A 112,217-nucleotide genomic window follows, 5' to 3' on the forward strand; every position below is an offset into this window, starting at 1 on the left:
CAGCTTGACGCCTTCGATCTCTTCCTCATCGAGCAGGACATATTCGCCCTTGGCATATTCAAAACCTTTGACGATCTCGTCCAGGTCGACCGGCCCAATGCCGGGCACGACTTTCTCATATTTGATGCGCTTGCCCGAGGGCTCATGGATCTGGTTGAAGGCGATCGTCGCGCCACTCTTGGTGGCCGAATATATCTCGACCGGGATGGACACGAGAGCCAGCCTGATCTGGCCTTTCCAATAGGGGCGTGCAGCCATGATGATCTCCTCGAGACGCAATAACCCATAATCCACATGGCGCGCTTCTCGTTCCCAGCCTCCTCCCCGGTCGCGAGCCATACTTTTTCTGACCCAATATTTTTTTTGAAGCACCGTCGTCACTTTGCCGCCTCAAGCATTTAAGCCGGAATGAGACCCAAAGTTGCGTTTGTCGGTTCCGGCCCGACGGCCATTTACACTCTCCGCGCATTGGCGAGCGACGCGACAGAGCCGTTCGACCTCACGATCTTCGAGGAACAGGCCTATGTCGGGCGTGGCACGCCCTATCGCCCGGATGGAACGACCCGGCGATGCTGTCGAACATCGCCAGCGTCGAGATACCGCCGATCGAGGAGACGCTGATCGACTGGCTGCGCCGGCAGCCGGCAGACCGCTTGACCGATCTGGACATCGAGCCAGGCGGGATCGACGATCGCACCTTCTATTCACGCGTCGCGCGCTCGGTGAGTTTTTCTTCGACCAGTTGGCGGCGCTGATCGTGCGGCTTCGGGCGAACGATGTAACCGTCGCGGTGCGCTCCTCCTGCAAGGTTCTCGATGCTGTCAGTGCGGACGACGGCATGACGCTCACCATCCGTCCCAAGCGCGTCGCCATCTTTCAGGAGCGGTTCGACCATGTCGCTCTGGCGACCGGACACCAGTGGCCCGCCGAGCCCGAAGTCCGACCCGGCTATTTCCTGAGCCCATGGCCAGCGACGGCGCTGGCGAAGGTTCCGCCCGTGTCGATAGGCATCGGGGGTCGTCGCTCAGCGCGATCGACGCAGCCGTGGCACTGGCGGTCACCGGTGCCTTTGTCGAAGATGGCGACGAACTGACCTACGCTCCAGCCGAGGGGACAGAGGGTTTTCACATGACCATGATGTCGCGCAAGGGTCTGTTACCCGAGGCCGATTTCTATTTTTCCATTCCCTACGAGCCGCCGGTCATCTGCACGCCCGAGGCATTGGATGCCATCATCGACGCGGACGACGGCAATATGCTCGACGCGGCCTATGACCTGTTTCGGCAAGAGCTTGCTCTGGCCGACCCCGAATATGCAGCCTCGGTCGGGCTGGAGACGCTTGCGCTGGAGGATTTTTGCGACCGCTATTTTGCCGAGCGTATGGCGAGCGATCCGTTCATCTGGGCAGAACGCAACCTTGCCGAGGCGCAGCGAAATTATGAAGCCCAATATACAGTGGCCTGGCGCTACGCGATCCTGCGGACGCACGAGGTTATCGAGTTGCTGGTTCCTCATCTCGACGATCGGGATTTCAAGCGCTTCTCGCGCTATTTCAAGCCCGTTTTTGTCGATGATTATGCGACCGTCCCGCATGAATCGATCCAGCGCATGCTGGCCCTTCACCGTGCCGGCAAACTCTCGGTCATCGCCATCGGCGAGAAATATCGTATCGACAGCCACGGCCCGGAGAGCGGCGCCATTCTCCAGGTTGACGATGAAAGCACACGTTATCCCGTCTTCATTGATGCAATGGGCCAGAGGGCCTTGTCGGCGAAGGACTTCCCCTTCCCGTCCCTATGCGACCAGGGCATTGTTCAGGATATGGCAACAGCCGAAGGTGCGCCGGCGCGCGGGATCGTCATCGACGACCAATATCATCCCGTCGCGTCCGGCATTCCCGACGATCAGCTGTTCTGCCTCAGTCTGCCGTTCCTGATGGGCCGTCATCCCTTCATCCAGGGCATCACCAGTTCGCATGAGATTGGGCTGACTGTCGGTGCGGTTTTGGCTGCGGCAATTGGCCAGACTGCACATGGGGCTGACACAGTTAAGCGCGGGGTGGCAGGATGAAGCTGTTCGCAATCTATATTGGCGGCGAGATGGTCGGCGCCAATATCGAGGTGCATGACATGCGCTTCGTCGTCGCCCCATCGATCGAGCAAGCCCATGCTGAGCTGCTGCGCCAATGGTGGGGGAAAGCCGGAAGCCTGCACATCGATTGCTGGGCTGAACTCGACCATGCCGATGGATATGATGTGTCGCTGCGGCCTCAGCCCTTTTCGGGCGAGGAGCGGCTCTATTTCGTCAATCTGGGCGGATATGATCCCGCGGAATTTGCCGAGCGGCATCGCAATGTCTTCGTCGTCGCGCCTACGGAGAAACTGGCAAAGACACGGGCGATCAAACATGCCAGGCATTGGGTCGAACCGCATCGCGACGATATGTACGAGGCGGAGCAGGCCTTCAGCCTGGCAGACGCGGCCAGCGACCAGCGACCAGCGCCTCTACATTCACCTGACACCGACCGACGCCACCAGCGAGCTCGCCTTCACCTGCGACTATATTCCGATACGCGGACGCCCCGCCAAGTCCGGCTGAGGAGCGTTCTCGGCTTTGGCGCGCTTTATAAACATCCCGGTCGCAAATGATCGACGTGAATAGGAAAGCATCATGAGTATCAAGGGCGAGATCAAGGAAGCCGCTGGCTATCTCAAGGAAGAAGCCAATGAGCATGGCAAGACCCCTGAAGCGCAGAAGAAGGCCCAGGAAGGCCGTGACCTACGGAACGAGGGCCGGACAGAGGATGGCAAGGCGCCCAAGTCCTCCACGCCCGGCAACGGCGAGAAATGACAGGACTGCCCCCGCTTCGGCGGGGGTGTTCTTTGGGGTCTGACTCAAATTCCGTGCAATTTGGATCATGCAGGTGCCATGACCCTGGCCTTGAGCAAATCGATTTTGGCGCGCCAGTACATCTGTCGCACGATGGCTTTCAAGCGGTTGACCTGACCACTGGACCACGGCGTTGAGATCGCGGCAGCGACGGCTTCCTCGTCGGTCTCGACCCCGGCGGCGAATGCCGCAAGTTTGGTCTTAGCCGCCATGGCGATCCACGGATCGAGCCGTGCCTTGTCTTTCGAGCGCATCATCGCTTGGAAGCCGTCGAGAGCCTCGCGTGCGGTGATTAGCGCGGGCCCAGCCTTTCCGATAACCGCGTTGATCAGCGCGGTCTGAGCCGAGCCGGTGTCGCGCTCGGTGGTCATGCTGTGCGCTATGGTCCGTGCACTCAGCCTCGCACCGCCGGTGTGGCCGAGCTTCTCGGCGCGACGACGTCGTGTAGCCCATTCGCTGACCACGCGTATCGACCGCCAAAACCGCATGCTTTCAGCCGCCGCCACAATTCGGCGCCGATCCAGCAACCGGCGCTTCACTCCGCTTCAAGGGTCAACCACCAGGCATCGAGCGAACTCTGGCGCGTGCGGAAGGTGTGGTGACGCTGGCCGCGAAGGATCTTGCGGATGGTGTTGCGTGACACGCCGGTTGTGCGTGCCACGGCTTTGATCGGCACGCCTTGCCCGGCCCGATCAATGATTTGGAGGTTGAGTGCCTCGAGCAATTGCGCGCCATCCCACTGGATGCGCTCCGCGCGGGTCAAGGTGGCTGGATCAAGCGGCCCCGTCGGCGCCAGCGTGCACCGCAAACATGGCATTTCCGAACGTACTGCCACCAGAAATGCCGCCGAGGCATTCTCGAACAGATGCCAGCGGTCGGCCACCTGCTGCGCCTGCGGTGCCGCAGCACTGGCGACCGCGCCATAACCGGAACCACGGTCGCGACAGATGATCTCCACCTGCGGGTTCTAGCGCAGCCAAGCAATCACCGTGTCGCGCTGACGATCAGGCCGTAAATCAATGACCTCGCGGCACTCGAGATCAACCACGATGCTCCCGTAGCTGTGGCCACGGCGCCAGGCGAAGTCGTCGATGCCGATGACCCGCGCAGGTGGCGGCGGCACGGCCGCAGGGTCAACGCGTCGAAGAACGCGCAGCATTGTATCACGCGACCACGGCGCCGACAGACGCGCCATCATCCGCGAACCGGTCTGCCCCCCAAGGCGACTGCCACCGCACGCGCTAGCGCGTCGCAACACCCCACCCTGCAGCCATATCGGCGGCCAAGGGCATAGGCCGATATGCCGGGAATAAGGTTGTCAACTTATGCCGTCTGGAGAAAGCAATGTTCCTGTTGTCCTTGCCCCTTACACAGGGAGGGTCTGGCGAGCCGCATCCTGGGCATTGTGATAAACCGAGCTATGGTATCGCCATATGATGGTTGTGGATATTCCATCGCAGACCATATTGTCAAATCGCATGGGACGAACGCCTTTCGTGCGTTAAGGTAGACGCTTGTCTCAAAGATATGGGAAACAGACGAAAACGATGACAGAATTGGCCAAGCCCACTGAATGGAAATTGGATCACCTGCGTCTGGCTATCAAGGCTGCGGGAGTAGCTCTATGGGCCTGGAACGTCGACACCGACGAATTCACAATGGATGAACAGGGCTTCGCGCTATGGGGGCTTGCATGGTCCAAAACGGTTACTTTCGAACAGCTCTCAGCCCACATTCATCCCGCAGACCGCGACCGCGTCCGCGCTGCGTTCACTGCAACACGTGCGATCCTTGGACCTTATGAGACCGACTTTCGAATCCTCATCGAGGATGAGGTGCGCTGGGTAGCGGCGCGTGGACAGGGCGAGGATTCCGGTATCGTCGGACGAACCATGTTCGGCATTTTTCTTGATGTTACTGGGCGCAAGCAGGCCGAAGAAGGCAATGAGCTCCTGGCCGGTGAAATGAGCCATCGCGTCAAAAATCTCCTGTCCATAGCATCGGGACTGACGGCCATCTCTTCGCACTCAGCTACAAGCGTACAAGAGATGGCGACAGAACTGACCGAACGTCTGACAGCGTTGGGACGGGCGCATGACCTGGTGCGACCGCTGCCCGGAGGCCAGGGCGACGCTGCTCTCCTGGGTGATCTCCTGACGGTGCTGCTGGCGCCCTACGATGATCTCGGTGCCTTCAAGGGGCGGCTTCGAGTGGCCGTAGAGCGGATGGGCGTCGGACAATCGTCAGCGACGGCGGTGGCGCTTGTGATCCACGAACTGGCAACGAACTCGATGAAATATGGCGCTCTGTCGATGGCGTCCGGCACTCTGGATATATCCAGCGACGCAGATGGCGACGATGTCGTGCTGCGATGGGTGGAACGTGGCGGACCGAAAGTCGATGCTCCCAATGGTCTTGGCGGGTTTGGCAGCAAACTGCTCCAACGTAGTGTAACAAGTCAGCTTGGCGGCCGGATCGACTACGAGTGGAGCGAAGGGGGGCTTATCGTCACGCTTCGAATGCTTCGAGCCCGCCTCGCCCTTTAAGGATGCGCTAGCCATCGGGCAAACGCATCCCTGTCGCTTCTTTCTGCCGACAGATCGATCATAGCGCGCAAGCCGACCGGGTCCGCCTTGCGGCGATTTCAAGGCGCGACCGGATTGCCGCCGTGGCAGGTTTCCCGTGGAGGCTGCAACGTAGCAGACCGCCACTGCCTATCGCAGCTGGCTGTCCTTGCTTCCGCGCCGATTGATCCCGACGCTGCGCCTGTCCGTGTCGCGCGTCGATTGGCACGCGACGCAGGTCCGAGTACCAGGGAGGGCCGCTCGCCGGGCCTTTGGAATATCCTCTCCGCAATCCTCGCACTGTTCGGAGCCTTCGCCGGTCCGCATCGTCACGCGTGCGCGCAGAACAGCATCTTTCACCGTGTCGTCGATCTGATCCTGTACGGCGCCGTCCCGCGCCCATCCATTCGCCATTTCGTCCTCCGCGTGTCTACATTATTCCCCGCTATAAATAGGAACTGCCGACCAGATTCAAAGCGCGCCCACGACCCTGTCATGGGCGTGACGATGGAACCACCACCGCATTATTGTGATGAGCCGCATCTTGGTGTGATAGATTTTACCAAAGATGCGTGGCGTGATGATTTGGCGTTATCGGAACGTGCCTAAAGGAACAATTCGCGGTTTGCCAAATGCCGACGCCCAATTGAGGGAACCGCTATTTCGCCAGCTCTCGACGCTGAGCCTTTGCAGTAGAGCAAGTGAGCGACCGGATCGACCGAACCCACCGCCCGCCGCCTTGAAGCAATGAAGGCTCCGCCGATTGCCGCTCCTAACGCTGAAAAGCGCCTACGGCATACATAAGCGCGACGGTGCGCGCCGTCGATGGAGCGGTGCGGTAAACGAAACCGGTATCGAATTGCCGCTTCAAAATAGACTAATTTGCAGAAGGTGCCAGATATGTAAATGTTCTAGGCCTGAGCCCTATTCCGCCTTTGATGCTATCGTGTGAACAATAGGAAAATCTTCCATCAGCAGTCTTTTTATGTCCGCTTCGCCTTCATTTGCCATGGCTATCAGGGCGTCTGCGGTGTATCGGTCGCCAGTCGTGATCGCCAGCCGACGACAATGCTCAACCCTGCTCCACATTCTACGCAATAATTCAGTCTTTTCCATGGCTGAGACCACATGTCATTGCACGTAACGCGCTGTATATCTGCACGGCCTTCTTACTTTATCTAATGCCAATGGAGATGCGAGCAATATTTCTCCTGAGCGCCTTCCATTGAGGGGTGCACAGCGTAACTTCCAGGCAGGTCAGCCAATGAGAAGGTTTTGCAGGGGCAGCTTGCGCAACAGGACCAATCATTGGGCACACCCATCCTACATTGATGAGCTGTTCGGCGGAAGCTTCAGGTCATCGCCTCGGCCAGCATCTTCCCCGCCGTCATCTGTAACGCCATCTCCTCCAGAACGCGCCTTGTGCGGGGAACCAGCCCCCCCTCCTCCTGCGCTGTCCTCGTCATAATCTTCCTTGCCCACCGCTGTCCCACCAGCTCCGGCTCCGCTGCCGGAAACCGCACCTGAACCCTCCTGGGCTCGACGCCCCCTGTCAGGTCCATCCCCGTCATTAAGCGGCGTAATCCCGAGCTTTGCCTCGGTCGATTTCTCATCTGCATCATATGCAGGCGGAGAAAAGGGCTTGCTGTTGTCCTTGGCCATTATCACTGTTCCAGATAAATATCATCGTCGCAAAACGACGTAGCCGGTTTGCACCACAAGGCCTTCCAGGAACGGGCGTTCCTGGAAGGCCTTTAATTATAGAGATGCGGCCCGGGTCCGCGCCGCATTATGCCCACCATTTCTGTAGAGGACGTCGCGGACCAGATCGCCGTCGATGCCTGCTTCGTTCACCGTTACGAGCACACGGCCGTCTTTAAGCCCTTCATTATAATAGGTGACGTCCTCTTCCTCCACGCCGTGCTTGGTCAGAACTTCGTTCAGACTTCCGCCGATCGCGCCGAGGACAGCCCCGATCCCCACGGCTTCAGGAAGAGCCGATGCAGCGATGGCGCCAGCGGCAGCCAGCGGGCCAACACCCGGAATTGCGAGCGCGGCGATACCCAGACCAGCACCAAGCGCGCCGCCGCCCAGAATGCCGCGCAGAATATTGCGATGATGCTCATCTGTGATCTCGCCATCGCCAGATCGTGTCGTGGTGGTGCCGCCATGATGGGCGATCACCGAAAGGTCGGTGTCCGTCACACCAAGTGTCCGCAGATCGGCCACTGCGCGTTCAGCTTCATTATGGGTGTCAAAAAGCGCTGATGCTTGAACCATTTCGTCGATCCTCTTCTTATATAACCAAGTCGTCTGACACTTAACGGCGCCAGCCCGTGAGTGTTCCGCCAGACGCGATGCGCTTTGAAAGCTGCGTGATTGCGCAACCTTCACCTCGTTACGTCCAGCCGGACCACGAGAGCCGCGCGCTATAGGCGGCGCAGTCTTCCAACCGCATTGTAAAAGAATAGGTTAGAAGATTGCGCCCATATTCGAAGGTCATCTGCGAATGGCGCGCGGCCCCGAGGCCAGCAACGACCTCTAGGCATGACTGGAATGATGTATGCTGACCGCGTAGGACCAGACCTTGCTCGTCCGTTAGTGTGCGCTCATAGCCAGCGCGTCACGGGCGCGGAACGGAAATATCGTGCCAGCACCGCGAGCTTTGGAACGCATATCCTTGTCAGTCTGTCATCATGTCCGCGGCCGCGCATCAATTCCCATGGCTCATCGATACCCCGAACGACATCATACGGATTGATCCATTACGAGCGGCGTATCGCGTGACCGGCATCGCCTTCCTGTGCAACCACATTAATTGCAAGAAGGGCCCGCGTCCGGTCCCCATGATAGCTGAGCACAAGCTTTACCGGGCCGCGTGAAGCTGTCCACAAATAGTCCATCACGCCAGCTATTCGCCAGGAAGTCAGCGGGTCAATTGGCTTAGCGATGCGACGATCGCTTAAGCCACTATCTACGAAGTGCCCCACCTCCCGGGGGGAGAGGTGGGGCTATCGAAGGACGAACTATAAGGTCGCGCTCGTGAGACGAATGGACGAGAAATGGGTTCCCAATTTTTCGTGATTAACAGTTGTTAATCATCATTCTGTGACCACCCGGCGCCTGTTGAGCAGGTAAGCTTAGAACTGGGCCATGGCGCGCGCGGCGCGATCTGCATATTGGCAGGCCAGCCGCCTATGCGCGTCTCTTGCGAAATCGGTGCGCGCCGTGCACGCCAGTTCGCGATGGCGACGGCATCGCGTTGAATAGTAGAAGAACCAGCCAACTTTCACAGCTACCTCCCATAACGATCTGATTTGTGACCGCTTTGGGATTAGCTCAACCCGTAGCGGTTAAGATTTGGTTTCGCTCTGGTCACCCTTGCTGCTGTCTTGCGTGCGCAAAAAATTATCCGCTGCCTTTCTGAAAAAGGCGGCCCGGTTCCGATGACCGTCGACTAAAAATATGTCGTCCTTGCGCTGTTTGGCAGCCGCGGCCGCAGCCTCTTCCGCCACAGCGAGACTTAGCAGACGATAATATTCCGGCTTACGGTCGGTCATCAGCCTACAATCGGTCACAGCCTGATATCTGTCAATCATTCGAGGCAACGGATAAATCGCGATGGTCAAGCTGTCTGTTTGTGCGTCACTGTCTTTTTACAGAATTTCGGTAAGCTCCCCTCACGCAGACCAAATATATGTGGCTCGAAGCAAGAGAGGCGGAAATGGGTTCATATCAGGCAACTGACAGATTCACCGTTAGCCCCACCCCTGATCTGCTTATGTTGGCAAAGCACGCGCGCGCCGCGAGGCTCAAAAGTTCGGCGGACTTCCCGAGGCACGTCTTTCGCGACGCCGCATGGGATATCATGCTCGCGCTGTTTATTGCCAGCGCAGAAGGCCAGCCCTTGTGCGTTAAAGATACCATGGCAGTGTCAGGCGACAGCGCTCCTGGCACCATACGTCGCCTCGATGGCCTTGAGGCTGCCGGACTTATTGGCCGGGACTATGATCCTCATGATCATCGGCGGATTCTTGTCTTGCTGACAGTGGAGGGGCATAGCGCCATGATAGCCTTCCTGCGGCACCTTTTCGACATGGGCGAGCCGGGACGTGCCCCCTCTGTCAGTGGCCCACCTCATCCCTTCCCCTGCCCATCATCACGCGCCCTTTAAAACCCAAACCTATAACAGTAGCAGGATGAAAAGCCTTAGAGGAACGTTCGACGCCTCGGGGACTCGCAATTCCCTATTTTTACATCCTGCCCATGTTCGCCAGACTGACCCGGGCCCAGACGAAGCTCGGATATATATCTGAGCTTTGATGCTCAGCGAACCTCTTTGCATCACCACGTCGCAATTTTGACCTGAATGCCTCACGCTACTGCCCGAGCAAAGCAGTGCTCGCACAGAGCGTTTGCTCGCTGGATGGAGGTCGCGGGCGACGATCAAAGCTGTGTTGATCCATCCCAAAGCCGAGCGCGTCGAAGAATTCTCACCGGGCATCGGCCGTCTGCAACCAAATCGACCTTTTCGAGTTTCGGTCTGAAATCACATAATTTCTTCGGGGGATTAATGTCTAAGCCAAGCCGCTCGCGCGCAATGAGCGCTGACGAATGGCGTCAGATCGTCGATAGCGCGGTCGGCACGGCCGTCATTACCACTGACCTTGAAGGGCGAGTAACCAGCTGGAACGAGGGCGCATCCCGAATGCTCGGCTGGACCGCTGCCGATGTTCTGGGCGAAACACTCGAGCGCCTGTTTCCTCCAGGAGATGGCGCCGCAGCATTGCGGCAGGAGATGAGCGATGCGCTCGCGGTTGGACGCGGAGGGGGACAGGAGGGCTGGAGAATACGCCGCGATGGTTCGCGGCTATGGGCGGTAGGCGAGATGTCGCCGATCCGCGATAAGGGCGGGACCGTGATCGGCTTCACAAAAATTCTGCGGGACCGCACAGAGGATCGAGCCGCGCAGGAGGCGATTTCCGAAGAAAGGCGCGCGCTGGAGATACTCAATCGCGCCGGATCTGCCCTTGCAGCCAAAACCGATCTTCAGGAACTTGTCCAAATCGTGACCGACGCTGGGGTGGAGCTGACGGGCGCCGAATTTGGTGCCTTCTTCTACAATGTCGAAAATGAAGCCGGGGAGAGCTATACGCTATATACCGTGTCAGGCGCGCCTGCAGAAGCCTTCTCGCAATTTCCGATGCCGCGCAACACGGCGGTTTTTGGACCTACCTTCGCCGGTGAAGGCATTGTTTGCTCCCAGGACATCACCCAGGATGAGCGATACGGCAAGAACGCGCCGCGACAAGGCATGCCGGAAGGGCATCTTCCGGTTCGCAGCTACTTGGCGGTACCGGTCATCTCCCGGGCGGGAGGCGTGATCGGAGGGCTATTCTTTGGACATGGCGATGTTGGCGTCTTCGATGACCGTTCGGCGCGAGGTTTGGAAGGTCTTGCGGCTGAGGCCGCCGTAGCGATCGATAATGCTAGGCTGTTCCAGGCTCTTGAACGCGAACTTGTCCAGCGCCGAAAAGCCGAAGCTGAACTTGCCGATAGCGAGGCGCGTTTGCGGCTGGCGACCGAGGCGGCTGAGATCGGCACCTGGGATTACGACCCCGCGTCTGGCGAGCTTCGTTGGGACGCGAGATGCAGACGGCTTTTCGGCCTGGCTCCAGACGCGGTCGTCACGTACGAAGGTTCGTTTCTCGCCGGCCTTCACCCGGACGATCGCGAAGGGGCAGATGAGGCTGTTCGGCGCGCGATCGACCCCAGCGGGACAGGGCGATACGATATAGAGTATCGGACGATAGGTCTTGAGGATGGAAAGGAGCGCTGGGTTTCGGCCACCGGCCGCGCTTTCTTCGAACGAGGTCAAGGTGAACGATTTGTCGGCACTGTGATCGACATTACCGAACGCAAGGCGACCGAAGCAAGGCTTCACCAGCTAAACGAGAAGCTGGAAGAACAAGTTGAAGCTGAGATCGGCAAGCGCGCGGCGGCAGAGGAGCAGCTCCGGCAGGCGCAGAAGATGGAGGCCGTAGGGCAGCTGACCGGCGGTATCGCGCACGACTTCAATAATTTGTTAGCGGGCATCAGTGGCGGTCTTGAAATTATCGAGAGGCGCATCTCACAAGGGCGCACTGACGGCATAGAACGGTTTATCAATGGGGCGCAAACGTCCGCCCAGCGCGCCGCAGCGCTAACCCAGCGGCTGCTTGCCTTCTCTCGTCGCCAGACCCTCGATCCTAAACCTACTGACGTGAATCGGTTGGTTTTCGGGATGGACGATCTTATTGCACGCACTGTCGGCCCAGCAATCAGAGTCGAAGTTGTAGGAGCGGCAGGGCTCTGGGCCGCCAGAATCGATACCGTTCAACTGGAAAGTGCACTGCTCAATCTCGCCATTAATGCACGTGATGCCATGCCCGAGGGTGGCAAACTCACAATCGAGACGGCGAATAAGTGGCTGGACGATCGCGCCGGGCGCGAGCGGGATCTACCGCCAGGACAATATATTTCCGTGTGTGTTACGGACACGGGGACAGGCATCTCCCGAGACATCGTCGATCGGATTTTTGATCCCTTCTTTACCACCAAGCCGATCGGTCAGGGCACTGGTTTGGGCTTATCCATGATCCACGGTTTCGTCCGGCAATCCGGGGGGCAGATCCGCGTTTACAGTGAGCCCGGGCATGGGACGACGATGTGCCTGTACCTTCCCCGCTATACAGGTGAGATTGCGGATGATGCCGGTTCCCTCGAAGCAGCGATCCCCGAGATGGGCGCGGGCGAAACCGTTCTCGTAGTCGATGACGAGCCCACCGTGCGCATGCTCATCGTGGAAGTGCTCGAAGAAGCAGGCTACGTCGGGCTCGAAGCAGAAGATGGTCCCTCTGGTTTGAGAATTCTTCAGTCCGATGCCAGGATTGATCTACTTATTACCGACGTCGGGTTACCTGGTGGATTGAACGGTCGTCAGGTTGCGGATGCAGCGCGGCTCGGGCGTCCCGACCTTAAAGTGCTTTTCGTCACCGGCTTCGCAGAAAATGCCGCGGTGGGCAACGGTCATCTCGACGCGGGCATGGAGGTGATCACCAAGCCTTTTGTGATGAACGAACTGGCAAATAAGATAACCGACATGATAGAGGGTCGGCATCCTGGTGGTTGATAACTTTCTTCTACCCCCTTGTGCCGGATCATCACCACGCTGATTGTCGCAACCAACGTCGCGCTGGTCGCGATGGTGATCGCTTTCCTCGTGTTCTCCGGTCGCGAATCGCTGTTCCGGGTCGATCCCCGTACCGACTACGTCAGCTTCATTGCGGACGGCGGAATAGTCTGGGCGCGTGCCGACTACCGCTTCCGCGAAGGAGAGACCGCGCCTCGCAAGAGCGGCAAGACCGTGGTGCCGGCCGGGACCGCGATCGAAGCGCGGCTCGATATGGAAGGCACCAGCTTCGTTCTGGCGGTTCCACCGGCCGGTAAGCCGCTCACGTTGCAATGCGCCAAAGGCGGTGAGCACGATGCCCAGTACCTAGAGCAGAATCGGATCACTCTGGTTCATATCCGGTGGCGGTGAAATAGTTTGCGCATTCTTCAGGAGTGAAGCGGGGCAAAGCGTCGCGGATGGCATCCCATAGCTCCGGGATGGTTTGGGCGGCTGCTTTTGGTAGGATGGCCTTTAGTTTCGAGAAGGCGTTTTCGATCGGATTGAAGTCGGGACTATTTGGCGGAATGAAGAGCATGCGCGTGCCGACTGCTTCGATCGCCTCGCGGGCTGCCGCTGTTTTGTGAGCCGGCAGATTGTCGAGGATGACGATGTCGCCAGGGCGCAGCGTTGGGGCCAGAACCTGCTGGGCATAGGCCCCGAACCATTCGCCTGTCATGGGGCCGTCCAGGACCATGGGCGCGGTCATCCCCGTCAAGCGCACCGCGCCGGCGAAGGTGGTGGTTTTCCAATGGCCGTGCGGGATTGGCGACTGGCATCGCATGCCGCGCCTTGCCCGTCCGCGCAGACGCGCCATCTTCGTTGACGCGCCGGTTTCATCGATGAACACCAACTGCTCGGAGTTGAGATCAGGCTGGGCCTTGAACCATGCGCGCCGCCGCGCGAGAACGTCGGACCGCTCCTGCTCCCTGGCGTGCGCGGTTTTTTTGACCGTCATCGAGTGACGGTCGAGGAAGCGCCATGGTGCTCGGAGCAAATACGGCTCCATGCTCTGATCGCAGCATCTCGGCCAGTTCAACCAGCGTGATGTCCACCTGCTCCTCGATCGCACCGAGAATAACATCGCGATGGGCGTCAATCCGCCGTGACCGCATGTCGCCGCGCTGGGGCTTCGTCCGTGTCGATCCGGTCTCTCGCCATTCGCGAACCCAGCGAACCGTGCTCGCCGCCGCAACTCCAAAACGCTCGGCTGCCGCGCGCCGTGACAAACCGCCATCGACCGCCAAATCACCCGCGAACGCAAATCCTCTGAGATGAACTTCTTCATGCCAGGCTGGCCTCCTCGTCCAGCTGACATGATGAATCAGATTTTCCAGTCTAAGGAAAGACCCTCGATTCAATCAGATCGGATTATGCTCTAGGTCCGGCGTTTCGGGAAGCCTTCAGACAAATGCCACCCTTCCGTTCGCAGCAGCTGCGGTCGTCGAGCGTGGCATTCGCCTGCAGCAGAAACAGTTCACGTCGCCCAAGCCGCTCCGCTTGCAGCGGAAGCGAACCTATCGAGGGCGCAGTCATGCTCACAATGACTTTGCTTAGCTTTTACGCGCTGTGCGACCGCTACTCTCGCGGTTCAAACGACATCGTCCTAGAAAAGTTCGGTGTTTGCTATTTCTCCCCGCGACAGCATGCGATTGAACCGAGTTACGGGCTCGAGGCTAAGGCTAAAAGCAATTGTTAAGCTTTTTCGGCCATTATGCGAACATGGAGAGGCGTGCATTCATTCCCGACAAACGGTCGGCTCCACCTATTTTCAGCCGGGCGTCCGACCAGATCCTGCCGGACGCCGTTTACCGCGATCTCGTCGCGACTCTCTTCACCATGAGCGCCCCGGTTCTTGGCTTTGGCATATTATAGGTTCTGGTGGGAGCGCTCGTATTTCTGAGCTGGCGAGACGAGGTCATTCTGACATTGGTGCTGTGCGCCAGCGGGGTGACGGTCGGTCGCCTGCTGGTCATTCGCGCCTTTCATCGCACCGGAGGGATAGCTCAAACAGTTCCAGCCCTCAAAATATGGGAGCGACGATATGCGGTGCTGACCTATGTTTGCGCAGCCCTTGTAGCCGGTCTCAATGTGGCGGTTCTCCCAGCCCATCAGCCGCTCGTCCATCTCGCAACCGTCAGCCTCATTTTTACGTTCGGCGCGGGCATTGTTTCTCGCAACTCGAGCCGGCCAAAGCTGTGCCTTATTGGCCAGACCCTCTCCGTCCTGCCCGTCTCGTTGGCCCTGCTGGCTCACGCAGTGCGCGACGGACCGCATGCGCTGCATGCCCAGTTTTTCATCCTTGAGGCAGTGATTCTCTTGGTCGTCGCGGTGATGAGTATCCAATCCGTTCGGCATCTCTATCAGTCGACGGTGGAACATCTCACGACGAAGCATGACCTTGGAAAACTGGCTCGCTTCGATCCCCTAACAGGCCTTGCCAACCGCCTGTTGGTCCGTGAATCCTTTCTGATGCATGCTGCATCCTGCCGTGCCGATCAGCAAATTGCCGTTCATTATCTGGATTTGGACGGGTTCAAGGCTATCAACGATCAGTTCGGCCACCCTATCGGTGACAAGATGCTGGCCCAGGTTGCCGAACGGCTCGTAGCCACGGTGCGCGCCGAGGATGTCGTGGGGAGGCTGGGCGGCGATGAGTTTGTTGTGTTGCAGCCGAGCGTTCAACATCCTGACCAAGCTGAGTTCCTGGCGCGGCGGGTCATCCGGCAGCTTTCCGACGCCTATCGGATTGACGGGACTGAAATGCGAATCTCCGTCAGCATTGGCATCGCTCTGGCACCAGTGCACGGCTTGGACCTCGATGGCCTGATGGAATGTGCCGATGGTGCACTTTATCGCTCCAAGGCGAAAGGAAAGGCACAGGTACATTTTTGCGACGGGGGTGCCAGTGGCACAAATGGAAGAGCAGTGGCCTGACGCAACATGACGGTGTCGCACTGGTCGGAAGTCACCCTATGTGCCGTGCGGTTCATACTCAAAACCGATCACGTCGGGGGCGGAAATCAGGATCGATGCCAACAGATCCATTCGTTTGTCACTATTGCCACTAACCGTTGCCTGGAATTCCTGGCTGTCCTTGCCGACCTTCTGACTTATGGAAATAGCCATCAGCCCAGCGCTTAACAGAATAGTTTCGAGGGCCTCGCGATTAATGACAGCCGACCGATGATAGTGGACCCGCACTGTGGCGTAGCGACGCTGTGGCAGGAAACGCTCGGATGCCCGCACTGCAGCCAGAACGATGAAGGTTGCGATGGATCCTGCAATGGCGAGATCGAAAAAGCCGACGCCGAACAGGATCCCGAGGGACGCGGTCATCCATAGCGACGCGGCGGTCGTCAAGCCTCGAACACCGAAACCTTCGCGGAAGATGACCCCACCACATAGAAAGCCGATCCCCGTCAATACGCCATGCGCCATCCTAACCGGATCAATGCGCACGATCTCCGTAAGCGTGGGCTGGAGGCCGCAGATCAGGCGGCTTCGGCGATCGGTTGCTGATCTGGCTGCCAGTTCCAAGGCATGAGTTCATCCCAGCGCGCGGCAGGCCAGTCGCCAGCGATCTTGGCGATGACATCGGCGATGTAGGCCTGCGGTTCGAGGCCATTGAGCTTGGCAGTCTCGATGATGGAGTAGATGGCAGCGGCCTGATCACCGCCCGCCTTTGATCCTGCAAACAGCCAGTTTTTGCGGCCCAGGGCCACGCAGCGCATGGCGCGCTCCGCAATGTTGTTATCAATCTCCAGTCGGCCATCGTCGAGGAAGCGCGTGAGCGCGACCCAGCGCTTGCGGCCATAAGCGATCGCCTTGGCCATCTCCGACTTGGGCGAAAGACGGCGCAGCGCATCGTCGAGCGCCTCGTGCAGTTCGTCGATCAATGGCTTGGTGCGGTCCTGTCGGCTTCGTCGTCGGATATCAGGCTGATGGCCGCGAACCTCTGCTTCGATCTCATAGAGTTGGCCGATGCGTTCCAGCAGATCAGTGGTGAGCGGTGTCGGCTTGGTCGCGTGGATGTCGAATATCTTGCGGCGGAAATGCGCCCAGCAGGCGACCTCGGTGACGCGGTTGGTGTCGTAGAGCTTGTCGTATCCGGCATAGCCGTCCGCCTGAAGATAGCCGGTGAAACTGGCCAGCTGCCGTTGGGGATGTGCGCCTGTCCGGTCGGTGGTGAACTCATACCAGACCAACGGCGGTGAGGTCGCACCAGAACCGCGATCGTCGACGGCATAGGCCCAGAGCCTGCCGGTTGCCGTCTTGCCACGTCCCGGATCGAGCATAGGGACCGGCGTATCGTCGGTGTGAATCTTTGAAGCCGTCAGTCCGACCTCGCGGATGCGACTGACGATCGGGTCGAGCAGCACGGATGCTTGCCCGACCCACCCTGCCAGCGTCGAGCGGTCGATCTCGATGCCTTGGGCGGCCATTATCTCGGCCTGACGGTAAAGCGGCAGATGATGGTCGAACTTGGAGACGACGACATGGGCCAGCGTGCCGAAGGTCGCCTTGCCCCGCGCTATCGCCTTTACCGGCGCGGGCGCCTGCACGATCTTCTCGCAGGACCGGCAGCTATACTTGGGGCGGATGGTCCGAACGACGCGCCACTGCACCGGCACGGCATCGAGCATCTCGTCGCTATCCTGCCCCAGCGGCCGCAACGCGCCGCCGCAGTCGGGACAGGTGCAGTTACCCTGATCGGGCTCGATCCGCTGCTCCTCGCGCGGCAAATGAGCTGGCAGCGTCCGAACCGGTGATGGCCGATCGACGGCTACCGGATCGCCTCGACGCGCGGCGGCGACGATGGCCTCGCCTTCGAGCTCTTCAAGGGCCAGCTCAAGCTGAGCAATCTGGGTATCGAGCTTCTCAGACGACTTGCCGAACTGCATCCGCTTGAGGCGCGCGATCTGCACGCGCAGCGTGTCGATCAGGATGTCGCGGGCGGAAATATCGGCATGGGCGGCGGCCAATGCGGCTTCAAGCTCGGCGATCCGAGCGTCTTTATCAGGGGTGGAAAGGCCTGGGTCCGACACTGCATTTACATAGCAGATCAGCAGCAAAAATGCTAATAAAAGTGCCAGAAAATGGGCGCTTTACCCCGCCAATGAAGGGGTGAAAGTGCGTTCCGGTCGCCGCCAGTCGATGCCTTCCAATAGCATCGAAAGCTGGGCTGCGGTCATCACCACCGACCCCATCTTCGTCGACGGCCACACAAAGCGCCCTCGGTCCATCCGCTTGGAGAACAGGCACATGCCCTGGCCGTCATACCAGAGCAGCTTCACCAGATCGCCGCGCTTGCCGCGAAAGACGAATAGCGCGCCGGAATGCGGGCTTTGCTCCAGGACCTGCTGCGTCATCACGGCAAGGCCGTCAAAACCCTTGCGCATATCTGTCGCGCCGCAGGCCAGGAATATCCGCGTCGATGGTGGCAGCGGGATCATCGTGTCAGGACACCGATCACCCGCGACAGGGCATCGGCATCGACCGTGGCATCCACGCTCACCCTGATACCTGACGGCAGCTCGATGCCAATCACGCTGCCGCTGCGCGCCGCGAGCGTTGGGGCGGGCAAGGCTGGCTGCTCGCTGATCTGCACCTCCGCAAAAACGGGCTCGATCGGCTTGCGTACCCCGGCCAGTTCACCGGACATCGCCTGTCGCCGCCACGTGTAGATCGATCCGCTGCCGACATCATGGCGTTCACAGGCCGCGCGCACGCAGCCCTCCGGGCCAAATGCATCCCGCAGCACGGCCAGCTTCTGATCCACCGTCCAGCGCCGCCGGCCCGACACCCGGCTAACGACTTCTATCCGACTACTCATACGACCGCTCGTATGAGTAGTCGCTGCACAGCTCGCTGAATCCCCGATCTCGTCCGACACCCGCCACCCCGCTCAAAGAGCGGCAATCATCCCGGCGAATGCCCGGCATGCAAGGCGGCCGTCAGACCCCGCTTACCGATCTCCAGCGGTGTGTCACTGAGCCACCGCACTTGGTGGACGGCGGCCAGCATCAGAAGCGCGCAGGCCAGACTGACGAGAATATGTGTGCGAAAGCCCGCCGGGCTTGACCGATATTCACGTTCCGCGCCGATCAAGGCGCCAGCGACTATGGCGCCGAGGATCGGAAGGGATAAGCCAGGGTCGAGCAAATTCATTGCCGAGATACCCGGTACGCGTCGCTATGTTCCAGCAGTCGAGATAAAATGGCGTAACCAGCAGTATTTCGATGACCGACCGGCTAGAGGGTTCCCGTTATTGAAGTCTATAGTCTGGAACCGACCCATGTCGGTCACTCGCGGGCCAATTCTCGCGACCCAAGTGCAGACGGTCCTCTGTGGATGGCTCCCGCGTTGCAAGCATAAAGTGATGATCTGACGTTCCGTCGGGTGCAGTCGTCTGTCCGGCCTGTTGATGCAGTCGGTGTAGACTGCTGGCCCTGATGGGGTTCGCGAACAAGGTCCGATCGGCTTTGCAGGCTATTACGCCTAGGACCGTCCTTGGGTTGTCCTTGTTCCCGGTCCGACCGGTTTTGCCATCACATCCTTCGCTCTCACAACCTCGTGAAGCTGATCTCCTCAGCTAAGCTTTTGATCTATGCTGCCGCCAGCATAGGCGCATGCCCGCGCTCGAAGACGCCGCCGCGCGCCATAACTGCCCATGCGATCCGCGCCATCTTGTTAGCGATGGCGACCGAGGCGACACGCGCGGGCTTTCTGGCAAGCAGAGCGACAAAGCGCGGATCGACCGTGCTGGGTTTCTGCTTGGCATATCGGACCAGCGCGGTGGCGCCGACGATCAGGAGCTGCCGCAGATATCTGTCGCCCATCTTGGTTATGCGCCCCAAGCGTTCCTTGCCGCCACTCGAGCTCTGCCGAGGGGTCAGCCCCAGCCAGGCGGCGAACTGGCGCCCTGACGAGAACTGGCTTGGATCGGTCACCGACGCGGCGAGCGCGGTCGCGCCGATCGGCCCGATACCAGGGATCGTCGCCAGGCGCCGGGCCCGGTCGTCGCTCCGCTGCAAAGCGGCGAGCCGCAGATCAAGCTTGCGTAACTGGGCGTGAAGCTGGAGCAGTTGCCCTGCCAGCACTGTGACGACGTTCGCCGCTTCGGTTGGCAGATCGAGCTCAGACTCTCCGTCGACGATCTGCCGCGCCATCTGGAGTGCCTTCACGATCCCGACCGGGATGGCGATGCCGAGTTCGGCGAGCACGCTGCGCATCATGTTGACCAGCTGCGTGCGCTGCTTGATCAACAGGCTACGCACGCGGTGCAGCGACAACGCCGCCTGCTGCTCGCGCGACTTGATGGGCACGAACCGCATCGTCTGACGTGTAACTGCCTCGCAGATCGCCTCGGCATCGGCGGCGTCGTTTTTGCCCCGCTTTACGTAAGGCTTCACGTAAGCCGCCGGCATCAGCCGCACCTCATGACCCAGCTTGGTCAGTTCGCGTGCCCAGTGATGCGACGTGCCGCAGGCCTCGGCGCCTACCAAGCACGGCGGCAGCTTCTCGAAGAACGGTAGCATCTGCGATCGCCGCAGCGCCTTGCGAAGGACGACCTCACCGGTCGCGCTGATACCGTGAACCTGAAAAACGTTCTTGGCCAAATCGAGGCCGATCGTGCTAATCTCCATGGCGGGTGGCTCCTTCTCGGGTTGCATGACAGCAACCCATCTTGGCACTTAGATGCCGTGAGCGGGAGCCATCCACCGCATCCGCTATGCCGTCGGCTCTGCTCGCGTAGGACCTCAACGTCGATGAGCTTAACGACTAATAGTCTCCTAGTTCTAGCAGGCGGGACACCTCCACCCGAATGTCGGGGGAAGCACCAGGTCGTGCATAGCTGCCCGTAGCCCTAAAGCGTGGAGGTCGGCCAGGGACGGATGCGACGCACGGTAGCGGCCCGCCTTCGTGAGCGCATGCTCAAGGTCGCCGTGTGCCAACGCGCGGCACAGGTCACCCTTGAAAGCCAATGCTATCTGACGCGCGTATTCGCCGATTTCGGGCTGCCGGCAGAAGTGAGGCGAGGGCAGGATGCCGACCTCGTGGCGGTACTCGAGGGAATGGGTGATCCGCGTGTAGATGTCGCCGAAGCGCGCGCGGTCGAACGCATAGAGGTGACCAGGGCAGGTCACGAAGATCGGCTCGTCGCGAGCGATGTCGACCAGCCGGCGGGCGGTGGCAGCCAGATACTGCGGGCGGTCATTCTCGAAGCTCAGGACCGTGCCCTCCCCCGGCACGAACTTCAGGTAGGCCGGCTCGCCCACCGCCATACCCAGCAGTTGCAGGTTCACCTCGAAAAACTCGGGGCCGATGCAGCCAGCCATCAAGTCGAGGGCGAACCTGTGGAACGCGAACACGTCATCGCTCGGGCCACGCTCGATCCGCGACTGCAAAGGAGCCAGCCTGCGCGCCATGCCCATGAAGTTCGGCGTCCCGGAGAGGTCGGTGAGGCTCTTCTTCTCGTTCATGACCGGGAAGAAAGGGGCGACCGGCGTATTGAGCGCGAAATAAGCAGCGATCGAGCATACGACATCGCTACGCCAGTCATCGTCCGGAAGCCCTGCCTCGTCCAGAAAGCTGTCGCGCAGCTCGACGACGCGACGCGGGAGAATGGCGATCGGGTCGATCACAGCCCCGGGCAGACGGCCCAGACCAGCCTGGAGGTAGGCCAGTTGCGCCAGACCAGCATGCAACTCGAAGAGGATGCTTGACCCCACTGCGTATGCGAAATCGTCCTCAATGAATTCTGCCCTTCCAACGCTGACGCCGGCGAAGGACGCCTCGGCCGTGCCGTCGAAGCGGAAGCCGCCCTCCCGCAGTCGGTTGAACACGCGCGAGAAAAGTTGTGCCCCGTCGAGGAGCCGCGTTGGCCAAGCCGGGCCGTAGTCCGTCTCGAAGTGCGCCCTTTTGCGGTCACCGGCCATGGCCGCGCCGAACAGTTCCAGCGCCTCCCACACCAGCATCTCCGGCTCGCCGTCCCATGCCCGCCGCAGCGGCGGTATCGTCGGAAGCGCGGAATCTTCGAGCCTCGCCATTGCCTGCTCAAGGACGAGCTGCTGGATCTCAGCGTTGAAGATCTGGAGCAGGCCCGAGAAAGTCGAAAAGTGCTGTATCCAGTGGACACGCTCGTGAAGGTAGCGGCCGTTGAAGTCCGACACCTCCCGTGCCCCCTCCTCCGCGTCCATGGCGCGGAAGGCCTCAAGCGCGGGCTCGGGCATCTCGAGGACCAGCGACACCGGATCGAAGCTGAACCTAGCCACGCTCCTACTTATCGAGCACAGGCTCCAGCAACTCGGTGATCTCGCGCGTGGTCAGTGGCCCCTTCAGCGAGATTTTCCGCTCACCGACTGTGAGTTCGACAGACCTGTTCCGTTGCTTCAGATACTCGACGATGACATCCTTCAACGCGCGGACGGCCAAGGTGCCCGCACCGCTGCCGGCGAGCCAAGTCACCATATCCATTGCCGTCGTGGCCGAGTGCAGCGAACTGTCAAAACCGCTCGGTCGTTCGTCGTCCCGTTCGCCGGGGGTCACCTCGACCTCGACCAGTTCCCGCAGCGGACCGAGATCCGGCGCATCGTAGTCACTCGGATACCGCAGGACGAACCGAACCTCGCCACCATCACCCATGCTACTGCCACTCCTCCAGATTTCCGATTGAACATCGCATCTATCCCGCCCCGAGTCGATGCGTGCCGAGCACGATCGATATCAGAATTGCCGCATCCGCTGCCTTGAACGGCAAATCCGGCCAAGCAGCTTCACTTGAAATACCTCTATGGAACCGGGCAGGTTCACAGCCGACGGTCCGCTAGCGGCCCATCTCAATCCGCACATGAGATCAGTACGTGCGACTGCTGAACGTCGGTATTTGATAAGACCCGCTGTTCGCCACGCCGCCGATGAACGGCGGGAATGTCCCACGACGCGGCGTTCGCCCGGATGAAACCGACCCTTGTCGGTCGCTCAGAGCCGGAATTTGGCTTCCCAGGTGCAGACCTTCGGCTTTTCCGGCAGCTCGCGGTCGATTGTGTTGAAAAACTCCTGGCACGAAATTTCCGTACGCGTCGCCGCCCGATTGGAATCGGAGCCAGCGAAAATTTGAACCGATGTATCGCGCCGTAAGTAATGATCGGAACGAAATTACGCGACGTTCTGAGAGGCGGAGTTTTTCAACACTATCGGCCAACATCCGCCGTTGCCATCAGCGAGCGGGAACGACCGCTCACGCCGGAAGCGGGCACTGGCAGCACTGAATGCTCATCCGGCAGTTAGACCCCAACAGCTGCCATGACAGTGGGCAGATCCCAGGCCGTCCGCTATTTGAATCCAATCGATAACGTTTCGGTCGATCGTGACAACCGCACGTGACATATCGAATGGCAGGATATCAGGCGCCGAACTTGAACGTTCGCCCCCGCTGGCATCGTAAAAGGAGATAAGCTGTGCCGTGAACAACCGCCAACCTTCGGAATCGACAATCTGGCCCGGCTCATCGTATGCCCGTAGAAGGGGGAAAGCTAATGGCCAGAATTTACGTGTCGTACAGCCGCAAAGACGGCGACTTTATGCGAGCGCTAGTCGATCGCCTTAAGCAGGACGGTCACGAGATCACGGTTGACGATGACGTGCTGACCGCCGGTCGCGATTGGCGCTCAACATTGGACGAGGGACTGAAAAGCGCCGACGTTTTTGTGACGTTACTGTCTCATAATACACCCAGTTCAGCCTACACGATGATGGAACTGGGCGCCGCGCGAGCATTTGCTGGCGCTACCGGCAAACCACTGGTGATCCCAATCGCGATCGACCAAGTCGAAGTTCCGCTCGTACTCCAAGACATTCAGATCCTGTTTGCCCCCGATCGAGATGTCGATAATATTGCAGCTGAAATTTCGAAGAGCATATCGAGCCAGCATGGACTTTCGCTCGCGCGGGAGGTCAAAGCGGAAGTCGCGGCGACGCGTATCAAACAAAATGCCCCACAATATATTGATGAGGCCATCAAGGCGCAGGAAGCGATCAAAAACCGAAATGCGTGCGCGGCGCGCGGCTGGTACGCGGCCGGTTTCGTCGCCCTTTTATCAGGCATTGCCGTCGTATTGTGGACATTTGTCGCGCACGCATCGGTCACGGGTGACTGGCTCAGTTTGGCACGCGCTGTCGTCGTCAACGTCGTCGTAGTCGGCTTTCTCGGCGCCTGTTCACGATACGCGTTCTCCCTCGGAAAATCTTACACTACCGAAGCGCTGAAGGCATCCGACCGAATTCATGCCATCATGTTCGGTCGCTTCTATCTCAATGCTTTTCCAGATCGTGTGACTTGGACTGAACTAAAAGAGGTATTTGCAAACTGGAATATTGATCGATCATCAGCTTTTTCTAATCTAGACGTTTCCCAAATTGATCCACAATTAATCAGCATGATCACTCAGGTTGTTACTACTGCGGTTAAAAAGAAGGAGTAACTGAACAGCGCCGGATCTTCCGAAGGCGTCACTCCTGCTGCGACGGGCAGCTTACTGTGAGCGCCGGCTGCCGCTCCCTAAGTAAGCTAGACGAAATGTCATTCCAAAGTCCGGTTGGCCCGCCTTTCCATCTCAAAGAAGTAAAGCTGGCCAGTCGCGGTCGTTCGTTGATCTTGCGATCAGCCCGGCATAGTAGCGGTAATTGGTATTGCTTGAGGACACGATATAGAGTGAGGAAGCGAAATGGGCATTCATCACCGCGCTTGATGGCGAACTACTGAAGGGCGGCACTACTTTGTCGGAATGGTGCGCCTTCATCGTTCGCCATTGCGACTATGCCTTTGTCGGCGGCGCTAACCTTGCAACCGTAATAACCGCTACCGCGGCAATCGAAACCTATCTTCGCGCCGAATATGCAGGCGGGAAGCGTATTCGCCTCGCGGATTTGATCGACAGCGCGCCTATCGAGCCGGGGCTTCGAGAAGACATTCACAAACTGCGAAAATATCGCAACACATGGGTTCACGTGACAACGCCAGAAGACGATATCGCAATTCTACAAGAGCCAGAATCCTTCGAAGATCAGCTAGAAGAATGGGCAAAAATGGCGCAACGCACCCTGCGTCGGACCATCTACGAAAACCAGTGGATATAAAAATGGCTGCCGGTGTGATCAATAGCGCAAGCTTGCGGGTCAATCATCTCCCGCTTTTCAAATTTGGACTCCGAGATCACACCCAGGCTCAGAATGTATCAGCTTTTAAAAAGCGCCATCGGACAAGCAAAGATCAGGATGTTGTACGTCGTATTCAAGGCTTCGCCGATGAATTCATGCCGCTCGCCATCGAGATCCGTCAGTTGGACAATCGTTGGCTTGGTGACCTTTCCAAACGGCACCAGAGGCCAGAATGCGTGCGTTTTCGTTATATTTGCAAGCTGAGGTCGTCCAAAACGTTGTTCGAAAGCGAACGACGTCTCGGCGCGGCGGATCTCGGCGCTCCAACCATTCTGGGGGCACAAAGATGGCTTCTCCACAGCCATTGCGATGCAACTATGCCGATGAGTACGCGCGTATTCACGCAGTCCGGCATACAAGGATACGTTGAAGCCTCGCTGCATCTTCTTGACGGAGGAGAAGGCCAGGGGGAGATCGGCTGCCCGATCAGCATAGGCGCTGCCGTTGAAGATTGCATATCGCGCGAAGTTGTTTGCTTCCCGTTCAAACTTGTCGGCAATTGAAGGATCTAGCTCCTCGTTGCTATCCTCGAAGAACCGGAAAATCTTGCGCTGGTGGGGTAATTCGAAATGGCCGGTTTCGTGTAACTTCAAAAAGCGTTGCCTGGTTTCCATGACGGTATCATCAATGTGGATGACCTCTTCATGAGCATCTAGAATGCCGAGGATTTTACCCAAGGCCCGCTTGACGACATCAGCGGCCTTTTTTCCTTGAGCTATGGCATAAGCTGCAATCGCGCGCGGATCGAAGAGACTGGTCGGTGCGACCTTTAGTCTGGCGGCGCTAAGCAAGTCATCGATAGGGACAGGCACAACGCCCCAAGCATCGGCCCGCTCTAGTAGCATTCTAGCTCTTTGTTCAACAAACGCCCGCTCATCGTGGCTTAGCGAATTGTCGTCCTTGCGCACGTCTACTTTTTCTCGCTTCGCATAAACTTGAGGAAGCGAAGAAGCTCAGCTTCCTCGTCAGAAGTCAAATCGATTTCGGCAAAGGTAGCGGCTCGGCCATGGCGTTTAGGTGCCGCAGCTGATTGCTGCGGCGTCAAATATCCTGCGCGCTCCATCAGGCCGATATAGTCGATGCTATAAGATTCAGACAGCGCGTGCAGCACGTTTGGCGAAGGTTGCTTCACCTTGTCGTTCTCAAGTTGGCTCAGATAGGCGTTGGAGACCTCCTTACCAGTCATTTCCTCAACTTGCCGCAACGAATAGCCGCGATCGGATCGGACCGCCGCGAGGTAACCGCCGAGCGTCAACCCCTGATTTTTACTGTCGGGCACGGTTAATATGGAAGCTGTTCGAACATAACGCATTCTAGGCGATTATGCTTGATATGACAAGCACGCTTGATTGTCGCTTGACATATCAAGCACGCGTTGTCGATAATGCGACTACGACGTGCCGATCTACGGCGAGTCGATGAGCAAAAAGGCGAGACGACATGGCGGGAAATAAGGAAGTCACGAGCGCTAAGGCGGCATCTGCGGCGGCGAAGGTGCTCAGCAATCCGAAGTCGAGCGCTGCGGCGAAGACTGCAGCGGCGTCGGCGCTCACGCAGCGCCCCAATCGCAAGAAGTAACAACGCGGCAGCGCCGCGATCAAAAAAGAGGTTTTATATGGCTAGATGCACGGCACCGGTAAGGGGGCACATACGGGGCGGTGGAGCGGACTGTCCGGCATGTAGTGGTCGCTATGGCCGCTCGAGTGGCTACAGTAGCTATAGTGGTTACAACAGCTATGGGTCATATTCGTCCCCGACCCCATCATCGTCGCAATCATACCGCTCTTCGTCCTCCAGTGGTGGCGGCGGATCCCGTCGCACTGCAAAACCGCGTTGGTCGGGAGCTGGCTCGGCGGTGTTGTATACGCCCGAAGAAGTGCGGGTGCTCACGCCGGTCCGAGAAAATGTTGAAAAGTTAGCGGTTTCGCAGCCCGACCTGCGAGACGTGTTTCTCTGCCACGCGTGGGATGACCGGCAGGGGGCTGCGAAGGATTTGCACGATCTGCTCGAAGCGCGCGGTGTTCGTGTCTGGTTCAGCGAAAAGGACATTGGCTTGGGCGTCCCGCTTATGCGGGCCATCGATAAGGGCTTGGTGAATTCCCGTGTCGGTATCGTGTTGGTGACTCCTGCGATGTTGCGCCGTCTACCAGCGGAAGGTGTTGCAGATAAGGAGCTCTCAGCGCTCCTGCGGCGGGAGCGGCTCGTACCGGTTGTGCACGGAACAACATATGAAGAGCTTGAGCAGGTTAGTTTGCTGCTAGCGTCGCGAGCAGGGTTGAGCACTGCTGAAGAACCGATGGCGCAAGTCGCAGCGAAGATCGCGGAGTTAGTAGCGATCTAGGCGCCCGACGAGCGGTGTGGCGGCATTTTAGCCTCTATTAGCGCCAAGTCCCATGCAGCGGGGGGCTTCCAGATAGCCGCCAACAGCGGCCGCCTGCGCGTCACGATCGGCTGTGTAATAGAGTCGTTTGACTGCGTGGTGCGTCGATCCCAGTAGGCCAACCTATGCTATGATGCGGCCAGCCGACATTCTACGGTGCGTTGAGCATGTTTTTACCGCGCTCGGACGCAAGGCTCTCAGGCGATAGGGTTCGAACACCAAGCGAGAATCGGTAAAACTTATCGCCTAAAGCGAGACTGATCGATAAGGTCAGTTCATGTACGTAACAATTTCTGAAGAGTTTATAGAGAAATCCGCAGATGTGCCTACCCTGTTCCGGCAGATCGAGGAGCAGGGTTATGCAGTCCTTCCCGGCATTGCAACAGGCCGCCAGACCGAATCCGTTGCTAGCGATCTGGGCGAGCCGATGGCTCCATGGCATGACGCCGTGATGCAGGCGCTGACCCCTAGGGCAGCTTCGACGCCGAACACCTACAGCGGCATCTTTGGACTCGGTCGCTTCCCCTTTCATACCGATCTGGCGCACTGGAGCCTGCCGCCGCGGTTCCTGCTACTCCGGTGCGTTCGCGGATACGCCGACGTGCCCACGCTCCTGATGGACGGACACAAGATCGCGTCGGCCGTCGGACGCGATACAATGGCACGGGCACTGGTGAAGCCGCGCCGCCGGCAGCATGGAGAGCTGAGGATGCATCGCCTTCTACAGGCAGTCGACGGCGGCGAGGTCATCCGATGGGACGAGGTCTATCTAAAGCCGGCCAGCCCGGTGGGTAATCAGGTGTCTGTTCGGCTCCAGAGCCTCATCGACCAGTCGGCGCCGACTCCCGTCGCCATGATCGACGATGGAGATCTTCTGATAATCGATAACTGGCGCATGCTCCATGCTCGACCAGCGATAGCGCAGAACCGGCGGGATCGAAGGCTAGAGCGCGTCTATCTTCGGAGTCTAAAATGAAGCAGATCGTGAAGCCCAACCCCCTACCCGCGACTTGGCGACCTCAGGCGCTCTACGACAAGGCCCAGCGCTACATCCAGCAGGCGCAGACCATCGACAAGGACCAATGGGACTATGCGCTCTGGACCAGCTTGTCGCTGGAGCTTTTGGCTCGTGCGGCACTCGCCAACGTGCATCCGGTGCTTCTTGCGGAACCGGAGAAGTCCGGTGCCAACATCATACACGCGCTCGGCTTCGAGCCGATGGAGAAAAAGTTCACGCCGAAGTCCATCTCGGTTGCCGACGTATTCAGGCGCCTGACCGTCCTGCTGCCGGAATTCCTGACGGATCATGAGAGCTTCGGCATCCAGCGTACCGGCCAGCGCAATGCGGAGCTGCACTCAGGCGAGTTGGCCTTCGACGGCGCAAAGGGCTCATCCTGGCAACCCCGCTTCTACGCGACGTGCAAGGTTCTGCTAGAATCTATGGGGTTCACACTGGCAGATTTCGTCGGCGAGGAGGAAGCAGAGGCCGCAGAGCAGCTCATCGCCGCCGCTGCGGACGAGGGTGCGAAGGCAGTGAAGGGCGAGGTTGAAGCGCATGCGAAGGTCTGGAACGCTAAGGAGGACGGGGAGCGTATCACGCTCGTCGGCCAAGCGAAGATCTGGGCGCAACGTCAGATCGGCCATCGGGTAGACTGCCCGTCCTGCGGCTCAGTTGCGCTCGTATTGGGACGCCCCGTCGCCGCCGCAACCCGCATGCTTGAGGACGACATGATCGTTGAGAAGCAAGAGCACCTCCCGACCCATTTTGAATGCATTGCCTGCGGGCTCAAGATCAACACGCTGGCTAAGCTGACAGTGGTCGGGCTCGCTGATCGCTATATCAACAGACAGGAATACGATGCAGCTGAGGTCTATGCGCCCGAGCCGGACGAATGGGCCGACTATGAAGAGGACAACAACGAAAGATAGCTATTTGTCTTAGCTGGAGCCGGGCGAGTGTCGATTTTTGATATACGGATGAGATAAATCAGCGACTTACGATCTCTTGCACTGCACAAAAGTCTTGGATGAATATGACTTTAGTGTAATATTGATGCTCCATGGTATGATTGATGCACGAGGGTGAAAATGAAGGTTGTTGGCAAGGTATTCGAACCGCTCCCGGGCGGTGCCGACGCCAAAAATGGCCACATTGGCCGCAGCCTGCGTGAAATACGAACCTTAGCTGGGCTCACGCAAGCCCAGGTTGCTGAGCGTCTCAATATTGGCCAATCCGCCGTTACAAGGCTTGAAAATCGCAAGGACATTCGCGTGTCGACGCTGCGCGACTATCTCGGCGCGATGGGGGCGAAGCTGCGTATTCACGCCCAGTTCGAAGATGCCGCTGCGATGATCAACAGTCTGCGAGAAGCTCACTATCGCTTCGAACAGGTCGATGAGAACCAACTTCTACTGCCCATCATTGGCGAGGACCGGCTTCCGCCCCATCGGGACGTCGTCTTCAGTATCAAGCCGGAATATAGCCAAAAGATCGCCAGCGGCGAGAAGACGGTTGAATTGCGTCGCCGGTTCCCGATGTCGGTGCCGGCCGGGACGACCGCTCTGATCTATGAGACCAGCCCGACGCGTGCACTGTCAAGTATCGCTGAGATCGGCGAGGTCCACAAGCGGTCGCCGCTTGAGATCTGGGAGGCATTTGGGAATCGCGCCTGCATTGCCCGTAAAGACTATGACGCCTATTTTGATGGTGCCGATCGCGCTTTTGCCATCGAGTTGAAGCGCGGCCGGCCGCTGCCTCGTCCTCTGGGGTTGAGCGAACTTAGAGACCGATTTAGCTTCGAACCGCCGCAGTCCTTTCTCTACGCGACGCCTAAGATGCGAGAAGCCCTTCTGTATGAGTGCGCCCAGATTCCTGATTGACACAAATGTCTTCATTGGCCTGGAAGACCATGCCGAGGTGGCGCCGCACTTTGCTTCCCTGCAACAGCTTGCGGGGCGGCATGGCGTCGAGATCTTCGTCCATGAAGCGGCGATCGACGACATCAGGCGGGACAAGGATGAAACGCGTCGTCGCGTTTCACTTAGCAAGATCAAGAAATTCCCCGTAATCGGGAAGATGGCGGGGATAGACCAGACGCTGCTTGAAGCGAAATATGGTCGCATTCGTCGTCCCAACGATTTGGTCGACGCGACCCTGCTCCATGCGCTGGACATTGGCGTCGCCGACTTCCTCGTGACGGAGGATCAGGGCCTTCACGAACGCGCGGAACGGATATCCTCGACTTTTGGCGCTCGGGTCCTGTACGTCGCCGACGCCGTCTCCTTCCTGCGGACCACCTATGAAGCGGTGGCCGTGGTCTTGCCCGCGGTGGTGGAGATGGAGGCCAACACCATATCCCAGGATGACCCGATCTTCGTGAGCTTGCGCGGAGACTATCCGGGCTTCGATGACTGGTGGCGCGAGAAATGCATCAAGCCGATGCGCAAGTGCTGGGTTGTCATGGATGAAGGCAATGTGGCGGGTCTTCTGGTACGCAAGGACGAGAAGTCCGGCGACACCGATGCAACGCTGCCAGGGCAAAAGATCCTCAAGATCTGTACCTTCAAAGTGCGCACCGAAAGCCGTGGGGTAAAGCTGGGCGAACTCCTGCTAAAGCAGGTGCTCTGGCATGCGCAGTCGAACAACCACGATGTCGTCTATCTCACGACTTTCCCGGGTCAGCAGACGCTGATGGCGTTGCTGGAATATTACGGCTTCCGGCATACGCACGACAATTCGAACGGGGAGAAGGTCTATGAGAAGGCCATCGGCCGAGATCGGCTTTTGCGGCCTGATGGCATATCGCTTTTCGACCTCGCTCGGGAAAATTATCCGCGGTTCGCGACCGGAGACGGTGTCGCCGCTTATGCGATTCCGATCCAAGAGGAATTTCATGAAATTCTCTTCCCGGAACTGATGAACCGCAAACAATTCAGCCTCTTTGGCGATACGGGTTTCCAGCGTCCGGGAAATACGATCCGCAAGGTCTATCTGTGCCGGGCACCCGCGCAGCTATCCCAACCGGGTGCGCTGCTGTTCTTCTACAAAGGTAAGTCCGAATCTCAGCCGTCGCAGGCGATAACGACCGTTGGCGTGTTCGAGGAGATGAAGCTCGCCCACTCGACCGAGGAACTGCGCCGACTTGCGGGTGGCCGCTCTGTGTACAGTGATACGCAGCTAAGGAATTTGGCTGCGACGCAAAACCGCCCTGTGAAAGTGATCAACTTTCTCTTAGCCGCACATCTTGAGCCGCCCATGCAGCTCGCCGCCCTCAAAAGCAGCAGCGTATTTGCCGGGCACCCGCCACAATCGATCAAGAACCTCCTTCCGGCTCAGCAGATGTCCGTTCTCGGTCAGGGTGCTTTTGGGTTCGCGATATGAAAAAACGGATAGCGATCCTTGGCCTGTCTGGCGTCGGCAAGTCCACGCTCATTGGAAAAATTCGTGAGACCGTGCCATTGCTACATCTGCAGGCCAGCGCGTTGATCAAAGCGGAGCAAGCGCATCGAGAAAGGAGCCCGGATAGTTCGGAAGCCCTGCGGACCGGGGCCGTGATCGACAATCAGTTGCTCATGATCGCGGCCTACAGACGGGAAGCTGCGGCTACCGATCTGCCCATCGTCTTCGACGGGCACAGTATAATTGACGGCCGAGATGGCCTTATCGAGATCCCGGCTTCCGTTTTCGCTGAACTCGAACTGGATGCAATTTTCTACATGGCGGCTGATCCCCATGTGATTGCCGAACGACGTCGCGCAGATGTCGGTCGCGAACGGCCACATCGTGACGTTGCGACCTTGGAACAGCATCAGCATCTGGCCGAAGCCAAGGCCCGATGCATCGCCCAGGACCTAGGACGCCCCTTCATTTTCATCGCAGATGGCGAAGTCAGCTCCGTGCTAGATTTCGTCAGCTGATCAGAGCATCTAGCCATCCGCTCATGATGCGCTGCAGGCCGCCTGCTGAGCAGTTTGAGCTGGTGCAAGGGACAAACTCGAACCTACGCCGTTACGGCAGCTATGGTAGGGTGCCTCCTCCGAAGCGGACTGACGGCAAAGTCCCAGAGCCGGTCGCAAAACCGCCGCGCGCCCATTAGCGTCAGACCCATTCCGTATGCCAACGCGCCTGATCGCCTCAAAACGTACTAACCGATGATAGGCATGGGAACTGCGAATAACGGGTTTCGGTTGTCGTGGTCAGGAGATGATCATGAGAGTCGATTTTGGTGCATTTGGTGCTGGCACTGCGGGCAACGTTCCGCCGGCATATCTTGAAAGTTATGTTGTAAGCGAGACCGACCGGCTGACGGACGTCATCCTTTGCCCACCGCTTCACCTGACGCCCGTGCCCTGCTGCGCGGTTACCCGTGAGGCTCTGGCTGCGGGCTTTACGACCGATGCCGCTGAGGCTCTCCGTCAGCATAACATGCTGGTAGAGGCGCTAGAGCGGCATCGCGTGCGCTGTCATAGCCTCGCCCCACTGCGCGATCTGCCGGACATGTGCTTCACCCGCGACATCGGTGTCGCGACGCCATGGGGCATGACCGCCCTCAATCCAGCCATGCCGCACCGCCGAGGCGAAGTCGATGCGTTGCTGGAAACCTGTGCTGAGTGGAAGATGCCTGTGCGGCAGATCACGCGTGGCACGATCGAAGGCGGTGACGTCTGCGTTGCGCGAGAGGGTCTCCTCATAGTGGGTATGTCGGGCGAACGCAGCTGCGCGGCGGGGGTGGAAGAGTTCGCGGCGCCGTTCCGGGCTGCGGGTTGGGATGTGCTGCTATGCCCCGTTCATGCCGACCATCTGCACCTCGACACTATTTTCTGCATGGTAGAAAAGGACGAGGCGATCGGCTGCCTAGAGCTGTTGGACCCGACGTTCGTCGAGGCTCTATATGAGCGCGATATCAAAATCATCCCGATGCCCACGGCGCTCTCGTTCTCGCTGGGCTGTAACATCCTTTCGCTGGGCGGGCGCCGAGTCCTCACAAGCGCCACCGACACGGTTGTCACGACCGCGCTGCGCAAGGCGGGCTACGCCGTGGACGAGATCGACATTTCTCAATTCGCTGCGTGCGGGGGAGGCATCCACTGCCTCACTCAGCCGCTACGGCGCATCCCTGCCTGATGCCCGTCCATTTATCAAAAAGGAGTAGCAAATGAGCCAGACAATTGAGGCGCGCTTCGCCACCCGCGCCGAAGCTGAAAACGCGGTCGAACAGCTGGTGCAGACTCATGGCATCGAGCGCAGCGACATTTTTGTCGCCGCTGATGGACCGGAAAATAGTGTCGGAGAGGAGATTAGTGGCGGAGACGCAGCCGCACCGCTGGAAGAGGAACGAGACGATGCTGCTTTGCTTTCGCCCATCCTCGTTTCGATTGACGTGAACGACGAAGCGAAAGTGGAGTTGATCAAAAGCGCGTTGGCAGAGGCACGAGCCGATTAGGGCGCTATCCCGCTCACGATTGGACTGTAGGAGCGCTTGATGAACGATACGGGCGGAGGCGAGCCCTATGCCTATTTCCATGGCACCAAGGCTCTGCTTGGCGAGCTATTTCGGCCAAGGCTCCAGCCCAATGGCCGCGTTGTGCTGGTCATCCACGAAGCGGACGGAATCGGTGGTAATGTCCGGCGCCATTGCCACAAGCTGGCCGATCTTGGTTATACCGCTCTTGCAGCCGACATGCACGGAAATGGCGAGCCGTTAGAAGGCGAGGCGATGCGCCGTGCGCTGGATGAATTTCGCAAGCATCCTGATCTTGTGCGCGGACGAGTGAGGGCCGGTTTTGACGCGCTTCTGTCCGTGACCGGCGTCAATCCTGCCGCTAGCGCTGCGATCGGCTTCTGCTTCGGCGGATTTGCCGCTTTGGAATTGGCGCGTTCCGGCGCCGAGATAGCAGCGGTCGCCAGCTTTCACGGCCTGCTGACAACGGCTCGACCGGCGCAGACTGGCGGGGTGAACGCGCGCATAGCGGTGTTTACCGGCGCGCGAGATCCGCTCGTACCTCACGAAGATGTTGCGGCGTTCCAGAGGGAGATGATGCAGGCACAGGCCCAATGGCAGCTCACGACCTATGGCGACGCCCGGCATAGCTTTACCAACGAGGATGTCGATCGCCTGGGCGACGCGCGCATGGCCTATGACGCTGCCGCACACAGGCTGTCCTGGCGCGCACTGATCGATTTTCTCGACCTCAGCCTTGCCTCGCAGAGTATCATATAGGCTTCAGACGCGTCCCATTCCACAACTGCCTCAGCCATATAATTTGCATGCCCTGATGCCGCCGCTCTGCATCTCGAACGGTCAGGCCGATATGAATGTTATTGGCTGCGGCTTCTATCATCGCGACCCATTGCAACAATCGCGACGGCACGCCTGAAATGCCGGCAGACCCGCTCCTCGCTCATCCGGAAACGCCGGGCTACCTCCGAGACGCTCATTTTCTGGCTGACCACCAGGATGAGAATGCCGCGTGTGAGGGCATCCATTCGCGCCACCGCCTCGTTGATACCCGGATCTGTCTCCGCCGCTTCGCGGGACGGTTGGCCGTCTTCGAGAGCCGCCTTTGCCAGATAGCGTTCGATACGGGCGGCGCAAATGTCGTCAGAGACGCGGTCACGCATCCGCGTAACGAACCTCGCGAGACACCTGCTCACATCATGATGGTGGGCCATGGGGGAAACTCCTTTCAGGATGGCAGCCAGCCAATCTGGCTACCTCCACCCCTCACCTCCCCTCACCTCCCCTCCCCTCCCTTCCCTTCCCTTCTGCGGACCTGAGGGATGGTGATCACGGCTGTTCAAGGCCGGCATGTTCCGCACCGTCCTCCCCGCGCCCCATATGCTCTTGTTAAAACGCCCGACCTTGCGGCAGCGATCACAGCCCGAAGGGCCGGGATCGGCGCAGCCGAGCCCGGCCGGAGCGGCGGCACGCCGCTCCGGCTAGAGCGCGGTGCCCGCACAGCGGGCAGCCGCCCACTCCTTCCTTCTCCACGCCCCTTCGCAAAAACGTCACAATGTGCGTTCTTTAGGGTTGCGTTCACCCTTCATTCCGGCACATTGGGCCCGCTTCCCGTGAAAGCCGGGAAGCGGGGCGTAGTAACCCCTTCTGGATTGCTCGGTCACAGTTTTACTGGGGCCGGGTGGCATACGCGTATGTCCAGCCGGCAACGGTAAAGGCGTGTGCGCCTGTCCAGACAGGTTACTAACATCCGGCTCACGGCCGTCGCCCCGAGTGGACATAGGTGCGACGAATGAGCCAAGGCAGAAGCGAGGATCGCCTATGCGGTCCAGTCAGGCAGAATCCCGGCAGCGAGCCCTTTCGCTTCCCGGATTTCTACAACAGGGAGAAGCCCCGCCTCATGCGCTTCTTCACGCGCGAGCTCGGCAACCAGGCCGATGCCGACGAACTCGCCCAGGAGGCTTTCGCCCGCTTCGTGCGAACGGCCCCCGTCCAGGCGCTGGGGAACGCACAAGCTTATCTCACCCGCATCGCGACCAATCTGCTGCGCGATTTCGTCGTGCGCGGTTCCACGCTCCTCTCCAAGCGATCGATGCTGCTCGATGACGATCTCGACCTCATTGCCGCCTCCGACACACACCGCGAAACCCAGGCCCGCCAGGATCTCGCCCGCTGGAAACTGATCCTCGACCAGCTCAAGCCAGAGACGCTCGACATCTTCCTGCGAAACCGGGTCGAGGGCCAGACCTATGTCGAGATCGCCAGGGAACTGGACGTGCCCCTCTGGGTGGTTCAAAAACAGATGCTCAAAGCCATGAAGCATGTGCTTGCCCATCGCGAGGCCAATGATGACTGACACAGGCGCTACCCCAGCGGAGCGCGACAATCAGGAGGCGATGGAATGGGCGATGCTCATCCTCGCCGATGGCCATGCCGTTCCCGATCCCACCGCGCTCGACAGGCTCGGCGCGCATCAGGCCGCCTTCTCCGCCTGGGTGGCGGCCGATCCGTCCCGCGAGACCCGCTATCTCACCGCAGTCCGCGAGATGCTCAAAGCGGGCAGCGCCGCCACCGCGCTTGGCATGCGCTCGCGCCAGCAAAAACCACCCCATAAACAGCGCGGCTTCCGCCCCTCCTTGCCTCTCGCCGCATCGCTGGCCCTCATGCTCGTTGCCGGAGGCATCTGGTGGCAGTCACAAGGCGAGGCGCCATCCCTCATCACACAGAGCGAGGCTCGCACCCCGATAGAAACCCGGGTCGGAGAAGTCCGCACCGAGCGGCTGGCGGACGGCTCCTCCGTCATTCTCGACACCGATACGCTGCTTCTGGTGACCATGACCGCGACACAGCGCAGCGTTGAGATCAAGCGCGGGCGGGCGCGGTTCAGCGTCGTGCGGGACGCCCGGCGGCCGTTTGTCGTCCATGGCGCAGGCACCCATGTCACAAGCGCGGGCGGCAGTTTCGACATGACCGTCCGAAATGGCGTCCGCATCAGCCCTATCGAGAGCGGCGTGACCATATCTTTCACGCGCCGGGTCCCGGGCGATCAGGCCAAGCAACTTCAGCTGCACCCTGGCCAGCTTCTTGCCCTTGAGGCTGGACAAGCTGCTGAGATTAATGTCATTTCTGCGCCTCGATCCGAGCAACAGTGGGTGACCGGCGTGAAGAGTTTCGACAATGTGCCCATCAGCGATATCATCGCCGAAGCCAACAGCTATAGCGAGACCAAGATCGAACTGGCGACGCCGGCGCTCGGCCATCGCGAGATATTCGCCGACATCGACATACGCGACATCGAACGGGTTGCGCAGGCCCTCGCCAGCTTTCTTGATGTCACCATCGACCGCTCAAAACCCAACAAGCTGATTTTGGCCGAAAAGAAATAATTCAGCTAATCAGCTTTAACAAAGCCCATCCCCGTCTTCCCTATTGAGCCTCGGAAAAGAGGCGACATCAAATAGGGGCACCAAATGGGCATCGTAAAGATCGCGCTACTGACCAGCGCTGCACTTTGCATGAGCGCGGTTTCCAACCAGGCAACTGCGCAGGAAACGCCGAAGACTTACGATCTTCCCGAGCAGGATCTGGCAGCCGCGTTGCGCAGCGTTGCCCGCAGCAGCGATTACCAACTTGTCGCCGATGCCAAAAGCCTCAAGGGCGCTCGCGCCCCCTCTCTCGCCGGCGCCTACACGGTCGAAGAAGCCGTGGCCGCCCTCCTCGCGCCTTCGGGCCTCACCGCCGAGGTCAGGGATCGCACCATCACCCTGCGGGGGCGAGACACGCCGTCGCGCGAGGAGGTAACCGGCGCGACGGATATCCAGCTATCGGTTACAGGCTCGCGCATCCGCGGCGCAAAGCCCACATCCCCAGTCATCTCAGCATCCCGGGAGAAGATCACCGAACTGGGTCATAGCGATCTTGGCTCTTTCGCCCGCAGCATCCCGCAGAATTTTTCTGGCGGTCAGAACCCGGGTGTCATCTCCAGTGTCCAGACCGGTTCGGAAAATGTAAACTCCTCTTCCGCGCTCAATCTGCGCGGCCTTGGCCCTGACGCGACCCTGACGCTTTTGAACGGCCACCGGCTCGCTTATGACGCTGCCAGCCAGGGCGTAGATATGTCCGCGATCCCGCTTGCAGCCATCGACCGGATCGAAATTGTCGCAGATGGATCCTCGGCACTCTACGGCTCGGATGCCGTGGGCGGTGTCGCCAACATCATCCTGCGGCGGGAATATGAAGGTCTGCTCACCAGCGTTCGTCTCGGGGCCGCGACAGAGGGCGGCAACTTCCAGCAGCAATATAGTGCGGTGTCGGGCGCCCGCTGGTCAGGCGGCGGAATTATGCTGGCCGGCGATTTCAGCAAGGCTTCCGATATCACAGCCGCGCAGCGTGATCTGACAGCCAATATGGAACCGGGAACGACGCTGCTGCCATCACAGCGCCAGATCAGCGCGATCCTGGCCGGGCATCAACGTCTGGGAGACGGGGCAGAGTTTGAGATAGACGCCCATTATAATCATCACCAGTCACGCGCCGCGTTGCCCTTCGGTGCGACCGCGCCAGTCACGACCGGTGGAAATCTCACTCGCCCGGCCGTGGAGAGCTATTCGGTCAGCCCCTCGGTCACCTTTCATCTACCGGCAAATTGGGATGTGACGGCGAGAGCCACACGGGCCGTCAGCGATACACAGATTGAGGGATCTATCTTTTCGGGCGGAGTAAGATTTGCCGACAATCTCATTCGCTACAAGAATGATCTATGGTCCGCTGAAATCAGCGGCGACGGTCCGCTCTTCGCTCTGCCGGGCGGCGATGTCCGCCTTGCGCTTGGGGCAGGCCTTCGATCCAATGGCCTCGCCGCTTCGGTCCGCAGCGTCCGCGCCGCCGGCACCTTCAATCTGGTAAACTATCTGGATTCCCAAACGGCGATCTATGGCTTTGGCGAAGTCGCCATGCCGCTGGTGTCAGAGGGGAACGCTTCACCGCTCATCCAGAAACTTCAGCTATCCGGAGCCGTACGCTATGAGCGCTATGACCATCTGGGCGGGCTAGCCACACCAAAACTCGGCATTCTTTATCAGCCAATCGATGCGCTCACGATCAAGGGTAGCTGGGGCAGATCTTTCAAGGCGCCTACGCTTAGCCAGCGCAACACCGTTCAGCAGGGCTATACCCTCGCTTCTAGCGAATTCACGCCAAGTCCTGGGACAGCCGGCGCTGTCCTCGTTCTGGCTGGAGGCAGCCGAGACCTCGCTCCCGAGCGGGCAACGACGCTGACCCTTACTGCGGAATTTGCGCCGAAAGCAGTCGAAGGGCTCAGCCTGCAGGCAAGCTATTTCCATGTCCGCTACAAGAGTCGGGTCGTCAGCCCGATCGCCGACGACTATCAATCTTTCCGCAGCGAATATGCCGACCTCGTCCTGCTCAACCCCAGCCTGAGCGAAATTCTTGCAACGACCACCGATCTGCCACTCGGCGTCAGCAATCAGACCGAAGGCCCGTATGACCCGGCAGGCATTGTCGCAATCGTCTACAACCAGCTGCAAAATGCCGCCCGGCAGAAAATCCAGGGCGTTGACGCCAGGGTTTCCTATGGGCTCCGCAGCGGCGCCAATGCGTTCAGCCTCGAGACGAACGCCAGTTATCTCAAGAGCGACCAACGCTTGTCAGCGAGCCAGCCAAGCATCGAGAGGGCTGGCACAATTTTCAACCCACCGCATTGGCGCGCGCGAACGAGCGGAGGCTGGCAACGCGACAATTTCGGGCTGACAGCGAGCTACAATTATGTTGGCGGTACGACCGACGGAAGAACAACACAGGTCTATAAGGTCGGCAGTTTCCAATCGATCGACCTGAGCGCCAATCTCAAGTTCGACGAACCTGGGCTCCTCGGGGGCTGGTCGTTTCTTCTGTCAGCGCAGAATCTGTTCAACGAAATGCCCTCGCTCATCCGGACGTCTGGCGCAAACAGCCCCCCATATGACGCAACCAACTATTCCAGCGTCGGCCGCTTCGTCAGCCTCACGATTTCCAAGGCCTGGTAATGCTCCCGCTCCTTGCCCTAGCGCTGGCAGCAGCGGCGAGCAGTCCGACCTCTGCATTGGATTGCAAGGCCGCGCTACAAATCAAAAGCCCAGGTCCAAGCCGCTCACTTTCGGCGAGCGATCTCATTGAAACGCTGAACATGGGATCGATCCCCGATCTTGATGCAGATCCCATGTTCTCAACCTCTCCCGATGGACGGTCCATTGCCGTCAGCGTCGCGAGAGCCAACATCGCCAGCAATGATTTTTGTTCGGGCATTTATGTCATCGAGCCCGGGAGCGGTCCGCACCTCGTGGACAGCGGCGCTGGCGCAGCCTTCTGGAGTTTTGACGACTATTACGGGATGACGGGGTTCCCGAGCGGCTTTCCCAAAGTCATCACGCCGCGCTGGTCGCCCGATGGCAAACGCCTGGTGTTCCTCAAATATGTTGCGGGCCGCCTCCAACTATGGAGTTGGGATGGGAGCAGGAGCAAAATGGCTGCGACATTCGACGATGATATCGTCGATTTCAGGTTCGACGACGATGGCCTATCGGTCATCGCAAAACTGCGGGACGGCCGAAGCGCCGCCGATGCGCTCGATCAAGAGGGCTTGTCAGGATATCATTTTGATGACCGTTGGTTTCCTTATGGCAGAAGCCGGCCGTTTACGCGCGGGCCGGCTCATTACAGCTATGCAGCAATCAGTATCGCCACTGGTGGACACCGCCCTGCCACACCGACAGAGGCGCTGATCTTCTCAGCGTCCGGCGCTCCATCGCGACCACACCGAAAAGCGGCGACACTGGCAGTAGACGCCAACGGTGTCAGCCGTCTCGCCCTTACAGATGGGAGGGTGCAAATATTTTGTCCCGACAGCCGCTGCACGGATGTCGAGGGACAAGCATGGATAGCCGGCGACGCTATCCGTTTCGTCCGGCGGGAAGGGTGGGGCCGAAGCTTGACGGGAATTTATGAATGGCAACCTGACCGCAGGTCCGTCCGCAAAATCATGCAGACATCGGACCTGCTTTTGAACTGTGGTCCTCTTGGCCCGGACATTCTTTGTGCCCGAGAGAAGTCGGTAGCGCCGAGATATCTCGATCGGATTGATCCCAAAAGCGGGCGGTCGCGGGTCGCTTTCAATCCTAACCCCGAATTTAGCTCTCTCGCTCTTGGGCATGCTGAGCGGCTGCAATGGAAAAACGATCGCGATCTCGAATGCTATGGCGACCTCATTTATCCGCCCGATTACCGAACCGGGACGCGCTATCCATTGATCGTCGTCCAATATCAGAGCCGGGGATTTCTGCGCGGCGGTACTGGAGACGAATATCCTATCCAGTTGCTTGCCAAAGCTGGATATCTGGTTCTCTCGATCCAGCGGCCACCCGCGCCACTGGGCAATGAAAAGATTGACCCACATGAACGCGAGCGGCGCCAACTCGAGGGCTTCATGGAACGTCGCAGCATCCTGTCAGCCATCGAGACGAAGGTTCGACAGCTAATTAGCACCGGCCTCGTCGATCCAGCACGCATCGGCATCACGGGTCTGAGTGATGGCGTATCGACCGTGCAATTCGCTGCCCTTCACAGCACGCTTTTCAAGGCCGCGGCCATCAGCAGTTGCTGCTGGGAAGGATCGCAAACCTGGATCCTTGGGCCTGCTATCCAGACGGAATATGAAAAGCGAGGCTGGCCCGCCTCGCCTACCGACAATCCGGCTCTTTGGGAGGGCCTATCCTGGGCACGGAATGCGGATCGCATCCCCTTCCCCGTCCTTGCCCAGATGTCGGACGACGAATATCTTTCAGGACTCGAAGCCCTCACGGCCCTTCGCCGCGCCGGCAAGCCCGTGGATCTTTATGTCTTCTCGGACGAGCATCATGTGAAGCGACAACCTGCTCACAGGGCTGCGATCTATCGACGGGCTATCGACTGGTTCAACTTCTGGTTGCTCGACAAGCTGCCTGATAGCGGAGGTCAACCAGGCCAGGAGGCTGAGCGGTGGCAACAGATGCGAAAAATCTGGGTTCAGAGAGAGGCAAAACCGGGTGGATGATGACCCTGACCGTTCGGGATCGCTTGCCAATGCGTTATCCACGCCTCCATGTCGAGAAGCGCCATGAGGCGGACATAGTGACGATCTATAGCCGGACCACGTACAAGCACCTCATCCAAGGCTGATCGACTGATAAGCCGGTGCCGTACAAGTTCACCATCCATCAACCGCTCGCGTATTTCGTCGAGGCGCTGGTTGACCAGGTCTACCGCGAAGCTGCTCGGACTTCCTTTGCGCCGACGGTCGCGGATGAGTGGCGGGAGCAGGTCGGCGTAGGCCCGACGCGCTATGGCTCGATTTCTCCCGCCCTCTATCATCTTCCATGTGGGGATGGCTAAAGCCAATTCGACAATTGGTTGCGACATAAGCGGATCGACCATGGGCAGACCGAAGCCACGCAGATAGCCTTCGACATGGTTTTGAACGCGCAGGAGAAGCGCGATATGGCCCAATTTTCCAGGACGCGTAAGTGGCGCCTGCTCAATCCAATCATGCTGTGGCGGGTCTGCTCGCACCGCGTCAGCGGCGTCAACCTCCATCAAATCAATGTCGAGATGCCATTGATAGGGCCGGCGCATAGTGCGAGCGGCTTTGACGATTTGGCGACACACCTCCCATCGAGAAACCTGGGTTACCCTCCCGATATCGCCTATCGACCGAGCGGTTTCACGGTGGACACCTCTGGCTTTCCATGCGTCAAAAAATGGCCGGACAGAACTGCTGTTGTAAAAGACGTTATCCCCGCCATTTCCGGTAAAGACAGCGTCTGCGCCAGCCTCGCCAACCGCGCGTAACAAGGCCGAATGATAGGCGAGTTCGTGAACGAACCCGATCGGCTTTGGAAAATGTTCAGCCACTGATCTGGACAGATCCACATCTGCCAGCTCATATGTTGCTTCGATGAGGTTCATGCCCGACGCCTGCGCCATCACGCGGGCATAGTCCCGCTCATCGCCATCACGGCTCAGGGTCGAAATCGTTACGCTGCTTGCACGCTCGCTCATTCTGGAAAGCGCCGCCGCCACGATCGAAGAATCCAACCCTCCTGATAATGTGAGGATGGGGGCCCGCGAGGTAGATGCCCAGGATGCAACGCAATGATCGACTGTACGGCGCAGCCGCTCGGCAACTTCCTGGCTGTCCCAGAAAAGCGGCTCGGAAACAAAATCCCAAGGGTTCCAGAACTGCCGCGCCAGTGCGTCCCCCTCGCCCAGTTGTACCGCGGTACCCGGAAGCAATTCTGCCACGCCGTCAAATGCCGTCCTGGCCTGTGGCAGGTCCTTGACGGCCAGATAGCGTGGCATCTCCGCCCAATTAATCGACGGTCGGACCAGACCTGCTTCGACCAGAAGCATGATGTCTGACGAGATTGCCCACCCTCCTGGCAGCATCGTGAAATAGCACGGCAGCGCGCCCCCCGGAGAGCGCGCGACGACCATCCTATTCTCAAGCGCCAGCACGGCAACATAGCCGCCCCAATAGCGCTCACCCAAAATCGCGATTGGATCACCTTGGCTCATATCATCGGGAAAGAGCCTGTCGCTCGGCAAGATCCGCGCGGCGGGACCATGGCGCGGGAACACCGGGCCGATCACCACGCCTCGGTCGGCCGGGAGCGTGAGCGATTGCGCGGCACAGGCGGTTAAAAGCGCGCTGCTTTTTCCAAGCAGAACGCTTTGGAACCCGGTGGTCGCGAGAAATTCGGGAGAGAGACGCTCGAGCGGCGCACCGCTGTGATCAATGATTGCGAGGTAGCGTTCGAGCATCTCAGATCGCCAGGATCGGCTCAAACGCCGAAATGTTCTCGAGGCGGTCGTTCAAGACCGTATCACCTGTCTGCACCCAACAATGGGCGGAAAAGGGCGATGCGCTGACCCCCAGGACCAGCTTGGCGGGCAACCGGGCCGACAAAGCCATGTCCATGAAGGCGATCGAATTGGTCAAACAGTGGTTATTGCGCGGACGCAGCGGCGCCGAGGCCGCAAAGGCGCCCACAATTGGTCCCCATTGGGCCAAATCGGAGTAATCCCCACTGGCGGCCCCAAGTCTGTGCGAACGATCGGCAATTCCAGATATGATACTGTCAAAGCGAAGGAACCGCAGGCTCAGCATCGCCTTGAACTGGGCAAGAATGAACAACAACGTCCTGCTATTCAGGACCTGACTGCACTCAGCCAAGAACTCCCGGCCGGCTGGCTCGATCAAAGCCTGCTGGCTAAATGGCTCCCCCTCACCTGCGCTCACGAGAATATGGCCGCGCAGCAAGGGCTCGATACCGTCACCATTTTCCTTGTCTCCCAGATATCTCTGGAAAGCTGCATCCCATTCAGGGCGGAGGCCGAAATAGCGATCAGCCGCAACGTCCAGAAAGATCGTTTTTCCGCCTGTGATGCAGAAGGCCAGCCCGTCCCTCACCTTGTACCGCATGGTCAGCCCCTCCTTCGAAGACATGACTAAGGCGCGCGCCCCCGAAAGGACGCGCGCCTCATCGATCAGTCGTCAGCGATCCCCATCTGGTTCAGCTGACCACCGGTGAGGTCAAGGACGCCACGGATGGCGCCCTGGGTTTCGACGGAAGCGGCACCCAGATCGACGATATCTTCGTCATGTTCGATATTGGACATGTTCATCTCCATCACTGCGCCGCAGGAATTTGCGGCAACGCTGATGGTATGAAAGGACAGGCATATATCCGACCATATATGCTCTCATTTTGGGAGCATATATGCTTGCTCTCACGGTCGAATCAAATAACACCGCGAGCACCCGATCACAAATCTAGGATTTTGAGGCTTTTCAGGACTTACGTCATTCGTGTCGCCGCTAAAGAAATTTGGTCAGCGCGTAACAAACGTCGGCGGTGATACTGCCACATCGCGACCCGCGTTGCGTTTCTGTTTCCCGAACGGGTTACATTCCATAGCGTCGCGAGTTCCTCACCTTGCCTTCCGATAGGTCCTTCGTTCAACCGGAGGATAGCGAGTCGCTCGCCCGCCTGTACGATCGCATCTAGATGTTCGGGATTAGGCGAGCAGGACGCCATTAGCGAAAAAAATTCCGCAGTGGCATAGGCCAAGGCCAGGCCGTGCGCCGACCTATTGACGACGAAACCGGGCGGCGAACCCAATTCTTCCAATCGAACCATCACCTTCACGATCGTCCGGACAAGGTCGGCATGGTAGCTGTAGAGATGGTAAACGTTACGCTTGGTTATTTCGGGCAAAGCAAACCCACCGCCGCCCTGCGTTTCAACGAGACGCTCGCCCACCAGTCGGTTAAGCGCGTCGCGCACAGGGGATGTGCTCGTCCCAAATTCGTCGGCGAGTGACTGGACCGTCAACGGTAAGCCGGGCGTGAATTTTCCGGCCATGATCAGCTTTTTGATCTCGCGGTGGATGCGATCAGCGGTGAAAGCCTCGGGCGACATGACCTGTCCTAACCTGCCGAGCCGGCACTGCCCGGCCCTTTGTGTCCATTACCGGGCTGAAGGAATGTCTTGAGGCTGAGATTAGAGATGAAATCCACGCATAGCGTTTCCAGCTTTTGCATGTCATCGAGAAAGAAGTGGCGCGGGAAGTGCATGTTATGCTCCAGAAACAGCATTGGAATGATGAGGTGCGCTGAAGAGAGCCCAAGGGCATGAGCGCATGCGATATGATCATCGACCCGGGCCTTCGGGTTGCCCGACTCGATTTCACGAAGCCACCGCACGCCGATCCCGACATCGGCGGCGAGTTGCTTTTGCGTAATGCGATGGCGTTTTCGCCGCTCTTCAATTCGGCGACCGGAGATCGACTTGACCTCGGCCAGTATCGACGCCTCCTCTTCGAGGACGCCGCCTTGAGATGAGATCACCAGGGCCTCCCTGATCGCGTCTCAAAGCTCCCATGCACATTCCGACTCGGCCAAAGTCGTGTGAAATGTGCTGCCGGTCAAATTTTTTGACTCCCATTTTGAGAGTGCGACCGATTTATTCACCTTCCTGTTGCGTGATATAGCGGGAGATCTGCCGCGCGGCCTTTATTAGGGACCCCGGGAATGGTGTTACACCATCCACAGGAGATTGAACCAAAATGAGGTCTATGCTCGCACGGGCGGGAATTCTGCTGGGGGAGCGCGTGGTGAGCGCGGCGCGGCTTGCGGGCGGAGATTTGAGCTCGGTGTCACGCCTTACCCTTGCTGACGGTTGGTCGATGATCGCCAAGCGCGGCCGCTGGTGGAAGAGGAAGCCACCATGCTGACGGCTATCCGTGCTGCGCAGGTTGCGGTCGCGGCAGTATTGGTTGTCGAGAAGGGCCTGTTGCTTCTTGAGGATTTGCCCGTGTCGGGTCGGATACCACGCTCTTGGGGACATTTGGCCGAGGTTCTCGATCACCGTCATCGCCCCAGTCGGCAGCAAATGAGTTGGGATAAGGACTATGGTTTCGGGCCGGTCGCTATCCCCTATCGACGGCGGCCTTGTACGATGCCTGCGGCCTTGCACAGGGATGGCAGGAGCGGCAGCCGGTCTACCGGCTCTGGCCACTACTGGTCGTTTGCAGGCCGACCCCTTAATGGCTCAAAACTGGACGGGCGGCTGTCTTTCAAACCGAGTCGAAATCGGTCTGCTGAATGGCGATCAAGGGTGATCGGAGACGGTCGGCTTCAGGCGAAAATATACGGAACCTCGTCAGTGGATGGTACGCGAAACGCGAATTGCGGAGCTATCATATGAAATTTCGGCCACAAGATAGGCAGGACCGTTCACACCCTATAGACGAATATAGCGTTCCTGATGATGAGGAGATGTTCGCATATCTTGATCTTCCGGTCCAATATCCGTTCTCGCCGTTTCCAAAAATCGTAATATATTTTGAAAATGGAGATGAGCCGCAGAGCTTGATAGAGGCGCTTTACGATCTTCGGGATCGGCTGCGTAAAGATTTTCACTCCGCAAAGGAGCATCGATCAAGCGAGGCATCAACAGCGGCCGAAAATTTCATAAACATTTCGCGCATAATTCAGCTTCGTAAAATTATCGGCAGTAAAGGATCGTAATCCAGCACCGTCAGCTTCGCGGAGGTAATCGAGTGCGAGCGAACGGCAACAAATGGTCGTTTGCGGCTAGGCAGCTTACTGGCCGTGGTACGGTTCACAAGCGATCCCATCACGATCGCCATCCATATGCGCGCCATAACCGGGCTGGCCGCGATAGATCGGTGCAGCACCCACAGCGCGAGCAGCAGCGCAATTTCGATAAGACCACGTTGACGCGGTAGCAGCCATGGGAGCCTGCTTCTGAACAGGTGCAAATGCAGCGGCTGCGGGCTGTTGCCCGTCTAGTTCTGCTGCCGACATCAGGGCATCCCGCTTGATCGTATTGCGTGGCGTCCAGCCTTGCGCGGCTGTTTTAGCCTTTACTTGATCAGATGGCTCACGAAACACAAAGCCTCCCGCCAATCCAGCGGCAATGGCTCCAGCGAAGATCAAGATAGGTTGGCGCATATCGCTGACATTAATCTGGGTCAGTAAAGGAATGGCAAACAGCACAGAAGAAGCCAGCGATGAATTTCTCCGTAATTACAGATGGAGTATTCCATGACCCAATACGCAAATCCTGACCTGACCCAGCGTGAGATTGTAGAAAACAACATCCTAGCCATCGAAACCATGCCCGAGCAGGTCGATGAAACCGCAGCAGCCGCAACGGCTCATCTCGACGGCCCGGTCGATTTCCCGACCGCGCAGTTCATCGGCCAGCATGTGAGTATGCAGAACGGCGCCAAGTTCCAGCTTAACAGCGAACTGACCCGCTTGAAGAACATCATCGCGACATGGGATGGTACACCGCTGGCACCGCCGGGAACGCCAACGCTAACCCTGACCCCAATGTCATAAGAGTTAGCCGCGAATTTGGTTTCCCGGCTTTCCCATGACTTGCAGCTATATTCATGAATGAAAAAAAGGCTCCCCGCTGAAAACGGAGAGCCTAGTTGTTCGCTACGGGGTCGTGCGATTACTTTTCGCCGTTGTCTTTCACGCCAACAGTGGGGACTTCGACGGTTTCAGTCTTCGTGCCGACTACGACTTCTTTGCTGTCGAGATCGACCTTGGGCATTTCACCGCCCTTCACGCTGACATCAGGCAGCGCACCTTCCTTAACATCGGCGCTCCAAAAGCCAGTGGCGAACAAAACGCCAGCAATGACTATGGCTGCCAACGCAACCCATACCCAGACGCTCGTGCCGCTCTTCCGACCCGTCTGATCGTACCGTGTATCAACCATGACCATCCTCCCAAAATTGTACGGTCATAATTTCCAAAATGTGACTTTGTTCCGCTTGAGAAACACTCTCAAAAAGCTGAACTCGCCTGCTATCTCGTAGAGGCATTACCCAAATCAGGCACACGCCTTTTCAGGGATAGGATCCGCTACCGCGTCCGTCGCTTGCAGCGCGATCGCATAGAACTCTGCTAATCTCAGATGGGCTTCCCGAATATGTGGCATCTGGGCTTCTTTGGCCAAACGGCGATTTCTAGCCATATTTGCTTCGTAGTAGGCACGATCAAATTGGTTCTGCACAGAGCCTCACTTTTCTTCGATGCCGGGAATACGCTGCAACGCAGCAAATGGATCAGGGACAGGCAAAGCATCCGCGTTAGAGCGGGTGCCGAGCGGGTCGAATGGATCGCTTGACCCAATCAGTCGCCATTTCAAGGTCTTGCTTAAATAGTCAGTAACCAACCTGTGTGAGGTGCCTACCCCATGAAACTACTCTCTCGCGCCCTCAACGGGGCTTCTAAGCGCGCAAAGGCGCGCTCGGATATTAGAGGAGCAACGATTTAATCGGGTTTACCCGACAGGATCAACCGTGCCGAACGTAGATAATGCGCAAGTTCGATATCATTGTCCATGAGTCGATCGGCGATATCCTTCATGTCGACTGCGTCGGAATCAGGCCGAAACGGTCCCTCTGGTTGCTGCTCGATCACAGCTATGCTGAGGCACAGAGCTTTCTTCACGAGGTGAAGGTCGCGATCGATGATCTGAACCATAGCTAGGTCTCCATAACTATCCGCCCGCTACCATGCGCCGATGTGGCAATCAGGGCTACGGCGGGCGCGATTATTTTAGAGCCCGCAGCGCCGACCGCCTCCTACCGGATCTGCAACGTAAATGCCGTCTCGATCCGTCGATATGCTCGGGCAATCTCACTATCTTCCGAAGCGGACATGAGCGCGATTGCAGTCGTATAGAGACGGGTAATCGATACGGCGGATCCGCTATCGCCCGACGCTGCCAGATGTTCGATCATTCTCGCAGCGGCGTGGGCCAGATCGGGTGACGCGCCCACAAAATGCTCGATCCGCCCTGTCAGCCTGATCACGGCCGGGGCGGAAAGCTCATCGCAAAGCTCCGGACCGTCCAGCGCCTCGATCAGCAGCATGGCGACGGTCAGAGTCGCCCCATAGGGGATGAAACGCCTCGCGATGCGCGCCAGCCGGGAATGGCATTCGAGAAACGCGTCAGTTCCCTCCTCCGATAGATGCAGCCGGTAGGTCCGCGACTTGGGTGTCGCCATCGATAGCCTCCCTGATTCGCAAAATCCGCATCTCTCCTGACGACCGAATTCGCGTTTGAAGCTGTCCATGCGCATAAAAGCGGCACTGAAATGCCGATTTCGGCACTTCAGTGCCGCTTTCGGCATCTCAGTGCCCTCCCCATTGCGGCGTGTGCCGCATTGGATGCATCGCTTGGAGCACCCGATCGGAGGTCGAGACGCCGCTCGAAAGAGAGCGAGCCGCCCCGGCCCAGAACGGACCGCGAAGCCAGGCCGCTCATGCGCCTGACAACAGAGAGATTTGTCCGATGTCAGCATCACGACTGGCCATCATGGCCGGATTGCTCACACTCGCCCCCGCTCCGGGCTCTGCACCTGCAGCCCGGAAGGTAGGCCCCATTCAGCCGCCGTCGGCTCCAAAGAAACTGGCGATTGCCCAGATCGGCGCCGATTTCTTCATCGGGCAACCACGCACTGCAAAGCCCGCCGAAGAAACCGTCGGCGTCGGAAGCACGGTGAGGATCGATCAGCGCCTCCTCACAGGGAGCCCCCGTCCGAACGCAGGAAGCAATCAATGACCCGGCTTCTCAATCGAACGACCCTGACTGCCGCCTTTTTGATGCTTGGCAGCGCGGCACCTGCACTCAGCCAGGCGCCAGTCGAACCGGACCTTTCGCAGCTCGCGAGATCCGCTGAGGCCCAACTGCGCGAAAGCTTCGCCAACCTCCAGTTTGAGGGTTTCGCGCCCTCCCCCGTGCATGGCCCACTCTTCCAGGCCAGCGCCGGCGGCCGCATCCTTTATTACGCGCCGGAAAGCGACCATCTTCTGTTCGCGACCATCTACGACAAGAATGGCGTCAACCTGACGGCCCTGTCTCAGGATGCGGCGGCTCGAGCCAGGCTCAAGACCCTCGATCAGAGCCAAGCGCTCCTGATCGGACCACCCGGCGCACCGCTGGTCATCGAGTTCACCGACCCCGACTGCCCCTATTGCCGCGCGCTCGATCGCTTCTGGGCCGCCAAGGCGGCCGAAGGCAAACCGGTGCGCCGCCAGATCTACTTCGTGTCCGGCATCCATCCAGAGGCGGCTTCAAAGGCCGAGCACATATTCTGCGCGAAGGACCGCGAAGCCGCGTTTCGCGCCACCTATGCCGGTGAGCCGCCAAAGCCCCTCAACCAGTGCGCGGAAGGCGCGGCCCGTGTTCAGGCCCATGCGCAGGCGGTCAAGTCCATGGGCATATCGGGCACGCCGACCCTCATCCTAGACGGTCAGATCATATCCGGTTTCAGCCAAGCCGAGATCGAAGCCTGGCTCGCCAAACAGCGGCCGTCAGCGAAGCCCCCGACCTGATCCCTATTCTGGCGGGCCTCAGGCTGCATGGCGGCCCAAGGCCTCAAGATGCCGACGACGGCGCCCGATCCCGAGGAGCCACCCAGCCTGTCGTCGGCCGACAGCGAACACCCAGTCGGTGCCGGCAGGCATGTCTTGGGGCGGCTCCTCTTGTGTCCGGAGACTTAAGCAAATGATCAAACTTGCAAACATGCCGCTCCTGCGCCGCCCGTCTTTTCGGACGGCCGATGCCGTGGGAACGTTCGTCGCTGCCCTCGCCCTCGCATCGGCCGCCCACGCCTTCCAGGCGCCGGCTGCGGGCGATCTTGGCTACGACATTTACGATATCGTGGTGAACCAGGGCGTGAAGGGGCCGCTGGGCTTTGTGGGCGGTGTCGCCGCCTTCCTGTTCGGCGTCTCGCGGCTCTTCTCGAACATCATGATCGGCATTCCCACGATCGTGGCCGCCGTCTGCCTCATCCGGGCGGACTCCATTCTCCAGACCTTCGGCATGATCGTCTGAAGACAGGCTCAACGGACCAGCGCGGGGGCCCAATCGCCCCGCGCCGGACGGAGAGCGAACCGCGCTCTTCGTAAAACCTCACATCTGTTCAGATGTGGGTGAAGCAAGGGAGAAGGGCGTGGACGAGAGACTTCCACAATTTCTGCACAAGCCGGTCCAGATCCTCTGGTTCGACGCGCAGGAGTTCATCCTCGTGGTCTCCACCATCTTCGTCGCCGTCATCGTCGGCGGGCTGGTGGGCTGGTCGCTCCTCGGCGTCCTTCTCCTTTTCATTCCCTGGAAGCGGACGAAGCCCCGCGGCTTCGTGCCCCATCTGGCCTGGCGCTGGGGTCTGCTGCGCCTCCCCCATTATCCCGGGCCGACCCAGACCCGCTTTTGCGAGTGAGATCTCCATGTTTCGTCAGAAATCGCCCCAGGAGGCCGCCGACCCGCTGCTTGGCAAACCAGGAAGCTTTGGCATTCACCGCTATCTCCAGGGATCATCCAACCTGTTCGAGGAGAACAGGCTGCTCAAATTCTCGATTGTCGGCCTGTTCGGTATCACCGCCGTGCTGGGGATGGCGCTCTACTCGACGTCCCAGAACCAGCGCACGATCGTCATTCCCTTCGGCGCCAGCGGTGATCTCTATGTGACCGGTGGCAAGCCTTCTTCGGCCTATCTGCGCGCCATGACGCGAAACATCGTCGCGCTGTCTGGTACATATTCTGCGCTCTCTGCAGACCGGCAGTTCCAGGAGCTGCTCAGCATCGTCCACCCGACCGCCTATAATGGTCTGCGGGATAGCCTGAATGGCGTGCTCGATGAGCTCGCCAACAATTCCACGCTATCGATCGCCACCTATATCCGGCCCGATCAGCCTGTCACCTGGACCGATCGCCAGATCCTCGTGCCCGTCGAGAAGATACGCGTCATCGGCGGCGTCATCCGCAAATTCCGGGGCAATCTGCGCATCCGATACATGATCGATGCCGGGCGCTTCTGGATCCTGTCCCTCACCGAGGAGAAATTCGATGCCGAGCTTCGGTAACCGAGCGCGCGCGTCTCGCGCTGCCCTAACCCTTCTGCCTCTCATCGCCATGGCCTCGCCGGGACACGCGCAATCGATCCAGGCATTGCCCGATCAGACCAGCACGATCCGGCTCTCGAACCGGGACGTCAATCATCTCGTCTGTCAGGGCGGCGAGATCGAGGATGTCAAATTCTCCGCCGAGAAGGGTCTTGCGGTCGAGAAGGGCGGCGGCGACGCCTGGGTCAAATTCCTCGTCCGCGAAAGCGACGATGGCGGCCAGATCACCCGCAGCTATGTGACGACGCCGTCCGAGTTCTTCGTCACCTGCAACGGCGCGATCTACCCGCTCTACGCCGAGCCATCCGAAATCCCCGCGCAGACGATCACGCTGGTGCCCGGCGCCCGGCAGCGCGCCCGTGCCAATGAGGATCTGCTCGCCCCGCTCGCCGAGGAAGATCGTGCGGTCTCGATCACCCTGTCCCTTTTGCAGGATCGGGTGCCGGCGAGCTTCACCGAGGTGGCAACCGCCAGCCGGCAAATCACCCTCCCCGCCGCACCCGCGCTGCGCATCACCGAACGCCGCCGCGTCACCATTGAGGGCGCAGGCCTCAACGCATCGGAATATCGGGTCGAAGCCACAAGCGACATGGAAGTCGACGAGCGCCTCTTCCTCGATGCGGCGCTCGGCGCCCGGATCTTCAGCGCAACGCTTGATCGGCTCTCGCTTCGTACCGGGGAGACCGCCCGGCTCATCATTCTGCGCCGGGGAGACGGGCTATGAGCGATGAGCGAAGGAATATCCCCCAAGGTCCAGACGAAACCAGTTCGCCCGCGCAAAGTAGCGGCGCCAGGGGCCGTTCACGGCCGACCCGGCCATCCTCGGCAACGACCGAAAGGAACAACAGCGTCCTCCAGCTGCGCGGCCCGGCCCTTCTCGATCTGAAGGCACGTTGGGCGACGCTCAGCCCACAGCAGCAATTACGCGCACGCCAGGCCGCGATCGGCGTGCTGGTCGCCCTGTTCGGCTATGGTCTTTATTCCGCCTCGCACAGCGCGGAGGACACTTCGCCTCAGGCGCCGGCGGCATCTAAGCTCGACATGGGGGCGGGCCTTCGCGGCGACAGCCTTGAAACGAAGGTGCGCGGCGACCTCAAGAAGATCCTCGATGGGCAGAACCTGCTCGGCGACCGAGTCACGGCGATTGAGGAGGGCCGGATCGGAAGCGCCGGTCCAGCATCGAGCGAAGCAGCAGTCGGCGACCTCCCCAATGCCATGCCGGGCGATATCCCGGCCTTTCCGCCCAGCCCGACACCAAGCGAACTCGAACGTGCCGACGGCAGCCTGCCAGCACCGCCCATGCCGAGCGCGCCGGCTGCTCCGCCCGCGCCGCCGGTCGAACGCCAAGTGGGCGCGATCGGCGCCGCGACGAGCGCAGTCGTCGCGGAAGGATCGGCTGCTTCAAATGGCGCTAAAAAAAAGACCAGGACAATCTATTTGCCGCCTGGTTTCATGAAGGCGCGGCTGCTGACCGGGATCGACGCGCTCGCCAGCCGGGACGCGACGAGCAACCCGGAACCGCTGATCGCCCGCGTTCAGGCGCCCGCCGTGCTGCCCAATGATGTGAAGGCCAACCTCGCTGGTTGTTTTGTCATCGGCAACGCCACGGGGAGCCTTGCCAAGGAGCGCGTCGAGGTCCAGCTCATCTCGCTCTCCTGCGTCGATTTTGACGAGCGCTCGGTCATTGACCAGCCGATCAAGGGTTTCTTTGTCGATACTGATGGCAAGAAGGGGCTGTCGGGCAAAGTCGTTACCCGCGCCGGCGCTGCGCTCGCCCGCAGCTTTATCGCCGGCACGATCGCCGGGGTCAGCCAGAGCGTCGAGACCACCTTCGGCAACACCTCGACCTCGGCGCTCGGCACCGTCCGGTCCCTGGACGCGGGCGATGCGCTCAAGACCGGTGTCGCAGGCGGCCTCTCCAAATCCTCCGACAAGCTCACCGATTTCTACCTCGATCTGGCGCGTCAGGCTGGGCCGATCGTCGAGGTCGGCGCTGCCAAGGACGTGGTGGTCGTGATCCAGGAGGGCCTGGCTCTGGAAATCAAACCCACCACTACAACCAAATTCTGATGTCCGCCAAATTCTGATGCCCACTTGCCACCTTCAGGGAGAGTATTCCATGCCAAGCCAGCACTCTTGCGCGACCGCACGCCTCGCCTGCCCTACCCTTTTTCTCCTGCTCGGCGCCTTGTCCGGCTGCACCACGCTTGGCTCGGCCATGTCGCCCTATCCTGAGAAGTTCAGCTGCAAGAACAGCGATCACGGCCAGTGCATCCATCCCGAGAAGGCCTATGCCGACGCCGTGGCTGGCCGGGCATCAAAATCCGATCCCAAGGTCACGAACAGCAGCAAGGTATCCGGAAGTTCCGGGAACACCGACAAGCGGAGAACCGGCCGCACTTCCACTGCAGATGGCTATGTCGGCTACCGCAGCAGCATCTATCGCGAACTTCAGGGCCTGGTCGAGGCGCCGGTCACACCGATGCTCCGGCCCGGACGCACGATCCGCACGCTGATCCTGCCTTATGCCGATCGCGATCGGCCCGATCGCCTCTACATGCCGCGCTACGTCTATTCGATCCTCGACAAGCCGCAGTGGGTGGTCGGCGATTATCTCGTCAATCCGACCGAGGCAGCCGCACGCGTGCCGATCCTTGAACAGACCAAGGCCAAGCCCACGCTACCCGATAGCGATATCCCGGCGCCGCCACAGGATCAGGCCCAGGAGCAGGATCAATGAGGGGGCTTGGAACGCGCCATGGCGGCGGCATGACCATCAAGCGGCTGCGGCAAAGCGTCTCGCGCGACGCCTATTCTGACTTCCTCCCCATGGTGAGCTGGGTCGAGGAAGAGGAAGCCTTCCTCACGATCGACGATGGCTGTGGTCAGGCATGGGAGCTGGTGCCGTCGGCCTATCTCTTCGCCCATGTCCATCAGGCGCTGCTTGGCCTTCTCAACATCCAGTTCGGCATGGGCACCGTGGTCCAGCTCCACTGCTTTGCCGATCCGCTGATCGATCAGGCGCTCGACGCCTATCTCGACCTTAAATCCCGGCTCGATCCGCTCGTCCAGGCATCGGCCAGGCGCACGGCGCAATATCTGCGCGACGGCACCGAAGGACTTTCCGCCCTTAACGGCATTCCCATTCGCAATTTCCGCGTGCTGCTCGCGATCAAGTCGAGGAAACCGCTGGGCGCGGACCTGCGCCGTCAGATCGAGGAGCAGCTCTCCAAACTCGGCATTGTTCGCATGGCCCCCGAAGCGCTGGTGAGCTTCTATCGCCGGATCTTCAACGGCGCCTTCGATCCCGCGCCCGGCGTCTTCGCCAGTGGGACCGCTGACAATCCCGCGCGCCCGGTCCGCAAGCAGATCATCGATGCGGGCCCGGACCTGCTGTTCGACGGCCCGGAGCTTTACTTCGGCAACCAGGTCGCCCGCTGCCTGACGCCAAAGTCGCCCGCGCGCCGGGTGACCGCGGAGCGCTGCAATCGGCTTTTGGGTGGCATGCGCGGCGCGGCGGAGGATAGCGACCAGATTGGTGGCCCCTTCCTCTACACGCTCAACATCCTGTTCGATCATTCGGCCTTCGAAATCCACAAGCGCGCGCAGATCCTTTCCGCGCAAAAGGCCGCCGGCAGCTTTGCCGTCGAGGTCGGAAAGCAGATCGAGGAGATTGGTTGGGTGCTGGATGAAGCGGGCAACAGCCGCTTCGTCACCGTCATTCCCACCGTCTGGGTGTTCGGCCGCGACAGCGCCCAGGCCCGCGAAATGGCCGCTCGCGCCAAGCGCCTTTGGGAGAGCGAACCCCTCCCCTGGATGATGCAGGAGGAGAGCTATCTCAATCCCATCCTGCTACCGATGAGCCTTCCCTTCGGCTTTTACCCTGAGCGCCGGACGCTGCGGATGCTGGAGCGCGATCTTCCGATGCCGGCCAAGGCGGCGGCGCTGCTGGCACCGGTCCAGACGGACTTTCGTGGCGGCGGGCGCCCTGCCCTTCTCTATGTCGGGCGCAAGGGCCAGCTCATCACGCTCGATCTCTTCGACCCGCGCATCAACAATTATAATTTCATCGTGTCGGCCGAGAGCGGCGCGGGCAAGAGCTTCCTCCTCAACAATCTCTGCCTGCAATATTATGCCCAAGGCGCGCTCATCCGTATCATCGATATCGGCGGTAGCTACCGGAAACTCTGCACCCTCTGCTCAGGCCGCTATATCGACATTGGCGAGGAAGCGCTGGTCCTCAACCCCTTCGATATGGGCTTTGCGCTCGATGGCGACGACCGCCAGTCGGCCATCTCCATGGCGGTCGCGATCGTCGCGGAAATGGCCAATGCCGCGACCCGCAAGGGCGTCACGACGTCAGAATGGAACCTGCTCAAATCCGCCGTCCAATGGACGATCGACAGCGGGCGGGCGGAAGCGGGCATCGACGCGGTCCGGGACTGGCTTGGCGCCTATCCCGCCGGTGCCAGCCATGACCTAGACAAGGTCGACCATCTCGTCCCCGTTGCGCGTGAACTCGCCTTCAACCTGCGCGATTTCGGCAGTGCGGGGGCCTATGGCCATTTCTTCAATGGGCCCTCGACCTTCGACATCTCCGCCGACGAATTTGTCGTGCTCGAACTCGAACGTTTGAAGGCCATGCCGGACCTCTTCAACGTCGTCGTCATGGTGGTCGTGAATGCCGTGAGCCAGGAACTCTACCTCTCCGCCCGCGACCGACCGCGATTTGTCCTCTGCGATGAAGCCGCCCAGTTCATGACCCGGACCGATGGTCAGGATCTCTCCCGCCTCGCCGAAGTGTTCGGCCAGGGCTACAGGCGCGCGCGCAAATATCAGGGGAGTTTCGGCGTCGTCCTCCAGTCGATGAACGACCTGCTGCTGTTCGGCGGCACGGGCCAGGTGATCCTCGAAAATGCCGCGACCCGCTTCCTGCTCCAGGGCTCGACCTATGAACGCGCGGTCGAGAACAAGATCCTGGATTATTCAGGCTTCGTCCTCGATCTCCTGAAGTCGGTCCGGAACAACAAGCCGCATTATTCCGAGGTCTTCATCGACTCCCCGCTCGGGCTCGGCATTGCCCGCCTCGTCGTCGATCCCTTCTCCTACTGGATCAACACGAGCGCTCCCCAAGAGGTAGCCGCCTTCGAAGCGCGTCTGCGCGCCGGCCTCTCGCCGCTTGAAGCGGTCTGCGATCTCGCCGGCGTCGATCCTGCGGAATTGCTCAGCTCGCAAAGATCCCACCCGTCGCAGGAGCAGTCATGATGCGCAATTCTCCCGCCCAGCCGCCACACGCCAAGCCATCTGGCCCACAGCTGGACCTTGATCTTGATCCAACGATCGAAGCCCTCATCGAGGCGCGGGCCGCGAGCCTCGCCCAGCACCAGGCCCTGTTCTGGCGCTTCCGGCTCGTGACGATCGAGACACTGATGATGGGCGCGCTCATCCTCTGCGCCGGGCTCGCTTTGCACCAGCCTGCGGCGATGGTGCTGCGCGCCGCGATCATGGTGTCGGCCGGCTGCTTTGCGAGCGGCATGCTGCTCATCGGCCTTACCGGCGCTTTCGACCGCGGACTTGATCATTTCACTCGCTGGCGGCGCGGCCAATGAGCGGCATCCTCACCTCTTCCCCCGCCCATGGTCCGGTCCGCCTGCTGCTCGGCACGCATCTCCTGTTGCTGATTCAGACGATGCTCGTGCTCCAGGCATCGGATTCGCTGCCGATATCCCTTCGCCTGTTCATCTGCGTGACGGGCGTGCTCGGCCTTGCCGCGCTGATCGTCGCTGTGTGCGGGGAGCTTGATGACGAGGGCAGACCATGGTGGGCGAAGCGCCATGTCCGCTGAAATCCGCTTCCCGGACCGAGCGCGCCACGCGCTTCTCGGTGCGCTGATGCTGGGCCTCGCCAGCCAGCCGGCACAGGGCGCGACCTCGACGATTGGCCGCACCTGGCCGATCGCTGAGCCCGACGCCATGAGCGAAATCGAGGCACGGGTCGCCAATGCGCCTGACATGGCCGCGAAGTTCGGCCCGCGCGCCAACTGGTCGGCGCTCAAGGCCGCGTCGCTGGGGCCAGCTCCAGCCGATCGGACGCGGAGCATCATTCCCTTCTACACGGTCGATGAGGAGATCCGCCTGACTGACGGCCGCGTCCTCTATCCAAGGGGCTTCACCTTCAATCCGCTGGACTATGTGTCACTCCCCCAGCGCCTCGTCATTGTTCATCCGCGCGATCTTAGCTGGGCGCTCAAAGCAGCGCGCTTCACCGATTTCATCCTACTGACCGCTGGCGATGCGCTCGAACTCTCCGAACGCACCGGCCGCCCGCTCTTTATCCTGGAGGAGCGCGTGAAGGAGAGGCTCGGCCTCACCGTCGCGCCGGTCATCGTCGCGCAGGAAGGGAATAAGCTCGTCCTGCGTGAATATGCGCCGGAGCGTCCCGCGCATCGGAGCGCCTGGCCATGAACCGCAAGACCCTCATCCGCGCCGCCGCCTTATCGCTCGCGGTTGCGCTCGGCTCTGCCAGCGCGCCGGCGCAAGCGTCCAAATGCGAGGCCGGAACCATCTTCAATCCGCTCACCAAGGTGCGCTGGACCTGCATTTTCCCAATCACCATCGGCGGCGTGCGGGTCGGGAGCTTCGATAAACTGGACAAGGAGCTCGACGCTCAGTCCGCGTCCAAGCCGCTATGCGCCTGTCGCAAAGGCTCCACGTTTTGGTTCGGCGTGAAGGTGAGCTTCTGGTCACCCAACCGCATGATCGATGTGGTGACTGAGCCCGGCTGCATGATGGCGCTGGGCGCTGATCTCTTGCCGACTGGCGGCAAGCTCCAGGGGAGCCAGTCGTCCATCGCCGATGGCACCAACAGCCAGAAAATGTTCGCGCAGATACATTATTATATCTCGCCGGTCTGGAAGATGCTCGACATGTTCACCGACCTGCCGTGCATCGAGGATGACGGGTTCGACGTCGCCATGATCACCGAGTTGCTGCCGACCTGGCAGTCGGGAACGCTGGGCGCGATCATCCAGCCCGAGGGCATTCTCTTCGGCAATCCCGCCGCGGGCCTTGCCTGCATGGCGGACAGTGCAGCGGCAGCTGCCGGCAAGGTGCTCGATCCGCTCTTCTGGTGCATGGGCAGCTGGGGCGCCACCTACCCGATCGCGGGCGACATCCATTTTGGCGACAGCGTCGAGGCCTGGGCAGGACTTGCTGCGCGCGGGACCTTCATGATGGGACGCCTTGGCGCGCTCACCATCAGCTCGGCCGACGGCTGCTCGTTCAAGGCCCAGCCCGTCTGGACCAAGAGCCGCTACAAGCTCCAGATCATGGAGCCGGTCAAAGGCGGCAAGTGTGTCAATATCGGGCGTCCGGGCGCCCTCTGGTCGAGCGGCAAACATGCGCCGGGCAAGGACAATGCCCAGTTCATGTCCTTTGAAAAAGTGATCTGCTGCGCGGGAGTGTCCACCCCGTGAACCAGAGACATCCCCCATCCCCGCTGCGATCAATGAGCATTCCAAATGGTCTGCCCGCCACAGCCATACTGGCACGTTCGATCGCGGCGAGGGCGGAGCGACGCTGTCCCCCCACAGTGTCGCTCCAACCCCCATTTCCCTCGCGCGCCCGATGACCGCCAGATCGGGCCCACGCGAGGGAAAGGTCAGCACGGTCGGTGAACCCCCTGCTCGGATTGGGTGCCTACCCTCTCTAGCGCCCGATCCGATATCGGCCGTGCTGACCACCTTCGATGGCCGCGCCTGCTTCTGTGCTAAAGCCAGCGGGCATGCCTTCCGTCTGGCCGCTATCCCGGATCTCGGTCTGCCTGGAGGCTTCCAATGACGAGGACCATCCTCATCATCCTCATGGGCAGCGTAGCGCTCGCGCCGCAAGGCAGCCAAGCGCAAGATATGGAGGCACGCGCCCGCACGGCGGCGGCTGCTTCGCGAACGAAGTCGGGCGACAGTGACGCGATCATCAGCAATTACGTCAATCCGGGCCTGGCCGGCGAGACAATCAGCACCGTCGACGACAGCCGCACCTTCGCCACCAATCTGGCTTGCCAGCGGAGCGCGACGATGCTCGAGCTGCTGGTCCAACCCGGCGCGACCGGCGACATCACGCATTTGAGCATAGCGCGCGACAGCAATCTCGACGGCAGCTTCGATCAAAATCTGACCCTTCCCGTCCCGGTCTCGGGCATCTGCGCGAACGGCATCGTCTCCTGCGATGCTGGAAGTTGGAACAACTGCACCCCCTTCCAATGGGATGTAGCGTCGTCCGGCAGCCTCAAGCTCAGCCAAGTGCCGCTGCCCGACCTTGCCGCCTGCTACTGTATCAATGCGAGTTGCGGCAGCAACCTGGTGCTCGGCAACCTCAATTCGGTCCTCAAGGATCTTGGCGGCGGCATCATCGGTGCGCTCACCACGGCCGATCCCCGGATCGGGGTGGCGCAGGCAAGCATTGAAGGGCCTGTCATCCGTTATGTCGGCGCCCAGACGACGGCCTGTTCAGCGTCCCCGTCGCTATCTTCCACCAGCTATCGTGCCGATCCAACCGCGATCAGCGGGGACGCCAGTGCGAGCGCGCAGGCAAGCAGCGTGTTTCAAGCGCTGGCCGGTTCTGCGTCGGCCACCGGCAAGGCCGAGGTTACGCGCAGTTGCTCGATCGATCGGGAGATCAGCGTCAAACCCTGGGACTATGACGACATATTGGGCGTTGCCGGAGCGGTGACCTCCGTCACCGCCTGCGGCACCGGTTGCCGCCGCTATCAGATCCGCGGTTCCGGCACCTGCGGCAGCGTCCCGCCCATTCATACAGCCACCTTCGATCCGATCGCGCCGGCACGCATCGTCTCGGCCCGGATCGTGGAAATGGGCGCGGACGACTGGGTCCAGGCACGGGTCAATGGCCAGATTGTCGGCTATGCCGGAAAGCGCCCCTGGACGGGCGAGGCCCTGCCCTCTGGTGACTGCCGGATCAGCGGCGATCCCTATTATAATCGCACCGCGATCGACATCACGCCCCAGCTGCGCGCCGGTGCCATGACGGTCGGCGCCCGCGTGCGGGCCGGCGGCGATGGTAATTGGGGCTATGTCACGGTCGAGGTTCAGGTCGACACGGCCTGCGAGGTGTCGGAACGGCTGGTGGATCTCTGCGCTGGCTATGCTCAGGACGCGGCGTGCAGGCTGGACAGCGAGAGCGACGATGGCGTCACGACCTTTTCCAATGGCGTGAATACGGGCCTTAAACCCTTGGCCAAGACCCGATTGTTCGGCACGGGCAATTGCACGTTCCAGTATAGCCGGGACTTTTTCGAGCGGGATCGTCGCTATAAATGCCTGATTGATAGCGGTGAGCTCAGCGCGCCCGATCTGTCGCGCAGCGCCTATATCATCGACCATTCGACCGAGACCCTGCTCGCTGATCGCACCCTGTCGAGCGACGGGACGATTTCGACCTCCACCCGTGCCTTTACCCTGCCCGATCGCGTGACGGTCCCGGCCTGCGAGCCGATCTGCAAGACCCGCGCGCCCAAGGCCAATAGCGACGTTGCGATCTCCGGTGTGGTTGGGGCTAGCCAAAATGATCCGGCGGGCTGGAACAGCTTCTATCATAGCTGCACCGCGGACAATGTCTGTCCCATGGGTGAAGGCGAGGAACTAGTCACCGCCTGCGGCTGCCTTGATGATTTTCCTGAAGCCGCCGTCATGATGCAGACCGTGCGCCTCGCTGGCTCCGACCTTGCCTGCACTGCGGGGACGCCATGAGACAGCGGATCATATTCGGACTGCTGAGCGCCGCACTCGTGGCAGTCAGCATCCCTGGGCCTGCATGGGCAGCCCAGCTCTGCGCGGCGGATCTGAACGGCAATGGCGATGCGGCTGACGAAGGCGAGATGGCGAGCTGCGTCGCCATGGCCGGCGGTGCCACGCAATGCCTGATCCAGCAGACAGCCTGCGTGGCCGACGCCGCAGGCGCCTATAGGTGCCCGCTCGGGGACGATCATCAATGCCTCGTTCCTGCAGCAGGCGGAACGCCGACCTGCTCGCCGGTCGCCTGCATCGACACCGCGCTCAATCCGGTCGAGGATGAGCTTCTGGTCGACGACGCAGGTCCGGACAATGACGGCCCGGTCGACGCCGACGGCAACTGTCTCGGCACGATCGAGATATTCGGTGGCCGGGCGCTGCGCTGCCATCAGCCTGGCGCCAGCGTCACCTTCCAGAATTGCTGCAAGGACCGGGACAAGATCGTCAAGGACGGCATGGGCGGTTCGGTCAGCTCGATCACCACCAAGATCGCGATCGCCAAGGGCGTGTTCACCGGCGCAAAGGCCGCCTATCTCGCCTTCAAGGCAGGTGCGACGGCAGGCCAGGCGGCCAGTGCCGGCGCCAACGCCATCATTGTCGGCCTCGATCCCACATCCATCGCGATCAGCCTGGCCATCAATTTCATGATGGAAGTGCTGCTCCAGGGTTGCGACCAACAGGATATGGAAACCGGCATGCTGCGCGGTTCGGGCATGTGCCACGAGGTCGGCACCTATTGCTCCTCCTCGATCCTTGGCATCTGCATCCAGAAGGCGCGAGGCCATTGCTGCTTCAACACCAAGCTTGGCCGCATCATCCAGGAGCAGGGCCGCCCACAACTCAGCGCTTTCAACGCCATGGGCTGGGGCACACCCAAGCAGCCCTATTGCCGGGGCTTTACCGCCGAAGAATTTCAGGCGCTCGACTTCAGCCGAATGGATCTCTCGCAATATTATGAGGAGATCGAGGCGCGCGCCCAGTCCGGCATCCAGATCGACATGGAGGAGAAGATCGATGCCTATCTGCGCACCGTCAATCCCTGACAGCCATATGGCCCCGCTCATGCTTGCGCTCGCGCTTGTCAGCGCCGCGCCGGGGCAGGCACGGGAGACCCAACCGGCAGACGAAGGGACGTCCGCCATGGAGCGCCTTCGCGAAGCCAAGGCCAGCGTTACTTCAGCGGCGCACGCTGGGCCTGACAAGATCCCCATCCCCTCCCCGGCTCTCAAACGACGGGCCTTTGACGCCATGCGGAAACGGCGGGTCGATCCACGGATGGAGGCGCAGGCGCGAGCGGCGCAAATCCAGGCAGCCAATGCGCTCGCCGTAGAGCAACAGGCCATAAGTACCCGGCTTCATCAAGCGTTGGGTTTGGCGCCACCCGATGGCGCTCCGACGCCGGCACACGCAGCTTCGAATACCCCTACCAAAGCCTGGGTGCCGCTGCTGTTCGCCTCCTCGTCCATGCCGATCGAAACGTTGCGCACCTACGCCCGGCAGCTCGAACGGGTCGGCGGAGTCATCGCCTTCCGCGGAGTGCCCGGTGGTCTCACCAAGATTGGTCCCATGGCCGAGCTCACTGCACGGATGCTGCGCGTCGATCCCGGCTGCGAAGGTCCGGCCTGCGCGATGCGGAACGTCCAGGTGGTGATCGATCCGATCCTCTTCCGCCAGCATAGCATAGCCCGCGTACCCGCCCTCGCCATGGTGCCCGGCGACCCCACCCAACCCTATTGCGAGCGGGAAGACGAGACCGCGGGCCGCGCCGCCCATCTCGTCCTGGGCGATGCAGCGCTTTCGGGCTTGCTGGATGAATATGCCCGCCTCGGCGGCAAGGAGGAGGTGCGAGATGCTTCGGCTCGTCTGGCTGGCCGCTAACCGGCTTTTCCACGGATTGAAGATGCTCCCGCGCGAGGCCGCGCTGGCGCTCGGCGGCGCGGTCGGCGATCAGAGGGCGAATCCCAGGCGCTTCTGGCTGACGCTAGGCATCACTCTCCCGCTGGCCACGCTCACTTGGCACGCGATCCCTGCCGTGACCATCGTCATGAGCCCGTCGATCGACGCCTGGGCCGTGCGCTCTGCGCCTGGGGCAATCCACAAGGGCGATCTCGTCATGTTCGCACTGTCCCATCCGATCGCCGGTCCCCGCCCCGTCAGCGTCACCAAACGGGCGATGTGCATGCCAGGCGAGCGCCTGCGCGAGGTCGAGCGCCATTCAGTCTTCGATGGCAGGGTCACAAACAGCAGCTATTATTGCGGAGATCTCCTGCTGGGCATCAGCCGCCCCATGGGCCGTAATGGCCAGCGCCTCGATCATCTGCGCTGGGGCGATCGGAACATTCCTGCAGGCTTCGTCTATGTGGGCTCCGATCATCCCGAGGGCTTTGACAGCCGCTACTTTGGCCCAGTGCGGATCGAACGTCTCACTCGCATGGAGCGGGTGCTGTGAGGCGGGGCATCGCCGCTGCCGCGATCGCGCTGGCGGCCGCCACCGCATCGGCAGACGCGCAGCCCAACGGCGGCCCCAAACTCGGCTACTGGTGGTACGCCCCCAAACCCGCGGACCCCGGCGAAGCGGGCGAGGATCAATTGCCTCCGGCGCCCGTCATCCCACCGATGACCGAGCTCGCCAAATGGAGCCCGCCCCGGATCGCCAAGCTCATTACCGAGCAGCGCGACTATGCCGCCACGGTGCTGACGGTCGATGCCGTCGCTGATTTCTGGCGTCTGCAGGATTTTGCTAGGCGCAAGGCGCGCGCCTTCGCCGGCGTCACCCAACTCGCCATGCTCACCCACCCGGAACTAAGCGCCCGCTCTGCCTATCCGGTGGTAGGCGACGCGCGCGACGCCATGGGCGCGCAGAAAGATGCCACCCGCCGCGCCTATCTCCGGTCCAAGGGGGGCGAGTTCGCGCTCATCATGTTCTCAAGGTCCAGCTGTGGCTATTGCCGCGTCCAATGGCCGATCCTCCAGCGCTTCCAGGAGGAGATGGGCTGGCAGGTCAGCAGCCAGGATCTCGATCGCAAACCAGAGCTGTCCAGCCGCTTTGGGGTCAACGTGACGCCCACGACCATGGTGATCCGCCGTGGCTCATCGCAGCGCATGGTGATTGCCAATGGCGTCGAGGCCTATCCCAATCTCATCCAGACAGCCTATCAGGCCGTAAAACTGCTCTCGGGCGACATTCGCCCCGAGCAATTCCTGACCGGCGCCGGCGAAGAGAATGGCTTCTTCGACGCGCTCGCCAATGGTCCGGTTGCGGCCAGTGACCCGGCCGTCAGCCAGGGCGCTCAGCCGTGAGATCAGCAGTCATGTTCTTGGCAGCTGCGGTGCCTGCAGGCACTACCACAGCGATCGCCGTGGGGCCGCCGAGCCCAGCCGATGCCGCACGCGCTGCCGTCCATCCGGTCAGCACCGAGCAAGCAATGAAAGGCTGGCTCGACCGCGTTCCGCGCACAAGCGTCTTTCCGCCCGACTTCGAGGCCACCCTGCGAGGCCAGGGCGCCGCCTATGTGGTCGAAATGAGCACGGCGCCCGGCTGCCTCCCCTGCGGCGATCTCTGGACCAAGCTTGGCGTGATGAAGGCCCGCTATGGCTGGACCGCCCGAACCATCTCGACCCAGGAAGCGATGATCCGGTCCGGCCGCCTCAGCCTCCCCTGGGTCGGGCACCCTGTTGCCTGGGTCCGGCCGCTGGCCGACCCCAATCGCATCATACCGGTGGCCATTGGCACCGATCACTCGGTCAATATCAGCCGCAATCTCTACCTGGCGGCCAAGATGCAGACGGGCGTGCGCGTGAGTGTAGGGGTGCGCGCCATGTCCAAGTTTACCGGGATCGTCGGTGTGCCGGCGTCCTCGCCATCCACCCATCGTCGGAAAGGCTGAGCAATGGCGGGCCCAGTCAATCCCACCCCTTCACCCCATTGGAGTCCGCCATGCGCCACGCCCCCACCCCCTGCCGTTCGCGCCTGAAGATCAAGGCGTTCTTCCGCCGGTTCACCGCGTTCCTCACCCTCTGCGCTGCCACCTGCGGCATGACGCCCGCCCCCGCTGGGGCACAGAGCTGGGCGGAGCACTGGTTCGACAATGTCACCTATACCAGCCCCGGCAGCTTCGAGGATCAGACGCGGGGCTATGTGACCGCCGGCGGCATGTCAGGCCGGATCGACGTCCATAACGACTATCTCACGAGCCTGACGCTGCCTAAGGTGAAGGCAGGCTGCGGCGGCATCGACATGTTCCTTGGCGGCATGTCCTTTCTCGATCCCGACTATCTGGTCGAGAAGCTCGAAAGCATCCTGCAAGCGGCCCCCGCAGTCGCCTTCCAATATCTGCTCGAAACGCTCGATGAAAAAATGGGAAACATCATTTCCAAGATGGAGGCGGCCACCAATTACCTGAATTCCATCCAGGTGAACGACTGCCGCCTCGCCAACCGCATGGTCCAGATCGCCAGGGGTGACGACAATATGTCCGGCATCATCGAGGAGATGACCGGCTACAAGTCGGTCAAGGAAGGCTATGCCAAAAGCTATCAGCAGAGCCGCGAGAAAATCCAGTCGAATGGCAATAATCCGACCGAGGATCTGCGCGATGCGCTGGCCAACTGTCCGGCTGAGGTGACGGAGATATTCCGGACCGGATCGCTCCTCTCCCACGCCGCAAGCCGGGTCGGCGCGGCCGACTGGGCCGCCGTCATGCGCGCGCGCGTGGGCGACGTCTATATGCGCTGGGACGCGACCGACAAGGTGCCGCTCTTCTCTGCCATTCCGGCCTGCGCCGGCCAGGATAGCGAATCCTCCGACGACTTCCTGAGCGGCCGCGTCATGCGGCGTGCGCTGGGCATCCCCGCCACCAGCGCCGACTGCACGCGCGACGGAGCCAAGGGCGCCCTCACTCTCACCCGCGAACGCATGACAACGATCGCCGAGAAGATCCGCACGCGCGCAGCGCTCCAGGCAGAGGAGCGCCAGTTTGTCGCCAACGTCCGGACCCTCCCTGTCTATCGCATGCTGGAGTGGGGCGTCCGCCAGGATGTGGTAGACTCGGTCATTGCCGATACCGACGAACTGGTGGCGCTGACCCTCGCCTATCAGATGCTGAATGACCTCACCCGCACCATTGATTTCGCGCTGACCAACGCCGAGCGCGGCACCAATGCGGCAGGCGCGGCGGATAGCAGCAACGCCAATATCTGCCAGACGCGGATCCTCACCAAGGGGATCGAACAGCTTCGCGACCTACGCGAAGAGGTGCTGCGGCAGCGCTCGCAGATGCGCCAATCCTATATGGCAGCGCTCGAGGCAGCGAACCTCTCGACCAACTATGCCGGCCTCGTCCGCCAGCGCGACCGGGACGCCCGCGACGCCGCCGGCACCGCCACCAACCGCAATCGCTAAAAGGGAGACTTTCCCATGCGCCTTGTCGTTCGCCTCATTGCGATCCTGACCAGCCTTGCACTCGCTGAGCCGGCCCTTGCTCTGGAAGCCAGCTTTCATAGCTATGATGGCTTTGCCGAGACAGTCGATGCCTTTCGCCTCGTCTCGATGATCTTTGCCGATCCGCGCTACGAGACGCTGGTGCTGATCGTGGCGGTGGTCGGCATGGCGTTTGGAGCCGTGCTTGCCATGGTCCGCGGCACAGGCATGGGACTTGTTGCGTTCGGCTTCCAGATGCTGGTCGGGATCGGCATGTTCGTCGGCCTGGTCGCAACCACCGGCACAGTCCATGTCTATGACCGCGTCCGCAATGCCTATCAGCCGGTGGGAGACGTTCCCAACCTCATCGTGCTGGTGGCGGGCGTCACCAACATGATGGAACGGGCGCTGGCCGAGACGATCGACGACAATACGCTCGATCCCCATGCCAAGCTGGAGTTCGGCGCGGGAGGTCATGCCTTCGATCTGTTCCTGAACGCTGTCTCGCCGCGCGGCCCCATGACCGACAATTTCCTCGATGCGACGGTCAAGGACTATGTCCGCCAATGCTATCCGGTCGCCCGCGTGTCGCCGGCCTATGGCGTCGATGATGACCAGCTCTTCCACGCCAGCACCGACCTTCCGTCCGCGTTCGCCGCCATGGCCGGGCCATCGACGTTTAGCACTGTCTTCACAACGTCGGACAAGGGCGGCACGACGGTCAGCTGTCAGGAAGCCTGGGAGCACATCGCCGATCGCCTGTCAGACCCTGCCATCTTCGAAAGCTATTCGGCGCAGGTCTGCGCCCGCACCGGCTATGATGTCGCAAAGGCAGACCAGCTCGCGCGCTGTCGCAGCAATCTAGGCGAAATGGGCGACATGATGATGGGCACGCCCCTCACTGCCCAGGCCTTCCTCACCAATATCCTGCTCGGCAATAGCGTAGGCGATGTCCTCTTCGAGGATAGCCCGGCGACCGCCTCGCGCGTGATGGCGAACCGGGCCGTCATTTCGAGCGGTCTTGCGACCATGTCGACCGCCAACGAATGGTTTCCAACGATCCGCGCTGTTGTCTTCGGCATCATGCTCTTCATGGTCCCGGTCGCGCTCCTCTTCATCCTGACGCCCATCAACCTGCGGGTCGCGAGCTTTGCGCTTGGGCTTTTCGTCTTCGTGGCGCTGTGGGGCGTGATCGACGCCGGCATCTACCAGTTGACCCTTGGACGGGCAACCGCGACGCTGGCCGAGATGCGGGCCAATCATCTGGCCGCCAACGCCTGGATGCTGGCCCCCTCCTCCGCCATGAAAGCGCTCGCCATATTCGGCAGCTTCCGCACGGCAGGCGCCGGTCTTGCCGGCGCCTTCGTGTTCACGGTGTTCCGCTTCTCGGGCAATGTCTTCTCGTCCTTCACAGGCGGATCGCTAGGCGTCACGGCGCAGGCCTCCTCCGCTGCGGCGACGGTCTCAACATCGGAAGGCTATGCGTCAGCGCTGGAAGCCCAGGCATCTGCCGCCGGCACCAGCACTCGCCGCGGTGCCGCTTCCTCATTCGGCGACTTTGGCGCCCGCTCTAGCTTTGGAGCAACGCGCAGCTTCGGCGCCGCCGGCGCCGTCGAGGGCGCGCACGGGGGCGTTCCTGGCCAAGCCGCGCTAGGTCTGGGCGGGATCGACGCTGGCCGCGAACTGGGTGGTCTCGCACCAGCGCTCGCCGGCCGCGACCTCGCCGATCCATCGGTCAAAGGCGCGTTCCAGGCAGCGGCCGCGACGGGCGCCATCCACAATTTCGCGGAGAAGGATGCACTTCGGAAACTTGGGACAGATCACTTCGGCGCAGGTCAGGGCGGCGAGAAGGCTTTTGCCGCCTTCACCCAGAATCTTGTCCAATGGCGCGCCTTTGGCGACACGCGCGCCTATGACATGATGATGCAGAGCGCGAGCCGGCATTTCGAGCGTGCGGGTTATTCTCCACAAGATGCGGCGCTCAAAGCCAGCGGTGTGATTGCGCAGGCGCAAGCCGATCCGACCTTCGCGAAGCTCATCGCCAACAGCTTCTCTCAAGGTGAAATGCTCAAAAACGAACTCACCGCCGCGCAGACGCAGGTCGGTGCAATGGAAGGACGGCGCGACTATGCCGGCGACCGGATTGCTGCCGTCGAGCGCGACAATGTCGCGACCGAACAGGCGCGGCGTACGGGCGGCAACGAGGGACAGCGGTTCGCAGCCCGGATGCTTGGCCTGCCGGTAGATGAAATGAACCGCCGCATCTCTTTCATCAACGCCCTCTCCGGCGAAGCGCGCTCTACTGCCATCAGCCAACTCTCCCGCGCCACTGGCCGCAGCGAAGCGCAGGTCATGCATGCGCTGGAGACCTACAGGGCTTCAAGCGAGGTTGGGACTGCCGATGGGGCAACCGCGGAGGCGTCGCGGGAAGGTGCAAGCGTCTATGGGCGATCCCGCGAGGCTGCCGGCTATGACTTTGCCGAGCGGTCAGGCAAGCTCGACGCGCAGCGTGAGGTCGGTCATGACGGGACACGCAGCGCCGCCAGGATCGGAGAGCAGCGCAGGCAATCGGAGAATTTCGGCTTTGCGGAAGGTGCTGCCGCCGCCGGCATGTCGACGCGTCAGGCAGCCCGCCTCGACAGCTTCATCCGAGCGCTGTCGGATGGGGCAGGAAACCAGGTCGACATGGCCGAGGGCGGCGCTGACGGCATAGCTGACCGCGCGCGCAATTCCAGGATCACCGGCATCGTCGACAAGGAGCGCCTGTCCCGCGTGCAATCGTTGCTCAAGGACAACGGCATTGAGATGACCAAACGACAGATTGCCATGGATCAGAACGGAGATTTCAGCCTTAATCTGACGCCTGCGACGGCAGCCCAGATGTGGAAGGCTGGGCTTCTCAATGAGAGCCAACTCGGTGCTGTCGCCAATGGCGGCCATGCCCGCTTCAGCCTCGCCCACAATGACCTTCTCGTCTCAAGTAGCGCAGGGTTCGAGAAATCGGCTCGAAACGACACCAGCACGAGGTTCGAGGCCGGCAAACAGGCAGGTCCAGACACAATCGAAAATTTCATGGGCGGGGGTGACGAAGGCAAGGCGGCAATGGCCAATTGGTTGCGCGGCAGCTTCGAGATGGACCGGAAGGGCAACTGGCGCTTGAAGCCACAGGTTGCAGACACGCTGCAGCGCGACGTACAGGCTGTTGTGGCACAGACCGGGTGGGAACGTGCTATCGCGAGGACCGCGCAGGATCAGAATGCATTTCAAATATCGGTGAACGGAGAAGTGTCAGGGGGGACCGGTGCAAAAGGCCAGACCAACAAACCCAGACGAAGTGGAGCAGCGTTCGGTCAAACTGGCGGCTCGCTGGGCATTTCGACCCAGGAGGCAGGATTGACCAGCGAAATCGCAAGCGCCCAGCTCAACGTTATGAATTTCGACGTACGCCAAGCTCTGGCTAATGCCGAGCGATCAGCCGCTAGATCAGCTAATCCTACGGAAGCATTCTCCAAACGCCTGGCAGAAGAAGTCCTTGGGCCGAATGGGCTGCGGAACAAGTATCTCAGCGAGGCTGACAGCGCCCGGGGAACAGCTGACTTAACAGCTCCTATAACGTCTATCGAGCAAAGTTCATTGCTCAAAAGCGGCCGATTTTCAACCGATCTGAAGAATGGCCCCTTCGACCGAAATTCGACATTCAAGAAGAGTGACGGTGCCGAATAACATAAAATGGGTGCGACGGATTCATCGGGCTCCCAATCCAGTTAGAACCTGAGGCGGGGTCCAGCGGATCGAACTCGCGCAGCATGCCAGAAGGACTATTGCGCATTTGGCTGGACGCGGAAGCCGCCAAAATCGCGAAAGGATAGGCTTGTGGCGGTCCTTACAATGCGGATCGCCATGATCTTTTTGACCTATGGCTGAAACACCCATGGAGGGGTCGACCAAACCCGCGTCGCTGAGTCACAGGCCAGGTCTGCTCATTCTGGACATGGTCAACTGCTTCGATTTCGAAGGCGCTGAGGATCTCGAACCATCAGCCTTGGCAGCGGCGCGACACATCCACAGGTTGCGCGGCGAGTTTCATGATCGCGGTTGGCCGGTCATCTACGTGAACGACAATTTTGGCGAGTGGCATGCAGAACCTTCCAGCCTTGTCGCCCGTGCGCTGGAAAAGCTCAATGCGGTCACTGAATTGCTGAAGCCAGGACCGAGCGATTATTTCATCATCAAGCCGCAATTTACCGGCTTCTACGCGACGAACCTGTCGGTCCTTTTGCCGCAGATTGGCGTCAGCAGGCTGGTTCTGAGCGGGATCGCAACGGACATATGCGTCCTGTTCACGGCGGCGGACGCCCATATGCGCGACTATGATCCTTGGGTGCCGCGGGATGGCGTCGCTGCGGAGAATGAAAAACGCGGGCAGTGGGCTTAGGAAATCATGGCGCAAAGCATGGGCGCGCAGACCTCGGCCACCTCCGACCTTACAACCGACGAATGGCTCAATAACCTAAAGCGTAAAGCCTGTTCGTGCCCGCGTCGCTACAGGCGGGGCATTAGCCGACAACCGGAGCAAGTGGCCAATGAACAGGCGCGAGCTGGCTCTCGTCGCTAGTGGCAAGCACATGCAGCCCCGGCTGACCCGGCGGAAGCCCCGTGATCTCGAGCTGGCTCAATGCCCGATGGACTGTATCGAATCCCGCCTGCCAACGCCGCGCCACCGATCTGGGGGAAAAGTCGAACGCCTTGAGACTGACCTCATCTGTCTGGTCCGCGTAGCTCAGATGCAGCAGCGTGACTGATGCGGCATCACCATGACGCGTGCGTTCGGCGAACAGCGCCTGCCATGCAGCGATCGCGCGGCGGCTCTGGGTCGCGAACATCAAATCCTGTGCGCGGGTAGCCGTCTCCCCTAGCGTCTGCGGGCGCCGCGCTCGCAAGGGCAGCAGGTCGATCGCGATGCAGAGCAGTGGTCGGTCCTGCGGTTGGGCCAAAACCGCGTCGAGTGGCAGGTTGATCGAAATACCGGCATCGCCGAGCAAGCGCCCTCCAATCTGCACCGGCGAATAAACCGGAAGCAGCGCTGTGCTGGCTCGGATATGCTGGGCGCCTATCGAAACGCTTGAACTGTCAAAAACCACATCCTCGCCGCTCTCGATGTCGACTGCGGTCGCGAAATAGCGGGTGCCGCCCGTGTTGAGCCGCCCGAAGTCGATCAGCGTTTCTAGGGTCGTCTCTAGCGGGAGTGCATCGTAAAGGCTGGAGGGCTCGGAGTTGCCGAATGGGTTGAACCACGGCCCGTAAAGCGTGCGCGGACTAAACATGCCTGGCTGGCCCAGTGCCAGCGAGGCGAGCGCTGATTGTGTGCGGCGTGCTTCCTCGGCGGGTTTGAAGTCGAGCGTCGGGTTGGTACTGTCGCCAGCAGGCCGCCACAACGTCTCGAGCGCGGCACGGCGTCGATCGGGCGGATTGCCGCCGATGATCGCCCCGTTGACCGCGCCGACAGATGCGCCGGCGATCCAGTCTGGCGCCACGCCATGATCCTCGAGGGCACACCATGCCCCAGCCTGGAAGGCGCCGAGCGCATTACCGCCACTGAGGACCAGCGCGATGCGATGGTTGGCGAAGATGGAGAGGCTCTGCATTCTATCGCTAACGCTTGGTCGGGGAGATGGTGTCAACATTGGCGACAGTTACCCTGAAAAATTGCCTGGTTCATATAAGCGCCAGGAACACCCCCCCTATGTCCGGTTAAGTGCCAGATCATTCAGGGATAACCTACATTAAATCTGGGTTTCATTTATTCGCGACGCCATCTCGATCGTCGGAAATGTGATCAATGTTTGACTTATGTAAATAGAAAATGCGCAAGATAAGCCCATAATAACTACAGCTCTCTAGCGAGGTCATTGTCATCCCCATGGTTATGTCACTTCCCGGCGAGAGCGGTAGGATTCGTCTATATCCGTGAAAATGGAGGTTCGATGCTAACAGCGGAGATCACAATATATTGCAAAGATGGAGACGCTGTATGGCGTCAGATCAAGGTGGTTCCAGACGTCATGTCGGGTTTGGACTACTTATGTGCCATTCGCAGCACGGTCATGTCAGTCTACGAGACAAAAGGAGGCCATATGATCGATCAGCATCTACACGATCCAGACCGTGCGTTTGCAAATGATTCGGCGTAGGGATCCTCTGGTAAAACGCATAAGAACATGATTTCTTACGTTAAGGCGGTGTCGTCACCTGCTTTCGACGCCCAGACCTTGCCCCCTCGTCGGAAGAACAGAGGATTGGTATCATCAACGCCTCCTTAACGTCGCCGGCGAATCAGTCAGTTACCTTTCCTGTACCCAATTCGGCGCATTCCGGGCGTAGCGACGCGCACAGCCTCGATAAGGATCCGGCGGCGGGGGCGTGAGATCGCAATCAGGACCCTTAGGTGAGCGCGCGGATGCCTTGCCGATGGCCAGATTAATCTGCGCTATCATGATTGTGGGGGTAATCTGGCGCCTCAACTGACAATCGCATTAACCTATGTTGCTTTGGGACATTCCTTGGGAACAGGGCGATGGGCGTCCGGTTGTTCCCAAGATACCGAAGGTTTGCCGGTTTATCCCGATCAGGAGACTTGCCCATGTCGATCATCGACCGCTTCATAGCCGCTGTCACGCCGCCTGAAAGTGCGGAGGCCCGCCTGGAGGCGCGTACCAAGGCAACTAACGCGGCCATGCCGGGAGACTGGCTGGACCAGATATTGCAACATCATATAGACCTTGAAGATGCGTTTGCCGACGTCAAGGCGACAACCGACGTGGCGTCGCGCACTGTTGCGACAAAGTTGCTGGGCGTGCTGCTGACCGGCCATGCGATCGCAGAGGAAGCAATCATCTACCCCGCGCTCGCCCAAGGCGGCGAAAAGGCGCATGCCGGCATTGGCTATGACGAGCAGGCGATGGTCAAGGTGCAGATGGCGCTGCTCGAGAAACTCGATCCGATGAGCAAGGATTTCATCGACAAGCTCGAGCATATCGAGGGTGCGGTCAAGCATCACATGTATGCCGAAGAGGGTAACTGGTTTCTGGATCTCAAGGAGACGACTCCTGTTGAGGACCAAACGCTGATGACGAAACGCTATGCCGAAGAATATGCCCGCTATGTCGGCGCTGATGCACCGTCCTGAGCCATCCAGGGGCCGGCGACAAGCCGGCCCCGTTTTTGATCCTATTCTGCCGCGATGGCCGCCTCGTCCTTTACCGCTGCTGCCAGGCGGGTCGCGTGCCGGCGGTAGGTCGCCAGCGCCTGACCAACAACCTGGTCCATATTATAATAGCGGTAGGTCGCAAGGCGGCCGACGAACAGTACGTCAGACGTGGCGAGCGCAAGCGCCTCATAGCGTTTAAACAACGCTTCATTTTCCGGGCGGGGAATGGGATAGTAGGGATCACCTTCCGCGCAGGGATATTCATAGGTGACGCTGGTCTGCCTGGCCCTCTGTCCGGTCAGATGTTTATATTCAGTAACCCGCGTGTATGGCACGGCTTCCGAGGGGTAATTGACCACAGCGACATCCTGCAGCCACTCCTGGTCCAGCGTTTCATGCCGGAAATCGAGTGAGCGATAGGGCAGCTTACCATAACAATGCCCGAAATATTCGTCGATCGGTCCGGTGAAGACGAGCGTGCCGAAGTCGATCCGGTCGCGAACCTCCTCAAAGTCCACGCCGAGTTCAACCTCGATGAGATCATGGTCCAGCATCGCCGCGAACATTGCCGTATAGCCCTGTGCAGGCATCGCCTGGAAGCTGTCGGTGAAGTAGCGATCGTCCGTGTTCACGCGGGTCGGCACCCGCGCGGTCACGGACTTGTCGAGCTCGGAAGGATCCATGCCCCACTGTTTGCGGGTATAGCCGCGAAAAAAAGTCTCATAGAGCTCGCGGCCTACCTTTGTGATCACGACGTCCGCAGAAGTTTTGATCGGCGAAACCGGTTCGGCGCGGTCGGCAAGATAGGCCTCGGCCTCTTCGTCAGTGTTGAGTTCCAGATCGTAAAGTCGATTGAGGGTCGTGCGGTTGATCGGCATGGGTACCTTCACGCCGCCGATATCGGCCAGCACGCGATGCTCATAGGGACGCCACTGCGTGAAGCGCGACAGATACTCCACGATATCCTGGCTGTTGGTGTGAAATATGTGTGGTCCATAACGGTGCACAAGAATGCCCGCCTCGTCATGATGGTCAAAGGCATTGCCCCCGATATGGTCGCGACGGTCGATCACCAGAACCCGTTTGCCGCTGTCGCGAGCAAGGCGCTCGGCCATAACAGCGCCAGCAAAGCCAGCACCTACGACCAGATAGTCGTAATAGACGCTGCTCATCGGCACACGGGCGACCAGGACGTCATCGATGAGGAGCGTCATTGCGTCTACGACCTTCTCCCACGACTGATCTGAAAGCGCCGCATCAGCTTGCGCGCGCCAGCCGGCGTCCTGGTCCTGCCGGCTCGATATGATGGCGCGCTCGCACGCCTGGACAAAAGCTCCTGCGTCGCCTGCAATTTCCACGCCGGTAAGGGCGCCATAATTGAGCGCGACGTCAGTAATCGGTGTGGAAACCACCGGCAGCCCGGCCGCGAGATATTCAGGGGTCTTGGTAGGTGAAATAAAGCGCGTTGAATCGTTGATCGCAAAGGGCATCAAAGCGACGTCCCAGTTGGCGACGATCTGAGGCAATTCCTCATAGCGCTTGCCACCCAGCCAATCGATATTGGGTCGCATGGGAAGTTCAGCCGGATCGATCTTGATCACCGGTCCCACCATGATGAGCGACCAGTCAGGCCGGGCGTCCGCGAGCGCGGCGAGCAGATCAAGATCCATGCGTTCGTCGATGACGCCATAAAAGCCGAGGCGCGGCGCCGAACGCGCCGCAAGCGGCTGCCGCTGCCCGCGTGCGCGGCCGAAATGAGCGACGTCGACGCTCGATGGGAAAGCGTGGACCGACGGGTGGCGGGTCCGCTTCGCCTCGTAGAGGCTATGCCCGCCGGTGAAAACAAGGTCTGCCGCATCGAACAGTTCGACCTCAAGATCGGCAAGCTGCGTGGGTGCAAAGCGAAAGTTGGCGAGTTCGTCCATGCAGTCGTAGACTGTGCAGTCAGCGTCCAGATGGCGCGAGAAACGCAGCATCATCGGTGTGTAGTACCACCGAATGAGCGAGGCCGGGGCCTTCGCTAGTTGGGTGTCAAGTAACTGTTTGAGTGCCGCGTCCCGCGCCTGATCGTCGAGACCGTCGGGAAGATGCGGAACCGCCACAAGGATATTCGGGCCCTGCTCGCGCAGTTCAAGCCATGCCTCTCCTGCGCCGCCTACGGGCTCTTCCCAGAACAGAACGGGCCATTTCGCCGCGAGCCGGGACATCAGATGCTGAGGGCGCTGGAACACGAAGTCCCACCGGAGATGGGAGAAACAGACCAGCGTCATCAGGCTAGACTTTCTAGATTGGAGTGAGTGCTCAGAGCAGGATGAACGAGCAATTAGTGCGGACGATCCACAAAAAAGGCGTAACTTAACCCGTGTTTATAAGATTATTGCGCCGCATCCGTGCGGACGCGCTTATGATGTCAAGCCACCAGGGGTGATCCCCGCCTGGGTTACTATTATGACAGGATGGCCTATCAATCTGCCTCTTCCATTAATGCAGCCAACTCTTTGGGGCGGGGTCGAATGCACGATCAGTCGAACTGGCGATGCCTATCTCGACCAGGCGGTTCTGAGCGGGCACAATAGCCGTGCAGACGATCTCGATCGCTTCGCGGCATTGGGCATCACCGCTTTGCGCTATCCGCTTTTATGGGAAAGCTTCGCGCGGTCCGCCGACCCTGGTGCGCTCTGGGCCTGGCATGACGAACGGCTGGATCGGCTGCGGCGTCTTGGCGTGCAGCCGATCATTGGTCTCATTCACCATGGCAGCGGTCCAACCGGCACCGATCTTCTGGCCCCCGATTTTGCATCCGGGCTCGCCGCGCATGCGCAGGCTGCGGCTATTCGCTATCCATGGGTCCGCGACTGGACGCCCGTCAACGAGCCGCTCACGACGGCGCGCTTTGCCGCACTTTATGGGCATTGGTATCCTCATGAGCGGGACGAAAGCAGCTTCTGGCTTGCCCTTGTCAACCAGATCGACGCGATCCGATGGGCGATGATGGAAATTCGCGCAATCGTCCCCAATGCCCGACTGATCCAGACCGAAGATCTGGGACATAGCGACGCCACACCGCAGCGCGGCGCCCAGGCCGCGTTCGACAATAAGCGACGCTGGGCGTCCTGGGACATGCTGACAGGCCGCTTCGTGCCAAGCCATAGTCTCTGGGAACATGTTGCAGCCTGCGGTCTGGGCGATCGGCTGCAAGCGATCGCACAGACGCCGTGCCGGCCTGATATATTGGGGCTCAATCACTATCTGACGAGCGATCGCTTCCTCGATCATCGGCTTGAGCTGTACCCGCCAGCCAGCCATGGCGACAGCGGCGCGGGGCCGCTCGCCGATGTGGAGGCAGTTCGTGTGGTCGAAGACCCGCCAGGGCTGGCAGGCGCAGCCAGAGCCTGCTGGGACCGCTACGGCATTCCGATAGCATTTACCGAAATCCACAATGGCTGCACGCGCGAGGAGCAAATGCGATGGCTTTGGGAGGCATGGACAACTGCGAAAGGATTGCGCCGCGAAGGCATCCCGATCGAAGCTGTCACGGCCTGGAGCCTGCTTGGTGCGCAGGATTGGGACAGCTTGCTCACATCTCCTGCAGGCCATTATGAAAGTGGGGTGTATGATATCCGGGGAGCCCGCCCCCGAGAAACCGCCCTTGTCCCGCTCATGCGACAGCTTGCTGCTGGCTTGGCCCCTGATCACCCGGTGCTTTCGCGTCGCGGATGGTGGCGCCGGCATGACCCGCTGCTATCGACGCCTTCGCGGCCGTTGCTCATCACAGGAGCGACCGGGACGCTCGGTCAAGCATTTGCGGGCGCGTGCCACCTCCGGGGCATAGACTATGTGCTGACCGGGCGGGAGTTGCTGAACCTCAATGATTTTGCATCCATTCATAGCGCATTGGACAATCTTTCTCCCTGGGCGGTCATCAACTGCGCAGGCTGGGTGCGTGTCGATGAAGCCGAACAGCGGGCAGAGGACTGTTTAGCAGTTAATGTCAGGGGTAGTGTCGCTTTGGCCAAAGCCTGCCGCGATCGCGACATTCATTATACCGGTTTTTCCAGCGATCTGGTTTTCGACGGTTTTGCTGGTCGCGCCTATGTCGAGAGCGACGCTCCAGCGCCGCTGAATGTATATGGGCGCAGCAAGGCTCAAGGCGACGCTGCGCTTGAGGAGATTGGCGGACGGACACTCGTCATCCGAACCGCTGCTTTCTTCTCACCTTATGACCGGCAGAATTTTGCGATCCATTGCGTCGATGCCCTGCGCGAAGGCCTGCCGTTCGCGGCGGCCAGCGATATCATCGTTTCGCCCACCTATGTCCCCGATCTGGTGCGTGCGACGCTCGATCTTATCATCGACGACGAAACGGGCCTGTGGCATCTCGTGAGCGAAGGCGCCCTTTCCTGGTTCGATTTTGCCAGCGCGCTCGGAAAAAGGATGGGATTTCCGCTTACCTCGATCGATGCGAGGCCAGCCGATAGCATGGATTGGGTTGCACAGCGTCCGCAGTATGCGCCCCTTACCAGCGAGCGTGGATTGATCATGCCCGACATAGGATCGGCGATCGACCGGTTCGCCGCGACATTGGGTGTTTGAAGCGCAGACTTAACCTGCGTCATCACGATTTGCCGGACCGGCAAGCAACATGCGCAGAGTTCGTCCGTTTGGTCGATGCGCATTCGCTCTGCTGATGCCGCCATTGGGCACGCCAAGTTCGCCGATCGCTTTCTGAAAGACAGACTTGGCGTCAAGCCGACACGTGCAGAACGGCTCCCGCCCCTGCTCTCAGAATCAAAGGCCCTCCGATGACAGACGCTATAAACCCTACGATCGCACAAACGTCGCCAGGCATTGCCAGCGCCGAAGAGGGACTTGTCATTCTTGACGGTCCCGCCGGCGTAGCGGTCACCCTGACCCCAGAGGCGGCCGTGGGCACTGGAAAAAGTCTGATTGCCGCCGCGGCAGCGGCGATGACCCAATCGCCTGAAGGTCCGGAGTAAAGCCGCACTGGCAGAAATATGCTGATCCGATCTTGCGGCCAGCGGCGCGCCAAAGCCTATTATGATCCCGCTTCGGTGAATAGATTTGCTGTGCATCCCACATCTGACGAATTTTGATGGTCAGGCGGCGCTAATTTTTAACGCAACAACAGCCTTTTGCGCGAGAGATCATTGCGTATCGTAGTCGCGGCGACCCCAGCTTCACCCATCGCATGGCTGATCTGATCCAGGCCCCTGACTACATCACCTGCGGCATAGAGCCCAGCTACACTTGTACGCTGATGGGCGTCAACGATGATGCAGCCCTCATCGGTAGTCTCTGCGCCGAGCATCACGGCAAGCTCCGAACAAATGACCGATCCAAGCGCGGGATAAACGGTATCGAAGTAAAATTTATCTCCGGCCACAGGAACGACTATTGTCTCTCCATCGATTTCCAGAGACGCGGTTGGGCCGTCCTGCGCAATAATGCCTGCCTCGTGGAGCCGTGCCTGCTCCACTATGCTCAAATCATGGCCGCCATCCGCGGCGATTAGGGTGACGTCTTTTGAATACATGCGCAGGAACAGGGCCTCATTATGACCGTGAGCCTGCGAACCGATAACTCCGATACGCCTGTCGGTGACCTCGTAGCCATCGCAGATCGGGCAATAGCGAAGCAACCCGCGCGCGAGCGCTTCATCATGAACTTCCGGCGCCATATCGGGCGGATTGTTTACGACGCCGGTAGCAAGGAGGATGCTATGCGTACGCAACGTCTCGTCGCCGATGCGAGCTACAAAAAGATCCCCTTCCCGCTCAATCGTCTCCACTAGCCCCGAACGTACCGTCGCGCCAAACTCGGCTACCTGCTGGCGCATGAGGCGCAACAACTCTTTGCCGGAAATACCCCCAGGATAGCCTGCATGATTGCGTGTACGCGGGATGAGCGACGCTCGACTATTACCGGCGTCGACGATCTCGACGCGCAAATGGAAACGCGCAAGGTAGAGCGCCGCGGTGAGACCGGCAGGTCCAGCACCGATCACCAGGCAATCAAAGATATTGGTGTGGGCGGACATTGGTCAGGCTCCATTGCGCGGCCGATCTCAAGTGCGTGGCAGGCATCGTCTGCCAGTGGGGTCGCAAGATCATTGCGACAAATATTGACGATTTGCCCATCCGCGCCGTCGATCCGCGCGGAAGTCCGGCACCCGCCGGAAAGATGTCAATGAGGCAGCCACCGGCATGTCAGCGATATAACCAATGGAGTCCATCTGTGCCGCAAATCCCCCCGATGTCGACCGCATCGCCTTTGCGCAAAAAAGGGCGGGGTCGCCGGGCAGAAGGGCAACAGGCGCCCCCGATACCGCTTCAGCCTCTTGGTCGTCGTCCGCCAAATAGAGAAAGTCACCTACACGAAAACCCGCAGGAAGCACGAGCACGGGATCTCCAGGTCCGCGAGAAATACTCACGGAACGTGGTTCCCGCCGGTCTCGGCAGATGCTGCAGGCCAATCTCCTTCGGCAGGAAGCGGCACGCAGTTTCGTGCAACGGCTCGGCGCATCATCTCCAGCGCCGTCCGTAAAGAACTGATCCGCGCTGCGCCACGGCCGATGTCGCCGAGATGTCTCTCCGCATGAACCGATTGCCCGCCGCGACAGGCGGTTGCAAAATGAACCAGGCCGGCCTCCTCACCTTCAGGCGCTGCGCTGGCATAGCCGGTGATCGCTATGGCGATGTCCGCTAGAGAATGGGAGAGCGCTCCCTCGGCCATGGCGATGGCGACGTCCTGGCTGACAGCGCCGCATTCATCAATTTGATGATGGCGGACGCCGAGCAGTTCGCATTTGGCCTCATCGCTATATACAATGAAACCGCGATCAAAAGCGTGACTCGCGCCTTCGATATCGGTGAGTAGAGACGCCAGGAGTCCGCCGGTACAGCTTTCTGCTGTCGTCAGCTTCAGACCGAGGCGGCATGCTTCTGCAAGAACGTCGGCGGCCGCCTTCTCGATATCGTCGGGCAAGATTGGCGACAGCGTCTCTGCATCTTGACCATCCGGCCGCCCCACATCAATATCAGTCATTCTTGCGCTCAAGCTCTCGGCTGGCGCGACCCACGGCGTCCTGAGCGGCTCGGCTATCATCCTGCTCGCCCTTGCGCGTCATGGCGGCAGGATCATAATTCGAAGGGATTGCCCCGCCGCTGATCGGATCACGGTCGGGTTCGCGGTCAAGAGTGTCGCTTGGTTGGCGCGCTGCGCCTTCAGGCTGGTTCTCCGTCGATAGATTGGGATTGCGCGTTCGTCGGGTCGGCATATCCCTTTTTGTACGATGGGCATTTGTCATGATGCACTCCTGCTTCAGGGCGTCGGGGATTCCGCACGCTCATGTCCATTCGAATGCGACGAACGGTCACCGCGATAGAAGGAGGACGCGCGCAACCGTTGATGGCCGCATTTGCGACGCAATGTGCTCCAGCCATGAAGTTCAATCATCCCGCCCTTCCATGTCAGCATTCCTGCTTGGCGTGCCGACTGGAGCACGCGGTTCACATGGACAGGCGTAAGGCCAACCGCATCTGCTAACATTTCCTGCGTGACGGGAATGGCAAATTTTCCAGCTTGTGCAAGGCCGGCCATCTCATGACGCTCCAGCAATTCAAGGAGGACATCCGCGACCCTCTCCTGGGCAGTAAGCCGACCAAGCCGCGACACCTGCCCGTAAAGAAAGGATTTTTCTATATATCGGCTGGTCGTGTAGGCTGCAGCCAAGCTTGGAGAGACGTCGGGGTCGGGACCATCACAAATAACAAGGTCCGTAACTGCGGTAAGATTGGCCACAGCCAATTGATCTGCCGCCTGCGTAAAGATGAGATCGCCAGGTAAAAGAAAATTGATGATCTGACGCCGCCCGTCTTCCATCACGCGCGTGCGGGCTGCCCACCCGTTCAAAATGAGCGTAACGCGCGGTGCGACCTCTCCTTCAGTCTGAAATTCAGTTCTCGCTGAAACCGTCCTTGCCCTGGCCACAGCTGCATTCAGGGCGGACATGGCGGTTTGGTCAAGGGGGGCGAGCGCATTCAACCGCACGAAAGCGCCGTGTATGATGTCGCTTGCTGCAGGTGCGGCGCCGTTCATGCGCCCCTCCTCTCAAGCAGGCCCTCAATTATCTGGACGACCTGCGTCACGCAGAAAGGTTTCGAGATACGCGGTATGTTCCGATATTCTTCCGGCATCGACCAACCATCATAGCCGGTCAGAAATATGTACGGCGTATTGCGGTCCGCGAGACTGTCCGCCAGTGGATAGGAGTTGCTACCGGCTAGATTGACGTCCAGAATTGCAACGTCCAAGTTTCCACTCTCTGCCAGACGCAAGCCGCCGACCAAGTCGCCAACCGGGCCGATGATGTGAGCGCCCTCGGCCGCAAGAGCCTTCTTTAAGTCGGACGCGATGAAATATTCGTCCTCGACGATCAGGATATTTTTGTTTTCCAACACGTCCTTCATGACAGGTGCTCCGATAAAGGCTGCTTCCTTCGGTTCCCGTCAGGTAAAGGCACGATGATCGAACATTGGACGCCTCCTGGGAGGAATTCGAGGCGGGCTGATCCACCTAACCGATAGGGAATGGCCTCCTCGATCAGTTCACGTCCAAAGCCTTCATGGCGGGGCGCCATATCTATGGCCGGCACCCCTTCCTCCCTCCAAAGAAAAGACAGTATTGGCGCTGCGTGACCGTTGCGTTCGATCTGCCACGTCACCGACAGCTTTCCAGTCTCGACCTTGAACGCTCCATATTTAACGGCATTTGTCGTCAGTTCATGGATTGCCAGGCCCATGGTCTCGAACATATCGGACGGTAGTCGCACATCCGGGCCGTTGATCTCGAGATTGGGTCCTTCCTGAACGCCGACGCTGACCAGCTCGTCGCGTAGGAGGTTCTCGAAATCGGCGGTTCCGTCCGCGCTCTGCGTGACGATCACCTGCACGCGGGCCAGCGCGTCGAGCCGACCTCTGAAATGATCGGCGATCTCCTCAAAAGCTGTTCCGGTCTCGACGCTTCGCGAGAATATCGATCGCACGACCGTAAGAATGTTACGCACACGGTGCTGTAATTCGGCCACCACCAGATTGAGTTGCTTGCCGCGCTCTTCCAGCGCCGCTTCGGCTAGCATGCGTCGGGTCGTATCGACGATCGTGACCAGAACACCGGCTACGGAACCGTCCGCCTCTATAATCGGGCTGTAGGTCAGGCTGAGCCAAATGTTCTGTCGAACGCCATGGCGAACCAAAGGATACAGGCCGTTTTCGATCGTGACGGTTTCGCCCGCAAAGACGCGCCCATAAATCAACTCGTTGATGTGCCAGACTTCCGGCCAGCAAATCTGATTGGATATGCCAAGGCCTGAAGGGTGCTTATCGACCATGAGGTCAGCGTAACCATCATTGTAAATCTGAAGCAGATCCCGGCCCCATAAAATGATCATGGGAAAGCCATGGCTGAGCAACATTTCTACCGTTGAACGCAAGAGCGCAGGCCAATGACCAGCGGGCCCAAGACTGGTCTCGGACCAGTCGCGTTCGCGTATATATCTCGCCATGTCTGCCCTAGAAAATGGCCAGTTTTCATTTGCCGCAGTTGCCATGCCTCGTCCCATTCGAGCGTACGCCCTGTACAACGCATCATGTTGCCTAAACGGCGCGGATATTTGCAAAAAGGCTGCGTCCCACCGGCTGGAAGGTTCTTCCCTGACGAAGGAACGCCGGCCTGACCCAGCGACGAGGTGCCTGTTCGCCCTCATGGCTTGGACTGCGCGTCCTCATTGTCGAACTGATGCGGCTTGGCATGACCATGTCCGCGCAGATAGCGCGCATCGATATCGGCGATTAGCTGTTCCGCGTCCTCTCCCGCTTTGAAGCGGATAAGCGCATCGATCTTTGCCTCGAGGCGATCGTCATTCTCCTTCGACGCCGGCGAGCCCACATAAAGAAAATAGGCCAGCCCCACCACCTGCCAGAGAAGCTGGAGAAATTCGGACTGCCAGTTTTCGAATGTGTCTCGTCCCATTTCAACCAGATAGGGTGATAATGCGACTTGCTCACCATGGCTCTGGGCGTCGTTCACATAGGCATACCAGCCGAATATCCAGTGACCGGCGATCGACAGCGCGAAGAAGGCAATGGTGATCCACGCATAGGCATATTTCTTTCCAAAGCTCATCTCGGATCCGTTTCGTCGGTTGGCGGAACGTAAGTTCCCTATCCATTTCCCCCTTACAGGAACGTCTGCAGCGCTGTTCGACGATCGCGAAAGCTACATAAAGCTGATCCATGTGAATCTTGGTCCCGGAGTTGCGTACTCCGCGCAGATCAGGCCTCAATGTGACGGACCGTTCGTTAAACTGGGTTATCTAGCACGCGCTTTTGCCGGACACGTTTTCATGGTCGCGTGCTTTCTCTCGCAAGCGATCAAGGAGCCGTCATGAGTTTTCGAAAGAACCGGGCACAATTGCTGGTTGGCGTGTCGATCATGGCGACCGGCCTATTGCTGGCACTCGTGATCCTCATTTCGCAGGTGGTCGGGATGCTTCCAACCCCAGCTCTTGTCATTGTCGCATTGGCATTGGGGAGCGTTGCAGGACCCTTAATTGCTCTGCTTTCTTCAGTCCGCCACGTGCCAGACAAGAGCGGTCCCACTCAGGCGCTCTGAAACGAAATATCCCAATTGCCTTCCCCCCGTCTCACAGGAGAGCCCTACCATGTTCATGCATAATAAAAGGCTGCAATATACCGTACGGGTTGCCGAGCCCAATCCTGCACTGGCGTCGCTGCTGCTCGAACAATTTGGCGGGCCAGATGGCGAACTTGCAGCAGCCATGCGCTATTTCACGCAAGGTCTGGCCGAGGACGATCCCGGCCGAAAGGACATGCTGCTCGATATCGCCACAGAGGAACTGAGCCACCTCGAGGTGATCGGATCGATTGTCGCCATGCTGAACAAGGGCGCCAAGAGCAATCTCTCAGAAGCCTCGATGGAAGAAGCCGACCTCTACCTTTCGCTCAACGCAGGCGGCAACAGCCACACCCAATCGCTTCTTTATGGCGGCGGCCCCTCGCTTACCAACAGTTCAGGCGTGCCCTGGACGGCGGCCTATATCGACAGCAGAGGCGATCCCACATGCGACCTGCGCTCCAATATTGCAGCCGAAAGCCGTGCAAAGATCGTCTATGAGCGGCTAATCAATATTTCCGACGATCCGGGAATCAAGGACGCGCTGGGCTTCCTGATGACGCGCGAGATCGCGCATCAGAAAAGCTTCGAGAAAGCGCTCTATTCGATCAAGGACAATTTTCCGCCCGGAAAGCTGCCGGGCCTCACCCCTTACGCCAGCCTCTATGTCAACGCGTCGCAGGGCGAAGGGGACACAAGTGGTCCGTGGAATGACGGCGAGCAGTGGGATCGCCTCGAGGATGTTGAGGGCAATATTCCACTGGATGGTGGTGACGGGCAAGCGTCCGTCTCCCTGGGCGACCAGCAGATGGCCGACTATGCCGCCATGACCGGACGTCTCCAAAGTGACCCTACGCTAAGTCCCGTCACCGGAGCCGACCTGGGTGCAGGACCAGGTGCCGGCAAGCTCAGCGACGAGGATCTCGGCGGCGCGGCGGACATGGCCGATGCGAAAGCGCAGGCCCAGGCCAAAAGCCCGCTCTGATCCATCTTCGAGGAGGAAAGCACATGAACGAAGATACCGTCCGCCATATGTTTATCGTCGGCCTGCGAGATGCACATGCCGTCGAGCACCAGGCACTGGGCATCATGGACCGACAGATCGAACATCTCGCACAATATGCCGAGGTCGAAGCTCGACTTCGCATCCACAGGGGGGAAACCGAACGCCAGATCGAAAGGCTGGAATCGATATTGGACAACTTTGGGGAAAGTCCCTCGGCGCTGAAAGATGCAGCGTTGAAGCTGGGCGGCAGCGTCGCAGCCCTCTCTCATGCGCTCGCGCCCGACGAGATCATCAAGAACAGCCTCGCCAACTATGCTTTCGAAAATTACGAGGCGGCTGCCTACAAGGCGCTGATCGCCATGGCCAAGACAGGGGGCTTTGAAGCAGCGATCCCCAAATTAGAGGAAAGCCTCCGTGAGGAGCTTGCGATGGTAGCCTTCCTGGACGAAACCTTGCCGCTCATTGTCGAGAAGTTTCTTGCTCTGCGCAGTGAAGGGGAGCAGGCCAGCCATTGACTGGGGGCCAATCGCAAATCCTTGCAGGAACGATCGCAAGTCTTCTGGCGGGCGGAGCCACTGCGCTCGGCGGTCTTCCCATCCTCGGAATAGGCCGCAGCGCTACCCGCTATCAGGCAAGCATGCTGGGATTTGCGGCGGGCGTCATGCTCGCCGCGTCCTTTTTTTCTCTTATCGTGCCAGCCATCGACATCTTAAACCGACAAGGCGCCGGGTCATGGTCGGCAGCCATAACGGCGCTGGCGTGGTGCTAACGGGCGGCATATTCATGATGCTGATTGGTCGCTATTCGATAGAGAGCTTCACGCATGGGGCTGAAGTCGATCGTGTCGGGCACCGGATCTGGATGCTCGTGGTCGCGATCACGCTGCATAATGCGCCTGAAGGTCTGGCCGTAGGCGTGAGCTATGCGCGGGACGCGGGCGGACAGGGCTTCGCTACCGCTCTTGGTATCGGCATCCAGAATATCCCCGAGGGACTGGCTGTGGCAAGTGTGCTTTCGATGCGGTACCGGCCCCTGGTCGCCTTTATTGGTGCGCTTCTGTCGGGACTGGTCGAACCTGTCTTTGGCTTCCTTGGCGCGCTCCTGGTCCATGAGTTCGTCCTGGTGCTGCCGCTCGCTCTATGCCTGGCGGCAGGTGCGATGCTAAGTGTCGTGATGGAGCAGATCGCGCCTGAACTGGCTGACGAAGGCCAGCAAGCGCACGCAGCATTGCTGGCCGGCCTTGCCGTCATGCTCTGTCTCGATATCGCCCTGGGCTGAAGACCTTACGAGACATTCAATGGTTGTTGCGGTCCTGATTGAGGTAGGCAGCTACCGCAGCATACCCATGACCGACCGCTTCCACTGCCTGCTCAAGTTCGTCTCGACTGGCTCCAAAATGACTCCGCCAATAGTCCGTTTCATCGGAGCGATCGATACAGACATATTTGCTGTCGGCCGGGATGGCCGCAGGATCAAGGTCGGATCCGCCCTCATGCGTGCCCATCGATCAACTGCCCGGCTCGACATTGACGGGGGGCGCCAGCGGGTTGCCGTTGTCGCCCTTGTCCATGTCATCCTTCTTCTTCTTCTCGTTCTTATCATCCTTGCGCGCTGAGGATGGCTTGAGGTCGCGATCATTCGGTGCGTGCTTTTCCGAAGCCATGAAACCTTCCTTTCCTGTTCAAGCTGAAGAAAGAAGGCAGCACTCTGGCCTAGGTTCCGGACAACAGAACGTGGCGCTAATCTACTTTGCTATCGCCGCATCGAAGGGGCCGGTCGGAACAATGCGGCTATCCATCGCAATATCGAGGCCTTCCCAACATACATCAGTGCGCTCTCATATAGATCATCCACAAAGGCCCTGTCGGGGAACAGGGGAATATCATGTCTGTTCAATTCGAGACCGCGCGCCCGGTAGCTTTATTTAAGCCGCACCAGATCATCCGAAAGGAGCAAGGGGCGTTATTCCGGATCCAGGAGGGGTGGGCCTGCCATTACGCCTTGCTGCCGGACGGACGTCGACAGATCATCACTCTGTATCTGCCAGGGGATATCTGCGACCCGCGCTGGGTGACAGGATCGGATGAGCCCGAGGAGGTTCTGACGCTTACCGCCATAAAAGCGTCGCCCCTGTCCAACCGGCTGATCGATGGCGATGATGCCGAAAGGCGTGAATTCTGGCGAGCGTTGTCCGTTATCGAGAGGCGCCAGCGCCGCTGGCTCCTGACTTTGGGCCGTCGTTCCGCAGGTGAGCGAATAGCCTATCTGTTTCTCGAAATTTATGAGCGGATGCGTCGCGCCGGTTTCGCATATGGCCAGCAATGCGCTTTCAACCTCACCCAGACCGAAATTGCCGACCTGACCGGTCTTACATCCGTGCATGTGAACCGGACCATTCAGGGCATGCGTACCCGCGGCCAGATTGAGCTTGATGGACGATGGCTTCGGATCCCCGACCCGGATTTGCTGCGCCAAGTCGCTGCTTTTCACGCGGATGAGGTGGTCGAATAACCCGTTCCACACCGTTCCAACAGCGTGACTGAAACCGCAAACTGAGACCTTCTGCAGCAAGCGTCCTCATAAAGCGGCATAGGCCTAACATATGTGACTCCACCTCCGCAGCAACCTGGCCGGATCGAGCATTGTCTTGATGCCGCGCCTATGTGCGCTGGATTTGCGAGGAGGCCAGGACCGATGACGCGGAAAACCGAACATGCCGAGCAGGATCCCGCGGAGGGCACCGACGATCGGCCTCCGCTTGGTCCCGGCAGCCCCCGAAGTGTGGAGCGACCCATCAGGGCGCGCAATGACGAAGCACCCGACAATGCTCACCCAAGCCCATCGAAACGCGGCTGAGCATCTTTTCACCCTATCAGAAAAGGATTTCATCATGGCTGACAAGACACTCGACGACCTTTTCCACGATACGCTTCGCGATATCTTCTATGCGGAGAAGAAGATCCTCAAAGGCCTTACCAAGATGGCCCGCGCGGCGCAGTTGCCCGAACTCAAGGCGGCTTTCGAAAAACATTATGATGAGACCGAAGGACAAGTTGAGCGGCTGGAAAAGGTTTTCGACATCATCGGCAAGCGCGCCCGCGGCAAGACCTGTCCGGCGATCGATGGCATATTAGAGGAAGGCGACGAAATCGCCTCTGACTATAAGGGCACCTCCGCGCTTGACGCCGGGCTGGTGTCCGCGGCCCAGGCCGTCGAACATTATGAGATCGCGCGGTACGGCACGTTGCGTCGCTGGGCGCAGATGCTGGGCCTGACCGACGCAGTGTCCCTGCTTGAAGCGACGCTTGCGGAAGAGAGCGCCACTGATGAAGCGCTCAGTGCGCTTGCGGAGCAGATGGCGAATGAGAAGGCCGCTGACGCTGCGGCCTGATCAGTCCGGCCGGACGCTTGTGGCGTCCGGCCGTAGTTTCTGAAGTCCGCTGCTAACCCGCCATGTTGTCCACACCACATCGGACGACCTGGTCGAGCAAGGCATATTTCCGGAGATCCACGTCATGAAGCCTGTGCAATTGAGCCAGGGACTCGGCATTTTTTCCATAGGCCTTGGAGCGGCGGAGCTCTTTGCTACCAGGCGCATCGCCAACCTTCTTGGACAGAATGATCGGCCAGTCCGAGCCGTGCTCCGCGTCTTCGGCGTTCGTGAGGTCGTCGCCGGCGCCGCTCTGCTGGCAGCTCCCGCGCATTCCGCCCGGATGTGGAACCGCGTGTTGGGGGATGCGCTTGATCTGGGCGCCCTGGGCCTGGCTATGATCAGGTCGCCAAAGCGGCCTGCGCTGTGGGGCGCTGTCGCTTTTGTCGGGGGCGCAGCCATAATTGATATCTGGGTAGCGCGCCAGCTGGACGAGCAGGCGGGCGCACTGCTTCCAGCATCCGGCAACGCCTTTTCAGCGCAAACCGATCGAGGCCCGTCGACTTCGGGCGAGAGTGGCCATCCCACTACAATCGAACCTGAGGATATGCCTCTCGTCGAGGCGCCTGAGGTAAACCCGCGACCGCCTCATGGTTAGCAGATGATAGTTCAGTGCAAGCGAGGCCTAAGCCGGGCAAGATGACTTACACAGATTAGTGGCGCGCCGCTTTTGAGCGTTTCGGCCAGAAGCGGTGGAACGGCCTGGAAGCGCCGTGGTTGACCACAGCATCCAGACAAGGAGATAGACGTGGACGACAGCAGGACGTCGGCGCGTGATGACGCGCCGCTGAGCACATCCAAGCATGCCGACAGGATCGAGGATGCGACCCTCTCCCTCGTGGAGGCCAAGGGTGATAGCCTGTCGGGCAAGACCGTCACCATCAATCGGACGCGCCAGGAGCTATATGACTACTGGCGCGCGCTCGAAAATCTCCCGACCTTCATGGAAAATGTCGAACGGATCGAGGCTCTGGGCGAAAACCGCTATCATTGGGTGGTGAAGGCGCCTGCTGGCACGACGGTCGAATGGGTCGCTGCGATCACGCAGGACATACCCGGCGAAGTCATAGCCTGGGCTTCGGAAGATGGTGCGGACGTGCCCAATAGTGGTCGCATCGATTTCCGCGACGCGCCCGGCGACCGTGGCACCTGGGTGACGGCGACCATTCTTTATGATCCGCCGGGCGGCATCATCGGCAAGCTGGTCGCGAAGCTCTTCCAGCGCGAACCCGCAATCCAGGCCCGACGCGACCTGCGCCGGTTCAAGCAACTGATGGAAACCGGCGAGATCGCGACCGGCACCCGCACCCAAGCACAATTTGCCGAGGAGATGGACTGATGCGCGCTTTGACATGGCACGGGAAGCACGACGTTCGCGTCGACACGGTAGACGATCCGGAAATCCTCAATCCACGCGACGCGATCATCAAGATCACTTCGACTGCCATCTGCGGATCGGACCTCCATCTTTACGACGGCTATATTCCAACGATGCAGGCCGGCGACATTTTGGGTCATGAGTTCATGGGCGAGGTCGTCGAAACCGGCCCCAAATCGACGCTGATAAAAGGTCAGCGGGTCGTGGTGCCGTTTACTATCGCCTGCGGTTCCTGCTTCCATTGCACCAAGCATCAATATTCGGCCTGCGACAATGGGCTGCCTGCCGACAATCAGGATATTGCCCAGGCCGCCTATGGTCAGCCCATGTCCGGCTTGTTTGGCTACAGTCACATGACCGGCGGCTATGCCGGGGGCCAGGCGGAATATGTGCGCGTCCCCTTTTCTGACGTCGGGCCGATCGTGATCCCGAACGGCATTGAGGACGATAAAGTGCTGTTCCTGTCCGACATCCTGCCAACCGGCTGGATGGCAGCCGAGAATGCGCAGATCGAGCCCGGCGATACAGTCGCGGTCTGGGGTTGCGGCCCGGTCGGCCTGTTTGCCGTGCAATCCGCGTTCCTGATGGGCGCGGAGCGCGTCATCGCCATCGACCATTTCCCGCATCGGCTGGAGCTGGCGCGTAAATTTGGCGCTGAAACCATCAATTTCGAAGAATCCAAAACCTATGATGCGCTGATGGAAATGACCGGCGGCATCGGTCCTGACGCCTGTATCGATTCTGTCGGTCTCGAGGCGCATGGCTTCTTTGCCGACAATGTCTGGGACCAGATCAAGGTATCCACCTTCACCGGCACCGACCGCACCCATTCGATCCGCCAGGCGATCCTTGCATGCCGCAAGGGCGGACGTGTTTCGATGCCGGCGGTCTATGGCGGCTTCGCCGATAAATTTCCGCTGGGTGCTTTCATGGAGAAGGGGCTGACGCTCAAGACCGGTCAGACCCATGTGCAGCATTATATGCCTGCGCTCCTGAACGCGATCATGGAAGAGAAGATCGATACGACCTTCCTGATCAGCCACCGCATGCCGCTCGAGCAGGCGGCCGAGGGCTACAAGCTGTTCCACGACAAGCAGAATGAAGTGACGAAGATCGTCCTGAAACCGGGTATGGACCTAGCGCAGGCGGCATGAGGAGATAGAAGATGTCATACAGCAAATTCTTCACCATAAGCATAGTGCCAGCGCTGTTGCTTACGGCCTGCGACGACAAGCCGGGCGCTGCCCGGGCCGGCGATCCCGCCACGTCGAATGCCGCTGCATCGGACAGCGCGATGGCGCCGGCAACATCGACGCCTACCGTCTCACCGCAAAGCGCTCCCGATTATCTGACGCTGGCCGGCGCAGGCGACCTGTTCGAGATTGAATCGTCGAAAGCCGTCCTTGAAAAAACGCGAAATTTCAAGATCCGCGACTTCGCCCAAATGATGGTAAAACAGCATCAAGGCTCGACCGCAAAGCTGAAGGCTGCGGCGTCGCAGGCGAAGCTCACAGTCCAGCCGCCTATGTTGATGCCGGATCAGCAGTCCATGCTCGACCGCATCAAGGCAGCATCTGCCGACAGTGTGGATGCAGCATATCTCGCTGCTCAGAAGAGTGCGCATCAGGAGGCGCTGGCGCTGCATCAAGGCTATGCCGCTTCCGGCGAAGTTGCTCCGTTGAAGCAGGCGGCTTCCGAAATTGTCCCGGTAGTTCGCAGCCATGTCGAAATACTCGGCAAGCTGGGGTCGTAAGGAAAATTCTTTTGGCAAAATTCGCAATCATCACTGGCGCATCAACTGGCATTGGCTTCGAGCTTGCGCATCTCGCTGCGCAGGACGACTACGATCTACTCGTAGTGGCGAACGAATCGCTGATCGATGCAGCCGCCACCGATTTCCGTCGTCATGGCGTCAATGTACAATCACTTGAGGCTGACCTGTCCACCTTGGAGGGCGTGGACCGACTGCTGGACGCGGCGGGTGGTCGGCAGATTGATCTGCTCTGCGCTAATGCCGGCAAGGGGCTGGGCCATGGCTTTCTGGAGCAGGAGGTGGCTGAATGGCGCCGAGTGATCGACACCAACATCACAGGCACCCTCTATCTGCTGCAGAAAGTCCTCAAACCCATGGTCGCGCGCGATGACGGCAAGGTGCTGATAACCGGGTCGATTGCGGGTTTCATCCCCGGCAGCTTCCAGGCGGTCTATAATGGTTCGAAGGCGTTCATAGACAGTTTCGCCGACGCAATCCGCAATGAGATCAAGGAAGCCAAAGGCGTCACGGTCACAACCTTGATGCCCGGTCCTACGGAGACCGAGTTTTTCGACCGGGCGCAGATGCTCGACACCAGCGTCGGGAGTCAGAAAAAGGACGATGCGCTCAGGGTCGCCAAGGATGGTTGGGATGCTCTGCTGGCGGGCAAGGCGCATATCGTATCCGGCTGGAAGAACAAGCTCCAGGCGGCCGCTGCACATGTGACGCCCGCTGCCGTGCTCGCCGAGCAGCATCGCGCGATGGCCGAACCTGGATCTGGAGAAAAGCAATGAGCGACAAGACAGACCCCCGCGAAGATTCAGAGACGCCGCGCGGTCCGGGCGGCGATACCCTGCCCGGTCGTGAGAAGGCAGATCCGCGGACTGGCGGCGCCCAGCCGCAGGAGGATGTCGAGGATCGGCCTAATGTCGGTACCGTGACGCCCGAAGATTATCCCAAGAAGGACCGGGACGACTCACGGCCTTGAGGAGGTATCTATGCAACCCGGCTCCTATCGTCGGCCCATCCCGTACAAAATCGGCGTCGTGCAATCATGAGGATGCGCAAGCAGGCTTACGAAGATAGTGCGGGGTTGCGCAAACTCAACGGCTCCTCGCTGCACGATTCCACGATAGCGGGCCTGCCCGCTTGAAGTCGTTTCTCAAGCCACTTGGCGAACAGGTGATGGTCATCACTGGCGCGAGTTCCGGCATCGGCCTGCTCATTGCGCATAGCGCAGCGAGCCATGGGGCGAAGGTCTTTCTGATTGCGCGCAATGGCGAGGCCCTGGCTAGGATTGTTCACGATATTGGTGCGCGCGGCGGCATTGCGGCCTTCTCTGTCGCCGATGTGGGCGACGCATGTGCGATCGATGCCGCGGCTGATCGAGCCGTCGAGTGCTTCGGTCGTATCGACTCTTGGATCAACAATGCCGGTGTAGCGATTTACGCTCCGCTTCTTGATACACCGGACGACGAGCATGCGAGGCTCTTCTCTACCAATTATTTCGGGACGGTTCATGGCTGCCGGGCTGCGGTCCGGCATATGCGGGCGACCGGTGGCGCGCTGATCACGGTGGCATCGATAGCATCCGATATGGCTTCCCCGATATTGGGCGCCTACGCCGCTTCCAAACATGCGGTAAAGGCCTATGTCCGGTCGCTGCGTATCGAATTGCGCGCGCAAGGCGCGCCCATTGCCGTCACATTGATCAAGCCGTCAGGAATGGCGACGCCAATCGGCATGCATGCTGCTAATCATCTGGATGGCGAAGCGCTCGTCCCGCCGCCGGCCTATGATCCGCAGCTGGTCGCCGATACCGTGCTGTTCTGCGCGCAGCATTACCGGCGCGAGGTAACGGTAGGCGGGATTGGCCGCGCTCAGGCCCTTTTGGCGAGCCATTGTCCGACACTGTTCGAACGGCTGGCGCCGTTGGTCATCCCGCTGCTGTCAACAAAAAAACGACCCAGGACGATGCTCCATGCGCTGGAGGTAACTCAATCGGATGGACATGCCCGATCGCCGCACGAAACAGGTCTGGCTGCAAGCCCTTATACCTCTCTTATATTACGCCCACGTCTAGGCGCCCTGCTCGGCCTTACTCTGTCCGGCGTTGCTTTGGCGCTTTTCCAGGCAGTTCGTCGCTCTTGACATCTTTGACCGGAACCTCAGTGCAGCATTCGGCGCAATGTGGGCACCAGCCTTCGGACGAGGTCGGGCTTCGAAATCAGGGGCGCGGCAGGATGGGCATGGACGGCTCGATGATCGAATGCCCCTGCACAGAAAACATAGGGGATGTCATAGAGATCGAGGTCGTCTGCCAGAAGACCGGAATCGCCTTGCCCCAGACGCACGTCGAGCACCGCTCCTACAGGCATCTCATCCGCCACTGCGGCGATACCGTCGGCCAGAGTGGCGTGGGGACCATCAACGACATAATGCGCGTCTTCCAGGAGTTCAGCGATCATTGCTCCAACTGCCGGATCGTCCTCGACCAGCAGAATTCTGCGGTCGCCGCTATATTCATCGGTCATGTAGCTTACTCAAGTCCAAAATGGCCGCGATAGCGCTCGAAACAGCGGGCGCCGCATCGCAAGCGAATTAACGCGCCTTCGGCCATAGCCGTAGCGCGCCGGGGATCTTCTGCAACCAGTGGCCGTATTGCCTCGTCGTTCCAGTCTCGGCTATGCTTCACGTCGAGAACGGCGTGAAGGTCGAAATAGCGCCGCTCGCTGCCAGACAATCCGATCCTCCGCAGACCGCGGGCTGTATGGGCTGAGCGGTCCGGCGCAGTCAGTTCAATAACACCCAGCGCTCCGACACTGTGCCAGGCATAGGCACGCAGAGACGCCATCGCTGTCATGGCGTTTGCCAAAGCCAGGCTTTCCCACACTGTATTTTCGATGCGTGTATCGAGGTCAAGGATGTCGACCAGTTGCCCAAGCATGGGTCCATGCATGCCCTTGGGATTACCTCGTCCCATCTCGTCCCAATAATTGCGTGCCAATTCCAGCTTAGCGCGCGCGGGCAGCTTCACCTGCGTCAGCGCAACGAGATCGTCGAACCCCGCCTCCCCGGCTGTCTCCTGGGACAGGAACCAGCGCAACTCGTCTCGGCTCGCCTCATCAGCAAGCCAGGGGAAAAGGCGATCCTGTTGCCCGGGTCCGATAGCCTTTAGCTGTTCGAACCAATCAATAAACCCGTCGGCATCGGTCGGTGCCTCGGCGGCTTCCTCGATCACCTCTTCCCGCAATTCCTCCAGAAAGGCATGCTGTAATCGCTGCATGGCAATATCGTCGCCGAATGAAGCGGGAGACATATTCTGAGGAAATGCCGGTGCCAGCCGTCGCCTGTTCCAATAACTGAGTTCTTCCTGAAAAGGCTGATCAAGAAACTGCGGGATGTGATGTTTAAGCTGTGTCGCCACGGGGGTGCCTTCCGATAGATATATCTAGAAAGCCGAAGGCCTCATAACCGTTCCAGAAAATCCCACTGATCAAGATCAACCCTCATAGTATCGCCACTGACCTGCCCCCATATTTCTCAGTGTCTGATCCGAAATTAAGGTGAGTGGTATCAGCAGGTTAGCTTGACGGCGTGACCTGTCATTGATTCATGGGTTTTGCGAAAAACTACCGAGGATCAACGATGTGGACCGATACCACTCGCGCGCTTCATGCGCGACGCGGGCTGATTTTGCCAAGTGATTTGACGAATGCCGAGTGGTTGGTGCTGGAACCGCTGCTGCCATCAGCCTCGCATGTGGGGCGGCCCCGCAAATGGCCGATGCGCCGGATTGTCGAAGCGATGCTTTACCTGCTGCGTGGTGGCTTGCCATGGCGGATGCTGCCCCCATGCTTTCCGCCGGTCTCGACGGTGCGACGCTGGTTTTACCTCTGGCGCGACAACGGCCTGTGGCTGACGATGAACCATGTGCTGCTCATGGCTTCGCGCGAGATGACAGGCCGCGAGGCCTCTCCGTCGGCGGGTGTGATCGACAGCCAGAGCATCAAAACCACGCAAAGTGGTGGTCCTTGTGGCTATGACGCTGGCAAGAAGGTGAAAGGCCGCAAGCGCCATATCCTGACCGACACCGAGGGAAACCTGGTGCATGCCGTGATCCACACCGCTGACATTCAGGACCGCGATGGTGCGCCGATGGTGCTGCGCGAAATCATCGGGCGCTTTCCGTGGCTGCGGCACGTCTTCGCCGATGGCGGCTATGCTGGCGACAAACTCAGGGGGGCTCTGCGGCAAATGGGGAAATGGACCGTCGAAATCATCAAGCGATCAGACACGGCCAAAGGCTTTGAGGTGCTGCCCCGCCGATGGGTTGTCGAACGCACGCTGGCATGGCTCAACCGGAACCGACGCCTCGCCAGGGACTTCGAGCAAACCATCGCATCGGCAACCGCGTGGCTCTTCATTGCATCCATTCAACTCTTCACCCGCCGCATCGCAAGGGCATCAAATCACGCCGGATAATTATGAATCAGACACTCAGTCGACCCGCATCTCGGCTAACGTGGTGGGTTCGTCGCCCAATAAAGGTGACAGGGTGGAATGTTCCACCATTCATAGTTCCGCCGGAGCAACACGAGATGGCGTTCAATTAGCGGCCGGATGACAGTGCGCATCTGATAGGCGGCGAACATGCCGGACGGCGCAAGTGCAGACGCAGTCTCGGCCATGATCGCCTCGGCCTCACCTGGTTTAAGAGTCGAGAAGGGCAGCCCGCTCAGGATCAAATCCGCCTCATCCAGATTACGCTCCGCCAGATGCCGTGCCACATCGCCCGCCGACCCTTTGACAACGATCAGCCGTGGATCGGCGATTGCCGAACGCAGCTTTTTGACAAATTCCTCGCCAGTATCGATCGCAAGAAGTCTTGCGCCGGGACGCATCCGCTCGAGCATGGCAAAGGTGAACCGGCCGCTCCCCGGACCATATTCGACGGCGATCGTCACCTTCGACCAGTCGACGGGTGCCAGCATATGGCGAACCATACGCACGGATGCAGGAAAAGCCGATCCAACCATCGAGGGATGGCGTAAAAATTCTGTAGCCGCGACTAATCCTGTATCTTTCACTTTCGAACTCCTCCGTTCCCGACCATGGGTGAACATCCGTCCACCCACACCCCTCACTTAGCCAACCCGAAGTCATTGCTGTTCTATACAATTTGCGGCATATTCACGATTGGCGGGCAGACCTTCTGGATGAAGGTTCGCCATGAAGTCTGATATATCTGAATGCTCTGTTGACGCGACGATTGCTTCGGACGCAAGCACGACCCCCAGGAAGGATCGCCGGACAGACCGGCTCCTGCGGAAACCTGAGGTTACCGCAAGAACCGGGTTGTCCGTTTCGGCTGTCTATCGGTTGGAAAGAGCCGGCCGCTTCCCTTGCCGCCGCCGCATAGGATTGCGCTCCGTCGCTTGGTATGAAAGCGACATCGAGGAGTTTATTGCAGATCCTCTAGGCTACCGTTCAGGTACCGGCTGACCACGTCCTGCGCTGGGTCGAGACCATGTGTTATGAGGTCGGCCCAAATCTGGATGAGCGTCCCCCGCGGCTTGCGATAGCGAGATCGGTTGTACGACCATTCCGATGCGGACACCCCCGGCGGAACATGAGCGAGTACCAAATCGATCACGATACGGTCTCCATCCCGCTCGAGTTCGGCCGCCCGCTCATTCATGATGGTCGAGAATGACGATCTCCAGCCGTGGGGCACCATCACATTCTTATATCGCCCTCCTCCCATGCGTTTGTACATAGTGCTTAGTGCCGCATCGGACATCGGCTCTCGCCATGATTTCGAATTTGGAAAGAGGAGTGCAAAGCCGCCCGTCAACGGCCGCAGCGCGCGGAGCACCTCAACGGCCTGATGTGGCAGCGGCACGTCATGTCCGAAAGCTGGATTGCCTTTGTCCTCTACGTCGAGCTTCATACGGCCTGCAGGGATACGCCAGATGGGTGCATTCGGTATTGCGTCGGGATTATCCCAATCGATGCCTTCGAATTCGCTCCAGAGGGCGGTTCGCAACACCCCCACCCGGACCAGGGTCAGCGCCAGAAGACGGGAGGCGAGCTTGACGGTCAGGCTCGAGGTAGATCGATCCACGGCCTTCTGAAATTCCAGGGTCTCAGGCACTTCTGTAAGCGCCGGCTGCTTCGATCCTCTGCGCGCCGGCTTGAGCGCATCCTTTATCTCGTCGATCTCCAGCAGGATCGCATGTTCGACGAGCCCCTCCCCCTTCGCGCGCCGGAAGACACTTTTTATGTAGCCACGGACGCGCTTGGCGGTTTCGATGGAACCCCTCGCCTCGATCTTCCGGAGCGCACGCAGAATGGGCGCGCTCTCGATCTGGCCGATCGGATGATTACCGAACAGGGGATAAAGGTCGCGTTCAAATCGGTGGCGAACCCGCTTGGCGTTCGAGAGCGACCAGATCGGCTCCTGGTCGGCTAGCCATTCTTCGGCAAGCTTCCTGAAGGTTATCTTCGCTGCCTCAATCCTGGCGATCTTGGCCTTTTGCTTCTCCAGCGCCGGATCCTTGCCTTCAGAGACGAGCTTGCGTGCCTCGTAATGGGCCTCCCGTGCAGCGACGAGTCCCATCTCCGGATAGCGGCCAAGGGTAAGCGTCTTTTCCTTGGGCCCGATCCGATATCGGTACCGCCAGAATTTTCCGCCAGCCGTGGTGACGTAGAGAAAAAGCCCTTGAGAATCAGCCAGCCGATAATCGGCCGTCTGAGGCTTGGCATTCTTAATTTCGACGATGGTAAGCGACATGAGATTATGCCCTCAAATCGGCCCGCCATGCCCGCTATTATGCCCGCAGATTCGCTGAACTGTCCTGGTCTGTCCTGACCTGTCCTGAACAGCAAAATGCTGATAAACCCCTGCTTTATAAGGATTTATCATAGCATCTGAACTGTCTTGAAAGCAATATTTGGTGGGCCCGGCAGGACTCGAACCCGCAACCTAGCCGTTATGAGCGGCCAGCTCTAACCATTGAGCTACAGGCCCCACCTCCGCTGCCGATTAGGCAGCATCACGCCGCTTGGCAAGCCTGTCCGCGCACGGGAACGGCGGCAATGAGTTCATCCAGGCTGGCGGCGGCAACGCCGCGGCGGGCCAGATGTGCCAGTACGCCGTCCCACCAGCCGTAAAACACCGTCCGATCGCTTTCATCGCGCACATAAGGCGTATGCCCCGGCTCCAGCGTCGGCGAATGGAAGCTGAAATTCAGCACGCGAACGCCCTCTTCGATCAGCGCGTCGATCGCCGCAATCGCCTCATGCAAAGGAACGCCTTCGGGCGTCAGCGGAATGCGGCTCAGCATCCTGGCGCGCGACAAGGCCCCTGCGAGCGGCCCCATGGCCTGCGCGGCGCGGTACAGACGCTCGCCGCCCCCGCGCAACAATCCGGCAAAGGCGGTGGACAACGGCAGTTCGATCAGCGACCGGCCCGGCCCCGCCCAATAGGGAATTTGCGGCAGGCCGTGAAAGTCCGGACCATGTTGATGGCTATAGTCGAACCGACTGCGCACCGAACTGTCGAGCCGGAAACCCGCCTCCTCCAGCAGGCGCGCGCTGTTGGGGCCGACGCCGTAGCGCCCGGCGCGATAGGCGATGGGGCGTCGACCGAACCGCTCCTCGATACGCTGGCACAGCGCCTCCAGCTTGGCGCGTTCGACCGCTTCGGGGAGAAAACCGACATAGCTGTTGGCCGCGTTCACATCCTCGACATGCGGCGGGTTCACCCAGGGATGGAGATGCGCGCCGATATCGGCCGCGCCATCATTCACCCATTGCCCCATCATCGCGGCGGCTGCATCGCTGTCGATCACCGGATAATCGGTGACATAGATGGGCTTGACCCCGGCAGCAGCAAAATAGGCCTGACCACGCGCCATGCCAGCCAGCGCCGTGACGCGATTGCTGGCGCGGCTGAACGGCGCGTCCCAGTCAAACTCCTCCTCGGTGTCGACGAACAGGATGAAGCGCGTGCCGAAGGCGGGGTCGAGCGCAATCAGGTCCTGCGCCAGTGGCGGCCGGAGCAGATTGCCATCATGAAGTTGAGCCATCATGCCACATCCCTATCGGCCAATGGTTGCGATAGGGTTTCCCTGTCCCTCCAGGTTTGGCCCGTCAGGCGTGGTCTGCCAGATCGCTGGCAAGCGCGACGGCGGGGATCGTCAGCAGCAGCCGCGCCGGCTCGATCGCCAGCCCGCCACCGCATGTGCCGGCCAGCCCGCGGATCAGCCGCAACGAAAAGCCCAACCCCAGCAACGGTCCATCGACCCAGTCGCCACTGGCGTCGTAGCCCGGGTCGAGCAGTTGCGCTTCGTCCATGCCGATCAGGGTGGATGGGCGGTCGACTGCGAACACCACCCGTCCAGCCGCGCCATCCGGCTGAAACCAGCAGGCGCCGGTGACGGCCTCACCCGCCGGCGCAACCGAAATAGCGGTACGCAGCAGATGCTGCACCATCCGCTCGCCCTGCACCGGATCGATCCGCACCTGCGGCAGTCCGGGCGCGACGGCGATGTCGATGCCGACGGCGCCCTGATCCGCAAAGCGCGTTGCGACCTGCGTCACCAGCAGCGCGGGGTCGATCAGCTGGGGCATGGTCGCACCATCGCCACGCGAGACCCTCGCCGCCAGATCCAGATCGTCGAACGCGGCGAGCAGGTGGCGCGCATCGACCGCGATCTTGCCCGCCATGTCGCGATACTGGACGCCGGCAGCGCCGAACAGTTCCTGTTCGATGATCTCGGCAAAGCCCAATATGGCGTTCAGCGGCGTGCGCAATTCGTGGACCAGTTGCCGCAGCGAGTCCGCCGAAAGCCCGGCGATGGCCATGGCCGCGGGCTTCGGTTCGCTGGCGACTTCATGCAGGAAGGGGCGACGCGCCTGTCCGCGATAGCCCTGGAAACGCCCGGAGCGCGGATCGAAAAACGGCGTGGCGGACAGCCGCCACTCGCCCGCCATCGCCCCGCCGACGATCGTATAGCGTCCGTTCTGGAATCCGCTGCGACGCGTGAAGGCGCCGGCGACATAGGCGTCGGGTCCGCTGCCCCCCTCCAGCGCGACATCGCCAAGCATCAGGCCGATCAGCGCCGCGCGCGGCCCCTGGTCGATCCACAGGATCACGCCTTCCGCATCGGTTTCGAACGCGAACTCGCGGGGCGCGGCCTCCCTGACGGGGAAGGCGTCGGCATTGGCGGCCTCCGGCGGCTTGCGCGTGCTGGTGAACCGCGCGATCCGGTCGACCAGATTGCGGATCTGGCTTTCGTCGCCCGGCTGCGGACGCAGCGGCGTCACCGTCGCGGAAGCCTTCGGCTCGATCGGCGACGGATCGGGTTCCGCCCGCATCTCCTGCGTCAGGATCATGTCGCTGTCGCCGACCATGTCCGGCCGTGCGGTAGACAGCACCAGATCATGCGCGCCAAAGGCTTCCAGCGCCTGCCGGGTCTTCGGACCTATGTCACGCCGGCCGCGCAGCACGCCGCGCGCCGTGGGCGTCAGGTGCGGCAGCAGTTCGACCCATGCGGCCTCCGGCAGTTGGGCGCGCGCAGCGGCGGCGGCGGCGATCGAGGGCCGGTCATTGGCGAAGAAGGCGACCAGGCTGGGCGAACGCAGACGGCCGCCCAGTTCCACCACGGTCGCGATTCGCTGCGTTTCGGTCAATTGTGACTGGAGAGTGGACAGCCGTTCGAGCAGCGCCCCTCGATCCTGCGCCGCCATGGCGATCCGGTCCGGCCGATCGTGCTGGGCCAGGAGATCGACACATTGGCGCCACAACGTCACCGCGCCCAGACCGCTACGGTCTTGCGCCGCCAGCACTGTCTGCATGAGATCGTTGAAACGCACCAAAATCCCCAAATCATGCGGGTTGAAAGCCTGCGCCCCGCAGCGCGCCGATACGGCCCCGATCATCGATAGGCGCTCAACGCGGAAAGGAAAAGGCCCCGATGCCGCGAACGAAAGCGATCGTCGCATAGTGGGACAATTGCATTGCCCTGAAACATTATTATGATGGCTTGCATAAACAGGACAGGAAATAAGCGAAATAATGGCCGGCCCCAATATCGACGACATCGACATGCAGATCCTGGGCGAACTGCAACAGGACGGCAGGATGACCAATGTGGAATTGGCCCGCAAAGTCGGCCTGACCGCGCCGCCGTGCCTGCGCCGCGTACGTGCGCTGGAGGAAGCGGGGGCGATCAAATCCTATCATGCCGTCGTCGATCCGGCTATGCTGGGCTATACCATTACCGTTTTCGCCATGGTCAGCCTGAAGAGCCAGGCCGAAGCCGATCTCAAGGCGTTCCAGGATCATGTCGCATCGCTGCCCGAAGTGCGCGAATGCCACATGCTGAACGGCGAAATCGACTTCATCCTGAAAGTGGTGGCGCGCGACCTGCAAAGCTTCCAGCAATTCCTGACGTCGAAGCTTACGCCTGCGCCCAATGTGGTCAGCGTCAAGACATCGCTGACCATCCGCACGTCCAAGAACCAGCCCGGCGTCCCCCTGCCCGTCTGAACCGGGCAGCGGAACAGGCCGGCGTGCGTCAGCCGGCCTTGCGATCCTGATGCTGCGCCCAGGCAGTCCAGAAGCCGGCGATCGCAGTCCATGGGCCACTGACCTGCGCCAGCGTCGCCTGGGCATTGGGCAGGTCGCCGGACCGCGCCAGCGCCACGCCCAGCCGCGCATTGGCGTGCCCGGCATCGATCCCGCCCTTGGTCAGCGCCAGCCGATATTGTTCGACGGCCTGCGGAAACTGTCCCAGCGAGAAATAACTGTCCGCGACGGCCAGCGCGTCCTTGCCATTGCTTGCCGTCGTCGCCTTCTTGGCCATGGCGGGCAAGGCGGCGATTTCCTTGGTCGCCTTGGGCGTGACGCTCTTGAGCAACTGGCTGGTCACGCTCTGGGTCGGCGTGAGCTTGCCCGCCTTGCGGCCGGATTCGATGATCGCCTTGGCTTCGGAATAATAGCCTGATTTCTCGGCCGCCTGCGCATAGGCCTGATAGTCCCGCTCGCTCGCCATCGCGCCATTGGCCGCCTGCAGGCGATAGAGGTCGAGCTGCAATTGCGGTTCCAGTTCGGCGGCCGACTGGTAGTTGACCAGAGCGGAGCGCCATTCTTCCTTGCCATCCTGCTGGTTCAGCCGGTCGCGGTAAAGCTGCCCGACTTCGGTCCAGTCGCCAGCCTGATAGGCCATGGCGATGGCGCGATCGGTCCAGGCCAGCGGCACAGGCTGTCCCGACGCCTTCTGCCGGGCAATCACCTCCTGCACGAAGGGGCGTGCTTCCTTGGGCTTGTTACGGCGCAGAGCGATGTCGGCACGCAACATGGTCGCGTCGATGCCGTCATAGCCCAGCGTCTTGGCATAATCGAGCTGGGCGGTGGCATCCGCATAGTTGCCGACCATGTAGGACAGATAGCCTGCGACATAGCGCAACCGCGGCGCCTCGCTGCGCGGCAAAGCCGTGGTCTTGAACATGTCGGTCAGGGCGATGCGTTCGGCCTGCACGTCGCGGCGTTGCGCCGCAAGCTGAAAGCGCATCCCGGCCGCAACATAGGATTCAAAATCATTGGTGGGGCTGAGCGATGCAATGCGCGCGCCAGCCGTCGTCCCATCGCGTGCCTTCAAGGCGGCTTCGGCAGCCTGGGCTGCGGCACGGAAACCGTCGGACATGACGATCGGCGGACCAGCCACGATCGGCTGCTTCTTTGCCGCCACCGGGGTTGCCACAATCGCCACGGTCGCCGCCAGCGCCGCCATCGGCAGGCGGGAAATCTTGATATCGATGCGCATGGGCCGCCCCGGCTCCCCCAGAATAAAGTCATTAAAACCTGTGGGCGCGCGACAACCGCGCGCCCACACCGGCTAATCAGGCGCCCTTGGTGCCCAGATAGGCAAGCCACAAACCGGCGATCTGCTTGCGCGAACCGGCCTGCACCGCTTCGAACGCGACCTTGGCGCCGGCATTATCGCCGCCCAGTGCCTTGGCGATGCCGAGGCGCGAGTTGATCTCGTCCGCTTCCACGCCGCCCTTCTGCTTGGCCAGTTCGAACATCGCCGCAGCCTTGGCATAGTCGCCATAGCCGAGATAGGCGTCGCCGGTGGCGGCGGCGATCTTGCCGTTGGCGGCCTTTTGCGCGTCGGCCTCAGCAGCGCCCAACGTACTCTTGTCGCCCGCGATCTTTGGCACGGCGGTCTGATAGACGTCGGCGCCCTGGGTCGCGCTCAGCACGCCCTTGGACCGGCCGGCGTCGATCGCCGACTTGACCTCGCCATAGATGCCGGTCTTCGACGCCATTTCGGCATATTCGGTATAGTCCGCCGCGATGACCAGGCCGCCGGAAATCGACAGGAGACGCAGAACGTCAAGATTTTCGCGGTTCGAAATATTGGGGTTGGCGCGCTGGAACAGGCGCACCAGCGTCCGCAGATTCTGGCCGCTGGGTTCCGCCTGATAGGCCATCTTCGCCCATTCCGTCACGTCGGGCAGCTTGGCCGCCTCCGCGCGGCTGACGCCGATCTGATACCATTGGGCCGGAACCTGCTGCCCCGACGCCTTCATCGCGTCGGCCGCGGCCTTGAGCGCGGTCAGGCCCTGCTGGTTGAAGCCACGCGCCGGCTCGACCGAACCATTGCCGGTGCCGGCCTTGCCGAAATAGGCCTGGGCGATGGTGGGCTGCACCGATTCCGCCTTGTAACCGGCGGCAAGCGCCGCCTGGCCGCGCTGGATCGCGACGTCGTAATTCTTCGCCTGCATCGCCTGGTCGGCAGCGATCGCGTTGAACTGCCCAGCCTGTTCGGGCGGGGTCAGGCCGCTGTCGAGCATCTGGTTCAGCGCCTCGCTCTGCAATGCCGTATCCTTGGCGGCGATCGATGTGTTCAGCTTGATCGCGCCAATCTGATATTTGTCGTCATTGGATGTGGCCTTGCTGTCGGCTTCGGCCAGCGCAGCCTTGGCTCCGGCGAAATCCTGCCCTTCGGCGGCCTTCTGCGCGGTTTGCAGCGCTTTGATGACGTCGGGCGAAACATTGAGCTTCGGGCCGGCCTTCTTTTCTTCCTTCTTCGCGGCGAAGGCGGGCGCGCTGATCGCGCCGCCGGTCATTGCCAAAGCCAGCACGAGCGCCACCGGGGTAACAAAACGCATGATCCTCATCTCCTTTGCGCGCCTGATTGGGGGACAACAGGCGACCTTTCGCGGTTGAGCGCCGATTAGGGGGCGGCGCGTGAACGGCCATTGAACAAGCCGATATCGTCGGATTTTGCAACCGTTATACAGCCGCTTCGTTCCACTTGCGAACATATCCCCTCCCCATACCGTCTTGGTTGCACATGCGGGCGCGCGTACGCGCGCGAGGGGTGACAGATTTGTTTCGCTCGGCTAGGGGTTGAGTAACAGAATCCATCCTGAAAAAAGAGAATCGCATTGACCGACGAGACTGTCCTCGCCGACCCTTCGGACATCAGCCCCATCTCCATCGTAGACGAGATGAAGGCAAGCTATCTCGACTATGCCATGTCCGTCATCGTGGCCCGCGCCCTCCCCGATGTGCGCGACGGGTTGAAGCCGGTGCATCGCCGCATTCTCTTCTCCGCCCAGGAATCGGGCTTCGTCTACAACCGTCCCTATCGCAAGTCCGCGCGCCTCGTCGGTGAGGTGATGGGTAAATATCACCCGCACGGCGACAGCTCGATCTACGACGCTTTGGCGCGCATGACTCAGGACTGGTCGATGCGGGTTCCGCTCATCGACGGTCAGGGCAATTTCGGCTCGATGGACCCCGATCCGCCAGCGGCCATGCGCTACACCGAAGCGCGCCTGGCCAAGGTCGCGACCGCGCTGCTGGACGATCTCGACAAGGACACGGTCGACTTCACGCCCAACTATGATGCATCGGAAAGCGAGCCGCAGGTTCTGCCCGCGCGCTTCCCCAACCTGCTGGTCAATGGCGCGGGTGGCATCGCGGTCGGCATGGCGACCAACATCCCGCCGCATAATCTGGGGGAAGTGCTGCGCGCCTGCCTCGCCTATATCGACAATCCCGGCATCACGACCGACGAACTGATCGCCATCGTCCCCGGTCCCGATTTCCCCACCGCGCCGCTGATCCTGGGCCAGTCGGGCGCGCGCAGCGCCTATCATACCGGCCGCGGCTCCATCATGATGCGCTCGCGCCATGTGGTCGAGGAAGGGCGCGGCGATCGTCAATCGATCGTCCTGACCGCCATCCCCTATCAGGTCGGCAAGAACGGCCTGGTCGAAAAGATCGCCGAAGCCGCCAAGGACAAGCGGATCGAAGGCATCAGCGACATTCGCGACGAGTCCAGCCGCGAAGGCGTGCGGATCGTCATGGACCTGAAGCGCGACGCGACCCCCGAAGTCGTGCTGAACCAATTGTGGCGCAACACGCCCGCACAATCGAGCTTCCCCGCCAATATGCTGGCCATCCGGGGCGGCCGCCCCGAATTGCTGGGCCTGCGCGAGATCATCGAAGCCTTCGTCAAGTTCCGCGAAGAGGTCATCACCCGCCGCACCAAGTTCGAGCTGAACAAGGCGCGCGACCGGGCGCATATCTTGCTGGGCCTGGTCGTCGCGGTCAGCAATCTCGATGAGATGGTGAAGATCATCCGCGGATCGTCCAGCCCGGCCGAAGCCCGCGAAAGGCTGCTGGCGCGCGAATGGCCGATCGGCGAGATCGCGCCCTATCTGCGCCTGGTCGAAGCGATCGAAACCGATGTCCATGGCGACGTCTACAAGTTGAGCGACATTCAGGTCCGCGCGATCCTGGACCTGCGCCTGCATCGTCTTACCGCTCTGGGCCGCGACGAAATCGGCAAGGAATTGGCCGAACTGGCCGAAGCCATCGCCGAATATCTCGCCATATTGGGCGACCGGGTGAAGCTCTATGCCGTCATGCGCGAAGAGCTGGAGGCGGTCGAAAAGGAATTTGCGACCCCGCGCCTGTCCGAAATCACGGCCGCCGCCGACGGCATCGAGGACGAAGACCTGATCGAGCGCGAGGAGATGGTCGTCACCGTCACGGTGCAGGGCTATATCAAGCGCACCCCGCTCGAAAGCTTCCGCGCCCAGGCGCGCGGCGGCAAGGGCCGGTCGGGCATGGCGACCAAGGATGAGGATGCCGTCACCGAATTGTTCGTGACGTCGACCCATACGCCGGTCCTGTTCTTCTCGACCGCCGGCAAGGTCTATCGCATGAAGGTGTGGCGCCTGCCCGAAGGCGGCCCGGCGACGCGCGGTCGGCCGATGGTCAACCTGCTGCCGCTCGGCCCCGGCGAAACCATCCGCACCGTGCTGCCGCTGCCCGAGGATGAGGATAGCTGGAAGGATCTGCACGTCATGTTCGCGACGGCGAACGGGACGGTACGCCGTAACAGCATGGACGCCTTCGCCAATGTGCCAAGCAACGGCAAGCTGGCCATGCGCTTCGACGAAGGCAGCGACGATCGGCTGATCGGCGTCGCGCTGCTGACCGAAGAGGACGACGTGCTGCTCGCCACGCGCCAGGGCAAGGCGATCCGATTCGCCGCGACCGACGTGCGCGAATTCCAGAGCCGCACCTCGACCGGCGTGCGCGGCATGACGCTGAAGAATGACGACGAGGTGATCTCGCTCTCCATTCTCCATCGCTCCGGCGCCAATCAGGAACAGCGCGAGGAATATCTCCGTTTCGCGCCCTGGAAGCCGGAAAAGGATGGCGAAATGGGCGATCAGGCGATGTTCGCCCTGATGAAGGAGCGGGAGCAGTTCATCCTGACCGTCTGCTCCAATGGCTATGGAAAATTGTCGTCCGCCTATGATTACCGCCGCACCGGCCGCGGCGGTCAGGGCATCACAAACATCGACAATATCGGCCGCAACGGCCCGGTCGTCGCCAGCTTCGCCGCCACGCAGGCGAACCAGTTGATGCTCGTCACCGATCAGGCGAAGCTGATCCGCATGGGCCTCGACAGCCTGCGCGTCATTGGACGCAATTCGGCGGGCGTGCGGCTGTTCGATGTGGCCAAGGACGAACATGTCGTGAGCGCCGCCAAGATCGAGGAAAGCGAAGACGCCGAATCGGCCGAGACGACCCCGGAGGCATGAGCGACCTGTTCGCCTACAAGGTGCTGACGGCGGAGCAATATGACCGGTTCAAGGCCGATGGCGTGTTCAAAGGCGCGCCGATCGATCTGACGGACGGTTATATCCATATGTCGACCCGCGATCAGGCGGCCGAAACGGTGGCCAGGCATTTTGCCGGGCAGGATCGGCTGGTCATGCTCATGATCGACCTCGCCCCCTTCGGCGATGCGATCAAATGGGAGGAGTCGCGCGGTGGTGCGCTCTTCCCGCATCTTTATGGCGATCTGCCGATCAGCGCGGTCGCGGGCAAGGTCGTGCTGCGCATCGGCGACGACGGGCGGCATCAGTTTCCGGCGGGGTTCTGAGAAGGCAGAAGCGCGGGCTTTTTTGTTCGGGATGGGTGATATCCGGCCGCATTTCGCCGATTTCGGGCGGGTTTCGGCCTGTTTCGGCGCGAGTCGATCCCGCGGCGCATAAGCCTTTTCAATGGGTTGGCCGGGATATTTCCCGAACTTCTTGCATATGAGCCATGGGAAATTTTCGCCCGACAGGAAAAATCGGCGTCAGTCGAATGAGTTGACGATGAAAAGAGCCGGGCGGACTTTTATAGGGGTATGCGCCTGTAGGACAGGCTTTCATTATAGGGAGCGGCTGGCATGGGTAGAGAGCGGACGGTCAGCTTCCAGGTCGGAAGCCCGAAAAAAATGCCGTCATGCCAGCGAAGGCTGGCATCTCAGGCATGGAATACGCTGCGTAAACGGATAGCGAGCTATACGGCCACCATCCCTCTACCGCCGCATGAGATCCCAGCCTTCGCTGGAGCGACGGCTATGGGGCAAGCTGAAATGGCCATCATAGATTCCCTTCTGGACGTCATCAGCCTCTCCCCGCCCTTGCCATCCGTACGACGCGCCGGCCCGCCATCCAATAATCCCAGCCGCCCCATCTGACCCTGCGTGATGTCGCCGCCTTCAGTTGTACCGCCAGATGCGCCCATGTCACCGCGAACGGCAGGGCCATGTCCCACCATAGCGAGCGGCGGGCGATACGGGCCTGATCCGGTTCCAGCACCCGCGCCACGATCGACAGCCGCGCCAGCGCCCGGCCCCAGGCCGCGCCATAGCCGATCGCCACTGCCGGCCAGCCGCCCCAAATCAAAGCCCAGCCCCACGCCGTCGACTGGATCGCAACAGCGCCGGTCGCGAGCGCCCACATGCCAGCGCTGTTGGTGACGACATGCCGATATTGGCGCACGCCAAAGCCCAGCAGATCGGCAGCCTTCCCATCCAGCGGACTGGCCACCAACAGATCGCGCACCGGCCGCAGCCGCAGCTTGGCGCGCCATCCGGCCAGCCCGATCGTCATATCGTCCGACAGCCGCCCCGCCAGCGCCCGGCCGAGGTCGAGCCGGTCCGCGACGTCCCGCGTCATCGCCATCGCCCCGCCCCAGGGCATGGTCGCGCTGGCGAAACGGGGCAGCGTCGCCAACTGCATCTCCACCGCGCCGACCAGCGCTGCCAGGCCGCTGCCCTCCGGCAACAGCATCCGATAGCCCGTCGCGATATCCGCCTTGCCCCGCACCAGCGGGAAGAGCAGCCGCCCGACCAGCCGCGCCGGCGGCTCTATGTCGGCGTCGATGAAGACCAGATAGCGATCGTCCGGCCGCAACGCCCGCAGCGCCGCGCGCAGCTTATGGACCTTCTGGCCCTCATCCTGCGCCACCCCGGCCGCGACCACCTGCGCCCAATCGCCTTCCCGCGCCGCCAGCGCATTGGCGGCAGGGCAGTTACCCGATGTCGCCAGCAGCAAGCGGAACGGCGCGTTCTGCGCCTTCAGCCGGGCGATCAGGTCCGGCCCGCCATCCCAGTCGTCGCGGACGCTCAGGATAAGCACGACATCCGCAGGCGCTTCCTCCTGCCGGTCCTTCGGCAGGTTCCGCCAATAATTGGCGACGCCCAGCACGGTCAGCGCCTGCAATCCGAACCAGACCCACAGCATTATCACAAGCGCCTACGCCCTCTTTACCGTCATGTCCGCTGCTGTATGACGCTTGGCCGATGCTCTCCAACCCCTTTCTCTTCTTCCTGATGCGCACCCTGCCCGCGCCGGTCGCGTCCTGGCTCGGCGGCTGGCTGTCGGCCCATGTCGCGCGGCGCACCATGAAACTGCGCGATGCGCGCGCGCGCGCCAACCTGGCCCTGCTGCGTCCCGACCTGCCCGAAGCGGACCGGGAGGCGATATTGACGCGACGCTGGACGAACATCGGCCGCACCATGGCCGAACTCGCCAATATCGACCGGCTGGTGAACGACGCCCATGTGACCGTGGTCGATCAGCCGGGCTATAAGGCGGTGCTGGACGGTCCCGGCCCGATGGTGGCCTTCACCTGTCATCTCGGCAATTGGGATCTGCTCGCCGCCTATATCAAATGGTCGACCGACCGTCCGGGCCTGGGCGTCTATGAAGACCCCGAAGATCCCAAAATCGCCGCCCAGCTCAAGAAGGCGCGCTCCAGCTACATGGGCGAGGCGATCGGCGGCGGCGGCGCGGCGCGGGGCGTGCTCAAGCATTTGACCCAGAAGGACCGGGCGACGCTCTATATCCTGGCCGACGAACGGCGCGATCGGCAGGTCTGGTTCCCCACCTTCGGCCGGCCGATCGAGCCGTCGGGCAACCTGTCGATCGCGCTGCGTCTGGCACGCAAAGTCGGCGCACGCTTCCTGCCCTTCTACCTGCTGCGCACCAGCGGCCCGCATTTCGACCTCCACTGGCATCCCCCGCTCGACCCTGTGACGATGAGCGATGCCGAGATCGTCGCCGTCCTCGATCGTTTTTTGGGGGACGCCTGCATCGCCCAAGCCGACCAGTGGCTGGGCCTGCATGACATGGACCTGACCCAGGACGCTACGCCGCTGCCGCCATCGCTCCAGCCGGACATGTGACTTGGCGGCCTATCCCCGCTAAAGCCCGCTCCATGTCCCGACTCGCGATCAAGATTTGCGGCCTGTCCACGCCCGAAACGGTGGGCGCGGCAGTCAGCGCCGGGGCGAGCCATGTCGGCTTCGTCCATTTTGCCAAAAGTCCGCGCCATGTGGAGGCCGAGCAGATTCG

At 60.5% G+C, this 112,217-nt stretch carries 118 protein-coding genes, 1 tRNA gene and 2 pseudogenes (2 of these 121 only partly in view); 69 read left to right on the top strand and 52 right to left on the bottom strand.

Annotated elements, in window-relative coordinates; all coding sequences use genetic code 11:
• Window positions 1–258 carry the beginning of a non-homologous end joining protein Ku gene (ku, locus tag SBA_RS14095; RefSeq protein WP_120252017.1) on the bottom strand. It extends 642 nt beyond the left edge of the window, so 258 of the gene's 900 nt are visible here — the first part of the coding sequence; its start codon is at window positions 256–258; the stop codon falls past the left edge of the window.
• Window positions 259–408: 150 nt separating this feature from the next.
• Between ku and SBA_RS25300 the strand changes: the two genes are divergently transcribed.
• The 5 genes and pseudogenes from SBA_RS25300 to SBA_RS14115 all read left to right on the top strand — a co-directional run bounded on the left by SBA_RS25300 (window position 409) and on the right by SBA_RS14115 (window position 2,850).
• Window positions 409–621 (top strand): FAD/NAD(P)-binding protein, encoded by a 213-nt coding sequence (locus tag SBA_RS25300; protein WP_390902337.1) that lies wholly within the window; start codon window positions 409–411, stop codon window positions 619–621.
• Window positions 554–859: pseudogene (locus tag SBA_RS14100) on the top strand (hypothetical protein); the annotation flags it as partial. The gene SBA_RS25300 and the pseudogene SBA_RS14100, both read left to right, overlap by 68 nt.
• A gap of 104 nt (window positions 860–963) precedes the next feature.
• On the top strand, window positions 964–2,070 hold the full coding sequence (locus SBA_RS14105; RefSeq protein WP_261936796.1) for a Rossmann-fold NAD(P)-binding domain-containing protein: 1,107 nt from the start codon (window positions 964–966) through the stop codon (window positions 2,068–2,070).
• Window positions 2,067–2,648, top strand: a complete 582-nt coding sequence (locus SBA_RS14110) for a DUF1543 domain-containing protein (RefSeq protein WP_261934880.1) — start codon at window positions 2,067–2,069, stop codon at window positions 2,646–2,648. Before SBA_RS14105 ends, SBA_RS14110 begins: the two co-directional genes overlap by 4 nt.
• A gap of 22 nt (window positions 2,649–2,670) precedes the next feature.
• The gene (locus tag SBA_RS14115) at window positions 2,671–2,850 is read left to right on the top strand and encodes a hypothetical protein (RefSeq protein ID WP_261934881.1); all 180 of its coding nucleotides are present in this window, start codon (window positions 2,671–2,673) and stop codon (window positions 2,848–2,850) included.
• A gap of 65 nt (window positions 2,851–2,915) precedes the next feature.
• Here SBA_RS14115 and SBA_RS14120 read toward each other — a convergent pair whose 3' ends face one another.
• The 3 genes from SBA_RS14120 to SBA_RS25215 form a co-directional block, all read right to left on the bottom strand.
• Window positions 2,916–3,260 carry a hypothetical protein gene (locus SBA_RS14120; protein ID WP_261934882.1) on the bottom strand — a complete coding sequence of 115 codons (345 nt, stop codon included), beginning with the start codon at window positions 3,258–3,260 and terminating at the stop codon, window positions 2,916–2,918.
• Window positions 3,261–3,424: 164 nt separating this feature from the next.
• Window positions 3,425–3,847, bottom strand: a complete 423-nt coding sequence (locus tag SBA_RS14125) for a helix-turn-helix domain-containing protein (protein ID WP_120249845.1) — start codon at window positions 3,845–3,847, stop codon at window positions 3,425–3,427.
• 9 nt (window positions 3,848–3,856) lie between these two features.
• Window positions 3,857–4,087: a transposase gene (locus tag SBA_RS25215; protein WP_120249844.1), complete on the bottom strand. Its 231-nt coding sequence runs from the start codon at window positions 4,085–4,087 to the stop codon at window positions 3,857–3,859.
• A 349-nt stretch (window positions 4,088–4,436) separates the two neighbouring features.
• Here SBA_RS25215 and SBA_RS14135 point away from each other — a divergent pair, with 349 nt between their 5' ends.
• Window positions 4,437–5,435 carry a sensor histidine kinase gene (locus SBA_RS14135; protein ID WP_261934883.1) on the top strand — a complete coding sequence of 333 codons (999 nt, stop codon included), beginning with the start codon at window positions 4,437–4,439 and terminating at the stop codon, window positions 5,433–5,435.
• A 168-nt stretch (window positions 5,436–5,603) separates the two neighbouring features.
• On the opposite strand, the gene SBA_RS14140 is transcribed toward SBA_RS14135, so the two are convergent.
• The 4 genes from SBA_RS14140 to SBA_RS14155 all read right to left on the bottom strand — a co-directional run bounded on the left by SBA_RS14140 (window position 5,604) and on the right by SBA_RS14155 (window position 9,082).
• The gene (locus SBA_RS14140; RefSeq protein ID WP_120249842.1) at window positions 5,604–5,867 is read right to left on the bottom strand and encodes a DksA/TraR family C4-type zinc finger protein; all 264 of its coding nucleotides are present in this window, start codon (window positions 5,865–5,867) and stop codon (window positions 5,604–5,606) included.
• A gap of 510 nt (window positions 5,868–6,377) precedes the next feature.
• Window positions 6,378–6,569, bottom strand: coding sequence for a hypothetical protein (locus SBA_RS14145; protein WP_261934884.1), 192 nt, complete (start codon window positions 6,567–6,569; stop codon window positions 6,378–6,380).
• 642 nt (window positions 6,570–7,211) lie between these two features.
• On the bottom strand, window positions 7,212–7,847 hold the full coding sequence (locus tag SBA_RS14150; protein ID WP_261934885.1) for a hypothetical protein: 636 nt from the start codon (window positions 7,845–7,847) through the stop codon (window positions 7,212–7,214).
• Between the two features lie 959 nt (window positions 7,848–8,806).
• The gene (locus tag SBA_RS14155; protein WP_261934886.1) at window positions 8,807–9,082 is read right to left on the bottom strand and encodes a hypothetical protein; all 276 of its coding nucleotides are present in this window, start codon (window positions 9,080–9,082) and stop codon (window positions 8,807–8,809) included.
• 971 nt (window positions 9,083–10,053) lie between these two features.
• Here SBA_RS14155 and SBA_RS14160 point away from each other — a divergent pair.
• Both SBA_RS14160 and SBA_RS14165 read left to right on the top strand, forming a co-directional pair.
• Complete coding sequence (locus SBA_RS14160) at window positions 10,054–12,624, top strand: PAS domain S-box protein (protein ID WP_261934887.1); 2,571 nt, start codon at window positions 10,054–10,056, stop codon at window positions 12,622–12,624.
• An 18-nt stretch (window positions 12,625–12,642) separates the two neighbouring features.
• A complete protein-coding gene (locus tag SBA_RS14165; protein ID WP_261934888.1) occupies window positions 12,643–13,035 on the top strand; it encodes a hypothetical protein in 393 nt (130 codons plus the stop codon).
• On the opposite strand, the pseudogene SBA_RS14170 reads toward SBA_RS14165, so the two are convergent.
• Window positions 13,007–13,951 (bottom strand): annotated as a pseudogene (locus SBA_RS14170) (IS630 family transposase). The gene SBA_RS14165 and the pseudogene SBA_RS14170 sit on opposite strands and share 29 nt — an antisense overlap.
• A gap of 593 nt (window positions 13,952–14,544) precedes the next feature.
• Here SBA_RS14170 and SBA_RS14175 point away from each other — a divergent pair.
• On the top strand, window positions 14,545–15,600 hold the full coding sequence (locus tag SBA_RS14175) for a GGDEF domain-containing protein (protein ID WP_261934889.1): 1,056 nt from the start codon (window positions 14,545–14,547) through the stop codon (window positions 15,598–15,600).
• A 36-nt stretch (window positions 15,601–15,636) separates the two neighbouring features.
• On the opposite strand, the gene SBA_RS14180 is transcribed toward SBA_RS14175, so the two are convergent.
• The 8 genes from SBA_RS14180 to SBA_RS14215 form a co-directional block, all read right to left on the bottom strand.
• Entirely contained in the window at window positions 15,637–16,203 is a 567-nt protein-coding gene (locus tag SBA_RS14180; RefSeq protein ID WP_261934890.1) for an MgtC/SapB family protein, read from the bottom strand.
• Window positions 16,158–17,669, bottom strand: coding sequence for an IS66 family transposase (gene tnpC, locus SBA_RS14185; RefSeq protein WP_390902434.1), 1,512 nt, complete (start codon window positions 17,667–17,669; stop codon window positions 16,158–16,160). Before tnpC ends, SBA_RS14180 begins: the two co-directional genes overlap by 46 nt.
• A gap of 102 nt (window positions 17,670–17,771) precedes the next feature.
• Window positions 17,772–18,119: an IS66 family insertion sequence element accessory protein TnpB gene (gene tnpB, locus SBA_RS14190; protein ID WP_104960066.1), complete on the bottom strand. Its 348-nt coding sequence runs from the start codon at window positions 18,117–18,119 to the stop codon at window positions 17,772–17,774.
• On the bottom strand, window positions 18,116–18,499 hold the full coding sequence (tnpA, locus tag SBA_RS14195; protein WP_104960067.1) for an IS66-like element accessory protein TnpA: 384 nt from the start codon (window positions 18,497–18,499) through the stop codon (window positions 18,116–18,118). Before tnpA ends, tnpB begins: the two co-directional genes overlap by 4 nt.
• An 86-nt stretch (window positions 18,500–18,585) precedes the next feature.
• Complete coding sequence (locus SBA_RS14200; protein WP_261934892.1) at window positions 18,586–18,834, bottom strand: MgtC/SapB family protein; 249 nt, start codon at window positions 18,832–18,834, stop codon at window positions 18,586–18,588.
• Window positions 18,835–19,271: 437 nt separating this feature from the next.
• A complete protein-coding gene (locus SBA_RS14205) occupies window positions 19,272–20,312 on the bottom strand; it encodes an IS110 family RNA-guided transposase (RefSeq protein WP_261934893.1) in 1,041 nt (346 codons plus the stop codon).
• 153 nt (window positions 20,313–20,465) lie between these two features.
• Window positions 20,466–21,941, bottom strand: coding sequence for a hypothetical protein (locus SBA_RS14210; protein WP_261934894.1), 1,476 nt, complete (start codon window positions 21,939–21,941; stop codon window positions 20,466–20,468).
• Between the two features lie 4 nt (window positions 21,942–21,945).
• A complete protein-coding gene (locus SBA_RS14215; RefSeq protein ID WP_261934895.1) occupies window positions 21,946–22,311 on the bottom strand; it encodes a hypothetical protein in 366 nt (121 codons plus the stop codon).
• 893 nt (window positions 22,312–23,204) lie between these two features.
• Between SBA_RS14215 and SBA_RS14220 the strand changes: the two genes are divergently transcribed.
• Both SBA_RS14220 and SBA_RS14225 read left to right on the top strand, forming a co-directional pair.
• Window positions 23,205–24,149 carry a toll/interleukin-1 receptor domain-containing protein gene (locus tag SBA_RS14220; RefSeq protein ID WP_261934896.1) on the top strand — a complete coding sequence of 315 codons (945 nt, stop codon included), beginning with the start codon at window positions 23,205–23,207 and terminating at the stop codon, window positions 24,147–24,149.
• Between the two features lie 295 nt (window positions 24,150–24,444).
• Complete coding sequence (locus SBA_RS14225; protein ID WP_261934897.1) at window positions 24,445–24,804, top strand: hypothetical protein; 360 nt, start codon at window positions 24,445–24,447, stop codon at window positions 24,802–24,804.
• A 98-nt stretch (window positions 24,805–24,902) separates the two neighbouring features.
• Here the strand turns inward: SBA_RS14225 and SBA_RS14230 are convergent, their stop codons facing one another.
• Window positions 24,903–25,793, bottom strand: coding sequence for an ImmA/IrrE family metallo-endopeptidase (locus tag SBA_RS14230; RefSeq protein ID WP_261934898.1), 891 nt, complete (start codon window positions 25,791–25,793; stop codon window positions 24,903–24,905).
• A 2-nt stretch (window positions 25,794–25,795) separates the two neighbouring features.
• On the bottom strand, window positions 25,796–26,197 hold the full coding sequence (locus SBA_RS14235) for a helix-turn-helix domain-containing protein (protein ID WP_261934899.1): 402 nt from the start codon (window positions 26,195–26,197) through the stop codon (window positions 25,796–25,798).
• Window positions 26,198–26,325: 128 nt separating this feature from the next.
• Between SBA_RS14235 and SBA_RS14240 the strand changes: the two genes are divergently transcribed.
• From SBA_RS14240 to SBA_RS14285, 10 genes are all read left to right on the top strand, one after another.
• Window positions 26,326–26,463 carry a hypothetical protein gene (locus SBA_RS14240; protein WP_261934900.1) on the top strand — a complete coding sequence of 46 codons (138 nt, stop codon included), beginning with the start codon at window positions 26,326–26,328 and terminating at the stop codon, window positions 26,461–26,463.
• Window positions 26,464–26,740: 277 nt separating this feature from the next.
• Window positions 26,741–27,226, top strand: a complete 486-nt coding sequence (locus tag SBA_RS14245) for a toll/interleukin-1 receptor domain-containing protein (RefSeq protein ID WP_261934901.1) — start codon at window positions 26,741–26,743, stop codon at window positions 27,224–27,226.
• Window positions 27,227–27,542: 316 nt separating this feature from the next.
• Complete coding sequence (locus SBA_RS14250; RefSeq protein WP_261934902.1) at window positions 27,543–28,241, top strand: TauD/TfdA family dioxygenase; 699 nt, start codon at window positions 27,543–27,545, stop codon at window positions 28,239–28,241.
• On the top strand, window positions 28,238–29,194 hold the full coding sequence (locus SBA_RS14255; protein ID WP_261934903.1) for a hypothetical protein: 957 nt from the start codon (window positions 28,238–28,240) through the stop codon (window positions 29,192–29,194). Before SBA_RS14250 ends, SBA_RS14255 begins: the two co-directional genes overlap by 4 nt.
• 159 nt (window positions 29,195–29,353) lie before the next feature.
• On the top strand, window positions 29,354–30,145 hold the full coding sequence (locus SBA_RS14260; RefSeq protein ID WP_261934904.1) for a helix-turn-helix domain-containing protein: 792 nt from the start codon (window positions 29,354–29,356) through the stop codon (window positions 30,143–30,145).
• The gene (locus SBA_RS14265; RefSeq protein WP_261934905.1) at window positions 30,120–31,646 is read left to right on the top strand and encodes a GNAT family N-acetyltransferase; all 1,527 of its coding nucleotides are present in this window, start codon (window positions 30,120–30,122) and stop codon (window positions 31,644–31,646) included. The genes SBA_RS14260 and SBA_RS14265 overlap by 26 nt, the downstream gene beginning before the upstream one ends.
• Entirely contained in the window at window positions 31,643–32,182 is a 540-nt protein-coding gene (locus tag SBA_RS14270; RefSeq protein WP_261934906.1) for an ATP-binding protein, read from the top strand. The genes SBA_RS14265 and SBA_RS14270 overlap by 4 nt, the downstream gene beginning before the upstream one ends.
• A gap of 292 nt (window positions 32,183–32,474) precedes the next feature.
• Window positions 32,475–33,389: a dimethylarginine dimethylaminohydrolase family protein gene (locus SBA_RS14275; protein ID WP_261934907.1), complete on the top strand. Its 915-nt coding sequence runs from the start codon at window positions 32,475–32,477 to the stop codon at window positions 33,387–33,389.
• Window positions 33,390–33,420: 31 nt separating this feature from the next.
• The gene (locus SBA_RS14280) at window positions 33,421–33,708 is read left to right on the top strand and encodes a hypothetical protein (RefSeq protein WP_261934908.1); all 288 of its coding nucleotides are present in this window, start codon (window positions 33,421–33,423) and stop codon (window positions 33,706–33,708) included.
• Between the two features lie 39 nt (window positions 33,709–33,747).
• The gene (locus SBA_RS14285; protein WP_120249816.1) at window positions 33,748–34,485 is read left to right on the top strand and encodes a dienelactone hydrolase family protein; all 738 of its coding nucleotides are present in this window, start codon (window positions 33,748–33,750) and stop codon (window positions 34,483–34,485) included.
• 98 nt (window positions 34,486–34,583) lie between these two features.
• On the opposite strand, the gene SBA_RS14290 is transcribed toward SBA_RS14285, so the two are convergent.
• A complete protein-coding gene (locus tag SBA_RS14290; protein ID WP_120249815.1) occupies window positions 34,584–34,937 on the bottom strand; it encodes a sigma-70 RNA polymerase sigma factor region 4 domain-containing protein in 354 nt (117 codons plus the stop codon).
• 686 nt (window positions 34,938–35,623) lie between these two features.
• On the opposite strand from SBA_RS14290, the gene SBA_RS14295 reads away from it, so the two are divergent.
• From SBA_RS14295 to SBA_RS14310, 4 genes are all read left to right on the top strand, one after another.
• A complete protein-coding gene (locus tag SBA_RS14295; protein ID WP_390902338.1) occupies window positions 35,624–36,079 on the top strand; it encodes an RNA polymerase sigma factor in 456 nt (151 codons plus the stop codon).
• Window positions 36,069–37,109 (top strand): FecR family protein, encoded by a 1,041-nt coding sequence (locus SBA_RS14300; RefSeq protein ID WP_261934910.1) that lies wholly within the window; start codon window positions 36,069–36,071, stop codon window positions 37,107–37,109. The genes SBA_RS14295 and SBA_RS14300 overlap by 11 nt, the downstream gene beginning before the upstream one ends.
• Window positions 37,110–37,193: 84 nt before the next feature.
• Complete coding sequence (locus SBA_RS14305) at window positions 37,194–39,767, top strand: TonB-dependent receptor (protein WP_261934911.1); 2,574 nt, start codon at window positions 37,194–37,196, stop codon at window positions 39,765–39,767.
• The gene (locus SBA_RS14310) at window positions 39,767–41,809 is read left to right on the top strand and encodes an Atxe2 family lasso peptide isopeptidase (RefSeq protein ID WP_261934912.1); all 2,043 of its coding nucleotides are present in this window, start codon (window positions 39,767–39,769) and stop codon (window positions 41,807–41,809) included. The genes SBA_RS14305 and SBA_RS14310 overlap by 1 nt, the downstream gene beginning before the upstream one ends.
• Here the strand turns inward: SBA_RS14310 and SBA_RS14315 are convergent.
• The 6 genes from SBA_RS14315 to SBA_RS14340 form a co-directional block, all read right to left on the bottom strand.
• The gene (locus SBA_RS14315) at window positions 41,782–43,575 is read right to left on the bottom strand and encodes an asparagine synthase-related protein (RefSeq protein ID WP_120249811.1); all 1,794 of its coding nucleotides are present in this window, start codon (window positions 43,573–43,575) and stop codon (window positions 41,782–41,784) included. The genes SBA_RS14310 and SBA_RS14315 overlap by 28 nt on opposite strands.
• A 1-nt stretch (window position 43,576) precedes the next feature.
• Complete coding sequence (locus SBA_RS14320) at window positions 43,577–44,236, bottom strand: lasso peptide biosynthesis B2 protein (protein ID WP_170271996.1); 660 nt, start codon at window positions 44,234–44,236, stop codon at window positions 43,577–43,579.
• A gap of 65 nt (window positions 44,237–44,301) precedes the next feature.
• On the bottom strand, window positions 44,302–44,433 hold the full coding sequence (locus SBA_RS14325) for a benenodin family lasso peptide (protein WP_232015888.1): 132 nt from the start codon (window positions 44,431–44,433) through the stop codon (window positions 44,302–44,304).
• Window positions 44,434–44,612: 179 nt separating this feature from the next.
• The gene (locus SBA_RS14330; RefSeq protein WP_120249808.1) at window positions 44,613–45,236 is read right to left on the bottom strand and encodes a GntR family transcriptional regulator; all 624 of its coding nucleotides are present in this window, start codon (window positions 45,234–45,236) and stop codon (window positions 44,613–44,615) included.
• A gap of 8 nt (window positions 45,237–45,244) precedes the next feature.
• Entirely contained in the window at window positions 45,245–45,664 is a 420-nt protein-coding gene (locus SBA_RS14335; protein ID WP_120249807.1) for a helix-turn-helix domain-containing protein, read from the bottom strand.
• 115 nt (window positions 45,665–45,779) lie between these two features.
• Complete coding sequence (locus SBA_RS14340) at window positions 45,780–46,190, bottom strand: hypothetical protein (RefSeq protein ID WP_261934913.1); 411 nt, start codon at window positions 46,188–46,190, stop codon at window positions 45,780–45,782.
• A 329-nt stretch (window positions 46,191–46,519) separates the two neighbouring features.
• On the opposite strand from SBA_RS14340, the gene SBA_RS14345 reads away from it, so the two are divergent.
• Window positions 46,520–46,846 carry a hypothetical protein gene (locus tag SBA_RS14345; protein ID WP_145986198.1) on the top strand — a complete coding sequence of 109 codons (327 nt, stop codon included), beginning with the start codon at window positions 46,520–46,522 and terminating at the stop codon, window positions 46,844–46,846.
• 75 nt (window positions 46,847–46,921) lie between these two features.
• On the opposite strand, the gene SBA_RS14350 is transcribed toward SBA_RS14345, so the two are convergent.
• Window positions 46,922–47,338, bottom strand: a complete 417-nt coding sequence (locus tag SBA_RS14350; protein WP_232015883.1) for an excalibur calcium-binding domain-containing protein — start codon at window positions 47,336–47,338, stop codon at window positions 46,922–46,924.
• A gap of 48 nt (window positions 47,339–47,386) precedes the next feature.
• Here SBA_RS14350 and SBA_RS14355 point away from each other — a divergent pair, with 48 nt between their 5' ends.
• On the top strand, window positions 47,387–47,686 hold the full coding sequence (locus SBA_RS14355; protein ID WP_145986197.1) for a hypothetical protein: 300 nt from the start codon (window positions 47,387–47,389) through the stop codon (window positions 47,684–47,686).
• Window positions 47,687–47,804: 118 nt separating this feature from the next.
• Here the strand turns inward: SBA_RS14355 and SBA_RS14360 are convergent, their stop codons facing one another.
• The 3 genes from SBA_RS14360 to SBA_RS14370 form a co-directional block, all read right to left on the bottom strand.
• On the bottom strand, window positions 47,805–48,074 hold the full coding sequence (locus tag SBA_RS14360; protein ID WP_232015881.1) for a hypothetical protein: 270 nt from the start codon (window positions 48,072–48,074) through the stop codon (window positions 47,805–47,807).
• A 557-nt stretch (window positions 48,075–48,631) separates the two neighbouring features.
• Window positions 48,632–48,844, bottom strand: a complete 213-nt coding sequence (locus SBA_RS14365) for a hypothetical protein (RefSeq protein WP_120249801.1) — start codon at window positions 48,842–48,844, stop codon at window positions 48,632–48,634.
• Between the two features lie 101 nt (window positions 48,845–48,945).
• Window positions 48,946–49,371, bottom strand: a complete 426-nt coding sequence (locus tag SBA_RS14370) for a hypothetical protein (protein ID WP_261934914.1) — start codon at window positions 49,369–49,371, stop codon at window positions 48,946–48,948.
• A gap of 553 nt (window positions 49,372–49,924) precedes the next feature.
• On the opposite strand from SBA_RS14370, the gene SBA_RS14375 reads away from it, so the two are divergent.
• The 21 genes from SBA_RS14375 (at window position 49,925) to SBA_RS14475 (ending at window position 71,932) form a co-directional block, all read left to right on the top strand.
• Window positions 49,925–50,701 (top strand): DsbC family protein, encoded by a 777-nt coding sequence (locus SBA_RS14375; RefSeq protein WP_390902340.1) that lies wholly within the window; start codon window positions 49,925–49,927, stop codon window positions 50,699–50,701.
• Window positions 50,702–50,873: 172 nt separating this feature from the next.
• Entirely contained in the window at window positions 50,874–51,203 is a 330-nt protein-coding gene (locus SBA_RS14380) for a hypothetical protein (RefSeq protein ID WP_261934915.1), read from the top strand.
• A 118-nt stretch (window positions 51,204–51,321) separates the two neighbouring features.
• Window positions 51,322–51,588, top strand: a complete 267-nt coding sequence (locus SBA_RS14385) for a type IV conjugative transfer system protein TraL (protein WP_026109091.1) — start codon at window positions 51,322–51,324, stop codon at window positions 51,586–51,588.
• Window positions 51,589–51,595: 7 nt separating this feature from the next.
• Window positions 51,596–52,231: a TraE/TraK family type IV conjugative transfer system protein gene (locus tag SBA_RS14390; RefSeq protein WP_120249796.1), complete on the top strand. Its 636-nt coding sequence runs from the start codon at window positions 51,596–51,598 to the stop codon at window positions 52,229–52,231.
• The gene (locus tag SBA_RS14395) at window positions 52,215–52,994 is read left to right on the top strand and encodes a type-F conjugative transfer system secretin TraK (RefSeq protein ID WP_120249795.1); all 780 of its coding nucleotides are present in this window, start codon (window positions 52,215–52,217) and stop codon (window positions 52,992–52,994) included. Before SBA_RS14390 ends, SBA_RS14395 begins: the two co-directional genes overlap by 17 nt.
• Window positions 52,991–54,340: a TraB/VirB10 family protein gene (locus SBA_RS14400; RefSeq protein WP_261934916.1), complete on the top strand. Its 1,350-nt coding sequence runs from the start codon at window positions 52,991–52,993 to the stop codon at window positions 54,338–54,340. Before SBA_RS14395 ends, SBA_RS14400 begins: the two co-directional genes overlap by 4 nt.
• Window positions 54,341–54,389: 49 nt before the next feature.
• Entirely contained in the window at window positions 54,390–55,010 is a 621-nt protein-coding gene (locus tag SBA_RS14405) for a TraV family lipoprotein (protein ID WP_261934917.1), read from the top strand.
• Window positions 55,007–57,535, top strand: a complete 2,529-nt coding sequence (locus SBA_RS14410) for a TraC family protein (RefSeq protein WP_261934918.1) — start codon at window positions 55,007–55,009, stop codon at window positions 57,533–57,535. The genes SBA_RS14405 and SBA_RS14410 overlap by 4 nt, the downstream gene beginning before the upstream one ends.
• Entirely contained in the window at window positions 57,532–57,879 is a 348-nt protein-coding gene (locus tag SBA_RS14415) for a hypothetical protein (RefSeq protein ID WP_315975774.1), read from the top strand. The genes SBA_RS14410 and SBA_RS14415 overlap by 4 nt, the downstream gene beginning before the upstream one ends.
• Window positions 57,876–58,115 (top strand): hypothetical protein, encoded by a 240-nt coding sequence (locus tag SBA_RS14420; RefSeq protein ID WP_261934919.1) that lies wholly within the window; start codon window positions 57,876–57,878, stop codon window positions 58,113–58,115. The genes SBA_RS14415 and SBA_RS14420 overlap by 4 nt, the downstream gene beginning before the upstream one ends.
• A complete protein-coding gene (locus SBA_RS14425) occupies window positions 58,105–58,734 on the top strand; it encodes a conjugal transfer protein TraW (protein WP_390902341.1) in 630 nt (209 codons plus the stop codon). The genes SBA_RS14420 and SBA_RS14425 overlap by 11 nt, the downstream gene beginning before the upstream one ends.
• Window positions 58,731–59,744, top strand: a complete 1,014-nt coding sequence (locus SBA_RS14430; protein ID WP_261934920.1) for a TraU family protein — start codon at window positions 58,731–58,733, stop codon at window positions 59,742–59,744. The genes SBA_RS14425 and SBA_RS14430 overlap by 4 nt, the downstream gene beginning before the upstream one ends.
• Before the next feature lie 360 nt (window positions 59,745–60,104).
• Window positions 60,105–62,036 carry a hypothetical protein gene (locus tag SBA_RS14435; protein WP_261934921.1) on the top strand — a complete coding sequence of 644 codons (1,932 nt, stop codon included), beginning with the start codon at window positions 60,105–60,107 and terminating at the stop codon, window positions 62,034–62,036.
• The gene (gene traN, locus SBA_RS14440; protein WP_261934922.1) at window positions 62,033–63,121 is read left to right on the top strand and encodes a conjugal transfer protein TraN; all 1,089 of its coding nucleotides are present in this window, start codon (window positions 62,033–62,035) and stop codon (window positions 63,119–63,121) included. The genes SBA_RS14435 and traN overlap by 4 nt, the downstream gene beginning before the upstream one ends.
• 394 nt (window positions 63,122–63,515) lie before the next feature.
• On the top strand, window positions 63,516–63,956 hold the full coding sequence (locus tag SBA_RS25220; protein ID WP_315975775.1) for a type-F conjugative transfer system pilin assembly protein TrbC: 441 nt from the start codon (window positions 63,516–63,518) through the stop codon (window positions 63,954–63,956).
• Window positions 63,928–64,527 (top strand): S26 family signal peptidase, encoded by a 600-nt coding sequence (locus SBA_RS14450; protein WP_261934924.1) that lies wholly within the window; start codon window positions 63,928–63,930, stop codon window positions 64,525–64,527. The genes SBA_RS25220 and SBA_RS14450 overlap by 29 nt, the downstream gene beginning before the upstream one ends.
• The gene (locus tag SBA_RS14455; protein WP_390902342.1) at window positions 64,524–65,378 is read left to right on the top strand and encodes a conjugal transfer protein TraF; all 855 of its coding nucleotides are present in this window, start codon (window positions 64,524–64,526) and stop codon (window positions 65,376–65,378) included. Before SBA_RS14450 ends, SBA_RS14455 begins: the two co-directional genes overlap by 4 nt.
• An 11-nt stretch (window positions 65,379–65,389) precedes the next feature.
• A complete protein-coding gene (locus SBA_RS14460) occupies window positions 65,390–65,965 on the top strand; it encodes a hypothetical protein (RefSeq protein ID WP_390902343.1) in 576 nt (191 codons plus the stop codon).
• A 50-nt stretch (window positions 65,966–66,015) separates the two neighbouring features.
• A complete protein-coding gene (locus SBA_RS14465; RefSeq protein WP_390902344.1) occupies window positions 66,016–67,479 on the top strand; it encodes a conjugal transfer protein TraH in 1,464 nt (487 codons plus the stop codon).
• Window positions 67,480–67,494: 15 nt separating this feature from the next.
• Window positions 67,495–71,220: a conjugal transfer protein TraG N-terminal domain-containing protein gene (locus SBA_RS14470; protein WP_261934925.1), complete on the top strand. Its 3,726-nt coding sequence runs from the start codon at window positions 67,495–67,497 to the stop codon at window positions 71,218–71,220.
• Between the two features lie 208 nt (window positions 71,221–71,428).
• Window positions 71,429–71,932, top strand: coding sequence for a cysteine hydrolase family protein (locus SBA_RS14475; RefSeq protein ID WP_261934926.1), 504 nt, complete (start codon window positions 71,429–71,431; stop codon window positions 71,930–71,932).
• A gap of 121 nt (window positions 71,933–72,053) precedes the next feature.
• Here the strand turns inward: SBA_RS14475 and SBA_RS14480 are convergent, their stop codons facing one another.
• Window positions 72,054–73,142 carry a patatin-like phospholipase family protein gene (locus tag SBA_RS14480; protein WP_261934927.1) on the bottom strand — a complete coding sequence of 363 codons (1,089 nt, stop codon included), beginning with the start codon at window positions 73,140–73,142 and terminating at the stop codon, window positions 72,054–72,056.
• Window positions 73,143–74,137: 995 nt separating this feature from the next.
• Between SBA_RS14480 and SBA_RS14485 the strand changes: the two genes are divergently transcribed.
• Window positions 74,138–74,683: a hemerythrin domain-containing protein gene (locus tag SBA_RS14485; RefSeq protein ID WP_261934928.1), complete on the top strand. Its 546-nt coding sequence runs from the start codon at window positions 74,138–74,140 to the stop codon at window positions 74,681–74,683.
• Window positions 74,684–74,724: 41 nt separating this feature from the next.
• Here SBA_RS14485 and glf read toward each other — a convergent pair whose 3' ends face one another.
• Window positions 74,725–76,974 carry a UDP-galactopyranose mutase gene (glf, locus tag SBA_RS14490; protein WP_261934929.1) on the bottom strand — a complete coding sequence of 750 codons (2,250 nt, stop codon included), beginning with the start codon at window positions 76,972–76,974 and terminating at the stop codon, window positions 74,725–74,727.
• A gap of 214 nt (window positions 76,975–77,188) precedes the next feature.
• Between glf and SBA_RS14495 the strand changes: the two genes are divergently transcribed.
• Window positions 77,189–79,297, top strand: coding sequence for a sugar nucleotide-binding protein (locus SBA_RS14495; protein ID WP_261934930.1), 2,109 nt, complete (start codon window positions 77,189–77,191; stop codon window positions 79,295–79,297).
• Window positions 79,298–79,838: 541 nt separating this feature from the next.
• Here the strand turns inward: SBA_RS14495 and SBA_RS14505 are convergent.
• From SBA_RS14505 to SBA_RS14535, 7 genes are all read right to left on the bottom strand, one after another.
• Window positions 79,839–80,762: an NAD(P)/FAD-dependent oxidoreductase gene (locus tag SBA_RS14505; protein WP_261934932.1), complete on the bottom strand. Its 924-nt coding sequence runs from the start codon at window positions 80,760–80,762 to the stop codon at window positions 79,839–79,841.
• A gap of 389 nt (window positions 80,763–81,151) precedes the next feature.
• Window positions 81,152–81,769 (bottom strand): CinA family protein, encoded by a 618-nt coding sequence (locus tag SBA_RS14510; RefSeq protein ID WP_315975776.1) that lies wholly within the window; start codon window positions 81,767–81,769, stop codon window positions 81,152–81,154.
• Complete coding sequence (locus SBA_RS14515; protein ID WP_261934933.1) at window positions 81,762–82,031, bottom strand: hypothetical protein; 270 nt, start codon at window positions 82,029–82,031, stop codon at window positions 81,762–81,764. Before SBA_RS14515 ends, SBA_RS14510 begins: the two co-directional genes overlap by 8 nt.
• Window positions 82,032–82,045: 14 nt before the next feature.
• A complete protein-coding gene (locus SBA_RS14520) occupies window positions 82,046–82,822 on the bottom strand; it encodes a Crp/Fnr family transcriptional regulator (protein ID WP_261934934.1) in 777 nt (258 codons plus the stop codon).
• Window positions 82,819–83,193 carry a response regulator gene (locus SBA_RS14525; RefSeq protein ID WP_261934935.1) on the bottom strand — a complete coding sequence of 125 codons (375 nt, stop codon included), beginning with the start codon at window positions 83,191–83,193 and terminating at the stop codon, window positions 82,819–82,821. Before SBA_RS14525 ends, SBA_RS14520 begins: the two co-directional genes overlap by 4 nt.
• A complete protein-coding gene (locus SBA_RS14530; RefSeq protein WP_261934936.1) occupies window positions 83,190–84,332 on the bottom strand; it encodes a sensor histidine kinase in 1,143 nt (380 codons plus the stop codon). The genes SBA_RS14525 and SBA_RS14530 overlap by 4 nt, the downstream gene beginning before the upstream one ends.
• Before the next feature lie 152 nt (window positions 84,333–84,484).
• Window positions 84,485–84,907, bottom strand: coding sequence for a DUF6766 family protein (locus tag SBA_RS14535; protein WP_261934937.1), 423 nt, complete (start codon window positions 84,905–84,907; stop codon window positions 84,485–84,487).
• A gap of 261 nt (window positions 84,908–85,168) precedes the next feature.
• Here SBA_RS14535 and SBA_RS14540 point away from each other — a divergent pair, with 261 nt between their 5' ends.
• From SBA_RS14540 to SBA_RS14555, 4 genes are all read left to right on the top strand, one after another.
• Window positions 85,169–85,396 carry a hypothetical protein gene (locus tag SBA_RS14540; protein ID WP_261934938.1) on the top strand — a complete coding sequence of 76 codons (228 nt, stop codon included), beginning with the start codon at window positions 85,169–85,171 and terminating at the stop codon, window positions 85,394–85,396.
• Between the two features lie 49 nt (window positions 85,397–85,445).
• Entirely contained in the window at window positions 85,446–86,402 is a 957-nt protein-coding gene (locus SBA_RS14545) for a manganese catalase family protein (RefSeq protein WP_261934939.1), read from the top strand.
• 23 nt (window positions 86,403–86,425) lie between these two features.
• Complete coding sequence (locus tag SBA_RS14550; RefSeq protein ID WP_261934940.1) at window positions 86,426–86,938, top strand: YciE/YciF ferroxidase family protein; 513 nt, start codon at window positions 86,426–86,428, stop codon at window positions 86,936–86,938.
• 217 nt (window positions 86,939–87,155) lie between these two features.
• Window positions 87,156–87,701 carry a ZIP family metal transporter gene (locus SBA_RS14555; RefSeq protein ID WP_261934941.1) on the top strand — a complete coding sequence of 182 codons (546 nt, stop codon included), beginning with the start codon at window positions 87,156–87,158 and terminating at the stop codon, window positions 87,699–87,701.
• 16 nt (window positions 87,702–87,717) lie between these two features.
• Here SBA_RS14555 and SBA_RS14560 read toward each other — a convergent pair whose 3' ends face one another.
• Entirely contained in the window at window positions 87,718–87,927 is a 210-nt protein-coding gene (locus tag SBA_RS14560; protein WP_261934942.1) for a DUF3606 domain-containing protein, read from the bottom strand.
• A 3-nt stretch (window positions 87,928–87,930) separates the two neighbouring features.
• Window positions 87,931–88,086 carry a hypothetical protein gene (locus SBA_RS14565; protein ID WP_261934943.1) on the bottom strand — a complete coding sequence of 52 codons (156 nt, stop codon included), beginning with the start codon at window positions 88,084–88,086 and terminating at the stop codon, window positions 87,931–87,933.
• Between the two features lie 221 nt (window positions 88,087–88,307).
• On the opposite strand from SBA_RS14565, the gene SBA_RS14570 reads away from it, so the two are divergent.
• Window positions 88,308–88,934 carry a Crp/Fnr family transcriptional regulator gene (locus tag SBA_RS14570; RefSeq protein WP_261934944.1) on the top strand — a complete coding sequence of 209 codons (627 nt, stop codon included), beginning with the start codon at window positions 88,308–88,310 and terminating at the stop codon, window positions 88,932–88,934.
• 379 nt (window positions 88,935–89,313) lie between these two features.
• Window positions 89,314–89,814: a YciE/YciF ferroxidase family protein gene (locus tag SBA_RS14575; RefSeq protein WP_261934945.1), complete on the top strand. Its 501-nt coding sequence runs from the start codon at window positions 89,314–89,316 to the stop codon at window positions 89,812–89,814.
• 52 nt (window positions 89,815–89,866) lie between these two features.
• On the opposite strand, the gene SBA_RS14580 is transcribed toward SBA_RS14575, so the two are convergent.
• Window positions 89,867–90,127, bottom strand: coding sequence for a hypothetical protein (locus tag SBA_RS14580; RefSeq protein ID WP_261934946.1), 261 nt, complete (start codon window positions 90,125–90,127; stop codon window positions 89,867–89,869).
• A gap of 474 nt (window positions 90,128–90,601) precedes the next feature.
• On the opposite strand from SBA_RS14580, the gene SBA_RS14585 reads away from it, so the two are divergent.
• From SBA_RS14585 to SBA_RS14610, 6 genes are all read left to right on the top strand, one after another.
• Complete coding sequence (locus SBA_RS14585) at window positions 90,602–91,192, top strand: SRPBCC family protein (protein WP_261934947.1); 591 nt, start codon at window positions 90,602–90,604, stop codon at window positions 91,190–91,192.
• Window positions 91,192–92,385, top strand: coding sequence for a zinc-dependent alcohol dehydrogenase (locus SBA_RS14590; RefSeq protein ID WP_261934948.1), 1,194 nt, complete (start codon window positions 91,192–91,194; stop codon window positions 92,383–92,385). The genes SBA_RS14585 and SBA_RS14590 overlap by 1 nt, the downstream gene beginning before the upstream one ends.
• Window positions 92,386–92,396: 11 nt before the next feature.
• Window positions 92,397–92,984 carry a DUF4142 domain-containing protein gene (locus tag SBA_RS14595; RefSeq protein WP_261934949.1) on the top strand — a complete coding sequence of 196 codons (588 nt, stop codon included), beginning with the start codon at window positions 92,397–92,399 and terminating at the stop codon, window positions 92,982–92,984.
• Window positions 92,985–92,989: 5 nt separating this feature from the next.
• Window positions 92,990–93,778: an SDR family NAD(P)-dependent oxidoreductase gene (locus SBA_RS14600; RefSeq protein ID WP_261936742.1), complete on the top strand. Its 789-nt coding sequence runs from the start codon at window positions 92,990–92,992 to the stop codon at window positions 93,776–93,778.
• Window positions 93,775–93,972, top strand: a complete 198-nt coding sequence (locus tag SBA_RS14605) for a hypothetical protein (RefSeq protein ID WP_261934950.1) — start codon at window positions 93,775–93,777, stop codon at window positions 93,970–93,972. Before SBA_RS14600 ends, SBA_RS14605 begins: the two co-directional genes overlap by 4 nt.
• 161 nt (window positions 93,973–94,133) lie before the next feature.
• Entirely contained in the window at window positions 94,134–95,135 is a 1,002-nt protein-coding gene (locus SBA_RS14610; protein WP_261934951.1) for an SDR family oxidoreductase, read from the top strand.
• A gap of 17 nt (window positions 95,136–95,152) precedes the next feature.
• Here SBA_RS14610 and SBA_RS14615 read toward each other — a convergent pair whose 3' ends face one another.
• Together SBA_RS14615 and SBA_RS14620 are read right to left on the bottom strand one after the other, a co-directional pair.
• Entirely contained in the window at window positions 95,153–95,518 is a 366-nt protein-coding gene (locus SBA_RS14615; protein ID WP_261934952.1) for a response regulator, read from the bottom strand.
• A gap of 5 nt (window positions 95,519–95,523) precedes the next feature.
• Entirely contained in the window at window positions 95,524–96,411 is an 888-nt protein-coding gene (locus SBA_RS14620; RefSeq protein WP_261934953.1) for an iron-containing redox enzyme family protein, read from the bottom strand.
• Between the two features lie 221 nt (window positions 96,412–96,632).
• Between SBA_RS14620 and SBA_RS14625 the strand changes: the two genes are divergently transcribed.
• Window positions 96,633–97,469, top strand: a complete 837-nt coding sequence (locus SBA_RS14625) for an IS5 family transposase (RefSeq protein WP_261934954.1) — start codon at window positions 96,633–96,635, stop codon at window positions 97,467–97,469.
• Window positions 97,470–97,504: 35 nt separating this feature from the next.
• Here SBA_RS14625 and SBA_RS14630 read toward each other — a convergent pair whose 3' ends face one another.
• The gene (locus tag SBA_RS14630) at window positions 97,505–98,074 is read right to left on the bottom strand and encodes a class I SAM-dependent methyltransferase (RefSeq protein ID WP_261934955.1); all 570 of its coding nucleotides are present in this window, start codon (window positions 98,072–98,074) and stop codon (window positions 97,505–97,507) included.
• 142 nt (window positions 98,075–98,216) lie between these two features.
• On the opposite strand from SBA_RS14630, the gene SBA_RS14635 reads away from it, so the two are divergent.
• Window positions 98,217–98,489: a helix-turn-helix transcriptional regulator gene (locus SBA_RS14635; protein WP_261934956.1), complete on the top strand. Its 273-nt coding sequence runs from the start codon at window positions 98,217–98,219 to the stop codon at window positions 98,487–98,489.
• On the opposite strand, the gene SBA_RS14640 is transcribed toward SBA_RS14635, so the two are convergent.
• The 4 genes from SBA_RS14640 to SBA_RS14655 all read right to left on the bottom strand — a co-directional run bounded on the left by SBA_RS14640 (window position 98,449) and on the right by SBA_RS14655 (window position 102,848).
• Entirely contained in the window at window positions 98,449–99,780 is a 1,332-nt protein-coding gene (locus SBA_RS14640) for a tyrosine-type recombinase/integrase (RefSeq protein ID WP_261934957.1), read from the bottom strand. The genes SBA_RS14635 and SBA_RS14640 overlap by 41 nt on opposite strands.
• Window positions 99,781–99,941: 161 nt before the next feature.
• Window positions 99,942–100,017 (bottom strand) — tRNA-Ile (locus SBA_RS14645).
• A 25-nt stretch (window positions 100,018–100,042) separates the two neighbouring features.
• On the bottom strand, window positions 100,043–101,080 hold the full coding sequence (locus SBA_RS14650; protein ID WP_261934958.1) for a polysaccharide deacetylase family protein: 1,038 nt from the start codon (window positions 101,078–101,080) through the stop codon (window positions 100,043–100,045).
• Window positions 101,081–101,141: 61 nt separating this feature from the next.
• Entirely contained in the window at window positions 101,142–102,848 is a 1,707-nt protein-coding gene (locus SBA_RS14655; protein ID WP_261936743.1) for a sensor histidine kinase, read from the bottom strand.
• Between the two features lie 220 nt (window positions 102,849–103,068).
• On the opposite strand from SBA_RS14655, the gene SBA_RS14660 reads away from it, so the two are divergent.
• Entirely contained in the window at window positions 103,069–103,542 is a 474-nt protein-coding gene (locus SBA_RS14660) for an Lrp/AsnC family transcriptional regulator (RefSeq protein ID WP_066602894.1), read from the top strand.
• Between the two features lie 28 nt (window positions 103,543–103,570).
• Here the strand turns inward: SBA_RS14660 and SBA_RS14665 are convergent, their stop codons facing one another.
• Complete coding sequence (locus SBA_RS14665; RefSeq protein WP_261934959.1) at window positions 103,571–104,818, bottom strand: tetratricopeptide repeat protein; 1,248 nt, start codon at window positions 104,816–104,818, stop codon at window positions 103,571–103,573.
• 76 nt (window positions 104,819–104,894) lie between these two features.
• Window positions 104,895–106,169: a hypothetical protein gene (locus SBA_RS14670; protein ID WP_261934960.1), complete on the bottom strand. Its 1,275-nt coding sequence runs from the start codon at window positions 106,167–106,169 to the stop codon at window positions 104,895–104,897.
• A gap of 279 nt (window positions 106,170–106,448) precedes the next feature.
• Here SBA_RS14670 and gyrA point away from each other — a divergent pair, with 279 nt between their 5' ends.
• Both gyrA and SBA_RS14680 read left to right on the top strand, forming a co-directional pair.
• Window positions 106,449–109,127 (top strand): DNA gyrase subunit A, encoded by a 2,679-nt coding sequence (gene gyrA / locus SBA_RS14675; RefSeq protein ID WP_261934961.1) that lies wholly within the window; start codon window positions 106,449–106,451, stop codon window positions 109,125–109,127.
• On the top strand, window positions 109,124–109,471 hold the full coding sequence (locus SBA_RS14680) for a DUF952 domain-containing protein (RefSeq protein WP_261934962.1): 348 nt from the start codon (window positions 109,124–109,126) through the stop codon (window positions 109,469–109,471). Before gyrA ends, SBA_RS14680 begins: the two co-directional genes overlap by 4 nt.
• A 511-nt stretch (window positions 109,472–109,982) precedes the next feature.
• Here SBA_RS14680 and SBA_RS14685 read toward each other — a convergent pair.
• On the bottom strand, window positions 109,983–111,104 hold the full coding sequence (locus SBA_RS14685) for a glycosyltransferase (protein WP_261934963.1): 1,122 nt from the start codon (window positions 111,102–111,104) through the stop codon (window positions 109,983–109,985).
• Between the two features lie 59 nt (window positions 111,105–111,163).
• Here SBA_RS14685 and SBA_RS14690 point away from each other — a divergent pair, with 59 nt between their 5' ends.
• Together SBA_RS14690 and SBA_RS14695 are read left to right on the top strand one after the other, a co-directional pair.
• Window positions 111,164–112,048: a lysophospholipid acyltransferase family protein gene (locus SBA_RS14690; RefSeq protein ID WP_261934964.1), complete on the top strand. Its 885-nt coding sequence runs from the start codon at window positions 111,164–111,166 to the stop codon at window positions 112,046–112,048.
• Between the two features lie 32 nt (window positions 112,049–112,080).
• On the top strand, window positions 112,081–112,217 hold the 5' end (the start) of the coding sequence (locus SBA_RS14695; protein WP_224550123.1) for a phosphoribosylanthranilate isomerase. The gene runs 508 nt beyond the window's last position; the window shows 137 of its 645 coding nt (coding positions 1–137); it begins with the start codon at window positions 112,081–112,083; its stop codon lies beyond the right edge, outside the window.

The organism is Sphingomonas bisphenolicum (genome assembly GCF_024349785.1).
Taxonomy (GTDB): domain Bacteria; phylum Pseudomonadota; class Alphaproteobacteria; order Sphingomonadales; family Sphingomonadaceae; genus Sphingobium; species Sphingobium bisphenolicum.

Coding starts and splice junctions, on each gene's coding strand:
- SBA_RS25300 (WP_390902337.1), top strand. CDS start 409: ATGAGACCCAAAGTTGCGTTTGTCGGTTCCGGCCCGACGGCCATTTAC.
- SBA_RS14105 (WP_261936796.1), top strand. CDS start 964: ATGGCCAGCGACGGCGCTGGCGAAGGTTCCGCCCGTGTCGATAGGCAT.
- SBA_RS14110 (WP_261934880.1), top strand. CDS start 2,067: ATGAAGCTGTTCGCAATCTATATTGGCGGCGAGATGGTCGGCGCCAAT.
- SBA_RS14115 (WP_261934881.1), top strand. CDS start 2,671: ATGAGTATCAAGGGCGAGATCAAGGAAGCCGCTGGCTATCTCAAGGAA.
- SBA_RS14120 (WP_261934882.1), bottom strand. CDS start 3,260: ATGACCACCGAGCGCGACACCGGCTCGGCTCAGACCGCGCTGATCAAC.
- SBA_RS25215 (WP_120249844.1), bottom strand. CDS start 4,087: ATGATGGCGCGTCTGTCGGCGCCGTGGTCGCGTGATACAATGCTGCGC.
- SBA_RS14135 (WP_261934883.1), top strand. CDS start 4,437: ATGACAGAATTGGCCAAGCCCACTGAATGGAAATTGGATCACCTGCGT.
- SBA_RS14140 (WP_120249842.1), bottom strand. CDS start 5,867: ATGGCGAATGGATGGGCGCGGGACGGCGCCGTACAGGATCAGATCGAC.
- SBA_RS14145 (WP_261934884.1), bottom strand. CDS start 6,569: ATGGAAAAGACTGAATTATTGCGTAGAATGTGGAGCAGGGTTGAGCAT.
- SBA_RS14160 (WP_261934887.1), top strand. CDS start 10,054: ATGAGCGCTGACGAATGGCGTCAGATCGTCGATAGCGCGGTCGGCACG.
- tnpB (WP_104960066.1), bottom strand. CDS start 18,119: ATGATCCCGCTGCCACCATCGACGCGGATATTCCTGGCCTGCGGCGCG.
- tnpA (WP_104960067.1), bottom strand. CDS start 18,499: ATGAGTAGTCGGATAGAAGTCGTTAGCCGGGTGTCGGGCCGGCGGCGC.
- SBA_RS14200 (WP_261934892.1), bottom strand. CDS start 18,834: ATGAATTTGCTCGACCCTGGCTTATCCCTTCCGATCCTCGGCGCCATA.
- SBA_RS14205 (WP_261934893.1), bottom strand. CDS start 20,312: ATGGAGATTAGCACGATCGGCCTCGATTTGGCCAAGAACGTTTTTCAG.
- SBA_RS14215 (WP_261934895.1), bottom strand. CDS start 22,311: ATGGGTGATGGTGGCGAGGTTCGGTTCGTCCTGCGGTATCCGAGTGAC.
- SBA_RS14220 (WP_261934896.1), top strand. CDS start 23,205: ATGGCCAGAATTTACGTGTCGTACAGCCGCAAAGACGGCGACTTTATG.
- SBA_RS14235 (WP_261934899.1), bottom strand. CDS start 26,197: ATGCGTTATGTTCGAACAGCTTCCATATTAACCGTGCCCGACAGTAAA.
- SBA_RS14240 (WP_261934900.1), top strand. CDS start 26,326: ATGGCGGGAAATAAGGAAGTCACGAGCGCTAAGGCGGCATCTGCGGCG.
- SBA_RS14250 (WP_261934902.1), top strand. CDS start 27,543: ATGTACGTAACAATTTCTGAAGAGTTTATAGAGAAATCCGCAGATGTG.
- SBA_RS14255 (WP_261934903.1), top strand. CDS start 28,238: ATGAAGCAGATCGTGAAGCCCAACCCCCTACCCGCGACTTGGCGACCT.
- SBA_RS14260 (WP_261934904.1), top strand. CDS start 29,354: ATGAAGGTTGTTGGCAAGGTATTCGAACCGCTCCCGGGCGGTGCCGAC.
- SBA_RS14265 (WP_261934905.1), top strand. CDS start 30,120: ATGAGTGCGCCCAGATTCCTGATTGACACAAATGTCTTCATTGGCCTG.
- SBA_RS14270 (WP_261934906.1), top strand. CDS start 31,643: ATGAAAAAACGGATAGCGATCCTTGGCCTGTCTGGCGTCGGCAAGTCC.
- SBA_RS14275 (WP_261934907.1), top strand. CDS start 32,475: ATGAGAGTCGATTTTGGTGCATTTGGTGCTGGCACTGCGGGCAACGTT.
- SBA_RS14280 (WP_261934908.1), top strand. CDS start 33,421: ATGAGCCAGACAATTGAGGCGCGCTTCGCCACCCGCGCCGAAGCTGAA.
- SBA_RS14285 (WP_120249816.1), top strand. CDS start 33,748: ATGAACGATACGGGCGGAGGCGAGCCCTATGCCTATTTCCATGGCACC.
- SBA_RS14290 (WP_120249815.1), bottom strand. CDS start 34,937: ATGGCCCACCATCATGATGTGAGCAGGTGTCTCGCGAGGTTCGTTACG.
- SBA_RS14295 (WP_390902338.1), top strand. CDS start 35,624: ATGCGCTTCTTCACGCGCGAGCTCGGCAACCAGGCCGATGCCGACGAA.
- SBA_RS14300 (WP_261934910.1), top strand. CDS start 36,069: ATGATGACTGACACAGGCGCTACCCCAGCGGAGCGCGACAATCAGGAG.
- SBA_RS14305 (WP_261934911.1), top strand. CDS start 37,194: ATGGGCATCGTAAAGATCGCGCTACTGACCAGCGCTGCACTTTGCATG.
- SBA_RS14310 (WP_261934912.1), top strand. CDS start 39,767: ATGCTCCCGCTCCTTGCCCTAGCGCTGGCAGCAGCGGCGAGCAGTCCG.
- SBA_RS14315 (WP_120249811.1), bottom strand. CDS start 43,575: ATGCTCGAACGCTACCTCGCAATCATTGATCACAGCGGTGCGCCGCTC.
- SBA_RS14320 (WP_170271996.1), bottom strand. CDS start 44,236: ATGCGGTACAAGGTGAGGGACGGGCTGGCCTTCTGCATCACAGGCGGA.
- SBA_RS14325 (WP_232015888.1), bottom strand. CDS start 44,433: ATGTCCAATATCGAACATGACGAAGATATCGTCGATCTGGGTGCCGCT.
- SBA_RS14330 (WP_120249808.1), bottom strand. CDS start 45,236: ATGTCGCCCGAGGCTTTCACCGCTGATCGCATCCACCGCGAGATCAAA.
- SBA_RS14340 (WP_261934913.1), bottom strand. CDS start 46,190: ATGACGGTGATCGAGAACCTCGGCCAAATGTCCCCAAGAGCGTGGTAT.
- SBA_RS14345 (WP_145986198.1), top strand. CDS start 46,520: ATGAAATTTCGGCCACAAGATAGGCAGGACCGTTCACACCCTATAGAC.
- SBA_RS14355 (WP_145986197.1), top strand. CDS start 47,387: ATGACCCAATACGCAAATCCTGACCTGACCCAGCGTGAGATTGTAGAA.
- SBA_RS14360 (WP_232015881.1), bottom strand. CDS start 48,074: ATGGTTGATACACGGTACGATCAGACGGGTCGGAAGAGCGGCACGAGC.
- SBA_RS14365 (WP_120249801.1), bottom strand. CDS start 48,844: ATGGTTCAGATCATCGATCGCGACCTTCACCTCGTGAAGAAAGCTCTG.
- SBA_RS14370 (WP_261934914.1), bottom strand. CDS start 49,371: ATGGCGACACCCAAGTCGCGGACCTACCGGCTGCATCTATCGGAGGAG.
- SBA_RS14375 (WP_390902340.1), top strand. CDS start 49,925: ATGACCCGGCTTCTCAATCGAACGACCCTGACTGCCGCCTTTTTGATG.
- SBA_RS14380 (WP_261934915.1), top strand. CDS start 50,874: ATGATCAAACTTGCAAACATGCCGCTCCTGCGCCGCCCGTCTTTTCGG.
- SBA_RS14390 (WP_120249796.1), top strand. CDS start 51,596: ATGTTTCGTCAGAAATCGCCCCAGGAGGCCGCCGACCCGCTGCTTGGC.
- SBA_RS14395 (WP_120249795.1), top strand. CDS start 52,215: ATGCCGAGCTTCGGTAACCGAGCGCGCGCGTCTCGCGCTGCCCTAACC.
- SBA_RS14400 (WP_261934916.1), top strand. CDS start 52,991: ATGAGCGATGAGCGAAGGAATATCCCCCAAGGTCCAGACGAAACCAGT.
- SBA_RS14405 (WP_261934917.1), top strand. CDS start 54,390: ATGCCAAGCCAGCACTCTTGCGCGACCGCACGCCTCGCCTGCCCTACC.
- SBA_RS14410 (WP_261934918.1), top strand. CDS start 55,007: ATGAGGGGGCTTGGAACGCGCCATGGCGGCGGCATGACCATCAAGCGG.
- SBA_RS14415 (WP_315975774.1), top strand. CDS start 57,532: ATGATGCGCAATTCTCCCGCCCAGCCGCCACACGCCAAGCCATCTGGC.
- SBA_RS14420 (WP_261934919.1), top strand. CDS start 57,876: ATGAGCGGCATCCTCACCTCTTCCCCCGCCCATGGTCCGGTCCGCCTG.
- SBA_RS14425 (WP_390902341.1), top strand. CDS start 58,105: ATGTCCGCTGAAATCCGCTTCCCGGACCGAGCGCGCCACGCGCTTCTC.
- SBA_RS14430 (WP_261934920.1), top strand. CDS start 58,731: ATGAACCGCAAGACCCTCATCCGCGCCGCCGCCTTATCGCTCGCGGTT.
- SBA_RS14435 (WP_261934921.1), top strand. CDS start 60,105: ATGACGAGGACCATCCTCATCATCCTCATGGGCAGCGTAGCGCTCGCG.
- traN (WP_261934922.1), top strand. CDS start 62,033: ATGAGACAGCGGATCATATTCGGACTGCTGAGCGCCGCACTCGTGGCA.
- SBA_RS14450 (WP_261934924.1), top strand. CDS start 63,928: ATGCTTCGGCTCGTCTGGCTGGCCGCTAACCGGCTTTTCCACGGATTG.
- SBA_RS14460 (WP_390902343.1), top strand. CDS start 65,390: ATGTTCTTGGCAGCTGCGGTGCCTGCAGGCACTACCACAGCGATCGCC.
- SBA_RS14465 (WP_390902344.1), top strand. CDS start 66,016: ATGCGCCACGCCCCCACCCCCTGCCGTTCGCGCCTGAAGATCAAGGCG.
- SBA_RS14470 (WP_261934925.1), top strand. CDS start 67,495: ATGCGCCTTGTCGTTCGCCTCATTGCGATCCTGACCAGCCTTGCACTC.
- SBA_RS14475 (WP_261934926.1), top strand. CDS start 71,429: ATGGAGGGGTCGACCAAACCCGCGTCGCTGAGTCACAGGCCAGGTCTG.
- SBA_RS14480 (WP_261934927.1), bottom strand. CDS start 73,142: ATGCAGAGCCTCTCCATCTTCGCCAACCATCGCATCGCGCTGGTCCTC.
- SBA_RS14485 (WP_261934928.1), top strand. CDS start 74,138: ATGTCGATCATCGACCGCTTCATAGCCGCTGTCACGCCGCCTGAAAGT.
- glf (WP_261934929.1), bottom strand. CDS start 76,974: ATGACGCTGGTCTGTTTCTCCCATCTCCGGTGGGACTTCGTGTTCCAG.
- SBA_RS14495 (WP_261934930.1), top strand. CDS start 77,189: ATGCAGCCAACTCTTTGGGGCGGGGTCGAATGCACGATCAGTCGAACT.
- SBA_RS14505 (WP_261934932.1), bottom strand. CDS start 80,762: ATGTCCGCCCACACCAATATCTTTGATTGCCTGGTGATCGGTGCTGGA.
- SBA_RS14510 (WP_315975776.1), bottom strand. CDS start 81,769: ATGACTGATATTGATGTGGGGCGGCCGGATGGTCAAGATGCAGAGACG.
- SBA_RS14515 (WP_261934933.1), bottom strand. CDS start 82,031: ATGACAAATGCCCATCGTACAAAAAGGGATATGCCGACCCGACGAACG.
- SBA_RS14520 (WP_261934934.1), bottom strand. CDS start 82,822: ATGAACGGCGCCGCACCTGCAGCAAGCGACATCATACACGGCGCTTTC.
- SBA_RS14525 (WP_261934935.1), bottom strand. CDS start 83,193: ATGAAGGACGTGTTGGAAAACAAAAATATCCTGATCGTCGAGGACGAA.
- SBA_RS14530 (WP_261934936.1), bottom strand. CDS start 84,332: ATGGCAACTGCGGCAAATGAAAACTGGCCATTTTCTAGGGCAGACATG.
- SBA_RS14535 (WP_261934937.1), bottom strand. CDS start 84,907: ATGAGCTTTGGAAAGAAATATGCCTATGCGTGGATCACCATTGCCTTC.
- SBA_RS14540 (WP_261934938.1), top strand. CDS start 85,169: ATGAGTTTTCGAAAGAACCGGGCACAATTGCTGGTTGGCGTGTCGATC.
- SBA_RS14545 (WP_261934939.1), top strand. CDS start 85,446: ATGTTCATGCATAATAAAAGGCTGCAATATACCGTACGGGTTGCCGAG.
- SBA_RS14550 (WP_261934940.1), top strand. CDS start 86,426: ATGAACGAAGATACCGTCCGCCATATGTTTATCGTCGGCCTGCGAGAT.
- SBA_RS14555 (WP_261934941.1), top strand. CDS start 87,156: ATGGTCGGCAGCCATAACGGCGCTGGCGTGGTGCTAACGGGCGGCATA.
- SBA_RS14560 (WP_261934942.1), bottom strand. CDS start 87,927: ATGGGCACGCATGAGGGCGGATCCGACCTTGATCCTGCGGCCATCCCG.
- SBA_RS14565 (WP_261934943.1), bottom strand. CDS start 88,086: ATGGCTTCGGAAAAGCACGCACCGAATGATCGCGACCTCAAGCCATCC.
- SBA_RS14570 (WP_261934944.1), top strand. CDS start 88,308: ATGTCTGTTCAATTCGAGACCGCGCGCCCGGTAGCTTTATTTAAGCCG.
- SBA_RS14575 (WP_261934945.1), top strand. CDS start 89,314: ATGGCTGACAAGACACTCGACGACCTTTTCCACGATACGCTTCGCGAT.
- SBA_RS14580 (WP_261934946.1), bottom strand. CDS start 90,127: ATGCGCGGGAGCTGCCAGCAGAGCGGCGCCGGCGACGACCTCACGAAC.
- SBA_RS14590 (WP_261934948.1), top strand. CDS start 91,192: ATGCGCGCTTTGACATGGCACGGGAAGCACGACGTTCGCGTCGACACG.
- SBA_RS14595 (WP_261934949.1), top strand. CDS start 92,397: ATGTCATACAGCAAATTCTTCACCATAAGCATAGTGCCAGCGCTGTTG.
- SBA_RS14605 (WP_261934950.1), top strand. CDS start 93,775: ATGAGCGACAAGACAGACCCCCGCGAAGATTCAGAGACGCCGCGCGGT.
- SBA_RS14615 (WP_261934952.1), bottom strand. CDS start 95,518: ATGACCGATGAATATAGCGGCGACCGCAGAATTCTGCTGGTCGAGGAC.
- SBA_RS14625 (WP_261934954.1), top strand. CDS start 96,633: ATGTGGACCGATACCACTCGCGCGCTTCATGCGCGACGCGGGCTGATT.
- SBA_RS14635 (WP_261934956.1), top strand. CDS start 98,217: ATGAAGTCTGATATATCTGAATGCTCTGTTGACGCGACGATTGCTTCG.
- SBA_RS14640 (WP_261934957.1), bottom strand. CDS start 99,780: ATGTCGCTTACCATCGTCGAAATTAAGAATGCCAAGCCTCAGACGGCC.
- SBA_RS14650 (WP_261934958.1), bottom strand. CDS start 101,080: ATGATGGCTCAACTTCATGATGGCAATCTGCTCCGGCCGCCACTGGCG.
- SBA_RS14655 (WP_261936743.1), bottom strand. CDS start 102,848: ATGCAGACAGTGCTGGCGGCGCAAGACCGTAGCGGTCTGGGCGCGGTG.
- SBA_RS14660 (WP_066602894.1), top strand. CDS start 103,069: ATGGCCGGCCCCAATATCGACGACATCGACATGCAGATCCTGGGCGAA.
- SBA_RS14665 (WP_261934959.1), bottom strand. CDS start 104,818: ATGCGCATCGATATCAAGATTTCCCGCCTGCCGATGGCGGCGCTGGCG.
- SBA_RS14670 (WP_261934960.1), bottom strand. CDS start 106,169: ATGCGTTTTGTTACCCCGGTGGCGCTCGTGCTGGCTTTGGCAATGACC.
- SBA_RS14680 (WP_261934962.1), top strand. CDS start 109,124: ATGAGCGACCTGTTCGCCTACAAGGTGCTGACGGCGGAGCAATATGAC.
- SBA_RS14685 (WP_261934963.1), bottom strand. CDS start 111,104: ATGCTGTGGGTCTGGTTCGGATTGCAGGCGCTGACCGTGCTGGGCGTC.
- SBA_RS14690 (WP_261934964.1), top strand. CDS start 111,164: ATGCTCTCCAACCCCTTTCTCTTCTTCCTGATGCGCACCCTGCCCGCG.